Source organism: Micromonospora sp. NPDC002717 (genome assembly GCF_040295705.1).
In the GTDB taxonomy this organism is placed as follows: Bacteria; Actinomycetota; Actinomycetes; order Mycobacteriales; family Micromonosporaceae; genus Micromonospora.
Genome location: NZ_JBEOVW010000005.1, coordinates 226,388 through 319,159, shown reverse-complemented (window position 1 = coordinate 319,159; position 92,772 = coordinate 226,388). Strand labels below are relative to the sequence as shown.

Here is a 92,772-nt window from a genome sequence, read left to right as displayed (position 1 = left end):
CCCCTCGCCGCGCCGGCCGGGTCTGCTCCCCCCGGCCACAGCCCCCGTGCCGCGCGGACCGGGGGCTTTCGCGTGTCCGGGCCGCCGCCGGCGACGGTGGGATCGGCCGGCCCGTCGTGGGGTCAGTGGGCGGCGCAGCCCGTCGTCGGCGCGGGCGCCGCGGCCGGCGCGCCGATCGTGGGCAGCCCGAGCAGCACCCCGGGCGTACGCGGGGAGCGCCCCGCCTCGGCCGCGTCGCCGGCCCGGGTGCGCCGGTGCGACAGGGGCTCACCGTCGGCGTTGAGGTGGTGCGGGGCCGCGTACGTGACGGTGGTGTGCACGATGTCGCCGGGGCGGATCTGCCCGGCGAGGGAACCCGCGTCGAAGTGGACGAGGCGGCCGTCACGTGCGCGGCCGGACATCCGGCCGGTGCGCTCGTCCTTGCGCCCCTCGCCGACGGCGACCAGCACCTCGACGGTCTCCCCCACGAGCCGCTTGTTCTCCGCCCACGTGATCTCCTCCACGCAGGCGATCAGCCGCTCGTAGCGCTCCTGGACGACCTGCTTGGGGAGCTGACCCTCCATGGTGGCGGCGGGGGTGCCGGGGCGCTTCGAGTACTGGAAGGTGAACGCGGAGGAGAACCGGGCCTCGCGGACCACGTCGAGGGTGCGCTCGAAGTCGGCGTCGGTCTCGCCGGGGAATCCGACGATGATGTCCGTGGTGATCGCCGCGTCCGGCATCGCCGCCCGGACCTTCTCGATGATGCCGAGGTAGCGGTCGGCCCGGTACGAGCGGCGCATGGCGCGCAGCACGTCGTCCGAGCCGGACTGCAGCGGCATGTGCAGCGAGTGGCAGACGTTCGGCGTCTCGGCCATCGCGGCGATCACGTCGTCGGTGAAGTCCTTCGGGTGCGGGCTGGTGAACCGGACCCGCTCCAGGCCGTCGACGTCGCCACAGGCGCGCAACAGCTTGCCGAAGGCGAGCCGGTCGCCGAACTCCACGCCGTAGGAGTTGACGTTCTGCCCGAGCAGGGTCACCTCCAGCACGCCCTCGTCGACCAGGGCGCGCACCTCGGAGAGGATGTCGCCGGGGCGGCGGTCCTTCTCCTTGCCGCGCAGGGAGGGCACGATGCAGAACGTGCAGGTGTTGTTGCAGCCGACGGAGATCGACACCCAGCCGGCGTACGTGGACTCGCGCCGGGTGGGCAGCGTCGAGGGGAAGACGTCGAGGGACTCGAGGATCTCCACCTCGGCGGCGGCGTTGTGCCGGGCCCGCTCCAGCAGCACCGGCAGCGACCCGATGTTGTGCGTGCCGAAGACCACGTCCACCCAGGGCGCCTTGCGGACGATCTCGCCGCGGTCCTTCTGGGCGAGGCAGCCGCCGACGGCGATCTGCATCCCCGGGTGCCTGTCCTTGACGGGGCGCAGGTGACCGAGGTTGCCGTAGAGCCGGTTGTCGGCGTTCTCCCGGACCGCGCAGGTGTTGAACACCACCACGTCCGGGTTGTCGTCGGCCTCGGCGGCGCGCACGTAGCCCGCCTGCTCCAGCAGCCCGGAGATGCGCTCGGAGTCGTGCACGTTCATCTGGCAGCCGTACGTGCGCACCTGGTAGGTGCGCGGGCTGCTCGCCGCTGCGGTAGTCATGACCCGGACAGCGTATCCGGGCGAGAATCCCGAACCGAACGAGGAGGAGCCGTGTGCCGGAGCATCAAGACCCTTCGTGAGCCGTACGTCGCCGAGGTGAGCCCGGCCGACGTCGAGGCCGCCGCCCTGCAGTACGTCCGGAAGATCTCGGGCTTCCGCAGGCCCGCCGCGCACAACGCCGCGGCCTTCGACGCGGCGGTCGCCGCGGTCGCCGCGGCCACCGCGACCCTGCTGGGCGAGTTGGAGGTACGCGGCGGCCGCTCCGCCCGCCCGGCGAGCTGACCTCGCCGCCCGCCGGGCCGACGCGGGAAGGCCCCGCGTGCTGGCACGGCGGGCCTCAGGCGGCGGCGAGCGCTGGCAGCACCGAGTCGGGGGCCCAGCGTGAGCGGTGGCACTGCGACCAGCCGCGGCAGCGGGGATCGGCCTCGGTGCAGAGCCGTTGGTTGCCGAGCACCTCGCCGTCGTCGGTCTCGCGGACGTCGAAGTGCACCGGCCGGATCGTGCCGTCGGGGGCCACGAGCAGGTGCCGGCCGGCGTCGAGGGTGTCGTCGCGCAGCAGGCAGTTGCGGTCCAGCAGCCGCGCCAGCGCGGCGATGCTGGCGTGCTCGGGGAGCCCGTCGGGCACGCCGTAGCAGTCAACGATGGTGGCGAACTCCCCCGGCGCCTGCCAGACGTCGCAGATCACCGCGTGCGCCGGCAGCCGGGCCGGGTCGGCCGCCGCCAGGGGCATCACCACCCGGCCGAGTGCCTCGGCCAGTGCCGGGTAGACCTCCACCGGCCGCACCTGGTCGATTCTCCAGTTCCACAGCTCGGTCATGCCGCCTCCTCGCTGTGCTCGTCCCACCGGCCTCCGGATCGGGCCTTACTGACGATGGTGGGGGGCATATGACCTCAGCCGGGGGCAAGTTACCGGTCTGTGACCATTCCGGGCAAAATTTCCTCGGGCGTCGTTGCTCCGAGTGGCGGAAAGGTGACAGTTTATCGGGTACGGTGCCCCGCCCGGAACTTCCCCGCTCCGTAGCGCGCCCGTTTCGACCGGGTCGGTCAGCGCACGACGACCCGGTGCTCGCCGGGGGGCAGCAGCTCGCCGACCACGGTGGCGCCCGGCAGTTCGCCGGCGACCAGCAGGCCGCCCGACGTCTGCGCGTCGGCCAGCAGCAGCCGTTCGTCCTCGCCGATCCCGCCGAAGTCCGTCCACCCGGCGACCCACTCCAGGTTGCGGCGGCTGCCGCCGCTGACGTACCCGTCGCGCACCGCCTCCCGGGCGCCGGCCAGGTAGGGCACCCGGGCCGCGTCGATCGCCACCGTCAGCCGGCTCGCCCGGGCCAGCTTGGACGCGTGCCCGAGCAGACCGAAGCCGGTCACGTCGGTGCCGCAGCGCACACCGGCCGCCACCGCGGCCCGCGCGGCGTCCCGGTTGAGGGTGGTCATGGCGGCGACCGCCTCGGGGAAGCTCTCGCCGGTGGCCTTGTGCCTGGTGTTGAGCACCCCGACGCCCAGCGGCTTGGTCAGCGACAGCGGCAGCCCCGCCCGGCCCGCGTCCAGGGTGATCAGCTCCTCGGGCCGGACCACCCCGGTGACGGCCAGCCCGTACTTGGGGCCCTCGTCGTCGACGCTGTGCCCGCCGGCGAGGTGGCATCCCGCGTCCCGGGCCACGTCCTGCCCGCCGCGCAGCACCTCCCGGGCCAGCTCCAGCGGCAGCACGTCGCGCGGCCAGCAGAGCAGGTTGAGCGCGACGAGCGGGGTGCCACCCATCGCGTACACGTCGGAGAGCGCGTTGGTCGCGGCGATCCGCCCCCAGTCGTACGCGTCGTCGACGACGGGGGTGAAGAAGTCGGCGGTGGTGACCAGGCCGGTCCGTTCGTCGAGCCGGACCACCGCGGCGTCGTCGCCGTGGTCGAGGCCGACGAGCAGGTCCGCGGCGCCGGTGGCCGGGCCGAGGCCGGCGACCATCGCCTCCAGCTCGCCCGGCGGGATCTTGCAGGCGCAACCGCCGCCGCGGGCGTACTCGGTCAGCCGCACCCGTTCCGTCATCCCCACATGATCTTCCACACGTCCCGACGCCACCACCGGGAGGACCGGTTTCGGAGTCAAAATCCGACTCCCGGGCCCGAGCGGAAATGGTGTTACCGCTCCGTGACCAACTGACTTGCGTTCCGCCACATCCCCCCGCCTACAGTTGCCCAACCGGGGGTCAACGGACCCCGCGTGCGCGACGACAGGGACGGTGGACGACGTGGCGACGGGCGAACCGCTCATCGTGCTGGAATCGGTCAACAAGTGGTTCGGGCCGCTGCACGTGCTGGACGACGTCTCGCTGTCGGTCGGGCGCGGCGAGGTGGTCGTGGTCATCGGGCCGTCCGGCTCCGGCAAGTCGACGCTCTGCCGCACCATCAACCGACTCGAGCCGATCACCTCCGGCACGATCACCTTCGACGGGCAGCCCCTGCCGGCCGAGGGCAAGGCGCTGGCGAAGCTGCGCAGCGAGGTCGGCATGGTGTTCCAGTCGTTCAACCTCTTCGCGCACAAGACGATCCTCGAGAACGTCACCCTCGGGCCGGTCAAGGTCCGCAAGGAGAAGCCGGCGGCGGCGCGCGAGCGCGGCCTGGCCCTGCTGGACCGGGTCGGCATCGCCAACCAGGCCGACAAGTTCCCCGCCCAGCTCTCCGGCGGCCAGCAGCAGCGCGCCGCGATCGCGCGGGCGCTGGCCATGCAGCCCAAGGCGATGCTCTTCGACGAGCCGACCAGCGCGCTCGACCCGGAGATGGTCGGCGAGGTGCTGGACGTGATGACGTCGCTGGCCCGCGAAGGCATGACGATGGTCGTGGTCACCCACGAGATGGGCTTCGCCCGGCACGCGGCGAACCGCGTCATCTTCATGGCCGACGGGCAGCTGGTCGAGGACGCCCCGCCCGCCGAGTTCTTCGCCAACCCGCGCAGCGAGCGGGCCAAGGACTTCCTCTCCAAGATCCTCACGCACTAGGCGTCCGTACCTGGAGCGCGCCGTCCCCCGGCGGTTCCGTCGAAGAAGGAGATGAGTATGCGTATCACGCGCGTAGCGGCGCTCGCCGCGGCCGCCACCCTGGCGCTCGGCATGACCGCCTGCGGTGGCGACGACGCCGAGGAGGGCACCGGCGCCGGCAGCAAGTCCTTCGCCGCCGGCAGCACGATGGAGCGCCTGAACAAGGCCCAGTCCATCAAGATCGGCACGAAGTTCGACCAGCCCGGCTTCGGCCAGAAGGGCCTGTCGGGCAAGCCGGAGGGCTTCGACGTCGAGGTCGCGAAGATCATCGTCAAGGAGCTCGGCATCCCCGAGGACAAGATCGAGTGGGTCGAGGCCCCCTCGAAGGTCCGCGAGGACGTCATCGTGAACGGCACGGTCGACCTGGTCGCCGCGACCTACACGATCAACCCCAAGCGCAAGGAGCGCATCGCGTTCGCCGGGCCGTACTACGAGGCCGGCCAGAACATCATGGTGAAGAAGGACGACGCCACGATCACCGGGCCGGACTCCTTCAAGGACGGCGCCAAGAAGGTCTGCTCGGTCACCGGCTCCACCCCGGCCGAGGAGATCAAGAAGCACGTCAAGGACGTCGCCACCCAGCTGGTGCTCTTCGACACCTACGACAAGTGCCGCGACGCCCTCAAGGGCGGCCAGGTCGACGCCGTCACCACGGACAACGTGATCCTGCTCGGCTACATCGCCAAGGACGAGGCGTCCTTCAAGCTGGCCGGCGACAACTTCACCAAGGAGCCGTACGGCATCGGGGTGAAGAAGGAGGACACCGACTTCCGCAACTTCATCAACGACACGCTGGAGAAGGCGTTCGCCGACGGCAGCTGGCAGAAGGCCTGGGACGGCACCGCCGGCAAGTTCGGCGCCCAGCTGGGCTCCGCCCCGACCGTCGACCGCTACTGATCTAATTCCTTCGATCTGGAGGGTGGGGAGGAAGACCGACCCGTGAGTGTGCTCATCGACAAGTTCGACGTCTTCGCGGGTGGTTTCTGGCTCACCCTCCAGATCTGCGTACTCGCCGCGATCGGTGCCCTGATCCTGGGCGCCATCGTGGCGGTACTGCGGATCTCCCCGGTGCCGCCGCTGCGGGCGGTCGGCACCGCGTACGTCAACATCTTCCGGAACATGCCGCTGACCGTGGTGATGTTCTTCGCCGCGTTCGGCCTGCCGGCGCTCGGCTCCAACGCGGACTTCCTGCGCATCCCCGGCCTGGACGCGGTGTTCAGCCGGCTCGACACGGATCTGCCGTACTTCCGCTTCGCGCTGATCGCGCTGGTGCTCTACACCGCCGCGTTCGTCTGCGAGGCGCTGCGGTCCGGCGTGAACGCGGTCCCCGCCGGCCAGGCGGAGGCCGCCCGGTCACTCGGCCTCACCTTCGGCCAGAACCTGCGGTACGTGGTGCTGCCGCAGTCCTGGAAGGCCTCGGTGGTGCCCCTCGGTTCGGTGATCATCGCGATGATCAAGAACTCGGCCCTGATCGGCTTCTTCGGCGTGGTCGGCGACCTCTCGCAGACCGCCGACCAGCTCACCTCGGCCGAGGGCTACGCCTTCGTCCCCGTCGCCATCGGCATCTCGATCGGATACCTGATCATGACCGTCCCCCTCGGCGCGCTCCTCGACCGGATCGAGAAGCGGCAGGCGGTGGCCCGATGAGCCAGCAGACCGTCCTCTACGACGTCCCCGGCCCCCGGCAGCGCCGGATCACCCTCGTCAGCAGCCTGGTGGCGACGGTGCTGCTGCTCGCGGGCGCGTACTTCCTGATCTACAAGCCGCTGGACGCCAAGGGCCAGTTCTCGATGGAGCTCTGGGGGCCGCTGCTCGACCCCTCCAACGAGAACTTCTCGCAGGTGTGGGAGCGGATCGGCCTCGGCCTCAAGAACACGCTGACCGCCGCCGCCCTGGCGATCGTCGCCTCGCTGGTGGTCGGCACCCTGCTCGCGGTGCTGCGGATCCAGCTCAAGAGCCTGACCCGCCGCCGGTTCACCGGCTTCGCCGCGCCGCTGGCCTACCTGCTGCGCGGGCTGAGCGTGCTGCTGTCGGCGGTCACCCGGGTCTGCGTCGAGGTGTTCCGGGGCCTGCCCGTGGTCATCACGATCTTCTTCGTGGCTCGCGGCTTCCCCGAGTTCGGCGTCACGTTCGAGACGCTGTGGTACCTGGTCATCGGCCTGACCATCTACAACTCGGTGGTCATCGCCGAGATCCTCCGCTCCGGCATGGAGGGCCTGCCCGGCGGGCAGGCCGAGGCGGCGGCCGCGATCGGCCTCTCCCCGATGCAGACCACCCGGATGATCCTGCTGCCGCAGGCCTTCCGGATCATGCTGCCGGCGCTGATCAGCCAGCTCGTCGTGGTGCTCAAGGACACCTCGCTGGGCTTCATCATCAGCTACGAGGAGACCCTGAACATCGGCAAGCAGCTCATCGGCGTGCTGGACAACCCGATCCAGGTCTACGTCGTGATCGCGGTGATGTTCATCCTGGTGAACTACTCGCTGTCGAAGCTGGCCCAGTACGTCCAGCACCGGCTCTCCCGGGGCCGCAAGACCGCCGGCACCCCGGCCCAGAACCCGCCCCCGGCGGCGCTCACCGCGCAGGCGGAGAGCCAGGGCGTCTGACCCCTGACGCAACGAAGGGCCGGCCCGATGATCGGGCCGGCCCTTCGTGTTGCGCCGTCAGCGGGCGGTCTCGGTGACGGTGCCCGCCGCGACGTCAGCGCGCGATCTCGGTGACCCGGGACTCGCGGACCACGGTCACCCGGATCTGACCCGGGTACGTCAGCTCCTCCTCGATCTGCTTCGCCACGTCCCGGGCCAGCACGGCGGCGCCGATGTCGTCCACGTCGTCCGGCTTGACCATCACCCGGATCTCCCGGCCGGCCTGCATGGCGAAGACCTTCTCCACGCCGAGCTTGCCGGCCGCGATCTCCTCGATCCGCTCCAGCCGCTTGACGTACGCCTCCAGGCTCTCCCGCCGTGCCCCGGGCCGCCCGCCCGAGCAGGCGTCGGACGCCTGGGTGAGGACGGCCTCGATGGTCTGCGGCGGCACCTCGTTGTGGTGCGCCTCGATGGCGTGGACGACGTCCTCGCTCTCGCCGTACTTGCGGGCGAGATCCGCGCCGATGATGGCGTGGCTGCCCTCCACCTCGTGGGTGAGCGCCTTGCCGATGTCGTGCAGGAACGCCGAGCGCTTGATGGTCGGCACGTCGAGCCGCAGCTCGGCCGCCATGATGCCGGCGATGTGCGCGGTCTCCACCAGGTGCTTGAGCACGTTCTGCCCGTACGACGTCCGGTAGCGCAGCCGGCCGAGCAGGGTGACCAGCTCCGGGTGGATCTCGGTGATGCCGACCTCGACCAGGGCGTCCTCGGCGGCCCGCTGACACAGCTCCTCCACCTCGTGCCGGGCCAGGTCGTAGACCTCCTCGATCCGGTGCGGATGGATCCGCCCGTCCAGGACCAGCTTCTCCAGGGTGAGCCGGCCGACCTCCCGGCGCACCGGGTCGAAGCAGGAGAGCAGCACCGCCTCGGGGGTGTCGTCGATGATCAGGTTGACGCCGGTGACCGACTCGAAGGCGCGGATGTTGCGGCCCTCCCGGCCGATGATCCGTCCCTTCATCTCGTCGCCGGGCAGGTGCAGGACGCTGACCACGCTCTCCGCGGTCTGCTCACTGGCGACCCGCTGGATCGCGTCGACGACGATGTGCCGGGCACGCTGCTCGGCGGTGTTGCGCGCGTCGGATTCGATGTCCCGGACCAGCAGCGCGGCCTCCCGCTTGGCCTGGCCCTCGATCGCCTCGATCAGCTCCGCCCGGGCCGTGTCGGCGGTGAGCCCGGCGACCCGCTCCAGCTCCCGGCGCCGCTGCTCCTCCGCCTCGGCCAGTTCCGCCTCCCGCTGGTCGAGCGCGGCGCCGCGGGCGGCCAGGGCCGCGCTGGCGGCCGTGAGCTGGCGCTCCCGCTCGGCGAGCCGCTCCACCTCCTCGGTGTGCAGCCGCTCGCGCTCGTCCATCCGGGCCGCCCGCCGCTCCACCTCGGCGGCCTGTTCCCGGGTGGTGGCGGCGAGCACCGCGACCTCGCGTTCCCCGCTGCGCCGGGCTGTGGTCCGTAGCTGCTCCGCGTCCGCCTCCGCCTGCTTGTGGGCCCGCTCCAGGATGGTGTCGGCCTCCGCCCGGGCGTCGTCGAGCACCCGGCGCGCCTCGGCGCGGGCCGCCTTCGCCTCGGCCTTCGCGGCAGCCGCCTCGGCCCGGGCCGCCGCGGCGGCGGACTTCGCCACGTCGATCGTGCTGTTGGCCTCGTCGGCGGCGCTGCGCAGCGCGGCCAGGGACTGTTCCTGCCGGTCCTTCTCCGCGATGAAGGCGGGATCCTCGGGCGCCGGCGCCGCGCCGAGCCGGCGCAGCGTCCGTACGCCCAGCAGCACCGCCCCGAGCACGACCACGGTCAGGACCAGCACCACCGCGAGGATCACGACGTCGAAGCCGCTCATGCCGGCGCCCCGTTCCGCATGGCCGTCACGTGGACGGCCACACCCTGGTCGGCCCGCGATCGGTGCGGGCCCGGCCCGACGTTCGGCCCGCTCATGTCGGCACCCCGGTGGACCTGCGCCGCCTCGCCATGGCCGCCTCCCCTGAACGTCGGGACCGCAGCGACGGTGCCGGTGGGCACGCACCCTGCGGCTGTGGACGCCCGACCGGAGCGACTGGCCGTGGGTAGGTTCCGTCGGCGGTGCCCACGCGGGGCATCGCCGGCGGCCGGGTGCAGTTGTCGCGCCAGCCCCGGACCGGCCTGTCCGAAGCTGCCGCCAGTGGCCGACGAGTCGGCCAAAGTGATGCTGTTCCGTTACGCGATCTATGTTGTGCGCTTAGCCTGCGCTGGTCGGGCAATGTGAGCCTGTATGGCGAGGCTAGGTCTCCCGGGGCCGTCTGGTCAAGAACTCATGATCAAACCCCCCGAACGGAGCGAAGTTGTCGCGTTACGCAACGCCCACGCCAGCCCGGACACCGGAGGACAAACGAGGCGAGTTGGCGGGAGGTCCGCCGGCCGGCCCGCCCAGCCGTACGGCCCGCCACGCAGCCGCCTAACCTATCCGGGTGCTGCTCCCCCTGCCGCCCGGCGAGTTCCGGGCCTACCTCTTCGACTGCGACGGCACCATCGCCGACTCGATGCCGCTGCACCACCTCGCCTGGGTCGAGGCGCTCAAGGAGTGGGGCTGCACCTTCTCGGAGGACCTCTTCTACGCCTGGGGCGGGCGCCCGGTAGCCGACATCATCGTCGAACTCAACGAGCGCCACGGCCTGGCCATGCCGGTCGAGGCGGTCGCCGCCCGTCAGGAGACGCTGTATCAGGAATCCCTGCCGAGACTCACCGCCGTGCCCGGCGTCCTGCGGCACATCGAGGACGCCCACGGGCGGGTTCCCTTCGCCGTGGTCTCCGGCAGCACCCGGGAGTCGGTCACGGCCTCCCTGGACGCCCTTGGCCTCACCGGGAAGTTCGACGCGCTGGTTTGCGCGGGCGACTACGCCAGGGCCAAGCCCGACCCGGAGGGGTTCCTGCTCGCCGCCCGGCTCCTCGGCGTCCCACCGGAGTCCTGCCTGGTCTTCGAGGACACCGACCTGGGCGTCGCGGCGGCCACGGCTGCGGGCATGGCCGCCGTGCGCGTCCCGTCGCCCAGGCAGCGGTAGCGCCATCCCGCGACCGGCCTCCGGCCGCGTCGGTCTGGCCCCCGGCATGTGGCTCGCCGTCGGCTGCGCTCAGTCGACTGACCGGCTGTCGCGGTCGAGCTCGCCCTCGGCGTCGGCGAGCGCGTCGGCGTCGATCTGCTCGGCGAACTCGGCCGCCTCGGCGCTCTGCGCGGCGAGCGCGTCCTTCACCGCCCGGATCGCCACGCCGGGCGGGTAGCCCTTGCGGGCCAGCATCGCCACCAGCCGCCGGAAGACCGCATCCGGCTCGCCGCGGGCGGACCGCAGCTTCCGCTCCACCAGGGCGCGGGCGGTCTCGGCCTCGGTCTCCTCGTCCAGCTCGCCGAGGGCCTCGCTGGCGACCTCGCCGTCGACACCGCGCTGACGCAGCTCGTTGGCGAGCGCCCGGCGGGCCAGACCCCGGCCGGCGTGCCGGCTGGACACCCAGGCCCGCGCGAAGGCGGCGTCGTCGATGATGCCGACCTCGTCGTAGCGGTCGAGCACCGCCGCGGAGACCTCCTCGGAGATCCCCCGCTTCGCCAGTGCCCCGGCCAGCTCGGCCCGGGTACGCGGCCGGACGGCGAGCTGGCGCAGGCAGATCTCCCGCGCCACCTCCGACTCGTCGCGCGGCGCGGCGGGGGGCACCTCGGGGTCGATCTCCTCGGCACGGGGGCCACGGCGACCCCGCCGGGGTCGGGGCGTCGTCGTGCCGTCGCCCGCGCGGGGCGGACTGGCATCCCAGCCCCGCCCCGTGCGGGCGCGTCGTCCTGCCACGGGTCAGCGACCGGTCAGAAGTCGACCGGCGGCAGCTCCGGGCCACCGGCGGCGTCGCCCGCGCCGACCCCGACGCCGAGCTTCTCCAGGATCTTCTTCTCGATCTCGGCGGCCACGTCCGGGTTCTCCCGGAGGAACTCGCGGGCCTTCTCCTTGCCCTGGCCCAGCTGGTCGCCGTCGTAGGTGTACCAGGCGCCGGACTTGCGGATGATCGCCTGCTCGACGCCGACGTCGATCAGCGAGCCCTCGCGGGAGATGCCCTTGCCGTACATGATGTCGAACTCGGCCTGCTTGAACGGCGCGGCGACCTTGTTCTTCACGACCTTGACCCGGGTGCGGTTACCGACCACGTCGGTGCCGTCCTTGAGGCTCTCGATGCGGCGCACGTCGAGCCGGACCGAGGCGTAGAACTTCAGCGCCCGGCCGCCCGTGGTGGTCTCGGGGCTGCCGAACATCACGCCGATCTTCTCGCGGAGCTGGTTGATGAAGATCGCGGTGGTGCCGGTGTTGTTGAGCACACCGGTGATCTTCCGCAGCGCCTGGCTCATCAGCCGGGCCTGCAGACCCACGTGGCTGTCGCCCATCTCGCCCTCGATCTCGGCGCGCGGCACCAGCGCGGCCACCGAGTCGATCACGATGATGTCGAGCGCGCCGGAGCGGACCAGCATGTCCGCGATCTCCAGCGCCTGCTCACCGGTGTCGGGCTGGGAGACCAGCAGGGCGTCGGTGTCGACGCCGAGGGCCTTCGCGTATTCCGGGTCGAGCGCGTGCTCGGCGTCGACGAAGGCGGCGATGCCGCCGGCCCGCTGGGCGTTGGCCACGGCGTGCAGCGCGACGGTGGTCTTACCGCTGGACTCCGGACCGTAGATCTCGACGACCCGGCCGCGGGGCAGGCCGCCCACGCCGAGCGCCACGTCGAGGGCGATCGACCCGGTGGGGATGACCGCGGTCTGGATGACCGGCCGCTCCCCGAGCCGCATCACCGAGCCCTTGCCGAACTGCTTGTCGATCTGAGCGAGAGCAAGGTCGAGTGCCTTCTCCCGGTCAGGCCCTGCTGCCATCGTTGCCACCCCTGCCTTCGCCGGCGTCTTTCCTGAGCTTCGCGTCACGCGGACACGCTAGGCGCTGGGTCCGACAGAAACCAGCCGACGGGCCGTGAGCTGTGGACGAGCACCCCGCTGTGGACAATAGCCGAACAGGTGTACGAGTCGGCAAGCGACACGCGGAAGCGACGAAATGGCTGCTCAGCGTAGTCGCGCGGGCACCCGGTCGGGATAGGCGGCGCAGACCGCCCGCCACACGACGTGCGCCTGCTCACCCGATGCCAGCGCCTGCTCGACGGTCCGGCCGCCGAGCTGGGAGAGCACCTGGTCGCGGGCGATGCTGGCCGCGTAGGCGGGGCCGAACGCCTCCTCCAACCGCGACCAGAAGTCGGTCAGCCGCACGTGATCAATCCTCCTCGTCCGGTGCGCCCGCCGGCACCGGACGCAACGCTAGCGCCACCAGGGGCACCGCCGCGACCGCCGCGAGCAGAGCGAGCACCGGATAGCCCGCCACCTCCATGACAAACCCGCTGACCGCCCCGGCGGCGGCGCCGGCCAGTCCCATGGTCAGGTCGGAGAGCCCCTGGACGCTCGGCCGGATCCCCACCGGCACCGACTCCGACAGCAGGGTGGAGCCGGCCACCATGGTCCCCGACCAGCCCAGGCCGAGCAGGAACAGCCCGATCGAGAGCCGGGCCGTGTGGTGCCCGGCGGTGCCGGCGACCGCGCACGCCACGAGCAGCAGCCCGACGCCGCCGAGGATCACCGCCCGGCGGCCGAGCCGGTCCGTGAGCCAGCCGGCCACCGGGGCGAGGGCGTACATGCCGGCGATGTGCAGACTCAGCACGAGACCGACCACCCGCAGCACGTCGGCGTCGGCGTGCCACTCGTGCAGGCGCACCGGGGTCATCACCATCACCGCGACCATGACCAGGTGCCCGACCGCCACCGCGGCGATGCCGAGCCGGGCGGCCGGGCGCGCGCGTACGACCGACCAGGCGGCCCGCATGCCCACGCCGCGCCGGCCGGTCGGTGCCGGCGCGACGACGGCGTCCGGCGGCGGGGTGACGGCGGAAACGGCGTCCGGCGACGGGGCGGCCGGGACGACGGCCTCCGGCCCCGGGGTGACCGGCGGGACGGCGACCGCCGCCAGCCGGCGCGCGGTCAGCAGCGGGTCGGGCCGCAGCAGCGCCAGGATCACGCCGGCGGCCAGCGCCAGCGCGACGGCGCTGAACGCGAACGGACCGGCCAGCTTCGGCAGCCCCCAGCCGCTGGTGGTGCGGTCCGCGAACGCGGCGAAGTTCGGCGCGGCGACCGCGCCGATGGTGGTGGCCCAGACGATCAGGGCGAGCTGGCGGCCCCGCCGCGCCGGCTCGGCCAGGTCGACCGCGGCGTAGCGGGCCTGGAGGTTGGCCGCGCTGCCGCCGCCGAAGAGGAGCATGCCGAGGAAGAGCAGCGGGACCCAGCGGGTGACGGCGGCGAACACCACCAGGGCGCCGCCGGCCGCGCCGGCGAGATAGGCCACGACCAGGCCGGGCCGCCGGCCGTGGCCGTTCATGATCCGGGTGACCGGCACCGCGAGCAGGGCCCCGCCCACCACGGCGGCGCTGCTCACCAGCCCGGCCACGGCGGTGCCGGCGATGTCCGCGGCGAGCAGCGCCCCGACGGCGACGCCGACCGTCACCCCGATCCCGCCGACGATCTGGGTGACGAAGAGCAGCCGCAGGGTACGCCGCTGGATCGGCGTGACGTCGGGCGCGGCGAGTGGCGCGGCGAGGTCGGTGGCCATCGGCGGCTCCTTCGACGGTAAGGGGCGGGGTGCCCGTCTCATCCTTGCGCAGCCGGCGCGCCGCCCCGCAACCGGTCGCCGTCCCGGCTGCGCCCCTCCCCCGGTTGCGCTACAGGCCCAGGCCGCGGCCGATGATCTCCTTCATGATCTCGGTGGTGCCGCCGTAGATCGTCTGCACCCGCCCGTCCAGCCATGCCTTCGCCACCGGGTACTCCAGCATGTAGCCGTAGCCGCCGTGCAGTTGCACGCAGCGGTCGGCGACCCTGTTCTGCAACTCGGTGGTCCACCACTTCGCCTTGGCCGCGTCGGTGACCGTGAGCCGGCCGGCGTTGTACTCCGCGACGCAGTGGTTGACGAAGGTGCGCGCGATGGTGACCTCGGTGTCCAGCTCGGCCAGGAGGAAGCGGTTGTGCTGGAACGCGCCGATCGGCCGGCCGAACGCCTGCCGGGAGCGGGCGTAGTCGAGGGTGACGGCGAGCAGCCGCTCGGCGGCGGCCACCGCGGCGACCGCGATGCTGAGCCGCTCCCGGGGCAGGTTGGCCATCAGGTGGTAGAAGCCGTGGTTCTCGGTGCCGATCAGGTTCTCCGCCGGCACCCGGCAGTCCTCGAAGAACAGCTCGGCGGTGTCGTTGGCCTTCAGCCCGACCTTGGCCAGCCGTCGGCCCCGGGAGAAGCCGGGGGTGCCGTCCTCCACGGCGACCAGGCTCACCCCGTGCGCGCCCTGGTCCGGCGCGGTGCGGACGACCACGACCACCAGGTCGGCCATCTCGCCGTTGGTGATGAAGGTCTTCTGACCGTTGAGCACCCAGCTGTCGCCGTCGCGGACGGCGCTCGTGCGGATTCCGGCGAGGTCGGAGCCGGCGCCGGGCTCGCTCATCGCGATCGCCGTGACGAGGTCGCCGGAGCAGAACCCGGGCAGCCAGCGCTTGCGCTGGTCCTCCGTGGTCAGCTCGGTCAGGTACGGCGCCACCACGTCGTTGTGCAGCCCGAAGCCGAGGCCGGTGCAGCCGGCGGCGACGATCTCCTCGGCCAGCACCGCGTTGAACCGGAAGTCCCGCTGCCCGCCCCCGCCGTACTCCGGGTCGACGTCCGTGCCCAGCAGGCCGGCCGCTCCGGCCCGGCGCCACACCTCGCGGTCGACGATCCCGGCGGCCTCCCAACGCTCGTGGTGGGGCACGGCCTCCCGGTCCAGGAACTCGCGGCACAGCTCGCGGAAGTCCTCGTGGTCGCGCTCGTAGAGATGCTGCTCCATGGCCGCCAGTGTGGCACCGCGCACCCGCCCTGCCCAGGGGCCGACGGGTGGCTCGGTGCCGGCTCAGCCGGCGAGGGCGCGGGCGGCCACGGCGAGGTCGGCGACCAGCCCCTCGTACGCCACGTCCTGGTTGTCGGCGCGGAGCACGGCGGACGGGTGGATGGTGGCCAGCAGCCGGGCCGGCGGGGCGTCGGCGACGGTGCCCTTCGCGTCCACCGGCACCCGCTGGAAGTCCTCCGGGTGCTGGGCCGACGCCGGCCAGGGCATCAGCTCGCCGCGCTGTCGGGTGACCCGGAACGTGGGGCCGAGCAGCGCCTTGGCCGCGGTCGCGCCGAGCACCACCACGATCTCCGGGCGCAACTGGGCGAACTCGGCCACCAGCCAGGGCCGGCAGGCGGTGACGTGCACCCGGTCCGGGGTCTGGTGGATGCGCCGTTTGCCGCGCAGCTCGAACCTGAAGTGCTTCACGGCGTTCGTGAGGTAGATGTGCCCGGGGTCGAGCCCGGCGTCGTCGACCGCCTTACGGAGCAGCCGACCGGCGGGGCCGACGAACGGCAGCCCCTTCTGGTCCTCCATGTCACCGGGCTGCTCGCCGACGAAGACCACCCGCGCGCCGGCGTCGCCGCGACCGAACACGGTCTGCGACGCGTCCCGGTACAGCTCGCAGCCCCGGCAGCCGGCGGCGGCGGCGCGCAGGTCGTCGAGGGTGTCGGCCTGCGGCGGGATGAACTTCTGCGCGCCCGGTGCGGTCTCGGTCTGCTCGGCCATGTCGACTGTTATATACCCGTTCGGGCCGCGATGCCGGTCCGCCCTGCCTCCGCACGACGTCCCACCGGCGGCCGGGCCGTCAGTATCCGCCGCCGCCGTCGCCGCCGCCGGACGCCAGCGCGATCACCACGATCACGAGCACGATCACCGCCACCACGACGGCGATCCAGACGCCCCTCCTCGATCCCGACGAAGCCATGGTCGTCCACCTCCGGCACCGCGCTTACCCACCCGGCGTCCGGTCACGCCCGCGCCCGGCACATTGGCACGTCGCCGGCCCGGGTGCGCGGGGTCATGCGGTGAAACCGGGTGACACGGCAGGCCGGACGGCGCGGGCGGCGGCGGCGGCGAGCGGTGCCACCTCGCCGTCGTCCAGCGAGCTGACCGTGATCCGCAGCCCCGGCGGGCCGGCGATCCGGTAGAGCGCGCCGGGCGCGACCGCCCAACCGGCGTCGCGCAGTGCGGTCAGCGCGCTGGTCTCGTCCGCCACCGGCAGCCACACGTTGATGCCGCTGCGCCCGTGGGCGGCGAGGCCGTGGCCGGCGAGCGCGTCGACCAGCGCCCCGCGCCGCCGCTCGTAGCTGGCGGCGGCCCGGTCCACCAGCCCGGCCACCGCCGGGTCGCGCCACAGCGACAGGACCAGCCGTTGCAGCACGGTGGAGACCCAGCCGGCGCCGACCCGGGCCCGGCCGGCCACCCGGGCCACCGTGGTCTCGTCCCCCACCAGCACGGCCAGCCGCAGGTCGGGACCGAACGGCTTGCTCACCGAGCGGACGAAGGCCCACGTCGGGGTCGCCCCGGCGAGCGGGTGCAGCGGTACGCGGGCCAGCTCGGCGGCGTGGTCGTCCTCGATCAGCAGCAGGTCGGACCGGCCGGCGAGCAGCGTACGCAGCTCCTCGGCCCGCCCGGCGGAGACCGCCGCGCCGGTGGGGTTCTGCGCCCGGCTGGTCACGATCAGCGCCCGGGCCCCGGCGGCGAGCGCGGCCCGGACGCCCTCGACGAGCGGACCGTCGTCGTCGACCGGCACCCCGATCGGCCGTAGCCCGAGCGCGGCGACCAGGTCGAGCAGGTTGGCCCAGCCCGGGTCCTCGACGGCGACCGCGTCACCGGGGCGCAGGTGCGCGCCGAGCAGCCGCTCGATGCCGTCCAGCGCGCCGCCGGTGAGGGTCAGCTCCGCCGCCGGCACGCCGTCGGCGGCCAGCCGCTCCCGGGCCGCCTCGGCCAGTTCGGGCAGCACCCCGGCGGCCGAGTAACCGACGGGCGGCCCGGCGTCGGCCGCGAGCCCGGCCAGGTGCGCCCCCAGCGGCGGCAGCAGCCGCGGGTCGGGCTCGCCCAGGGAGAGGTCGCGCAGGCCGGGGGCGGGTGGCGGGCGCAGCGCGGAGCGGCGGGCCGCCACCGGAGGGCGGGGCCGGACCCGGGTGCCGTGCCGGCCGGCGGTGACCACCAGGCCCCGCTGGCGCAGCTCCTGATAGGCCCGGGCCACGGTGGCCGGGCTGACCGTGAGCTGGGCGGCGAGCGCGCGCACCGCCGGCAGGGCGGCGCCGGGGGCGAGGGCGGCGGAACGGATGCCCGACTCGATGCTGGCCGAAATCTCGACGGCCGTCGCGCCGGTGACCTGATAGCGTGCTGACACAAATCGGAGATTGTACTAGAACAAAGGCGGAGCATGTACGCACGCACCGACCGGACCACCGCCAGCCGCTCCCGGGACCGGATGAGCTACGACGCCGCCGCCGCGCACGCCGTCCTCGACGAGGCGTACCACTGCGCGCTCGGGTTCACCGTCGACGGTGAGCCCCGGGTGCTGCCCACCCTGCACGTCCGCATCGACGACACCCTCTACCTGCACGGCTCCACCGGCAGCCGGCCGCTGCTCGCCGCCCGGGCCGACGGGCTGCCGGTCTGCGTCACGGTGACCCTGCTCGACGGCCTGGTCTACGGGCGCTCCCAGTTCCACCACAGCGCCAACTACCGGTCGGTCGTCGCGCACGGCACCGCGCACCTGGTCACCGACGAGCGGGAGAAGGCGCGGGTGCTCACCGCGCTGGTGGAGAAGGTCGGCACCGGGCGCAGCGCCGACAGCCGACCGCCGTCGCGCCGGGAGCTGGCCGAGACGGCCGTGCTGGCCCTGCCGCTGCGGGAGGTCTCCGTCCGCGCCCGCACCGGCGGGGTACGCGACGACGAGGCCGACCTCGCCCTGCCGCACTGGGCCGGGGTGGTGCCGCTGCGGCTCACCGCCGGGCTGCCCGAGCCGGACGCCGGGGTGACCGCGCCGGTGCCGGCGTACCTGCGGCCGGCCTCCACGCCGTGGCGGGAACCGGCAGTGCTGCGCGGGGAACACGTGGTGCTGGAGCCCCTCGACCTCGCGCACGCCGACGAGCTGCACGCGGCGACCGCCGATCCGGAGGTCTGGCAGCACCTGGGCAGCCCGCTGCCGGCCGACCCCGCCGGCACCGCCGAGGTGGTCGCCGCCGCGCTGGCCGCCCACCGCCGGGGCGAGCGGGTGCCGTGGGTGCAGCGCTGCGCCGTCACCGGCGCGGTGGTCGGCACCACCTCCTACTACGAGGTGGACCCGGAGCGCCGGTCGGTGGCGATCGGCTACACCTTCCTGGGCCGGCCGTGGTGGCGTACGGGGATCAACACCGAGGCGAAGCTGCTGCTGCTCACCCGCGCCTTCGAGGAGTTGGGCGCGGTGCGGGTGGTCTGGCACACCGACATCCGCAACGAGCGCTCCCAGCGGGCGATCGAGCGCCTCGGCGCGTCCCGCGAGGGGGTGCTGCGGATGCACAAGCTCCGCCCGGACGGCTCGTGGCGGGACACCGTGCAGTATTCGATGACCGTCGACGAGTGGCCAAACGCACAGGTCGCGCTGCGGGAAAGGCTTCGCCGGACGGCACCCGTGGCCTGATGATGTCGGGCGTGCTGGGCATCACCGACATCTGGACGTACGTGCTGGGCACCGTGGCGATCGTTCTGCTGCCCGGGCCCAACTCCCTCTTCGTGCTCTCCACCGCCGCGCAGCGCGGTGTGGCCGCCGGCTACCGGGCCGCCGGCGGGGTCTTCGTCGGCGACGGGGTGCTGATGTTCCTCTCCGCCGCCGGGGTGGCCTCGCTGCTCAAGGCGTACCCGCCGCTCTTCCTGGTGATCAAGTACGCCGGCGCCGCGTACCTCGGCTACGTGGGGTTGACGATGCTGCGCGGCGCGTGGCGGCGCTGGCGCGACCGCAACGACCCGGCCACGCCGCGGCTGATCGACGCCGCGGAGCCGGTGGCGATGCGCAGCCCGTTCCGCAAGGCGCTCGTGGTCAGCCTGCTCAACCCGAAGGCGATCCTGTTCTTCGTCTCGTTCTTCATCCAGTTCGTCGACCCGGGCTACGCGTGGCCGGCGCTGTCGTTCCTCCTGCTCGGGCTGATCGCCCAGGTCACCAGCGCGCTCTACCTGACCGCGCTGATCTTCGCCGGGACGTTCCTGGCGGCCCAGTTCCGCCAGCGCCGCCGCCTCGCCGCCGGCGCCACCACCGGCGTCGCCGCCCTCTTCCTCGGCTTCAGCCTGAAACTCGCCACCGCCACCGTCTGACCTTCCCCCTACCCCTCCCGGCCCTCCCCGCGATCTTGCACGTTCGGCCCCCGTCATGGGCGGTAGGTCCGACGTGCCGGGGCACAAAGCGCAAGATCGGCGGGAACGAGGGCGGGGTGGGGGCGGGTGGTCAGGTGCCGTCGCCGCCGACGCCGGCTCCGCCGGCGGTGCCGCCCAGGCCGAAGCCGGGGCGGGTGGGCTCGTCCGGCGGGCGGCTGACGTGCGCCGACTCCGCGATGGTCGCGGACCAGTCGGCGTGCGCGGCGGCCGCGGCGTGCCGGTTGATCGCCGCGCGCAGCCAGCCGTCCACCGTCGCCACCCAGTCCCGCCGGTCGGCGCCGACGTGCCAGATCCGGAAGCGACTGATGCTCTGGTGGGTGATCCCGGCCAAGGCCAGCCGCCGGTCCAGCCAGAAGATGACCTCCAGGCCGGCCGGGTTGGCGATGAAGATCAGCTCCAGCTCGGTGATCGGCCCGGCATAGAGCGGCGCCACCCAGAATCCCAGCCGCTGGTGCAGCGGCAGGGTCTGTTCCACCCCCGGCAGCCGGGCGTCGACCAGGCCGGCCTGGCGCATGCTGAAGCCCAGCGTGTCGAGGGCGGCCAGGATGTGCGCCTGGGTGGGCAGCGGGTGCACGAAAACCGGCACCATCGCGCCCTGGTCGAGCTGCGGCTCGACCGCCACCTCGGTGCGCAGCCCCATCCGCAGGCTGAGCAGGGGCACCCCGCCGAAGATGGTCACCGGGGTCTCCCAGGGCAGCGGGAACTCGAACGGGATCGTGCGGCCCCGCCCGGCCCGCAGCACGAAGCCGTCGGCGGCGGTCGCCTGGTGGAACTGCACCAGGCGGCGGGGCGCCTCCGGGTCGTCCGGCTCCGCCGTGGTGACCAGGCCGAGCCGGACGTGCAGCACCGGCACGTCGGTCGAGCCGGCGATGACCGTGACCCGCCCGGGCAGCCGCAGCCCGGGGCGGGTGCTCGGATTGGCCAGGGCGGTGCGGACGGAGAGCCCGGTCCACCCGGACTCCGGCGACACCCCGGTCAACCGCACCCGCACTCCCCCGTCCGCATCCCGCGCCCGGCGGACCCGCCGGGACCGGCCTCGCCGCGATCGGGCGCGCGGGTCGCCCCACGCATCCCGTGCGCCACCCGGTATCGGTCGGTTGCCACCCGGCACCGGCCCGTGCACCACCCCGGCCCGGGCCCGTGCACCACCCAATTGCCGGCCGGTGCGCCAGCCGGTATCGGTCGGTGTGCCACCCGGCGCCGGCCCCGCGCCAACCCGGCCCGGTTCCTCCAGCCTCGCGGACCTGGCGGGCGTCCGTGCGGTCTTCGCCGAAGACCGCACGATCCCGACGGCCGGACCACGCCGGGCCGCCCCCGCGCCTCACCCGGGGGCGGCCCGCGGGTCTCACCTCATCCGTCGGCCGCGCGGCACCGGGTCGGTCTCGTCGTCGAACTCGCCGATGACCTCCTCCAGAAGGTCCTCCAGCGCGACGAACCCGATCGGCCGGGTCGGGCCGCCGCCGTTGCGCACGAGCGCGAGCTGGGACTGCCGGGCCCGCATCGCCGCCACCGCGTCGGTCACCGTGGCCGCGGCGGGCAGGGTGAACGCGCTGGTCATCAGGTCGCCGGCGGTGGCCCTGCGGCCCGTGGTGGTGGCCCGCACCGCCTCCCGGACGTGGACGAGGCCGCAGACGTCGCCGTTCGCGTCCAGCACGGCCAGCCGCGACCGGCCGCTGTCGCGGCTGACCTGCTCGATCCGGGCGGCGTCCTCGTCCCGGCGGACCGTCACCATCTGGTGGAACGGCTCCATCACCTGGGCCACCGTGGTGCCCTGCAATTCCAGCATGCTGGTCAGCAACTGGTGCTGCTCGACGCCGAGCAGCCCGTGCTCGCGGGACTGCTCCAGCAGGATGCGCAGCTCGTCGGGGCCGTGCACCTGGGCGAGCTGGTCCTGCGGGTTGACCTTGGCGAGCCGCAGCATCGCGTTGGCCAGGGCGTTCATCACCGACAGCACCGGCCGGGCGACCCGCGCGAAGGCACGGAACGGCAACGCCAGCAGCATCGCCGAGCGCTCGGCGTCGGTGATGGCCCAGGATTTCGGCGCCATCTCGCCGACCACCAGATGCAGGAAGGTGACCAGGCTGAGGGCGAAGACCAGCGCGACCGCGTGGCTCGCGGCGTCCGGCAGCCCGACCGCGTGCAGCAGCGGGCTCAGCAGGTGCTCGATCGCCGGCTCGGCGAGCGCACCGAGCCCCAGGGTGCACAGCGTGATGCCGAGCTGCGCGCCGGCGAGCATCAGCGACAGCTCGCGTACGCCCTCCAGGGCGGCCCGGGCGGCCCGGCCGCCACCGGCCGCCGCCTGCTCCAGGCGGTAGCGCTTGCTGGCCACCAGGGCGAACTCGGCGGCCACGAAGAAGCCGTTCAGCGCCAGCAGGATCACCGACGTGAACAGCGCGATGCCCGGACTCACTCGGACACCTCCCCGGACTCGGCGAGCCGCAGCCGGACCGAGTCGGCCACGTGCCGGTCGACGGCCAGCACCTCGACCAGGGCGCGCGGCTCGACCGCGCCGTCCTCGCCGTCGGCGGGCAGGCTGATCTCCAGCCGGTCACCGACCTCGGGCACCCGGCCCAGCTCCCGCATGACCAGGCCGGAGAGGGTGTCGTACTCCGGGGCCTCGGGCAGCTCGATGCCGGTGCTGTCGGCGACCTCGTCGATGCGCCAGCGCGCGGGCACCACCCAGGAGCCGTCCTCCTGCCGGGCCGGGGCCCGCTCGGGCGGGTCGTCCTCGTCCCGGATCGGGCCGACCAGCTCCTCGGCGATGTCCTCCAGCGTGATCACGCCGGCGAAGCCGCCGTACTCGTCGACCACGCAGGCGAGCTGCCGGTGGCCGGAGCGGAGCCGGTCCAGCACGGTCGGCAGCGGCAGCGTCTCCGGCACCAGCAGCGGCGGGCCGGCGACCGCGCTGACCGGGGTGGTCGCGCGCCGCTCGGGGGGCACCCCGAGCACGTCGGCGATGCCGATGACGCCGATCAGGTCGTCGACGCCCTCCGCGCCGCGCACGGGGAAGCGGGACTTGCCGGTGTCCAGCAGCTCCACCACCCGGCTGACCGGCTCGTGCGCGCGTACGGTGTGCACGTCGACGCGGGGCACCATGGCCTCGCCCGCGGTCAGCTCGCGGAAGTCGAGCCCCCGGTCGAGCAGCGTGGACATCTCGGCGGTCAGGTGCCCCTCCTGGCGGGACTCGGCGATGATCTGCTCCAGGTCCTCCGGGGTGGCGCCGCTGGGCAGTTCCTCGATCGGCTCGATGCCGACGCGGCGGAGCAGCCGCACCGCGGCGCGGTCGAAGAGCTTGATCAGCGGACCGGCCACCTTGAGGTACACCAGGGTGGAGCGGCTCAGGGCCTTGGCCAGGGGTTCGGCCCGGGCGATGGCGAGGTTCTTCGGGGCCAGCTCGCCCAGGACCATCTGCACCACGGTCGCGATGACCAGGGCCAGGGCGACCGAGAGCGGCAGGCTGACCGCCGTGGAGACGCCGGCCACGCCGAGGAGTTCGGCCAGCCCGGCGCCGAGGAACGGCTCGGCGACGTAACCGACCAGCAGGGCGGTGACGGTGATGCCGAGCTGCGCGCCGGAGAGCATGAACGACAGCCGTCCGGTCACCTCCAGGGCCCGGGCAGCGGCCTTGTCGCCGTCGTCGGCGAGCTGCTTGAGCCTGCCCCGGTCGACGGCGACGTAACCGAACTCCTGGGCCACGAAGTAACCGGTGGCGGCGGTGAGCACGATGATGAAGAGGAGACCAACGACGATCAACACGGGTCGCTCAGGGCTCCCGGGGACGTCGGGGTCGGGATACGCCGGGCAGGACCCGGCTGGCTACTGCTGCCCTCCTGGGCAGAGGAGTCGATCATGCGGCCATTTTATCCGCGCCGGCTGTACGCCCGCTGAAGGTGCGTCGAAGGCCCCCTGTCGTCCGGTTACCCGGCGTGGACAGGGGGCCGTCACCCGGCGTGGGCAGGGGCCGCCACCTGGCGCGGTCAGGGGCCGTGGCGGCTCAGCTCTGGGTGATCCGCACGTCGTCCACGGCCGCCTCGACGAGGCTGGCGCCGCTCGCGTCGGCCGCGTCGACGACGATCCGCACGGTCTGTCCCCGCAGGGCCGAGACGTCGACGCCGGCGCTCTGCCAGGCCGCCGCCCGGTCGGTCGCGGCCCCGGTCGCGTTCAGCGCCGTGACGGTGCCGCTGCCCACCACCCGTACGCGCAGGTAGTCGGCGCTGCTGGCGTTGTTCAGGTGGGCCAGGTACCAGGAGAACGAGAGGGTCAGCGTGCCGGTCGACGGCAGCGTGATCGCCGGCGACTGGATGGTGCTCACCCCGCCGTCGAGGTCGTACGCCCCGGCGCTGCTGCCGGCGAGCGGCCCGGTGACCAGGTCGTAGCTGCCGCTGACGGTCGTGCCGAGCTGAGTGGCCACGCCGGAGCTGGTGGCCGCTGGGTCGCCGCGCTCCCACCGGCCGAGGGTGGCGGTGTCGGTGCCGGCCGGGTTCGCGGTCCAACCGGTCGCGGTCTCGAAGGTGTCGCTCCAGACCGTGCTGCCCGGCGGGGCCCCGGCCCCGGCCAGCGCCCACACCGTGTACGCGATCGCGTCGGCGTTGCGGTCCAGCGCGGTGTCGTTGATGTTGGCGGTGGTGTCGCAGGAGCGGTGGTAGCACGGGTCGAACGCCTGGCCGGCCGTGCCGCCCCAGAGCGAGGCGTGGGTGCTGGACTTGATCCCTTCCGCCCCGGTGAAGGTGCCGCCGGCCGGGATGCCGACGCTGATGAACGGCCCGTAGTCGCTGCGGCCGTCGAAGTCGGTGCCCCGGGTGGGCACACCGATCGAGGTGAAGTACGCCTGGATGGTCTGCTCGATCTGCGCCGAGCCGGCCGGGCCCGGCCCGGAGCCCACCCCGTCGGAGTTGTCACCGTCGTAGACGAAGTAGCCGGCGTTGGGCGAGCCGACCATGTCGAAGTTGAGGTACTGCTTGATCCTGGTGCGCTCGGTCGACGGCAGGTTGTTCACGTAGTACTGCGAGCCGCGCAGCCCCAGTTCCTCGGCGCCCCACCAACCGAAGCGAAGGTGCTTCGTGGGGGCGAAGCCGCTGCGGGCCACCGCGAGGGCGGTCTCCAGGATCGCCGCCGAGCCGGAGCCGTTGTCGTTGATGCCCGGGCCCGCGGTGACGCCGTCCAGGTGCGCCCCGGTCATCACCACCTGGTTCGGGTCGCCGCCGGGCCAGTCGGCGATCAGGTTGTAGCCGGTGGCGCCGTTGTAGGTGAACGACTGCACCACGGTGCTGAACCCGGCCGCGTCGAGCTGGCCCTTGACGTAGTTGACGGAGGCGAGGTAGCCGGGGCGGCCGTGCGCCCGGTTGCCGCCGTTGGCGGTGGCGATGGACTGGAACTGGGACAGGTGTGCCTTCACGTTGGCCAGCGGGACGTCGGGCGCGGCCAGCGCCGCCGGCCCGCCAGCGGGGGCGGCCGGAGCGGCCGGAGCGGCGGCGCCGGCCGCACCGGTGGGCGCGGCGGTCGCCGAGGAGGCGGTCACGACCGCCGCCGCCACGGCCACCGCGGCCAGCCAGGCGGAGCGGGGGGTACGAGGTCTCATGGGTCCTCCGGAGGGGGGCGGGGTCCGGCTCCCGCCGGGTGGGCGGTCACCGGGGACGGCCATTGATCGATAGCCATCACTGCGAAGCGTGCAGCGGGACCGGTCCTCCGGCAAGACGCAAGACTCAGAATCGCCGCATTCCCCGAATTGGGACGCCCGCGGACCCGGCGGTGCGGACGGCGCACGTCAGCGGTCGGCGAGCTCGTCGGCGTCGAGGAGGTCGGGGTCCACCCGGCCGGTGCGGTAGGCGGCCCGGCCGATCATCTGCGCGGCCACCGGAGCGGTCGCCAGCTGGAAGATCCCGACCAGGGCCAACATGCCCAGGTCGGCCGGGGCGCGCAGCCGCAGGGCCACGCCGAGCAGCAGGAGCAGCACCCCGAGCACCTGTGGCTTGGTGGCCGCGTGCATCCGGTCCAGCGTGGCCGGGAAGCGCAGCACCCCGATGCCGGCGGCGAGACTCAGCAGCGCGCCGGCCACCAGGCAGCCGGCGCCGACCCAGTCGGCGACGGTGCCGACCATCACCCCTCCTCCTTCTCGCGGGCGGCGAAGCGGACCAGCGACACCGAGCCGACGAAGCCGAGCAGGGAGAGCACCACCAGCACCGGCAGGGTGGTGGCATGGCGGTTCACCGCCGCCTCGGCGCCGACGGCGCCGACCATGGTGGCGAGCAGCATGTCGGCGGCGACCACGCGGTCGATCAGGGACGGCCCCCGGTAGAGCCGGGCCAGCGCGAGCAGCGCGGTCACCGAGAACAGGACGGTGAGGACGACGACGAGGAACGCGGTCACGGTTCGGGACCCCTCTCGACGGGATCGGTGGCCACCTGGCGCAGCTCCGCGGCGGAGCCGACCGCCCGGACGATCCGCCGCTCGACGGCGAGGATCCGCTCCCGGCTGTCGGTCAGGTCCTGCGGGCCGTGGACGTCGAGCACGTGCACGTAGAGGACCCCGGCGTCCCGGTCCACCTCGATAATCAGGGTGCCCGGCACCAACGAGACCACCTCGGCGGTGAGCGCCAGATTCAGGTCGGTACGCACGCGCAGCCGGACCGCGATGATCGCGCCCCGCGGCCGGTAGCCCGGCTGCACCGCGATCCGGGCGACGTGCAGGCTGGCGCTGACCAGCTCGCCGACGAAACGCACCAGGAAGACCAGCAGCGGCCCGGGGCGCAGCCGCCCGCCGAAGGTGACCGGCGGCAGCGGGAAGAACAGCAGCACGGCCCCGGCCACCAGCACCCCGCCGACCAGGTTGCCCCAGGAGAACGCGCCCCAGAGCAGGCTCCAGACCAGCACCAGCCAGCCGAGGGCGATCAGCTGGTCCCGCCACCGCGCCGCCCGCTCCCGCGGCGGCGCGCCGGACTCCGGGTTCACGGGGCGCCGCCGGGCAGCACGGAACGGATGTACGGGGTGCGCTGGCGCAGGTCGACGGCCGCGTCGGCGGTGACGTCGAAGAGCGGCCCGGCGACGACGGTCAGCACCAGCCCCAGCGCGACCAGCGCGACCGTCGCGCCGACCATCAGCCGGGGCAGCCGGACCGCCGGCTCGGCGGTGGCCAGCCGGGGGGCGCGCCAGAAGGCGATGTTCCACACCCGCGAGGCCACGTAGAGGGTGAGCAGGCTGGTCACGGCGCCGGCCGCGACCAGCGCGCCGGGCAGCGGCCCGCCGGCCGCCACCCCGGCCTGGAGCAGGCCGAGCTTGCCGAGGAACCCGGAGAACGGCGGCACGCCGGCGAGGTTCATGGCCGGCACGAAGAAGAGCATCCCGAGCAGCGGCGCCACCCGGGCCAGCCCGCCGAGGCGGCGCAGGTCGGTGCTGCCCGCCCGCTCCTCGACCAGCCCGGCGACCAGGAACAGCGTGGTCTGGATGGTGATGTGGTGCACCACGTAGAAGATCGCGCCGGACAGTCCGGCCACGGTGCTCAGCGCCACCCCGAAGATCATGTAGCCGATGTGGCTGACCAGGGTGAACGAGAAGAGCCGCTTCATGTCGGACTGGGCCACCGCGCCGAGGATGCCGACCACCATGGTCAGCCCGGCCACCACCATCAGCAGCCCGGCCACCTGGCCGTCGGGGAAGAGCAGCGTCTCGGTCCGGATGATCGCGTAGACGCCGACCTTGGTGAGCAGGCCGGCGAAGACCGCCGTGACCGGGGCCGGCGCGGTCGGGTAGCTGTCCGGCAGCCAGGCCGAGAGCGGGAAGACCGCCGCCTTGATCCCGAAGGCGAGCAGCAGCATCAGCTGCAGACTGAGCCGTACGCCGTCCGGCAGTGCGTCCAGCCGGTGGGCGAGCTGGGCCATGTTCAGCGTGCCGGTGGCCGCGTACACGAGGCCCACCGCGGTGAGGAACAGCATCGAGGAGAGGATGCTGACCACCACGTACGTCGAGCCGGTGCGGATCCGCGTCTCGGTGCCGCCGAGGGTGATCAGCACGAAGCTCGCGGCCAGCAGGATCTCGAACCCGACGAAGAGGTTGAACAGGTCGCCCGCGAGGAACGCGTTCGTCACGCCGGCGGTCAGCACCAGGTAGGTGGGGTGGTAGATGGTCACGGGAACGGTCTCGCCGAAGTCCCCCTGGCCCTGCCCGACGGAGTAGAGCAGCACGCACAGCGTCACCGCCGACGAGACCACCAGCATCAGCGCGGCCAACTGGTCGGCGACCAGCACGATGCCCACCGGCGCCGGCCACCCGCCGACCTGCACCACCACCGGCCCGTGCCGGTACGCCTGCACCAGCAGCAGCGCCGCCACCACCAGCGTGCCGGCGAGGCAGGCCACGCTGACCACCCGTTGCAGCCCCGGCCACCGGGCCAGCAGCAGGGTCAGCGCCGCGCCCAGCAGCGGCACCACCACCGGCAGCGGCACGAGGGCGCTCACGGGGCGGCCCGTTCCGCGTACCCGGTCATCCGGGACCGTCCCCGGGCCGGAGCCGGCGCGGCAGCTCGGGGTCGACCTGCTCGGGGTCGGCGTCCGGGCCCTCGCCGCCGAGGTCGGCGGTGGCCACCTCGTTGCGCTCCGCCGCCCGCCTGATCTGCCGGTCCTCGATGTCGTCGGGGACCTCGTCGTCGCCGGTCAGGTACCAGCTGCGGTAGCTCACGGCCAGCAGGAACGCGGTCAGCCCGAAGGTGATCACGATCGCGGTGAGGATCATGGCCTGCGGCAGCGCGTCGCTCAGCCGGCCGGCGGGCGCGGCGCCGACCACCGGGGCCGCGCCGGCCCGCCCACCCATCAGGATGAGCGCGTTGACCCCGTTGCTGAGCAGGATGACGCCGAGCAGGATCCGGGTCAGGCTGCGCTCCAGCAGCAGGGTGACCCCGCAACCGACCAGCACGCCGACGGCGACGACCAGCACCAGGGTCGGCCCCTCCACCCCCGGTCTCACGTCCGCTCCCCGCCCCGGTCGACGCGCAGCCCGCCGCCGGAACCGCTGGCCGCCTCGATGTGCCGGTCCACCTCGGCGCCGAGACTGCGCAGGATGTCCAGCACCAGCCCGACCACGACGAGGTAGACCCCGACATCGAAGAAGAGGGACGTGACCAGGTAGAAGTCGCCGATCAGCGGCAGCCACAGGTCGATCCGGGCGCTCTCGAGCACCGATCCGCCCCCGAGCAGCGCGATCACCCCGGTGCCGATCGAGACGAGGAGGCCGGCGCCGAGCACCGTGCCGGCGCCGACCGGCGCGGCCTCGGCCAGCTCGTCGCGGCCGCCGGCCAGGTAGCGCACGGCCAGCGCCAGGCTCGCCACCAGGCCGCCGGCGAACCCGCCGCCCGGGGCGTTGTGGCCGGAGAAGAGCAGGAACAGGGAGAAGACCACCACGGTGTGGAAGATCAGCCGGGTGACCACCTCCAGCACGATGGAACGCTGCCGCTCCTGCAGGGTCGCGCCGCCGCGCAGCCAGACCGGGCGGCCCGGCCGGCGCGCCGGCCCGGACGGCTCGGGGCGGCGGGGACGCGGCCCCGTCCGGGACCGCTGGAAGATCAGGCTGGCCACGCCGGTCGCGGCCACCACCAGCACCGCCAGCTCCCCCATCGTGTCCCAGGCCCGGATGTCGACGAGGGTCACGTTGACCACGTTGCGGCCGTACCCCTGGCTGACGGCGAGGTCGGGAAAGGCGTCGGAGATGGTGGGCGCGTTCCGGGCCGCCGCGGCGGTCAGGGCCAGCCCGGCCGCCACCACGCCGGCCGCCAGCCCGATCGTCCGGCGCACCCAGCGGCGCCGGCGCGGGCGGGCCGAGAACCGCTCGGGCAGCCGGCGCAGCACCAGCACGAACACCGCGATGGTCACCGTCTCGACGAGGAACTGCGTCAGCGCCAGGTCCGGCGCGCCGTAGAGCACGAAGAGCATCGCGCTGCCGTAGCCCGTCATCCCCACCAGCAGCATCGCCGTCAGCCGCCGCCGGGCGCCCACCCCGAGCACCGCCGCCACGGTCACCACGGCCACCACCACGACCTGCAACGGGCTGTCCCAGAGGTCGATCCGGTCCCGCCACGGCCGGGTGGCCAGCATCGCCCCACCGGGCAGCACCGTGAGGGCGAGCAGGATGATCCCGAGGTACTGCGGCAGCGAACCCCGCTGGGTGACGCTGGTGACCTCGATGGCCAGCCGGTCGAACCGGCCGATGACCCACTCGTACCCCTGGTTGCCGCTGACCGGGACGTGCAGCCGGGCCAGCGCCGGGGCGAGGGGGCCGCGCAGCGCGTGCAGTGCCGCGCCGCCGGCCACGGCGAGGGCGGAGAAGCCGAGCGCGGGGCTGAGGCCGTGCCACAGCGCCAGGTGCCCGCCGACCGTGCCGAAGAGTTCGGCGTACGGGGCGAGCAGGCCGTCGAGGATCCCGGCGGCCGGGCCGGCGACCAGCCCGAGGACGGCCAGCAGGGCCGGCGGGGCGAGCATCGGCACGGCGATCCGCCCCGGGTCGGAGGGCTCCACGCCGGGCCGGGTGGCGAACGCGCCCCAGACGAACCGGGCGCTGTAGGCGACGGTGAGCACGGTCCCGGCCACCAGCACGGCGAGCACCACCGGCCGGTCGGTGAAGGCGGCCAGCACGGCCTCCTTCGCGACGAAGCCGACCAGCGGCGGCAGGCCGGCCATCGACGCGGCGGCGAGCACCGCGACGGTGGCCAGCAGCGGTGCCCGCCGGCCCAGCCCGGACAGTTCCCGCAGGTCGCGGGTGCCGGCGCCGTGGTCGACGATCCCGACGACGAGGAACAGCGCCGCCTTGAACAGGGCGTGGGCCAGCAGCATGGCCACGCCGGCCAGCGCGGCGTCCGGCGTGCCCGCCCCGACGACCACGGCGAGCAGGCCGAGCTGGCTGACCGTGCCGTACGCCAGCAGCAGCTTCAGGTCGGTCTGCCGCAGCGCCGCCCAGCCGCCCGCCAGCATGGTCGCCAGGCCGGCGACCACCACGACCGGCCGCCACGGGCCGACGTCCGCCAGCACCGGGGCGAGCAGCCCGATCAGGTAGACGCCGGCCTTCACCATCGCGGCGGCGTGCAGGTACGCGCTGACCGGCGTGGGGGCCGCCATCGCCACCGGCAGCCAGGAGCTGAACGGCAGCACCGCCGACTTCGACAGCGCCCCGGCCAGGATCAGCAGCACCGCCGTGACCAGGTACGCCCCGCCGGGCAGCGGACCGGCAGCGATCTCGGACCACCGGTAGCCGCCGGCGTGGTGACCGAGCATGATGAACCCGACCAGCATGGCCAGCCCGCCGAGGGTGGTCACGGTCAGCGCCTGGGCGGCCGCCCAGCGGCTGGCGCGCCGTTCCGTGCTGTGCCCGATCAGCAGGTACGAGAAGATCGTGGTCAGCTCCCAGCAGACGTAGAGCAGCAGCAGGTCGTCGGCGAGGACGAGCCCGAGCATCGCCCCGGCGAAGGCCACCAGCACGGCCGCGAACCGGGCCATCCCGACCGCCCCGGGGCCGAAGTAGCGGGCGCTGTAGACGAGGACCAGCGCGCCGACGCCGCCGACGAGCAGGGTCATCAGCCAGGACAGGGTGGTCAGCCGCAGCGCCAGGTCGAGCCCGAGCTGCCGGATCCACGGGTACGTCTCCACCACCGCCCCGCCGTCGCGGACGGCCGGCGTGCGGGCCAGCGCCCAGCCGAAGGCGGCGGCCGGTGCCAGCGCCAGCGCGTAGCAGGCACGCGGACCCCACCGCCTGACCAGCAGCGGCGCCAGGAGGGCCGCCACGAGGTGGAGGATCAGCAGTACGAGCACCCGCACTCCCGGTCGAGGTGGCAGCGGCGCGCGCCGGAGGTGGGCCGGCACCTAGGTGCGATCAGACGCCAGATGACCGCCCGCCGGGCCGTTTTGCGGGAATTCGTCCCTTCGCCGGCCTTGCCGTTCTCCTGTGGACTGCCCGGTGCAGGGCCCGAAGGGCGTGGTGCGGCGCGGTCAGCCGACGGTGATGTCGGTGGCGGGGACGGCGGGCTCCCGGGCGGGGCGCTCCCGGCGGGTCTCCACCAGCAGGTCGGGGCGGTCGAGCTGGAGCACCACCTTGTTGACCACCCGCTGGGCGGCGGCGAGCGACCGCACCGGCAGCAGCCGACCCCGACTCTCCCGGCGCAGCACGAAGTAGTGCACCGCGGCGCGCACCTGGCCCCGGTCGGCGGCGCTGGCCTGGGCGGTGGAGACGACCAGCTCCCGCAGCGCCGCGGCCAGCCGCTCGGCCAACTCCAGCTCCGGGCCGTCAAGACCGGCGCGGACGGCGGCGAGGTGACTGTCGACCTTACGGATGAGCACGTCGGTGCCGGGCTCGAAGCTCCGCTGCTCGACGGTCATCCGATCCCCTCCACCCCGGCCGGCTCCGAGTGAAGTTACTTTATGTTGCGCGCCGCAAGCAAGCAGTTAAGTAAGACTTAACGCATTCAACGGCACAACCATCGCGTATGAGCCGGACCAGGACACAACCAGCGCCCGCCCCGGGACCGGATGTCAGACGGCCGGGGCAGGATGGATGGCGTGACGGATGCGATGGCGGGTTTCGGCGCGGCCACCCGGGAATGGTTCACCGCCGCCTTCGCCGCGCCCACCGCCGCCCAGGCCGGCGCCTGGAGTTCCGTCGCCGCCGGCCGCAACGCGCTGGTGGTGGCGCCCACCGGCTCCGGCAAGACGCTCGCCGCGTTCCTCTGGTCGCTCGACCGGCTGGCCCGCGAGCCGGCCCCGGCCGACCGCCGACACCGGTGCCGGGTGCTCTACGTCAGCCCGCTCAAGGCGCTCGCGGTCGACGTCGAGCGCAACCTGCGCACGCCGCTGGCCGGGATCCGACAGGCCGCCACCCGGCTGGGCGTCGCCCCGCCGGAGATCACCGTGGGGATGCGCACCGGCGACACCCCGGCCGACGAGCGGCGCGCGTTCGCCCGTACCCCGCCGGACATCCTCATCACCACGCCGGAGTCGCTGTTCCTGCTGCTGACCTCCGCCGCCCGCGACTCCCTGCGCGGCGTCGAGACGGTCATCGTCGACGAGGTGCACGCGGTGGCCGGCACCAAGCGCGGGGCGCACCTCGCGCTCTCCCTGGAGCGCCTCGACGAGTTGCTGCCCGCGCCGGCGCAGCGGATCGGCCTGTCCGCCACGGTCCGGCCGGTCGACGCGTGCGCCCGCTTCCTCGGCGGCGCCCGGCCCGTCGACGTGGTCGCCCCGCCCACCGCCAAGACGATCGAGGTCAGCGTCCAGGTCCCGGTGGAGGACATGACCCGCCTCGACGAGCAGGAGCCGCCGGAGGACGACCTCGGCGGGCCCGGGCCGCGCCGGGCGTCGATCTGGCCGGCGGTCGAGGAGCGCGTCTTCTCCCTGATCCGGGCACACCGCTCGACCATCGTCTTCACCAACTCGCGGCGCTCCGCCGAGCGCCTCTGCGCGCGGCTCAACGAGCTGGCCGCCGACGAGTCGGTCGGCCCGCCCGCCGGGCCCGACGGGCGGGCCGACCGGGCCGTGCCGGCCCGCGAGGCCGACGCGTGGGACGACCCGACCGACGCGGACCGGGGCACCGACGCGTGGGAAGGCCCCGCCGATCCGGACCGGGGCACCGGCACGTGGGACGGCCCGACCGGCACGGGCGCACGGGGCGGGTCCGCCGGCGCGGACCGGGGCACCGGCGCGCGGGGCGGCCCCATCGGCCCGGTTCGCCGCACTCCGGCCGAGATGATGGCCCAGGCCGGTGGGGCGGCCGGCGCGCCGACCGTGATCGCCCGCGCCCACCACGGCAGCGTCTCCCGGGAGGAGCGCAAACACATCGAGGAGGCGCTCAAGTCCGGCCAACTGCCCGCCGTGGTGGCCACCTCCAGCCTGGAGCTGGGCATCGACATGGGCGCGGTCGACCTGGTGGTGCAGATCGAGGCGCCGCCCAGCGTGGCCGCCGGCCTGCAGCGGGTGGGTCGGGCCGGGCACCAGGTCGGCGCGGTCTCCCGGGGCGTGGTCTTCCCCAAGCACCGGGGCGACCTGCTGTCCTGCACCGTGGTGGCCGAGCGGATGGGCGGTGGCGCCATCGAGGAGCTGCACTACCCGCGCAACCCCCTCGACGTGCTCGCCCAGCAGATCGTCGCCATGGTCGCGCTGGAGCCGTGGCACGTCGGTGACCTGGCGGTCCTGGTCCGCCGGGCGGCGCCCTTCGCCGAGCTGCCCGACTCGGCCCTGCACGCCGTGCTCGACATGCTCTCCGGCCGCTACCCGTCCACCGCGTTCGCCGAGCTGCGGCCCCGGCTGGTCTGGGACCGCGCCACCGACACGCTCACCGGCCGGCCCGGCGCGCAGCGGATCGCGGTGACCAGCGGCGGCACCATCCCCGACCGGGGGCTCTTCGGCGTCTTCCTGGCCGGCGCCGAACGGGCCGCCCGGGTCGGCGAGCTGGACGAGGAGATGGTCTACGAGTCGCGGGTCGGCGACGTGTTCCTGCTCGGCTCCTCGTCCTGGCGGATCGAGGAGATCACGCCCGACCGGGTGCTGGTCTCCCCAGCCCCCGGGCAGGCGGCGAAGATGCCCTTCTGGAAGGGCGACCAGCTCGGCCGGCCCGTCGAGCTGGGCCGGGCCATCGGTGCCCGGGTACGCGCCCTGCTACGGCAGGACGACAGGACCGCCGTCGCCGCGCTGCGGGCCGGCGGGCTCGACGACTGGGCCGCCGGCAACCTGATGGCCTACCTGCGCGAGCAGAAGGAGGCCACCCGGTCCCTGCCCGACGACCGCACGGTGGTGGTCGAGCGGTTCCGCGACGAGCTGGGCGACTGGCGGTTGGCCGTCCACAGCGTGCTCGGCGCCCGGGTCAACGGGCCGTGGGCGCTGGCGATCGGCCGCCGGCTCACCGAGCGCTACGGGGTGGACGCCCAGGTGATGCCGTCCGACGACGGCATCGTCGTCCGCCTGCCGGACACGGCCGACGAGCCGCCGGGCGCGGACGTGGTGGTCTTCGAGCCGGAGGAGATCGCCCAGCTCGTCGAGGAGTCCGTCGGCACCTCCGCGCTCTTCGCGTCGCGGTTCCGGGAGTGCGCCGCCCGGTCGCTGCTGCTGCCCCGCCGCGACCCGCGCCGCCGCCAGCCGCTGTGGCAGCAGCGTCAGCGCGCCGCCCAACTGCTCGACGTCGCCCGCGAGTACGCCGACTTCCCCGTCACCCTCGAAGCCGCCCGGGAGTGCCTCCAGGACGTCTTCGACCAGCCCGCGCTGGCGGAGCTGATGCGCGACCTGGCCGCCCGCAAGGTGCGCCTGGTCGAGGTGGAGACCGCCCAGCCGTCGCCGTTCGCCCGGTCGCTGCTGTTCGGCTACGTCGGGGCCTTCCTCTACGAGGGCGACGCCCCCCTCGCGGAACGCCGGGCCGCCGCGCTGGCGCTCGACTCGGCCCTGCTCGGCGAACTGCTCGGCCGCGTCGACCTGCGGGAGCTGCTCGACCCGGCGGTGCTGGCCGAGACCGACCGGCAGCTGCGCTGGCTGACCGAGCAGCGCCGCCCGCGCGACGCGGAGGACGTGGTCGAGCTGCTCCGGGTGGTCGGCGACCTGTCCGAGGCCGAGCTGGCCGAGCGGGGCGCGCCCGTGGAATGGCTGACCGGGCTGGCGGCCGCCCGTCGGGTGCTGCGGGTGCGCATCGCCGGCGAGGAGCGCTGGGTGGGCGTCGAGGACGCGGCCCGGCTGCGCGACGCCCTCGGCGTGGCCCTGCCGGTCGGGGTCGCCGAGGCGTACCTCGCCCCGGTGGCCGACCCGCTCGGCGACCTGGTCGCCCGCTACGCGCGTACGCACGGCCCGTTCGCGGCCGCCACCTGCGCCGCCCGGTTCGGGCTCGGGGTGGCCGTGGTGGAGCAGGCGCTGCGTCGGCTCGCCGCCACGGGGCGGGTCGTCTCCGGCGAGTTCACCCCGGACACGGCCGGCGCCCAGTGGTGCGACGCGGAGGTGCTGCGCCTGCTGCGCCGCCGGTCCCTCGCCGCGCTGCGCCGGGAGATCGAGCCGGTGCCGCCCCGCGCGCTGGCCGCGTTCCTGCCCCGGTGGCAGCAGGTCGGCTCGTCGGCGCGGGGCGTGGAGGCGCTGGCCGCGGCGGTCGAGCAGCTCCAGGGGGCGGCGGTGCCGGCGTCGGCCCTGGAACGCCTGGTGCTGCCCGGCCGGGTCGCCGACTACTCCCCCGCCCAGCTCGACGAGCTGTGCGCCAGCGGCGAGGTGCTCTGGGCCGGCTCGGGGGCGATCTCCGGCGGGGACGGCTGGGTCACCCTCGCGTACGCGGACGCCGCCCCGCTGCTGCTGCCCCCGCCCGACGAGGCGCTCACCCGCACCCCGCTGCACGACGCGGTGCTGGAGGCGCTCGACGACGGGCAGGCGTTGTTCTTCCGGTCGCTGTCCGACCGGGTGGGCTCGACGGACGACGCCGCGTTGACCGCGGTCGTCTGGGATCTGGTCTGGGCCGGTCAGCTCACCAACGACACCCTGGCCCCGCTGCGGGCGGTGCTCGGCGGCGGCGGGGCGCACCGGTCCCGCCCGACCGCGCCGCGCACCCGCTACCGCCGCCCCGGGCGGGTGGCCCTGCCGACCCGAGGCGGCCCGCCGACCGTCGCCGGGCGCTGGTCGCGCCTGCCGGAGCGCGACACCGACCCCACCCGCCGCGCCGCCGCCCTGGCCGACGTGCTGCTCGAACGGCACGGCGTGGTGACCCGGGGCGCGGTCATGGCCGAGCAGGTGGCCGGCGGGTTCGCCGCGGTCTATCCGGTGCTCTCCGCCTTGGAGGAGCGCGGCGCGGCCCGGCGGGGCTACTTCGTCGAGGGGCTGGGGGCGGCGCAGTTCGCGGTGCCGGGCGCGGTGGACCGGATCCGGGCGCTGGCGGAGCCGGCCGACGGCGGGCGGGGGCGCGGCGGGCCCACCCTGGTGCTCGCCGCGACGGACCCGGCCAACCCGTACGGTGCGGCGCTGCCCTGGCCGGAACGGGTGGTCGACTCGGGCGACGGAGCCGCCCCGGCGACCAGGCACCGGGCGGGACGCAAGGCCGGTGCCCTGGTGGTGCTGGTCGCCGGCGACCTGGTGCTGTACGTCGAGCGCGGCGGGCGGACCATCCTCTCCTTCAGCGACGACGCCGACACGCTGGCGGCGGCCGGCAAGGCGCTCGCCGACGCGGTCCACTCCGGCGCGCTGGGGGCGATGTCGGTCGAGCGGGCCGACGGCGAGGCGGTGTGCTCCTCGCCGCTGCGCGACGCGCTCACCGCCGCCGGCTTCCGGGCCACCCCACGCGGCCTGCGCCTGCGCGGCTGACGCTCGCGGCGCTGGCTTCGCCGACCTGCTCCTGCGGCGTCCGCCCCGCCCCGCCCCGCCCGGCGCGTCAGCGGAGGCCGGTGAGGACCTTCTCGTACCTGGCGCGGTCGGCCGCAGGCGTCCTCGCCTCGAGGTAGTTGAGCACCACCGTGCCGCGCCGGAAGGACTGACCGCCCCAGGTCTCGGCGATGTCGCTGGCGCTCGACTCGTCCGGGAAGACGTAGACGGTGACGGCGTCGGTGGCGATCAGCTCGGAGCAGCCCAGGCCGAGACCGTCCGGCCCGCAGTCGACCGAGCGGTCCCGCGGGTTCGGCACCTTCAGCCCGGCCGCCTTGAACGCGTCGACGACCTGCCGCGCGCCGGGCGTCCCGGTCAGCCGGGCGGGCAGCTCCACCGGCGGGGGGCTGGCGGGGCGGCGTTCGATGGTCCCGGCGCTCGGCCCGGCCGGCCCCGCGCCGGTGGGCGGTGCGGCGGGCGTGGTGGCCGTCGTGGCCGTCCCCGCCGCCGTGGGGCCCGACGGCACGTCGGCGGCCGGCGTCGACGCCGAGGCGGCCGGGGGCGCGGCGCGCGGGGCCTCCTCCGCGTCGTCTCCGCAGGCGGCGGTCAGGGCGGCGGCGATCACGAGCACCGCGACGGCGGGCAGGCTGCGGTTGGTCACCCCTGGCAGTCTGCCCAACCCGGTCCCGTCCCGGCAGTGGCCGGTCGGCCATCCGGCTGTTCCATATCCGCCAGCGCCCGGTCGGCCCCGAATCCCGGGTGCCCGCCCCGACCGGCGACGGTAGGCTCCCGAGCCGGTCGACGAGGGGAGCCGACGATGACCGGGGTGACCGTCCGACCGGCCCGGGCCGGGGACCGCGCGGCCGTCGACGCGCTGCACGAACGCGAGTGGGGCGGCCCGTACGTCGTCGTCCACGACACCCGCTACGACCTGCGTACGCTGCCCACGCTGGTGGCGGTCGACGGCGCCGGCGCGGTCGTCGGGGCGCTCGCCCACCACGGCGACGGCGACGGGCTGGAGGTCGTCAGCATGGCCGCGGCGACGCCGGGCGGGGGCGTCGGCACGGCGCTGCTGGCCGCCGCCGCGGACGTGGCCCGGGCGGCGGGCCGGGCCCGGCTCTGGCTCGTCACGACGAACGACAACCTGCGGGCGCTGCGGTTCTACCAGCGGCGCGGGCTGCGGCTGGTGCGCGTCGACCGGGGCGCGGTGGACCGGGCCCGCCGGCTCAAGCCGGGCATCCCGGTCGTCGGCGAGGACGGCATCCCGCTGCACGAGGGCTGATCCTGGAACTGCGGCTCACCGCCGGCGACTAACCTGCCCGGCATGGACCGCACGCCCTGGATCTCGCTGACCACCGACTACGGTCTCGCCGACGGCTTCGTGGCCGCCTGCCACGGGGTCATCGCCCGGCTCGCGCCGGCCGTCCGGGTGATCGACGTGACCCACCTGGTGCCACCGGCCGACGTGCGCCGGGGCGCGGCGGTGCTGGCGCAGACCGTGCCCCACCTGCCCGAGGGCGTGCACGTGGCGGTCGTCGACCCCGGCGTCGGCACCGCCCGCCGGGGCGTCGCCCTGGCCGCGCCGCGCGGGCTGCTGGTGGGGCCGGACAACGGCCTGCTCGTCGACGCCGCCGAGGCGCTGGGCGGGGTCACGGCGGCCGTCGAGCTGACCGCGCCGGACTGGCTCGCGCCCGAGGTGTCCCGCACGTTCCACGGCCGGGACGTCTTCGCGCCCGTGGCCGCGCGGCTGGCGCTCGGCGCCCCGCTGTCCGGGGCCGGCCCGGCCGTCGACCCGACGACCCTGGTCCGGCTGCCGGCGCCGGTCGTCCGGCCGGAGCCGGGGGGCTTCACCGCCGAGGTGCTGACCGTGGACCACTTCGGCAACGTGCAACTGGCCGCGCCGGCCGACCTGCTGGCGCCGCTGCCGGCCCGGGTGCGGGTGCGGCCGGACTTCGAGTTCGGAGCGGGGCGCGAGGCCGTGCACGGCCGCACCTTCGGGGACGCCCCGGCGGGCGGGCTGGTGGTGCACGCCGACTCGGCCGGCCTGGTCGCCGTGGCGGTCAACGGCGGCCGGGCGGTCGACCTGCTCACGGTGACGCCGGGCGACCTGCTGCGCGTCGCGGCCGGGTGACCTGCTGCGCGTGGCCGACGGCCACCCGCCGCGTCGCGGCCCGGTGACCGTCGCGCCGGGTCCCGGGCGGCGAGAGAGGATGGACGGGTGCCCGAAGGCGACACCGTCTGGAACACCGCCCGCGTCCTGCACCGCGCGCTGGCGGACGCCCGCCTGACCGGCAGCGACTTCCGGGTGCCCCAGCTCGCCGCGACCGACCTCACCGGCTGGACGGTGCGGGAGTCCGCCAGCCGGGGCAAACACCTGCTGCTCCGCCTCGCCGCCCCGGCGGGAAACGCACCCCGCCTCGCCGCCCCGGCGGGAAACGCACCGCCGGGAGACGCACCGCCTGGAGGCGCCACCACGGATGGCGGCGGGGCGTGCTGGACGCTGCACTCCCACCTGCGGATGGAGGGCGCCTGGCGGGCGTACGCGCCGGGGGAACGGTGGACCGCCCGGCCCGCGCACCTGATCCGGGTGGTGCTGCGCGCCCCGCAGGCGGTCGCCGTCGGCTACCACCTGCACGAGCTGGCGCTGGTGCCGACGGCCGAGGAGGACTCGCTGGTCGGCCACCTCGGCCCCGACCTGCTCGGCGCGGACTGGGACCCGGCCGAGGCGGTACGCCGGCTGGCCGCCCACCCGGACGTCACCATCGGCGAGGCCCTGCTGGACCAGCGCAACCTGGCCGGCGTCGGCAACCTCTACAAGTGCGAGATCCTGTTCCTGCGCGGCGTGTCGCCGTGGACGCCGGTACGCGCCGTGCCGGATCTCGCCGGCACCGTGGCCCTGGCGCAGAAGCTGCTCGCCGCCAACCGGGGCCGCTGGACGCAGAGCACCACCGGGTCGCTGCACCGGGGGCAGACCAGCTACGTCTACGGGCGGCGTGCCCAGCCCTGCCGCCGGTGCGGCACCGCGATCCGCAAGGAGGAGCTGGGCGAGCGGGTCACCTACTGGTGCCCCGCCTGCCAGCCCGAACGCCCGGCCGGCTGACGACCCCGGGGGCCGCGTCGGCCGCCCTCCGTCACCGGTCGACCGACGTGGGGTCGGCGTGTCGGGCGGGACACTCCGCCGGTGCGGCGGGAAAGTCGCGTCCCCGCCACAGATACGGACGATTGGGTACTTCCTAACCCCCGCCGTCGCGTCGCATGCTGCGGTTGACTCCTCACGCATCGTCAGCGACGCGCGACCGGGCCGCCACGCCGCCGTGGCGGGCCGCGCGCCCGGACACCGGGGAGAGCCATGGACCTGTTCCGCAGACTCCGGATCCCGTGGGAGCGGGCGGTGCCCCGCCCCGGGAACGGCACCACCGCCGGGTCCCGGCCGGCGGGGCCGGTCCCGGCGGCCCGGCGTGTGGAGGAGCCGGTCGTGGTGCCGGCCAGCCTCGACCCGGCGGCCGTGCCGCGCTGCTTCGGCCCGGTGCCGAACTACGCCCGCAGCCCGCTGCCGGTCGTCGGGGCCGACGGCCGGGTGGTGCCCGGCACCGGCATCCGCAAGTTCGTCGACGCGCTGCCCGGCCTCGGCACACGCGGCCGCACCCAGCTGGGCGGCCACCTCCCCGTGGCGGTGCCCGACACCATCAGCTACCCGGGCTGCGACTACTACGAGATCGTCCTGGAGCAGTACGCGCAGCGGCTGCACCGGGACCTGCCGGCGACCCGGCTGCGCGGCTACCGCCAGCTCAACCTCGGCACGGACGCCAACGGGCACAACACGGTCGTGCCGGCGGGGCGCCCCTGGCACCTCGGCCCGGTCATCCTGGCCCGCCGGGGCCGCCCGGTCCGGGTCAAGTTCATCAACCACCTCCCCACCGGCCGGGCCGGGGAACTCTTCCTGCCGGTCGACGCGACGGTGGCGGGCGCGGGGACGGGCCCGCTCGACGGTCCCGCGCCCTACCCGCAGAACCGGGCGGTGCTGCGCCTCGCGGGCGCGCACACCGGGTGGATCAGCGCCGGCAACCCCTGGCAGTGGGTGACCCCGGCGGGCGAGATCACCCCGTACCCGAACGGGATCGGCCTGACCCACGTTCCCGACATGCCGCCGCCCGGCGCGGGCGCCACCACGCTCTACTACCCGAACGAGCAGAGCGGGCGGCTGTGCTGGTTCCACGACAACACCGTCGGCCTGGCCCGGCTGACCGTCTACTCCGGGCAGCTCGCGCTCTACCTGCTCACCGACCCGGCCGAGGAGGAACTCGTCGCCGACGGCGTGCTGCCCGCCGACCAGCTCCCGCTGGTGATCGAGGACAAGACGTTCGTGCCGGACGACACCCAGCTCGCCGGCGAGGACCCGACCTGGGACCGGGACCGCTGGGGCTCCCGGGGCAGCCTCTGGCACCCGCACGTCTACCAGCCCCGGCAGAACCCGCACCGGGCCGACGGGACGAACCCGACCGGCCGGTGGGACTACGGCCCGTGGTCGCGTACGGCCGACGAGCCCGGGCCACGGGAGCACCCCGGGACGCCCGACGCCGGCCCGGTGCCGAACCCGCACCACGACCCGGTCACGGACCCGGAGGAGCCGCCGCTGACGCCCGGCGTCCCGCACCCGTCGGCGGTGCCGGACGCGTTCGGCGACACCATGCTGGTCAACGGGATCGCGTACCCGTACCTGGAGGTCACGCCGCGGACGTACCGCTTCCGGATCCTCAACGCCTGCCTGGACCGCGGCCTGAACCTCCAGCTCTACCGGGCCCGCTCCGACGGCCCGATGTGGGACCCGGAGGGCGACCTGGCCGACGCGGACGCCGGCGAGGTGCCGATGGTGGAGGCGGTCCGCGCGCCGGACCGTCCGGCGGGTTGGCCGACGGACGGGCGCGAGGGCGGGGTCCCGGACCCGCGCGCCGCCGGCCCGGAGCTGGTCCAGATCGGCAACGAGGGCGGCCTGCTCCCCGCGCCGGTGGTCGTGCCCAACCAGCCGATCGGCTACCGGTACGACCGCCGGGACCCGACGGTGCTCAACGTCGACTCGCACGCGCTGCTGCTCGCCCCGGGCGAGGTGGCCGACGTGCTGGTCGACTTCTCGACCGTGCCGCCGGGCGGCACGGTGATCCTCTACAACGACTGCCCCGCCCCGCTGCCCGGCTTCGACCCGCGCGCCGACCACCACACGGGCGCCCCGGACCGCACCGCCGAGGGCGGCCCGCCGCCGACCCGCCCCGGGTACGGCCCGAACACCCGCACCCTGCTCCAGTTCCGGGTCGCCGGCACCCCGGCGCCGCCGTACGACCTGGCCCGGCTGCGGGACCGCCTGCCCCGCGCGTACGCGGCCAGCCAGCGCCCGCCGATCGTGCCGCAGGCGGCGTACGACGCGGCGTTCGGCACGCGCACCGGCCGGGGAACGGTCGTCCCGGTGCACGCCACCACGGTCAGCTTCGTGCCGACCGCCGGTGCCGCCCCGGTGCTCCTCCCGTTGCAGGTGAAGGCGGTGCAGCAGGTCTTCGAACCGGAGCACGGCCGGCTCGTCGGCCGGCTGGGCGTCGGGCACCCGCACGCCGGGCCGCTCGCCCCCGCCACCCTGCCGCTCGGCCCGACCGATCCGGCCACCGAGGTGCTGCACGTCAGCGATCCGGCCGTCACAGTGGGCGCGCCCGCCGACGGCACCCAGCTCTGGCGCATCCGCGGCAACAGCCGGCAGACCCAGCCGGTGCGGTTCGCCGGCTGCGACGTCCAACTGGTCAACCGGGTCGGCTGGGACGGCGCCACCCGCCCGCCGCACCCCGCCGAGCGGGGCTGGAAGCAGGTGGTCCGGGTCGACCCACGCGAGGACGTGATCGTCGCCCTGCGGCCCGTCGCGCCGCCCCTGCCGTTCAAGATCGGCGACAGCGTACGGCTGCTCGACCCGGCCCGGCCGGCCGGCGCCCGGACCGGCTCGACCCCGGTCAGCCCGGTCGACGGCCGGCCGTCGCTGGTGGTGAACCAGCTCGTCAACCTGGGCTGGGAGTACCACTGGCACAGCCAGCTCGCCGGGCACCGCGACCAGGGCATGACCCGGCCCCTGGTGCTGCGGGTCTCGCCCAGGGCGCCGACCGGGCTGACCGCGACGCCGGCCCCGGGCTCGGCGACCGCGCTGCCGGCGATCGCGCTGGCCTGGACGGGCAACGGCAGCCGCCCGGCGGCCACCAGCCACCTGCTCCAGCGGGCCACCGACGCGACCTTCACGCAGGGGCTGACCGCGATCACCGTGGCGGCCACGGCGAGCCGCTACACCGACGCCACCGTCACCCCCGGGGTGACCTACCACTACCGGATCCGGGCGGAGAACGCGGTGAGCTGCTCCACCTGGTCCAACAGCGTGCCGGCGTCGGTGCAGCTCGCCGCGCCGGCGGGGCTGACCGCGGCGATCCCGCCGGCCGCTCCGCTGCGGATCGCGCTGCGCTGGACCAACCGTTCCTTCGCCACCGGCATCGACGTGCAGCGGGCCACCAACCCGACCTTCACCAGCGGGCCGGGCACCACCGCGATCGGGGTCGGCGACAACCACCTCGACGCGGCGGTCGCCCCGGACACCACGTACTACTACCGGGTGCGGACCACCTATCTCGGGGCCGCGTCACCCTGGTCGACGGTGGCCCGGGCGACCACGCCGCCGGCCCCGGGCCTGCCCACGGGCGTGACCGCCACCGCCACGGCGCCCGGGCCCGACACGGCGACGGTGATCCTCGGCTGGTCGTCGAGCACCCCCGCCGGGCCGGGGTCCGGGTTCATCGTGCAGCGGGCGCTGGACCCGGCGTTCAGCCGGGAGGTGTCGACCTTCACCGTCACCGGCCGCGGCTTCACCAACACCGGCCTGGCGCGGGGCGTCACGTACCACTACCGCATCCGGTCGTTCAACGTCGTCGGCAGCTCCCCGTTCACCGGCCCGGTGCCGGTCACGACACCGCCCTGATCAGGGAGTGCGCAGCGGCGCGCCGGCGCCGCGCAACTCGGCCAGCGCCGAGGCGACCCCGTGCAGCAGGTCGGTCGCCTCGGTCAGGCGGGAGGCGGCCGGGTGGTCGCCGTCGGGACGCGCGTCCTCGGCGACGTAGCCGGCGGCGGCCACGACCAGCCGCTCGTACGCCGTGACGCCCTGCTCCAGTTGGCCGGCCAACGCCCGGTGCGCCTCGGCCAGCGGCGGTCGGGCGTCGGCGGGGGCGAGCCGCAGCGCGCGTTCGACACTGGCCACCCGGCCGGCGAGGTCCCGCAGCGAGCGGTCGGCGTCGGCCGCCTCCGACACGGCGGGCCCGGCCAGCCCGGTCAGCCGGCCGGCCATCCCGGCGAGGGTGAGGGCGGCCCGGTCCAGCCGGGCCCACGGCTCGGCGGCGCTGGTGCCGCGCAGCGCCACCCGGGAGCGCACCCGGCGCACCTCGGCCAGCACGCCGGGGCCGGCGGGGAGCCGCTCCACGGCGGCGACAAGGCGGGCGCGTGACCGGGCGGCGGCCTCGGCCGGGTCGAGCGCGGGCGGCGCCGGCTGGGCGGCCAGCGCGCGCAGGTCGACCCAGCGCCAGGCGGCGAGCACCAGCGCCCCGCCCGCCCCGGCCGCCCAGGCCGCGTCGGGCAGCCCGAGCCCGGCGTACGGGGTCAGCACGGCGGCCGCGCCGCCGAGGCCCCCTGCCGTGACGCTCCACCGGCGGGCGGACCGCCGCAACCGACTCAGGCGCCGGAAGTACCGCGTGCGCTCGTCTGCCACCTCTGCTGCCTCCTCGACCTGACCGGCCTCAGCCGGCGGCGGTGGTGTCCCCGGTGCCGCGTTCCCGGCCCATGCTGGCCCGGATCTCGTCCAGCCGGGCGGCGGCGGCCGGGTCGGCGGCCGGCGCGGCGGGCTCCGTACGCGCGACGGGCGGTCGTTCCTGCCTGCCGCCGAGCTGCTCACCGGCCATGCTCGACCGGATCTGCTCCAACCGGGCGGAGCCGGCCGAGTCGAGGGTCGCCTTCTGGATCTCCAGCATCCGGCCCTCGACGGAGTTGCCGGCCAGCTCGGCGCGGCCCATCGCGGTGGCGTACCGCTGCTCGATCCGGTCGCGCACCTCGTCGAGCGAGGGGGTGTTGGCGGGCGCGGTCAGCGCCGACATCGACTCCAGCGAGCGGGCCACGCTCTCCTGCATCTTGGCCTGCTCCAGCTGGCTGAGCAGCTTGGTGCGCTCGGCGAGCTTCTGCTGGAGGATCATCGAGTTGTTCTCGACCGCCCGGCGGGCCTGGGCGGCGGCGCCCAGCGCCTGGTCGTGCAGGGTCTTCAGGTCCTCGGTGGCCTGCTCGGCGGAGACCAGTTGGGTGGCCAGGGTCTGCGCGGAGTGCTCGTAGCGGTTGGCCTCGGCCTCGTCGCCCTTGGCGCGGGCCTGGTCGGCGAGGACGAGGGCCTGGCGCGCGTTGGCCTGGAGCCGCTCGACCTCCGACATCTGGCGGGACAGCTTCATCTCCAGCTGCCGCTGGTTGCCGATCACCGCGGCGGCCTGCTGGACGAGCGCCTGGTGCTGGCGCTGGGCCTCCTCGATGGCCTGCTGGATCTGCACCTTGGGATCGGCGTGCTCGTCGATCCTGGCGCCGAACAGCGCCATCAGGTACTTCCAACCCTTGACGAACGGGTTAGCCATCTCCGCGGTATCCCCTCACTAGCGTCGCTCCGCCTCGACCGGGCCGGGCGGGCCCGGCCGGTTGCGGCGCGGCAGTGGCTCCATCGTCCCAGCCGGACGCCACCCGGGCATCCGTACCGGCCAGCGAAGCGAGCGCCGACGCCGTCCGCGATCAACCCTACGCGGCGGTCGCCACCGCGACCATGGGACGCGGACGGGGGTGAGGGTGGGGTGGGTCAGGCGGCGCAGACCACGTCGCGGTCGCCCCCGCGGACGCGGGAGGTGCGCAGCGTGGCCTTCAGCGGCGAATCCTGGCGGACCTGGACGGCGACCTTGCCGTCGGAGCTGACCTGGTGCACGCCCCGGCCGGTGGCCTTGCGCACCGTGGTCACCCCGGTGGTGTCGACGGTCTCGTCCTGCACGGGCACGAGCACGCCCGGCATCTGCTCGGCGAGCGCGACCGTGTCGCTGACCTCGCGCAGCAGCTCGGACAGGCGCGCGCCCAGCGCGTCGCAGATCGCCGCCAGCAGCTCGCTGGACGGCTCCTTCTGGCCGCGCTCGATCTCGGAGAGGTAGCCCAGGCTGACGTTGGCGGCGGAGGAGACCTCGCGCAGGGTGCGATGCTGCCCCTGCCGGCGCGCCCGTAGTGCGTCACCGATAACCCGGCGTAGCAGGACCATTCGCACCTCCCCTGAGGGACACCACTGTTTCGCGCGGCCGTCCGGCACGTCGTGCCGGCTCCGACCGTCGGAGCCTTTCCGCAACGGTACCCGTTGCCGGCCCCGCCGACATCCCACCCCGCCTCTCGGATTGCGGAGTCTGCTCAGCCTGTGGGATCGGCTCGGCGTGGGACGGGGGCCCCGTCGCGGGGGGGGGCGGCCCGGCTTGCCGGGCCCGGCCCGGCCCGGCTCGGCCCGCGGGTCGGCTCGGCCCGCGGGTCGGCTCAGCCCGCGGGTCGGCTCAGCCCGCGGGTCGGCACGGCCCGCAGGTCGGCACGGCCCGCAGGTCGGCACGGCCCGCAGGTCGGCACGGCCCGCGGGTCGGCTCAGCGCCGCCCGGCGGTGGCGGTGTCGGTCCGCCCGGCTTCGGCCTCGCCCGCGTCGGCGCGGTGGATCCGCTCGACGAGCAGCCGCAGCGCCTCGACGACCGCCGCGGAGCGGATGTGGTCGCGGCCACCGTCCAGGTCGAGCTGCCGGACGTCGGCCCCGGCGGGCCCGGCCACCGCCACGTAGACCAGCCCGACCGGCTTGCCGTCCTGCGGCTCCGGGCCGGCCACCCCGGTCGTGGCCAGGCCCCAGTCGGCTCCGCAGCGCCGCCGCCCGCCCTCCGCGAGGGCCACCGCCACATCCGGGTCGACGGGCCCGCGGTCGGCCAGCAGATCCTCCGCTACGCCGGCGAGCTGCGACTTCAGCTCGGTGGCGTAGACCACCAGCCCGCCCCGGAAGATGCCGCTCACCCCGGCGATCTCCACGATCGAGGCGGCCAGCAGCCCCCCGGTCAGCGACTCCACCGTGGCCAGGGTCTCGTGGCGCTCCGCCAGACTGTGCACCACGCCCGCCGCCGGGCTGCCCACCGGCCGCGCGCCGGCCGCGTCACTTTCCATGTCCCAGATCCTTCCCCCGCCCCGCCCGGCCTACTCATCCTCCCCGAGCCGACAGGATCACAGGGAGGGCGGCATGGATCCCCGGCCCGCCGCCCGGCCGGGAGCCCGGGTCAGGAGGCGGGCCGGCGCAGGCGCAGGGCCTGGGCGACGTAGTCGAAACCGGTGACCACCGTGACCCCGACCGCCGCGGCCATGATCCACGGCCCGACGGCGGCGAGGGCGGCCGGCATCGGCCACAGGTACCAGGTGATCGCGAGGATCTGGAGCGCGGTCTTGATCTTGCCGCCCCGGCTGGCCGCGATCACCCCGTGCCGGATCACCCAGAAGCGCAGCGCGGTGATGCCCAGCTCGCGGGCGAGGATCACCGTGGTCACCCACCAGGGCAGCCGGTCGTACCAGGAGAGCAGCAGCAGCGCGGCGCCGGTGAGCGCCTTGTCGGCGATCGGGTCGGCGACCTTGCCGACCGAGGTGACCAGGGCGAAGCGGCGGGCGATCCAGCCGTCGACCAGGTCGGTCACCGAGGCGACGGCGAAGATCAGGCAGGCGGCCATCTGCCAGCCGGCGTGGGTCATCCCCGAGACGACCAGGGATGCGCCGAAGATCGGTACCAGGACCAGCCGCAGCGCGGTGAGCGCGTTCGCCGCGTTCAGCACGGGCACCCGGGCCACCACCGGCGCCGGCGTGGAATCCGTCGCCCCGGTCACCGCCGCCACCCGCTCCGGCCGCCGTGGCGCACCTGGCACCCCACCACGTGGCTCCCCCGCTCTGTCCGGGCCCGCCGTCACCGTGCCGCGCCGGGCGCAGCCGAGATCATCTCATCCGGGACCGCGACGAGGTCCACCCCTTCGGTGCCCGTCACCGTCGCCCGCACCAGGTCGCCCGGGCGCAGCGCGGCGAGGTCCACCCCGCCGCCGGACGGCGCGACGAGGGTGGTCGAGCCGTCGACCTCGGGGGCCTGGTGGGCCGCCCGCCCCTCGACCACGCCGTCGGCGACCGAGTCGACCAGCACCTCGACGGTGGAGCCGAGCCGCTCCTCGGCCCGCTGCGAGCAGAGCTCGTCGGCGAGCGCGGCGAGCCGGTCGTACCGGCGCTTGACGGTGGCGGCGGAGACCTTGCCGGGCAGCCCGGCGGCCTCGGTGCCGTCCTCGTCGCTGTAGTCGAACACGCCGATCGCGTCGAGCCGCGCCTCGGTCAGGAAGCGGACCAGCTCCTGGTAGTCGGCGCGGGTCTCGCCGGGGAAGCCGACGATGAAGTTGCTCCGCGCGCCCGCCTCCGGGGCCAGGGCGCGGGCGCTCGCCAGCAGCTCCAGGAACCGGTCGGTGGAGCCGAAGCGGCGCATCCGGCGCAGCACCGGCTCGCTGGAGTGCTGGAACGACAGGTCGAAGTACGGGGCCACGCCGGGCGTGGTGGCGATCGCCTCGACCAGGCCGGGCCGGGTCTCGGCCGGCTGGAGGTAGCTCGCCCGCACCCGGACGATGCCGTCGATCGCGGCGAGCTGCGGCAGCAGCTTCTCCAGGGCCCGGGGATCGCCCAGGTCCTTGCCGTAGGAGGTCGAGTTCTCGCTGACCAGCACCAGCTCGCGGACGCCGGTCTTGGCCAGCCACTCCGCCTCGGCGAGCAGCTCGTCCGGCGTACGCGAGACGAAGGCGCCGCGGAAGGCGGGGATGGCGCAGAACGCGCAGCGCCGGTCGCAGCCGCTGGCGAGCTTCAGCGAGGCGACCGGACCGGTGTCGAGCCGGCGGCGCAGCACCTGGCGCAGGTGCGCCGGGGTGTGCTCGTCGGTCTCGGTGACGCCCCGGGCGGGGGTGCCGTGGCCGGGCAGCGACACCGCGCTGTCCCGGCGGGAGACCGGGGTCAGCGGGAGCAGCTCGCGGCGGTCGCGCGGGGTGTGCGCGTGGATCGCCTCGCCGGCGACCACGGCGTCCAGCCGGGCGGCGATCTCCGGGTAGTCGTCGAAGCTGAGCACGGCCTGCGCCTCGGGGAGGCTGTCGGCCAGCTCACGGCCGTACCGCTCGGCCATGCAGCCGGCCGCGACCACCTTCGCGCCGGTGTCGGCGGCGGCCAGCAGGGTCTGGATGGAGTCCTGCTTCGCCTTCTCCACGAAGCCGCAGGTGTTCACGACCACCACGTCGGCGCCCTCGCCGTCGGTGGTGACCTGCCAGCCCTCGGCGTGCAGCCGGGCGGCCAACTCCTCCGAGTCGACCTCGTTGCGGGCGCAGCCCAGCGTCAGCAGGGCGACGCGGCGGCCGTCGGAGTTGTCGGAAGGGGAGGTGGCAGACACCATCCGAGGGTACCGGGCCGTCCGCGATCCCCCACGCACGCCCGCCCTGCGGAGGGCACCCGTTGACGCGCCCGGTGGGGCAAGGGCCCTTCCTGACCCTCCTGGCGGGGCGGGGTGACGGACGCCACGCCGGTCAGACGGTCGCCGCGCCGACCCGGACCAGGCGGTCGAGCAGGAACACCTCGGTGCCGGCCAGGCCGGTCGAGCAGAAGACCGAGACCTGGTCCGCGCCGGTCCGGCCCGGCACCGCGCCGGCCAGCACCCCGCCCAGGTCGCGCAGCCGCCCGGCGTACGCCGGCAGCGCCGCGAGCATCGGCGGGTCGTACGCGGCGGCCTGCGCCGGCGAGTCGGTGACCAGCAGATCGGCGGCGTCCAGCAGGTCGGGGCCGAACTCGTGCCGGTCGACCTGCTTGAAGCCGACCGTGTTGACGTGGGTGCCGGGAGCGAGGTCGGCGGCGTCGAGCACCGGGGTGACGCTGGTGGTGGCGAGCACCACGACGTCACGGTCGGCCACGGCGGCCCGCGCCGACTCCACGGCGCGCGCCGGCACGCCCAGCTCGGCGCGCACCCGGGCGGCGAACGCCTCTCGCCGGACGGCGGAGCGGCTGTGCACCGTGACCTCGCGCAGCGGGCGGACCGCGGCCGCCGCCCAGACCTGCGTCCACGCCTGCCGGCCCGAGCCGACCACGCCCAGGGTGGCGGCGTCCGGGCGGGCCAGGGCGTCCACGGCGGCCCCGCCGAGCCCGCCGGTGCGGCGGGAGCCCAGCTCCTCCCCGACCGCCACCGCCCGGACCGCCCCCGTACGCCCGTCGTGCAGCACCACCACCTGCTCGCTCTCCGGGTGCCCGAACGTGTCGTACGAGCGGAAGCCGTACCACTCGCCGGTGAGGTGCCCGGCGGTGAGCACCATCCGCCCCCCACCCAGCGGCGCGGCGGCCCGGGGCGGGGCCACCAGGCGGCCGGCGTACGCGGCGAGCAGGGCGCCCCGCATGGCCGCCACCGTGGTGGGGGCGTCCAGCGCGGCGGTGACCTCGGCGTCGGAGAAGAGCAGCGGCATGCGCCCATATTGCAAGTTGAAGTCAAGTTAAGGTCAACGAGGGGTGGCGGGGCTCACCACCCTTCTCCGGCACGTCCCGGTCGGTGCTAGCGTCGGCCCTGACGGCCACGGCCGTCCCGGACGAGTGGTGGGCGTACCCGGTCAGGCCAAGACGCCCGCGTGACGTGCAGACCCGACTCGTCCCGGCCCCGGAGGTCCGGGCGCAACCGCAGAGGTGATCTTCAATGGCCTGGATCGTGCTGGTGATCTCTGGACTCCTCGAGACGGCGTGGGCGATCGCCCTCGACCGCAGCGCCGGCTTCAGCCGTCCCGTCCCGTCGGCGGTCTTCGTGGTGACGCTGGTGCTCAGCATGGCCGGGCTGGGGTACGCGCTGCGCGAGATCCCCGTCGGCACCGGCTACGCCGTCTGGGTCGGCATCGGGACGGTCGGCACCGCCCTGGTCGGGATGCTCGCGCTGAACGAGCCGGCCAACCTGCCCCGGATCGCCTGCCTCCTGCTGGTGATCGCCGGCATCGTGGGCCTGAAGATCTTCCACTGAGAACCGCACGGGCGCGGCCCGCGAACCGGGCGGCGCGGCCCGCGAACCGGGCGGCGCGGCCCGCGAACCGGGCGGCGCGGCCCGCCAGAGGGCGACCCGGCCCGTTGGAGGGCGACCCGGCCCGTTGGAGGGCGACCCGGCCCGTTGGAGGGCGACCCGGTCCGCACCGGGGGCGGCGGGCGGGTCCGAGGCGTGACGAACGGCCACAGTGGGTAGAGGTCGGCCTGGCAACGCAGGCTCTCACCCACCGGAGGCAGACATGGCCGACATGCACACCACCGCCCGCCCGCGCAGCGGCGCCGCCCGCATCTGCACCATCCTGGGATTCGTCTTCGCGGTCATCGCGATCCTGTTCCTGCCGCCGCTGTTCGGTCTCGTCGGCCTGATCCTCGGGATCGTCGGCGCCGTGCTCGGCGACAAGCCGCTCGGCTGGTACGCCGCCGTCGCCAGCGTGGCCGGCGCGATCATCGGCATGGTCATCGGCGCCGCCCTCTACAACTCCTGACCGCCGCTCCCCCACGGACGGGCCCGCCGGCTTCCGGCGGGCCCGTCCGTGTCCGCCCCGGCCGACCGGGGCGAGACGAGGGAGCAGGCAACGTGTCGGCGCCCGGTCGGCGTCACTCCTCGCCGCCGCGCAGGCCGACCAGGACCTCCTCCAGCTCGTCGGGCTTGACCAGCACGTCGCGGGCCTTGGAGCCCTCCGACGGGCCGACCACGCCCCGGGTCTCCATCAGGTCCATCAGCCGGCCCGCCTTGGCGAAGCCGACCCGCAGCTTGCGCTGCAGCATGGAGGTCGAGCCGAACTGCGAGGTGACCACCAGCTCGACGGCCTGCACCAGCAGGTCGAGGTCGTCGCCGATGTCCTCGTCGATCTTCTTCTTGCCGCTGTCCGGCGCGGCGAGCACGTCGGGGCGGAACTCCGGCTCGCGCTGGTCCTTGCAGAACTTCACCACGTCGGCGATCTCGCGCTCGGTCACCCAGGCGCCCTGGATCCGGATGGGCTTCGAGGCGCCCATCGGCAGGAAGAGACCGTCACCGCGGCCGAGCAGCTTCTCCGCGCCCGGCTGGTCGAGGATGACCCGCGAGTCGGCCAGGGAGGAGGTGGCGAACGCCAGCCGGGACGGCACGTTCGCCTTGATCAGGCCGGTGACCACGTCGACCGAGGGGCGCTGGGTGGCCAGCACCAGGTGGATGCCGGCGGCCCGGGCGAGCTGGGTGATCCGGACGACCGAGTCCTCCACGTCGCGCGGGGCGACCATCATCAGGTCGGCCAGCTCGTCCACGATCACCAGCAGGTACGGGTACGGGCGCATCTCCCGCTCGCTGCCCGGCGGGGCCTTGATCTCGCCGTTGCGCACCTTGCGGTTGAAGTCGTCGATGTGCCGGACCCCGTTGGCGGCGAGGTCGTCGTAGCGCATGTCCATCTCGCGGACGACCCACTCCAGCGAGTCGGCCGCCTTCTTGGCGTTGGTCACGATCGGCGTGACCAGGTGCGGGATGCCCTCGTAACCGGTCATCTCGACCCGCTTCGGGTCGATCAGCAGCAGCCGCACCTCGTCCGGCGTGGCCCGGGTGAGAATGGACACCAGCAGCGAGTTCAGGCAGGACGACTTGCCCGCGCCGGTCGCGCCGGCGATCAGGATGTGCGGCATCTTGGCGAGGTTGGCCACCACGTAGCCGCCCTCGATGTCCTTGCCGAGCGCCACCACCATCGGGTGGTGGTCGCCGGTGGCGGCCCGCGAACGCAGCACGTCGCCGAGCGCCACGTTCTCCGGGTCGGTGTTCGGGATCTCCACGCCGACCGCGCTCTTGCCCGGGATCGGGCTGAGAATCCGCACGTCGGGCGACTTCACCGCGTACGCGATGTTGCGGGAGAGCTGGGTGATCCGCTCGACCTTGACGCCCGGGCCCAGCTCCACCTCGTAGCGGGTGACGGTCGGCCCGCGGGTGAAGCCGGTGACGGCGGCGTCCACGTCGAACTGCTCGAAGACGCCGGTGAGCGCGGCGATCACCTCGTCGTTGGCCCTGCTCCGGCTCTTCGGGGCCGCGCCGCTGCTGAGCATGTTCGCCGGCGGCAGGGTGTAGTCGCCGGCCAGCCCGGTCAGCGCGAGCTGCTCGGCCCGGGTCGGTGCGGGCGAGTGCTCCGGCGGCTCGACCGGCTTGCGGCTGGCCGGAACCTTGCCGGGACGCTTGCGGGGCAGCACGAGGGTTTCCTGGAGGTCCGCCCCGTCGAGTTCGTCGTCGAACTCCGCCGGGTCGACCGGCGGCGGCGCCGCCCGCTTCGTCGCGCGTTTGCGGGCGGGCTTCGCGGGCGCCTCGTCCGTCTCCTCCTCGGCCGACGGGGCGACCAGGGTGCCGGCGAGCAGGCCGAGCCGCTCCGGGATCTTGTTGATCGGCGTCGCGGTGACCACCAGCAGGCCGAAGACCAACAGCAGGATCAACAGCGGCACGGCGACCCAGGCGGTGACGGCCCGTTCCAGCAGGCTGCCCACGCCCGCGCCGACCAGGCCGCCGGCGAAGTCGCGCTGGACCGCGTCGACCGGGTTCTGCCCGATGTGCAGCATCGCGGCGGTGGCGACCAGCATCGAGCCCCAGCCGACCAGCCCCCGGCCGCGGTGCTCCGGGTCGCCGGGCTCGCGCATGAGGCGCCAGGCCCCGATCATCAGCAGCACCGGCACCACGATGGCGATCGCGCCGAGGAAGAGCCGGACGGTGTCGGCCAGCTGCTCGCCGACCGGGCCGGCGCCGGAGAACCAGATGGCCACCGCGCTGAGCAGGGCGAGACCGAAGACCAGCAGCCCCGCGCCGTCGCGGCGGTGCTCCGGGTCGAGCCCGCGGGCCGAGGCGGCCTGCCGGCCGGCGGCACGGAACGCCCAGCCGACGCCGTGCGCCAGCCCCATCCACAGTGCGCCGACCGCACGTCCGACGAGGAGCCCCGGGCTCGGCCGCGCCGCGGGCCGCCGCCGGGGGGCCGCCGCCCGGGCGGTCTTCTTCGCCGGCTGGCGGGCACGGCTGTTCGTGGTGCCACGCGGCGACGCGCCGCGCCGCCGACTCGCCTGAGAGGTACGGCCCGCCATAGCATCAACTTAACGGCGTGACCCGGCAGATCGCCGCTTTTCCGGGTCGTGTCCGCGCGTCGCAGCGCGGACCGCGCCGCTTCACGTGATATCTGCCTCAGAAGGGATGCCCGATGGCGTCGCCGGGAATCGAGGACGGTCCGGACGGCCCCCTGGCCGGACACCCGGCGGCGCTGCGACCGCTGACCGGTGAGCTGATCGCCGCCGTGCTGCGCAGCCGGGGATACGTGGTCCAGGCCGACGCGGACGGCGACCTGGTCGGCCGCTGGGCCGACAGCCTGATCTGGTTCCTGCGGCCGGGCGCCGCCGGTGAGCTGCTCCAGGTCCGCACCCTGGCCGCGCCGACGTTCCCGATCGAGTACGTGCCGGCGCTGCACGCCTTCTGCAACGCGTGGAACCACGACCGGCTCTGGCCGAAGGCGTTCGTGCACGTCGAGGACGACGGGCGGGCCCGGGTCTGCGGCGAGGTCATCACCGACCTGGAGCGCGGGGTCACCCCGCACCAGCTCGACCAGTTGCTCGACTGCGGCATCGCCACCGGCTGCCAGCTCGCCACCGAGGTCGCCCGGCTGCCCGGCGGGGTCGTGGCGTGACGGGCCGGGGCGGGGAGCCGGCCCCTCGCGGGCTGGACCTCTTCGGGCCGACCGTCCGGTGGGGCGGGCGGCGGCGCGGGGGCGGGCACCGGGACCCGGCGCTGGCCGAGGCCCTCGCCGACGCCCGCGACGCGCCCGACGGCGAGGCCCGCAGCGCGGAGCTGGAACGGATCGCCGCGCACGCCGACGCCACCGGCGACGACCGGTCCGCGGTGGAGGCCCGGTTCGCGCTGATCGAGGGCTGTCTGCTGCATGGGGAGCGGTGGCGGCTGGTCGAGCCGGTGCGCCGCTGCCTCGCCGCCGTCGACCGTCGCCCCGACCTGCTGCCCGGCCCGGACGCCGCGCTGCTGCTGCGCTACCAGCGGTACGCCGTGGAGGCCCTGCTCGGCAGCCCCCGGGTCGGGCTGGACCAGGCCCGGGCCATGCTGGACGATCTCGCCGCCCGGGCCGCCGCCCGCTCCCCCGTCCCGCCGGACGTCGGCGACGCAGCCGATCCGGCGGGCGGGACAGGCTCCGGCGGCGCCGCCCCGGTGGGCGCCACGGGCCACGCTGCCGCCCCGGCGGACGCCACGGGCCACGGCGGCGCCCCGGCGGACGCCACGGGCGACAGTCGCGCCAGCGGGTCGGGCGGGGACGCGGCGGTGGTCGCCGAGCTGCGCTGCCGGATCGCCGACCACCTCGGCGACGAGCCGGCCGCCCGGCGGTGGTTCGACCGCTGGTCGGCGGCCGGGGCAGGGCCGGCCGGCGGCTGCCCCGGCTGCGCGCCGGCCCGGCGGGCGGAACTGCTCGCCGGATGGGGCGACCACCGGGCCGCGCTGGACGCGCTGGCGGAGGCGCCGGCCGACACGGGCGGCTGCACCGAGCAACCCGAGCGGGCGCTGGCCGCCGGGCTGCTGCCCTGGCTGCGCGCCGGGGAGCCGGAGCGGGCGGCCGAGGCACACGTGCGGGCGTACCGGCGGCACCGGCGGGAGCAGGCCGCCTTCCCGTACCTCGCCGCGCACCTGCGGTGGTGCGCGCTGGGCGGGCACCCCGCCCGGGGGCTGGACGTCCTGGCCGAGCAGCTGCCCCGGCTGGACCGGCCGCACGACGACCTGTCCGCGATGGAGTTCGCCGCCGCCGGGGCGCTGGTCTGCGCGCTCGCCGTCGAGGCAGGGCTGGGGGCTCGGACGGTGCACCGACCCGGGTACGGCGACCGGCCGGCCGCCGACCTCGACGTGGCCACGCTCGGCACCACCCTGCTCGGGTTGGCCACCGCGCTGGCCGGCAGCTTCGACGCCCGCAACGGCACCGGCCACCAGTCCGGCCGGATCGCGTCCTGGCTGGCCGAGCGGCCGCTCGCCGCACCCGTGCCGCTGCCGCCCGACGACGCGCCCGACGACGACCCGGGCGACCCGGCCGACGACGGCCCGCCGGCCGACGGGGAGCCACGCCCGCTGAGCGTGGAGATGATCACGGCCGCCCTGGACCGGCGCGGGGACCACTACGCCGTGGACGCCGACGGCACCGTGGTCGGCCGGTGGGGCGAGGCGCTCATCCAGTTCCGCCGGGCCGGCGAGCGGGGCGAGATCCTCCGGGCGCGCGCGGTGGCGAGTCGCCGGCTGCCGGCCGACCGGCTCGCCGAGGCGTACGCGTTCTGCAACGCGTGGAACCACGACCGGCTGCTGCCGAAGGCGTACGTGCACGAACTCGGGGGCGAGCTGGTGCTGGCCGGCGACGTCAGCACCGACCTGGCGCACGGGGTGGCCCCGGCCCAGCTCACGGTCCTGCTCGACGCGGCCGTCGACACCGGCGTCGCGTACGCCGATGCCGTGGCCGAGCTGCCCTGACCGGCCGGGCGGGGCTCACGGGGTGAGGTCCGAAACCCGCCGGACGGCGGGCGCGGGACGGCATCTTCGTGCCGGGCGTGGTCGACGCGGAGACCATCGGGGCGCTGGTCGTCGGGATCGACGGGCCGGTCAACGTGCTCGAGCTGAACGCGCTGCTGGCCTGAGCCCGACGGGCCCACGACGACGCCCGCCGGCACACGGGGTGCGGGCGGGCGTCGGTGGAGCGGGGATCAGACCTCGACGACGGTGGGCACGATCATGGGCCGGCGCCGGTACGCGTCGTTCACCCACCGCCCCACGGTGCGCCGGACGATCTGCTGGAGCTGGTGCGGGTCGGTGATGCCGTCGGAGGCCGCCCGGTTCAGTGCCTCGGTGACCAGCGGGACCACCGGGTTGAACGCCTCCGGGTCCTCCGAGAAGCCCTTGGCGGAGACGGTGGGACCGCCGACCACCTTGCCGGTCACGGAGTCGACGACCACGGTGGCGGCGATGAACCCGCCGTCGCCGAGGATCCGCCGCTCGGTGAGCAGCGACTCGCTGACGTCGCCGACGGCGAGGCCGTCGACGTAGACGTAGCGGCTCTTCACGTGCCCGACGAGGCTGGCCCGGCCCTCGACGAGGTCGACGACGTCGCCGTCCTCGCAGAGCACCACGCGGTCGGGGGCGACACCGGACTCGATGCCGAGCCGGGCGTGCGCGCGCAGGTGCCGCCACTCACCGTGCACCGGCATCAGGTTGCTGGGGCGTACCACGTTCAGCAGGTAGAGCAGCTCGCCGGCGGGGGCGTGGCCGGAGACGTGCACCTTGGCCACGTCCTTGTGCACCACCACCGCGCCGGCCCGGGCCAGCCGGTTGATGACCCGGTAGACGGACGTCTCGTTGCCGGGCACCAGCGACGAGGCGAGCACCACCGTGTCGCCGGGGGCGATGGTGATGTGCCGGTGGTCGCCGCTGGCCATCCGGCCCAGGGCGCTCATCGGCTCGCCCTGCGAGCCGGTGGACATCAGCACGATCTGCTCGGGCGGCATGGTGGTCGCCTCTTCCAGCCCGACGACCAGTCCGGCCGGGATGTTGAGCAGCCCGAGGTCGCGGGCGATGCCCATGTTGCGGACCATGGAGCGGCCGATCAGGGCGACCTTGCGGCCGTGCTCGGCGGCGGAGTCGAAGACCTGCTGCACCCGGTGCACGTGTGAGGCGAACGAGGCGACGATGATCCGGCCGCGCGCCTTCGCGAAGATCGAGTCGAGCACCGGCCCGATCTCGCGTTCGGGGGTGACGAAGCCGGGGATCTCCGCGTTGGTGGAGTCCGACAGCAGCAGGTCCACGCCCTCGGCACCGAGCCGGGCGAACCCGGCCAGGTCGGTGATCCGGCCGTCCAGCGGGAGCTGGTCCATCTTGAAGTCGCCGGTGTGCAGCACCAGGCCGGCCGGGGTGCGGATGGCCACCGCGAGCGCGTCCGGGATCGAGTGGTTGACCGCGAAGAACTCGCACTCGAACGGGCCGAGCCGCTCCCGGCCGCCCTCCCGCACGGTCAGCGTGTAGGGCTGGATCCGCCGCTCGGCGAGCTTCGCCTCGACCAGGGCCAGCGTGAACTGCGAACCGACCAGCGGGATGTCGGGCTTGTGCGCGAGCAGGTAGGGCACCGCGCCGATGTGGTCCTCGTGGCCGTGGGTGAGCACGATCGCCTGGACGTCGTCGAGCCGGTCGAGGATCGGGCCGAAGTCCGGCAGGATCAGGTCGACGCCGGGCTGCTCCACGTCCGGGAAGAGCACCCCGCAGTCGACGACGAGCAGCTTGCCGTCGTACTCGAAGACGGTCATGTTGCGACCGATGGCGCCGAGCCCGCCGAGCGGGATGATCCGCAGCCCACCCTCCGGCAGCGGCGGGGGCAGTTCCGCCTCGATGTGCGCCTCGGTCACGCGTCCACCTCATTCTGCGGCGCCGTCACCCGGCGCCCGTCGTGTCGTTCGGTCATTCGGGCAGTTCCAGGCCCGCCGCCGCGCAGTCCGCGCGGAGCTGGGCGATCTCGTCGTCGGTCGCGTCGACCAGCGGCGGACGCACCGGACCGGCGGGCATCCCGGCGGCGGCCAGGCCGGCCTTCACCAGGATCACGCCCTGGGTGCGGAAGATGCCGGTGTACAGCGGCAGCAGCCGCCGGTGCAGGTCCAGCGCGCCGGTGTTGTCTCCCGCGTCGTACGCCTCGATCATCCGCTTGGTGAGCGCGCCGGTGAAGTGGGTCGAGGTGCCGACCACGCCGACGGCGCCCACGGCCAGCGCGGGCAGGGTCAGCGAGTCCTCGCCGCTGTAGAAGGCGAGGTTGGTGCGGGCGGTGACCCAGCCGGTCGCGGTCAGGTCGCCCTTGGCGTCCTTCACCGCGACGATCCGGCCGTGCTCGGCCAGCCGCACCATCGTCTCGGTGGCGATCGGCACGCCGGAGCGGTGCGGAATGTCGTAGAGCATCACCGGCAGCCCGGTGGCGTCCGCGACGGCGGTGAAGTGACGCAGCAGGCCGGCCTGCGGCGGCTTGTTGTAGTACGGGGTGACCACGAGCAGGCCGTGCGCGCCGGCCTTCTCCGCGCCGGCGGCCAGCTCGATGGTGTGCCGGGTGTCGTTGGTGCCGACCCCCGCCACGACCTTGGCGCGGTCGCCGACGGCCTCCACCACGGCCCGGATCAGGTGTTCCTTCTCCGCGTCGGTGGTGGTCGGCGACTCGCCGGTGGTGCCGTTGACCACCAGCGCGTCGTTGCCCTGCTCGTCCACCAGGTAGCTGGCGAGGCGCGCCGCGCCGTCGACGTCGAGTGAGCCGTCGGCGGTGAACGGGGTCACCATGGCCGTGAGCACTCGCCCGAAGGGGCGGGACACCGCCCGGGCGGGGGTGTCAGGGTGGTCGTGCGTCATGCCACCAACCTAGCGGACGACCACCGGCACCCCGCCGGGGAAGGGCTCAGGACAGCTCGGCGTGCGGGCTGGCGGCCACCTCGGTGCCGTCGGGCAGGGCCGAGATGACGAAGTCGGCGAAGACGTTCGGGGCGACCCGCTGGAGTTGCCGCAGGCACTCCACCGCCAGCTCGCGGATCTCGACGTCGGCGTGCTCGGTGGCGCGCATGGCGATGAAGTGCCGCCAGGCCCGGTAGTTGCCGGTGACCACGATCCGCGTCTCGGTGGCGTTGGGCAGGACGGCACGGGCCGCCTGGCGGGCCTGCTTGCGCCGCAGCGTGGCGTTCTCCACGTCCGCGAAGCGCCGCTCCAGCCCCTCCAGCAGCTCGTTGTACGCGCGCACGCTCGCCTCGGCGGCCTCCACGAACTTCTTGTGCAGCTCCGGGTCCTCGGCGATCACCGAGGGCTCGACCATGGCGGCGTCCCGTTCCGGCACGTACCGCTGGGAGAGCTGGGAGTAGGAGAAGTGGCGGTGCCGGATCAGCTCGTGGGTGAACGAGCGGGACACGCCGCTGAAGTAGAAGCTGACCGAGCCGTGCTCCAGCACCGAGAGGTGCCCGACCTCCAGGATGTGTGCGAGGTAGCCGGCGTTGGTGGCCGTGGCCGGGTTGGGCTTCTTCCAGCTCTGGTAGCAGGCCCGGCCGGCGAACTCGGCGAGCGCCTGGCCGCCCTCGGCGTCGGTCGACCACGGCACGTCGTCCGGGGCCTCGAAGTGGGTCCACGCGATGAGCTTGACCTGGGGCTGCACCATGTCCGGCATTCCTGGCACTGTAGTGGCCCGGCGGTCGCGGGGGAAAGTTGGGCTCACGGCCGAACGGGTCGTTGAGCTGCGAATGGTCGGACAGGTGCCGGTCCGCCTGACCGACACGTGGCCAAGATCTCGGCGCGCTCGGGCTGCCGCTGGGTGCGCGGCGACGCTGTCGAGCTGCCCTCACGGATGGGGCGGCCGCCCGAGCAGTCGGGACGCCGGCAACCACCACCGGTCGGCGGCGCGGACGACAGCGGCCACGACCGGGTCGGCGAGCGGAAGCGCCACCACCGGGTCGGGCGGCACGGAAGCGCCACCACCGCGTCGGGGGCGCGGGCGGCGGCCGCGAGCCCGGCGCGCAAGGAGGGTGCGCACCGACCCGCCGGTGGAACGCCAGGGGTGTCACGAGCCCTGCGTGACACCCCTGGCGTTCCACCCTGCGAGGTCAACGCCCGGCGGGCGGCCGGGCGAGGCGAGCAGATCCCACCACCCGTGGTGGTCCTACAGACGGGGCAGCTCGACAGGGTCGCAGCAGGGCACCGTGGGCTGCCGGAAGTCGATGGTGCGACGGGCCGGCGACCGCCGCGCCCGACCCACCCGACCCCGCCCGGGAACTCGGGAGGCGTGGGCCGCCTCGGGAGGCGTGGGCCGCGCCGGGCGGGTCAGACGTAGAGCGAGGTGAACGGCGCCCAGGGGAGGTTGCGTACGACCGAGAAGGCCAGCCAGGCGGCGAGGAAGCCGCCGATCACCTTCGAGCTGAGGTGCAGCTCGGGCAGGCGCCAGCCGAACGCCTGCTTCCCCGCCCAGGCGACGAAGAGGTAGGCCAGGAATGGCAGCGCGAAGACGAAGAGGAAGTGGTGCCGGGCGGCGGCCGGCAGATCGCCGTGCAGCATGTACCAGAGCGCGCGGGTGCCGCCGCAGCCCGGGCAGTCCAGCCCCGTGGTCAGCTTGAGCAGGCAGGTCGGCGCGGCGTCCGGCGCGGCGTGGGTCGGGTTGCTGAGCAGCGTGTAGCCGATACCGGCGGCGACGCAGCCGAGCGCGGCCAGCGGCACGGCCCAGCGCGGCGAGCGGTCGTAGAGGCGGACGACGAAGCGGGTCAGCCGGTCCGGCTCGGCCACCGGGTAGGGCGGCACCGGGTAGGGCGACGCCTGGCCCGCGGGCCAGGCACCCGCCTCGCCGGCCGGCCACGCACCCGGCCCGCCCGCCGGCACAGGGTCGGGCTGCCCCGCCTGAGACGCCTGGGGCGGGGCGTCGACCCCGCCGCTCCGCGGATGCGGCTGGGGGGCCGGCCCGTCAACGCTCGTCACGTGGCTCACCGTACACCGGCCACGCCCAGCAGCGCGGCGGCCAGCGGGGCGGCCAGGTCGCCGGCGGCGGGCGGCGCCACCGCGTCCAGGCCGAGCCAGCCGGCGAGGCGGTGCAGCTCGGCGGCGAGTGCCAGCGCGGTCTCGCCCGGATCGGCGCCCGGCTCGACCCAGGCGGCCGGCACCAGCAGCACCCCGGCCTTGCGATCGGCCTTCAGGTCGACCCGGGCGGTGAACCGCTCCCCCTGCAGGAAGGGCAGCACGTAGTAGCCGTGGACCCGCTGCGGCGCCGGGACGTAGATCTCGATCCGGTAGCTGAAGTCGAAGAGCCGCTCGGCGCGGGCCCGCTCCCAGACCAGCGGGTCGAACGGGCTGACCAGGGTGTTGCCGCGCACCCAGCGGGGCAGCCGCGCCCCGGCGTGCAGCCAGGCGGGCTGCCGCCAGCCCTGCACGGCGACCGGCAGCAGCTCGCCCGCCTCGACCAGCTCCGCGATGGCCTGCCGGGCGCCGGCGAGGGGCAGCCGGAAGTAGTCGCGCAGCTCCGGCTCCGCGGCCACCCCGAGCGACCGCGCGGCGATGGCCACCAGCGTGCGGTACGCCTCGGCGTCGGTCGGCGTGGGCGCGTCCAGCACGGTGGCCGGCAGCACCCGCTCCGGCAGGTCGTAGCGGCGGGCGAACGAGGTGGTGCGGTCGGCGGCGGTCACCTCGCCGGCCCAGAAGAGAAACTCCAGCGCCCGCTTCACCGCCGACCAGTTCCACCCCCAGTTGCCGGTCTCCCGGGGCGCGTCGTGCTCGATCTCGGCGGCGGTGAGCGGCCCCCGGGCGGCCACCTCGTCGCGGACCCAGGCGACCAGGCCGGGCTGCTCCTCGGCGATCCGGCGCATCCCGCCCCACGCCTCCGCGCGGGCCCGGGCCATCCGCCAGCGCAACGCCGGGTGCAACCCGACGGGGACCAGCGACGCCTCGTGGCCCCAGTATTCGAACAGCTCCCGGGGGCGTCGGTAGGCGGCGGTGTCGAGCAGCGACGTCGGGTAGGGCCCGAGCCTGCTGTAGAGCGGCAGGTAGTGCGCGCGTTGCAGGACGTTGACCGAATCCATCTGGATCAGCCCGACCCGGTCGAGCACCCGGCGCAGGTGTCGGCGGGTGGGCACGCCGGTGGGCGCGGGATCGGCGAGGCCCTGGGCGGCGAGCGCCACCCGGCGCGCCTGGGCGAGCGAGAGTGATTCCGGTGCGGCCATCGTCGGGCACCCTAATCCACGCGTACGACACCGGAGCGGACGCTGGACCGATCGCCCGCCGGGGCATAGAACGGACGCATGCTCACGATCCGCCGCGAGGAGCCCGAGGACGCCGAGGCGGTCGCCCGGGTGCACATCCACGGGTGGCAGGCCGGCTACGCGGGGATCATGCCCGAGGAGGTGCTGCGGCGACTCAACGTCGCGGCGTGGGCGCAGCGCCGCCGGGACCTCGGCACCGCCGATCCGGAGCACCCCTTCACCACCCTGCTCGCCGAGGCCGACGGGACGCTGGCCGGGTTCACCACGTTCGGCCCGTACCGGATCAACCAGGACCGGGGCGACCTCGACCTCGCGCACGGGGAGGTGGTGGCGATGTACGTCGAGCCGGCGCACTGGGGCGACGGCACGGCGGGGGCGCTGCTGGCCTCGGCCCGCGCCGGGCTGGCCGGGCGGGGCTGGTCCGACTACCGGCTCTGGGTGCTGGCCGACAACCACCGGGCCCGCCGGTTCTACGAGCGGGCGGGGCTGTCACCGGACGGTGAGCGGTCGACCTACCCGGTGCCGTTGGCCGGCGGGCGCCCGCCGGTCGGGCTCGTCGAGCTGCGGTACGCCGGACGCCTCGACGGCTGACCCGGCCGGCGTCGCCCAGCGGCGGCTGATCCGGCCTGCGCCGCCCACGCGACGGACCGGCAGGAACGCCAGCAGCGCCAGGCTGATCCAGACGTAGGTGTTGCTGCCGAGGAAGCCGTCGAGCCCGGTGAAGTCCTTCTCCCAGGCCCAGACGATCCGGCTGATCAGGAACCCGTACCCGACGATCGCGGCGCCCAGCAGGACGCGGCGCCGGCGGCCGCCGGCCGGTGCGGCCATGCCGTTGTCCACCAGCAGGATCAGCGCGGGCAGCAACCAGACCAGGTGGTGCACCCAGGTGACCGGGCTGACCAGGCACATCACCGCGCCGGTCAGCGCCAGGCCGGTCGCCTCGTCGCCGGCGGCCACGGCGGCCCGGGAGCGCCACGCCCACAGCACCAGCGTGGCGAGCACCAGCGCCAGCCAGGCCAGGGTGCTCGGGTGTTCCGGGTTCAGCCGGGCGACCACCCCGCGCAGCGACTGGTTGGAGACGAACGCCAACTCCCCCACCCGGCCGGTGTTCCACAGCGCCTCGGTCCAGAACTCCCGCGACGCGTCGGGGAAGAGCGCGGCGGCGAACAGGGTCGCGCCGGCCGCGGCGGCCATCGAGGTGACCGCGGCCCGCCAGCGCCGGGTGACCAGCAGGTAGACGATGAAGATGCCCGGGGTCAGCTTGATCGCCGTGGCCAGGCCGATGCCCACCCCGGCCCAGCGGTTGCCGGCCGGCAGCAGCCGGAGCAGGTCGACCGCGACCAGGAAGAGCAGCAGCATGTTGACCTGACCGAAGTTGACCGTCTCGCGCATCGGCTCGTACGCGGCGGCCAGGCAGAGCGCCACGGCGAGGGCGAACCAGCGGGTCCAGCCGGCCCGGCGGGAGATCGGGTCGACCAGCCACCAGAACAGCACGGCGGTGACCACCACGCTGGCGGCCACGCTCACCACGATCGCCGCCGACCACGGCAGGTACGCCATCGGCAGCATGACCAGGGCGGCGAAGGGCGGATAGGTGAAGCCGTACTGCGTGCCGGGCTTGAGGAAGTCGTAGATCTCCCCGCCGTCGTGCACCCACCACGTCAGCGCGCCGTAGTAGACCTTCAGGTCGAAGAAGCCGTGCCGGACGGCCGCCACGGACAGGAACGCGGCCACCGCGACGGCGAGCCCCACCACGCTCACGACCTGCCGGACCGTCTGTCGGGGACCCTGCGCCACCGTCGCCTCCCTCGCCCTGCGTAGGCTTCCGTCCCATGGCTCTCGGGTACGTCCGCCCGGCGCGTCCGGAAGACGCCGGCGAGATCGCACGCATCCAGCTCGCGACCTGGCGGGTCGCCTATCGCCGGATCCTGCCCCGGCACGTGCTCGACAACCTGGACGAGGCGTGGCTCGCCCGGCGGTGGAGCGCGGCGGTGCAGGAGCCGCCCTCCGGCACGCATCGGGTGCTCGTCGCCGTCGAACAGGCCGAGCAATCGTATCTGGTGGGGTTCGCCGCCTCCGGTCCGGCCGATGCCGAGGCACTCGCCCCGGGCGAGCCGGCCGAGGCGCTCGGGCCGGGCGTGGCGGCGGTGACCGACCTGCTGGTGGAGCCGCGCTGGGGGCGGCGCGGGCACGGCAGCCGGCTGCTCGCCGCGACCGTCGACCTGTGGCGCGCCGACGGGTTCGCCCGGGCGGTGGCCTGGGCGTTCGACGGCGACGAGGCGACCCGGAAGTTCCTGACCAGCACCGGCTGGGAGCCCGACGGCGCGGCGCGCGCCCTGGACGTGGAGGACATGCTCGTCCCGCAGCTGCGCCTGCACGTGGCGGTGCCGACGGAGGCGGACCCCGCGGACGCGACGCCGACGGAGGCGACGCTGCCGGACGCCCCGCCGGCCGGGTCGGTGCCGTCGCCGGCGCCCCCCGTGGACTGACGACACGCCTCCGCGCGGGCCCGGATCGGCGGACACTGTCGGGGGCGTCGCCTACCGTGACCCCATGACCGCAGCGACGGCGACCAGCGGAGCGGGCGTGACCCACGGCGGCCCGACCGGTCGCGACCCCGACGGTGCCGCCGGGCCGACGTCGGGCCCGGCCGACGCGGCGTTCGAGGCGCACCGCGTCGGGCTGACCGGTTACTGCTACCGGATGCTCGGTTCGATCTTCGACGCCGAGGACGCGGTGCAGGAGACGCTGCTGCGCGCCTGGCGCGGGCACGACGGCTTCCAGGCCCGGTCCTCCACCCGGACATGGCTCTACCGGATCGCCACCAACGTCTGCCTGGACCAGTTGCGGGGGCGGGCCCGGCGGGCCCTGCCGATGGAGTTCGGCGGGCCGGACGAGCCGGTCCTCGCCGCGCTGGGCGCGCCGGCGTCCGAGCGCTGGGTGGGCCCCGCACCGGACGCGGCCGTGCTGCCGGCCGGTGACCCGGCGGCGGTGGCCGAGGCCCGCGAGTCGGTCCGGCTGGCATTCGTCGCCGCTCTGCAACACCTGCCGCCCCGGCAGCGGGCCGTGCTGATCCTGCGCGACGTGCTGCGCTGGCGGGCCGACGAGACCGCCGAGCTGGCCGGCGCCTCGGTCGCGGCGGTGAACAGCGCGCTCCAGCGGGCCCGTGCCACCCTGGCCGCCCGCGACGGGCTGCCGGGCGCCCCGCTCGACGGGCGGCAGCGCGACCTGCTCGACCGCTACGTCGCCAGCTTCGAACGCTACGACATCGACTCGCTCGTCGCGCTGCTGCGGGAGGACGCGGTGCAGAGCATGCCGCCGTTCGCGCTGTGGCTACGCGGCCCGGGGGACATCCGGCGGTGGATGCTCGGCCCGGGTGCCGAGTGCCGCGGCTCACGGCTGGTGCCGGTGTCCGCCAACGGTGGCGCCGCCTTCGCTCACTACCGCCCCGACCCGGCAGGCGGGCACCGGCCGTTCAGCGTCCACGTGCTCGATTTCTCGGCGGGGCGGATCAGCCGGCTCACCCACTTCCTCACGCCGGAGCTGTTCGCGCGGTTCGGGCTGCCGCCCCGCCTCGATCCCTGAGCCGGGCCGCCGCGCCCGCCCCGACCCGCCGGGCGATGAGTTCCGCAGGCCCGGGCCGTCCACCCCTCGTACGCCACGACAAGGAGGAGCGACATGTTCACGGACACGAAGGCGATGAGCAGTTTCGCGGTCGACGACGTCGACCGGGCGCAGCGGTTCTACGCCGACACGCTCGGCCTGCGGGTGTCGCGGGACGACGCCATGGGCGGCCTGCTGACGCTGCACGTCGCCGGCGACCGGGACATCCTGGTCTACCCGAAGGATGACCACACCCCGGCGACCTACACGGTGCTCAACTTCCCGGTCGACGACATCGACCGGGCCGTCGACGAGCTGACCGGGCGCGGCGTCCGGTTCGAGCGCTACCCCGGCATGCCGCAGGACGACAAGGGCGTCATGCGCGGCCAGGGGCCGTCGATCGCCTGGTTCACCGACCCGGCCGGCAACATCCTCTCGGTGCTCCAGGAGGGCTGACGCGGTGACCCGCGCGTCGACCGCGCCCCACCCGTGAACCGGCGGGCGGTCAGGCGGAGGCGGCGGGGCGCAACTCGGCGACCAGTTCGTCGTCCTCCATGGCGCCGGTGGGCGTGAAGCCCAGGCTCGTGTAGAGCCGGGCGGCCGAGGCGTTGTCGGGGTGGTAGGAGAGCCGGACGGGGTGCCCGCCGTCCTGGGCGGCGAGCCACGCGGCGAGGGTGCGCACGGTCGCCCGGCCGACGCCGCGGTCCTGCTCGGCCGCGTCGACGACCATGCCGCCGATCCAGCGCGAGCCGTCGTCGTCCACGCCCCACATGACGTGCCCGACCACCGTCTCGTCCGCGTACACGGCGAGCGAGTTCCAGACGTCGGAACGCATGGTCAGCAGCAGGTAGCGGGCGGCCAGGGCCGGCACCCAGGCGCGCTGGTCGTCGCGGGGGGCGACGTCGGCCACCGCCCGCCAGTTGTCGTCGTCCACGGGGCGCAGGGTGACCCGGCGGCCCGCCCGGTCGAGGATGCCAGAATCGATCACCCGGGCAGCCTAGGAGCCGCCCGGCAGCCACGCGACGGGATTCCCCCGGTGGTGAGCTGCATCTCGCCCATCAGGTGGCTGGGGACGAGGACGGCCCGACCCTCGGCGTCAGTCGAGCAGGGCGTCCAGGCCGACGGTCAGCCCCGGCCGGTTGCGGACCGCGCGGACGGCCAGCAGCACGCCGGGCATGAACGACGCCCGGTCGTACGAGTCGTGCCGGATGGTCAGCGTCTCGCCGGTGGTGCCGAAGAGCACCTCCTGGTGGGCGACGAGGCCGGTGGCGCGCACGGCGTGCACGCGTACCCCCTCGATGTCGGCGCCCCGGGCGCCCGCCACCTCGTCCTTGGTCGCGTCGGGCACCGGGCCCAGCCCGGCCTCGGCGCGGGCCGCGGCGATCAGCCGCGCGGTGTGCGTGGCGGTGCCGCTGGGCGCGTCCAGCTTGCGGGGGTGGTGCTGCTCGACGATCTCGACCGACTCGAAGTGCCGGGCCGCGCGGGCGGCGAACTGCATCATCAGCACCGCGCCGATGCCGAAGTTGGGGGCGATCACCACGCCCACGCCGGGCTTGCGGGCCAGCCAGCCCCGCACCCGCTCCAGCCGCTGCTCGGTGAAGCCGGTGGTGCCGACGACGGCGTTGATGCCCTGGTCGATGCACCAGTGCAGGTTGTCCATGACGACGTCGGGAGTGGTGAAGTCGACGACCACCTCGGCCCCGGCGTCGGAGGCGTTGAACAGCCAGTCGCCCTGGTCGACCATGGCCACCAGCTCCATGTCGCCGGCGGCGTCGACGGCCTTGCACACCTCGACGCCCATCCGGCCCCGGGCGCCCAGCACGCCGACCCGGATCGGCTCGTCCGCGCTCTTCTCCTGCTCGTCAGTCACGGGGCACAACCTATCCCAATCGGGACGTCCACATCCCGCCGGACCCGAGGCAGGGCCCGGCCACGGGCGCGGACGGGTGGCGCGGCCGGTCAGCGGGCGGAGAAGTCGCCCTCGCCGAACGGGCCGACCACGGCCAGCGACATCGGCCGGCTCAGCAGCTCGGCGGCGAGGGTGTTCACGTCGGCCACGGTGACCGCGTCGACCCGGCGGAGCAACTCGTCGACCGGCATCAGGTCGCCGTAGAGCAGCTCGCCCTTGGCCAGCCGGCTCATCCGCGAGCCCGTGTCCTCCAGGCCCAGCACGAACGAGCCCTTGCTCATCCCCTTGCCGCGGGCCACCTCGGCCTCGGTCAGGCCGTCGGCGGCCACCCGGGCGAGTTCGGCCCGGGTCAGCTCCAGCACCTCGTCCACCTTGCCGGGCGCGCAGCCGGCATAGACGGCGAAGAGGCCGCTGTCGGCGTACTGGCTGGCGTAGGAGTAGACCGAGTAGGCCAGGCCGCGCTGCTCGCGGATCTCCTGGAACAGCCGGCTCGACATGCCGCCGCCGAGGACGTTGTTGAGCACGCCGAGGGCGAAGCGGCGCTCGTCCAGCCGGTCGATGCCGGGGCAACCGAGGATGACGTGCGCCTGCTCGGTCTCCTTCGATTCCACCAGCATGGCGGCGGGCCTGGTGCGTACCGCCGGGGTGGCCGACCGGTGCGGCGCCGGCACCGCCGGGTCGGTGTCCAGCGGGGTGCCGCGCAGCGCCTGGCGGACGAGCTTCACCACCGCGGTGTGGTCCAGGTTGCCGGCGGCGGCGATGACGATCTGCGGGGCGGTGTAGCGGCGGCGGTAGAAGCCCTGGATCTGCCGCCGGGTCATCGGGGTGACCGTCTCCTCGGTGCCGGAGATCAGCCGGCCCAGCGGGTGGTCGCCGTAGACCGCCCGGGCGAAGAGGTCGTGCACCTCGTCGCCGGGCTCGTCGTCGTGCATGGCGATCTCTTCGAGGATCACGCCCCGCTCGGTCTCCACGTCGGCCGGTTTCAGCACCGAGTCGGCGACCAGGTCGCACATGACGTCGATGGCCAGCGGCAGGTCCTCGTCGAGCACCCGGGCGTAGTAGCAGGTGTATTCCTTCGTGGTGAAGGCGTTGGTCTCGCCGCCCACCGCCTCGATCTCGGAGGAGATGTCCAGGGCGCTGCGCTTGTTGGTGCCCTTGAACAGCAGGTGCTCCAGGAAGTGCGCCGCGCCGGCCTGCGGGCCGGTCTCGTCGCGGGAGCCGACCGCGACCCAGATGCCGAACGACACGCTGCGCATCGCCGGGATCGCCTCGGTGAGCACGCGCAGCCCGCTGGGCAGCACGGTACGGCGTACCGTGCCGCCCAGCGGGTCGTCACTGATCGTGCGGGTCACCGCCCGGGAGGCGCCGCCGGAGCGGGCCCCCCCGGTGCTGCGGAACGCGGCGTCCGAGGGGCCCGGGAACGAGGCCACCCCCCGTCGATCCGGCGGAAACGGCGCACGAACGGCCCGACTCACGTGTTGTTGCTCCCAGATCGACGAGGGGTGGGTGGTGCGGTGTGCTGGTGCGTCAGCTGTGCCGGGTCCGGCGGCGCGGACGCTCGCCGCCCTCGCCACCCTCGCCGCCGCCCTGGCCGCGCTCGCCGCCGCCCGGGCCACGACCGCCCCGGTCGCCGCCGCGCTCGCGGTCGCCGCGGTCGCGCGGACCCCGGTCACCCCGGTCCCGGCCGGCCGGACGCTCGCCACCGGCGGCCTCGCCGGCGGCCGGCGCCTCGGCGCCCTCCGGGCGGACCTTGTCCAGGTAGATCTTGCCGCGCTGGTCGATGTCGGCGATCTCGACCTCGACCTTGTCGCCGACGTTGAGGAAGTCCTCGACCTTCTCGACCCGCTTGCCGTCGCCCACCTTGGAGATGTGCAGCAGGCCGTCGCGGCCCGGCAGCAGCGAGACGAACGCGCCGAACGCGGCCGTCTTCACCACGGTGCCGAGGAACTTGTCGCCGACCTTCGGCAGCGTCGGGTTGGCGATCGCGTTGATCCGCTCGACCGCGGCCTGGGCCGACGGGCCGTTGGTCGCGCCGACGTAGATCGTGCCGTCGTCCTCGATGGAGATCTCGGCGCCGGTCTCGTCCTGGATGGCGTTGATGGTCTGACCCTTCGGGCCGATCACCATGCCGATCTTGTCCACCGGGATCTTGACGGTGGTGACCCGCGGGGCGTAGTCCGACATCTCGGCCGGGGCCTCGATGGCCCGCTGCATCACGTCGAGGATGGTCTGCCGGGCCTCGTGCGCCTGCTGGAGCGCGGCGGCCAGCACGTCCGACGGGATGCCGTCGAGCTTGGTGTCGAGCTGGAGCGCGGTGACGAAGTCCCGGGTGCCGGCGACCTTGAAGTCCATGTCGCCGAACGCGTCCTCGGCGCCGAGGATGTCGGTCAGCGTCACGTACTGGGTCTTGCCGTCGACCTCGTCGGAGATGAGGCCCATGGCGATGCCGGCGACCGGCGCCTTCAGCGGCACACCGGCGGACAGCAGGCCCAGCGTCGAGGCGCAGACCGAGCCCATCGAGGTGGAGCCGTTGGAGCCGAGCGCCTCGGAGACCTGCCGGATGGCGTACGGGAACTCCTCGCGCGACGGCAGCACCGGGATCAGCGCCCGCTCGGCGAGCGCGCCGTGGCCGATCTCGCGCCGCTTCGGCGAGCCGACCCGGCCGGTCTCACCGGTCGAGTACGGCGGGAAGTTGTAGTTGTGCATGTAGCGCTTGGACTTCTCCGGGGAGAGGGTGTCCAGCGACTGCTCCATGCGCAGCATGTTCAGCGTGGTGACGCCCAGGATCTGCGTCTCGCCGCGCTCGAACAGCGCCGAGCCGTGCACCCGCGGCAGCACGCCGACCTCGGCGGTCAGCGGGCGGATGTCGCGCGGGCTGCGGCCGTCGATGCGGACCTGCTCGCGCAGCACCCGGTTGCGGACCTCGGACTTGGTCAGCGACCGGAGGGCGGCGCTGAGCTCCTTCTCCCGGCCCTCGAAGCGCGGGCCGAGCTCGGCCAGCACGCGGGCCTTGATCGCGTCCAGGGCCTCCTCACGGACCGCCTTGCCGGCGATCTGCAGGGCCTCGGCGACGTCGGCGCGGGCCACGTCGGCCACCGCGTCGTACGCGTCGTCCTGGTAGTCCAGGAAGACCGGGAACTCGGCGACCGGCTTGGCGGCCACGTCGGCCAGCTCGCTCTGCGCCCGGCACAGCTCGCGGATGGCCGGCTTGGCGGCCTCCAGGCCGCTCGCCACGACCTCCTCGGTCGGGGCGGGGGCGCCGCCGGCGACCAGCGCCACGGTGTGCTCGGTGGCCTCGGCCTCGACCATCATGATCGCGACGTCGCCGTCGGCCAGGGCGCGGCCGGCCACCACCATGTCGAAGGTGGCCCGGGCCAGCTCCTCGTGGGTCGGGAAGGCGACCCACTGGCCGTCGACGTGCGCCATCCGGGTCGCCCCGATCGGGCCGGAGAACGGCAGGCCGGAGAGCTTGGTCGACATCGACGCGGCGTTGATCGCCACGACGTCGTAGGGGTGCTGCGGGTCGAGCGCGAGGACGGTCTCGACGACCTGGACCTCGTTGCGCAGGCCCTTGACGAACGACGGGCGCAGCGGCCGGTCGATCAGCCGGCAGGTGAGGATCGCGTCCTCGCTGGGGCGGCCCTCACGGCGGAAGAACGAGCCGGGGATGCGGCCCGCGGCGTACATCCGCTCCTCGACGTCGACGGTCAGCGGGAAGAAGTCGAACTGCTCCTTCGGCTGCTTGCCGGCGGTGGTGGCGGAGAGGACGACCGTCTCGCCGAGCTGGGCGATGACGGAGCCGGCGGCCTGGCGGGCCAGCCGGCCGGTGGAGAAGGTGATCTCACGGGTGCCGAAGGACCCGTTGTCGATCACGGCGGTGCGGGATTCGGTGCCGAGGTTGGTCTCGGTCATGGTGCTGTCGTGCTCCTTCGCATCGGGGGCCCACGACGCGGGAGCTGCTCAGACGGCCGGTCTTCGATCGAAGCGCCCGGGTGGCCGGCGAGATGCCGGGGTGCCCGGGGGCCACTACCGGAGACCGGTACGCTGACCCGCTCCCTTTCTCGGGTGGTCGCGCGGCCCTGATTTTCGTGTGGTACCGGAGCGGGGGAGCGGCCCGAGTCAGGCCACTCCCCCGTCACGTCACCGGCGCAGACCGAGCCGCTCGATGAGCGACCGGTAGCGGTTGATGTCCTTCTTCTGGACGTAGTTGAGCAGCCGACGGCGACGGCCGACCAGCAGCAGCAGCCCGCGGCGGCTGTGGTGGTCGTGCTTGTGCACCTTCAGGTGCTCGGTGAGCTCGGCGATCCGCTTGGTGAGGACCGCGACCTGCACCTCCGGCGAACCGGTGTCGCCCTCGGCGGTCGCGTACTCCGCGCGGATCTTGGCCTTGGCTTCCTGGTCGAGCGCCATGTTCTCCCTGTTTCGTGGGTTGTTCGATGATGTCCGTCGGATCGGTCGGTGGACCGGAAACGGACCGGTACCTCGCACCCGCGGCGTCGTGCAGGCACGCGAGGCCCCACGTCGGTCAGCCGACGTCCCCGCCAGACTACCAGTACGGCCGGGCGCCGGCCGGTCAAGGGCCGCGAGGCGGTCAGTCGAGGGCCCGGCGGGTGCGCTCGACGTCCTGCCCCATCTGGGCGATCAACGGCTCGATCGCGTCGTATCGGATCTGCCCGCGCAGGTGTGCCACGAAGTCCAGCGCCAGCCGCTCGCCGTAGAGGTCGCCGTCGAAGTCCAGCACGTACGCCTCCACCCGCCGCTCCCGCCCCGAGAAGGTCGGATTGGTGCCGACCGACACCGCCGCCCCCAGCGGTTCGGCGTGGCCCCGGCGCACCAGCCGGGCGGCGTAGACGCCGTCGGCGGGCACCGCCGCGTGCCGGTGACAGAGCAGGTTGGCGGTGGGGAAGCCCAGCTCGCGGCCGCGCTGGTCGCCGCGGACCACCACGCCCTCCAGCCGGTGCGGGCGGCCGAGCGCGGCGGCGGCGGCCCCCACGTCCCCCGCGTCGACGCAGGAGCGGATGTACGTGGACGAGAAGACGGTGCCCGCCTCGGCGACCAGCGGGGCCCCCTCGACGCCGAAGCCGAAGGTGCGGCCGAGGCGCTCCAGCAGCGCCACGTCGCCGGCCGCGCGGTGCCCGAAGCGGAAGTTCTCCCCCACCACCACCAGGGCGGCGTGCAGGTGCTCGACCAGGATGTCGTGCACGAACGCCTCGGCGGGCAGCCGGGAGAACTCCGGGGTGAACGGCACCACGCACAGCACGTCCACGCCGAGCGCCTCGATCAGCTCGGCCTTGCGGGCGGGCTCGGTGAGCACCGCCGGGTGCGAGCCGGGGCGGACCACCTCGGCCGGGTGCGGGTCGAAGGTGACCACCACCGACTGCACGCCCAGCTCGCGGGCCCGTGTCACGGCGTGCCCGATGGTCGCCTGGTGCCCCTTGTGCACGCCGTCGAAGACGCCGATGGTGACGACCGACCGCCCCCAGCCACCGGGCGCCGCGTCGTACCCCCGCCACCGCTGCATTGCGCTCCTCCCTGCCTCCGCGGCGGCCCACAAGGGCCGCCGGTCCCCCGCCCCGCCGTCAGGCGGGGGCGAGCACGATCTCCGCGCGGGCCCGGCCGTCCCGCTCGCTGACGATAGCGATCAGCCCGCCGTCGGGACCGAAGACCGCGTAGGGGCCGGGAATGCCGGCCGGGTCGAGTGGCCCGCCGTGGGAGAGCACCTTCGCCTCGTCGGCGCCGGCGTCGCGCCGCGGGAAGAACCGGTCGGCCGCCGCGGCCAGCGGCAGGTGGACCACCTCGGGCGCGCGCCGCTCCAGCTCGTCGAGGGTGGCGGCCTCCGCGAGGGTGAAGCCGCCGACGGCGGTACGCCGCAGCGCGGTCAGGTGCCCGCCCACCCCGAGCGCCAGGCCCGCGTCCCGGGCGATGGCCCGGATGTACGTCCCGGAGGAGCAGGTCACGTCGATGTCGACGTCCACCACGTCGGGGGTGTCCCGGCGTACGGCCAGCAGGTCCAGCCGGGAGACGGTGACCCGGCGGGCGGGCAGCTCGACGCTCTCCCCCTCGCGCACCCGCTTGTACGCCCGCTGCCCGTCGACCTTGATGGCGCTGACCGCGCTCGGCACCTGGTCGATCTCGCCGGTCAGCGCGGCGAGGGCGGCTCGGATCGCCTCGTCGGTGACCTGCCCGGCCGGGGTGGTGGCGATCACGTCGCCCTCGGCGTCGTCGGTGACGGTGGCCTGGCCGAGCCGGACGGTGGCCGTGTAGCTCTTGTGCGCGCCGATCACGTACGTGAGCAGGCGGGTGGCCCTGCCGGCCCCGATCACCAGCACGCCGGTGGCCATCGGGTCGAGGGTGCCGCCGTGCCCCACCCGACGGGTCCGCGCCAACCGGCGGATCCGCGCCACCACGTCGTGCGACGTCATGCCGCCGGGCTTGTCCACCACGATCAGACCGTCTGCGCTCACGACACCCAAGCCTGCCAGACCGGCTCGGACGCCCCGTCGCCGCCGTACGCGGGTCGGGCGGACGGCCGGCGCGGCGTCCGCCGGTCGGACAGCACTGCCCGACGGCGACCGAACGGGACCACGGCGGCGCGCGGCGGGTGCGAAGATCATGCGCCCCCTCCACCCACCCCACCTGGACAGCCGAATGAGCACCGACCAGCGGCCGAGCGAGCCGACCGCGCCTTTCGACCCGTACGCCGACCAGCCCGCGGAGCCGGTCCGCGTCCCGACCTGGATGCGCGAGCCGGAGACGGAGCACACGCTGACCCGCCCGGAGCGGTTGCGGCTGGGCTGGGCGAGGCACAGCGGGAAGCTGCTGGGCGGCGTCGCCGCCCTGGTGACGCTTTCGTTCCTCGCGGTGGTGGGCACCATCGGATTCGGCGTCTACGAGCGGGTCCGCGACAACGAGCCCATCCTGCCCGACCGCCGGGCCGTGCCCGGCCAGGTCCGTCCCACCGACGCCGACGGCAACTCGGTGAGCCCGTGGGCGGCCACCCCGGCGGAGTCGTTCGCCGCCGGGAAGGACGCCATCGTCCTGCCGCCGGCGAAGGCGGCCGCGCCGTTCACCGCGAAGCAGGTCGCCGACGGCCTGGCGAAGGTCCGGCAGGCGCTCGTCGAGGGCCGCGTCGACAGGTCGATGCTCGTGGTCAACGACCCGGAGCCCTTCCTCGGGCTGATCGCGCCGGACAACCGGGACGAGGTCCGGCGCGACCTGGCCGACGGCGCGGCGCTGAACTACGTGACCCGGGTTGACGACGAGGCCGACCCGCGGCTGGACAACGCCGACACGGTCCGCGCGCGGGGCACCGTCACCTACCGGGCAACCACCGACCCCGACGGCATCCGGGTGCTGGAGATCACCACCAGCTTCATCTGGGTCTACCACTTCGACCTCTGGCGGGCGCAGGAGTACCCGCCGGGAGCCGAACTGGTCACCGTGCGCGACGAGGTGGTCTGGCACGTCCCGCACCCCGACGACGTCCGGTCCTCGTCCCGTGGGCTGTGGGTACACGAGGCGGCGAGCACCCTCTACAACGCCGACTGCGCCGGGATCAAGCGGGGGTTCCTGGCCCTCGCCCCCGAGGAGCCGCTGCGCAGCCGGCCCTCGGCACGGCCGACCGGCAACGTCTACGACCCGGGCTGGCGGCCCGGCGACGGCGAAAGCTGCTGACCCGCGGGAGCGCCCGGACGGGTGTGGTCAGCGCACCGCGCCGACCACGGCCCAGCCGCCCGAGCGCAGCCGCAGCAGCAGGGCGACCAGCCGGATCACCACGAACAGCGTGAGCCCGGCCCAGATGCCGCCGAGCCCGAGGTCGAGCCCGTACGCCAGCCAGATGGCGGGCAGGAAGCCGCCGAGGGCGGCCACGATGGTCAGGTTGCGCAGGTAGCGGACGTCCCCGGCGCCGATCAGCACGCCGTCGAGGGCGAACACGACGCCGGCCAGCGGCTGCATCGCCACGAACCACGGCCAGGCCAGCATCGCCTGGTCGCGTACCTGCGGATCGGAGCTGAACCAGCCGGGGACGACGCCGGCGCCGGCGGCGATGACCACCGCGAACGCCACGCCGCAGGCGCCACCGAGCAGCCCGATCCGGCGGGCGAGGGCCCGGGCCCCGGCGTCGTCGCCGCCGCCGAGCGCGGCGCCGACCAGCGACTGGGCGGCGATGGCGAGCGCGTCGAGCACCAGCGCGGTGAAGAACCAGAGTTGCAGGGCGATCTGGTGGGCGCCCACGGCGGCGGCCCCGAAGCGGGCGGCCACGGCGGTGGCGGAGAGGAAGCTCGCCTGGAACGCGGCACCCCGGATCAGCAGGTCCCGGCTGAGCACCAGTTGCTGCCCGATCAGCCGCGGCCGGGGCCGCAGCGGGACCCGCTCGGCGACCAGCGCCCCGGCGAAGAGCGCCCCGCCGATGGTCTGGGCGACCACGTTGGCCACCGCGGAGCCGACCAGGCCGAGGCCGAGCGGGTAGACCAGCAGGGGGCAGAGCACGGCGGAGAGGAGGTTCGGCCCGAGCACGAACGCCAGCGGCCGGCGGGTGTCCTGCACGCCGCGCAGCCAGCCGTTGCCGGCGGCGGCGAGCAGCAGGCCCGGGGCGCCGAGCGCCGCGACCCGCAGCCACTGCGCGGCGGCGTCGGCCACCTCGCCAGGGCCTCCGGCGAGCGTACGCGCCAACGCCCCGCCGCCGACCTGCATGCCGACCGCGACCAGCACGCCCACCCCGAGCGCCAGCCAGGAGGACTGCACGCCCTCGGCGACGGCGGCGGCCCGGTCGCCGGCCCCGAAGCGCCGGGCCGACCGCCCGGTGGTGCCGTACGCGACCACGGTGCCGAGCCACGCGATGAGGGTCAGCACCGTGCCGCCGATGGCGAGCGCGGCGAGCGGCACCCGGCCGAGGTGCCCCACCACCGCCGTGTCCACGAGCACGTAGAGCGGTTCGGCGGCCAGCACCACCAGCGCCGGCAGGGCGAGGGCGGCGATCCGGCGGGGTGACGCGGCGGGGGCGGCGGCGACGGCTGGCTGACTCATCGCCGCCGATCCTGGCACGGGCACGGTAAGGATCGCAAGCAATCAGATCACTTACCGGGTAACAGGTGGACGACGGTCACGGCACCGAGCAGAAGCACTCCCCCGACGGCCACCGCCACGGGCAGCGTCTCGCCGACGAGCCACCCGGCGAGCAGCATTGCCGACGGTGGCAGGCCCGGCCGCGGGGCCGCAACGGCTGCCGGTGGTTCTCTCGTTCGGTGAGGCGGTCGAAGAAGACGACCACCTCCACGTGGGAGAAGGCGGCGAGTCCGGTGAGGCAGCGGTCGCCGAACCGTGGCTCGACCAGGATGGTGCTCGCCACGTCGCCCCAGTGGTCCGAGTTCCCCGGATCCGCCCGCCCGTTATGGACCGTTCCGATCGAGATCACGGTGACGGCCCCCCGATCGCGCGGCGCTCGTCGGTTCCGCGAAGAGCTGGACGGGGTACGACTGATCTTCAGCAGCGCCCGCCGGACGAACGCCAGACGGGCGGCAAGGGTGCCTGGCCGGGCGGGTGGACGTCACCATCGCCGGCGACGACGAGCCGGTCCTCACGTTGCAGCGGGCCTGGTTCCTCGACGCCGTCGCGGCCGAGACCGCCGAGGCGCAGTTGCGACTGGAGGCCGCCGCCCACCTTCCCGGCCGCCCGGCGCCGACACGACGGGGAGACCGGGCACGGAACTCGTCGCGACGGGCCATCCGGTGGACGGCAGGGCGGGCTCAGGCCGTGGGCAGCTCGGCGAGCCAGCGGCGCACCTCGGCGCGGCTGCGCAGCCGGACCACCGGCAGCGCCGGCGCGTGCGTGGCGACCGCGGCGAGCAGCCGGGGCCGGGACCGGCGCGGGTAGCGCCACACGTACCGGAGGAACTCGGCGTCGATCGTCTCCGGACAGCCGGGCGGGAGGTCGGGGCGGGCGGTGGCGCGGTACGCCCACCGGCGGCGCAGCACCCGGCCGAGGCAGAGCAGCCGACCCGGGTCGCAGAGGACCAGCAGGTCGGCGCGGGGCAGGCGGAGGTCGAGGGGTGCCGCCGTAGTTGCCGTCCATCACCCAGGACGGCCGGGCGGCGAGTTCGGCGACCGCGGCACGCCAGCGGGCGTCGTCGGGAGCCACCCAGCCGGGCTGCCAGAAGTGCTGGTCGAGGTGGATGAGCGGCAGGTCGAGCCGGCGCGCGACCTCGCGGGAGAGGGTGCTCTTACCGGCGCCCGAGCTGCCGACGACGAGGATCCGGCGCATGCGGGGACCGTACCGACGCACCGGCACGGCCGCCAGGGCTCCCGGCTCCGGGCCGGCCGCCGGCAGCGCCACGGCCCGCGGTGGGCGGGGCGGTGTCCGGCTCGCCCGGAGCGTCGGCCTTCCGACGTCCGGGTCGGCCACCCGCCCAGCGGCAGCCGGCGGGTCGGGCGTCGGCCGTGGAGAGCGGCGGACGCCCGCGGCCGGCGGTCGACGCCGGCTGGGCGGTGACGCTGCCGGCGGCGGACGCCGGCAGCGTCACCGCCGGTCGGCCTGGGTCACTGACGGGTGTCCATCGAGGTCTGCAGCGCGCGGCGCATCTGCTCGCGGGCCTCGTCGGTGGTCTCGGGCTTGGGCTTGCTCGGCATGGTGGTGGTCCCCTTCCAGGGCGCGGGCAGCCGCCGACGCGACGGCGGCCCTCGCGGGCGGCGTGCTGAACGCCCGGCAGCGGTCCGGGGTCACCGGAGCGGCTGGTGGGCAGCGTGTGAGCCCGGGTCGGTCCGACCCTGGAGGGAGGCGTTGCCGGGTGTGGCCCCACCGCCCACGACCGGCACCGCCACACGGCGCCGGCCGATTCCCAAGTTATCGTTCAGGTCCACATGCTGCCCACGGTTCCCGCGATCTGGACTCACATTGCTCCGCCGGGCCGTCCCGGTTCCCGGACCGGCGGAGGGAGGCCGGCGGGTCAGCGGGCCAGGAAGTGCCAGCCAAGCCACCACCAGAAGCCGAAGAGCCCGATCCGGCCGACGGGCACCGCCCCCACCTCGTAGCGCATCACGTACGCGCAGACCTCGCCGAGCGTCGGGATCCGGGAGCCCTCGCGCCGGGCCGCCCACTCGACGGCGGCGAAGAGCACCAGCGCCGCCAGGAAGCCGCCGATCGCCAACGCCCGCATCATCGCCGCACCAACCCCCAGAACGCGGACAGCCAGGCCAGCCAGGCGGCCGACCGGACCAGCCGGTCCTCCAGCATCGGATCCGCCAGCCGGGAGAAGGTGGGGAAGTCGTCCCCGACCGCCAGCACGAACGTGGCCCCCTCGAAGACGCCGAAGACCACCACCGGAAGGGCCCACCAGGCCGCCGGGGCGCCGAGCCGGCGCGGGGCGGGCCGCCGGGGCACCCGGTTGCTCAGACCCAGCCAGATCAACACGCCGCCGGTGCCGAGGGTCCAGAGGTTGGCCTCCGTCGAGAACGACGGGAACCGGCCGCCGACCAGCGAGAGGCAGACGAGCACCGGCACGGTGACGGCGGGACGGTCCCAGGCGCGGGGCGCCTCGACGGTGAGGTCGTGGGGCTGCTCCATCCCGCGATTCTCCCCGGACTCGCCGAGCCCGGGAAGACGGACACTCCCCGGAGCTGACCCTGATCTTCCCGTGCGGGCCCGCCGGGTCAGCGCCGGTCGGGCCCGGTCAGCGCGCCGTCGAGCTCCGCGCGGATCCGGTCGACGACCTCGTCGACCGTCCCCCGCCCGGTGAACCCGGCGGCGAAACGGTGCCCGCCGCCGCCCAGCGCGACCGCCACCCGGCTGACGTCCACCGCGCCCTTGCTGCGCATCGACACAGCCCAGTCGCCGGTCGCGGTCTGCTTGACCACACAGCTCACGTCGGCCTCGGCGGTGCACCGGACCGAGTCGATCAGCGCCTCCAGCACGTACGCCGGCTGGTCGTGCCGGGCCAGGTCGTCCTGCGTGGCGTACGTCCAGACCAGGCCGTGCCCGACGGCCGCGGCCGGCTCCAGGCGCGCCCGGCCGAGCACCTCGCCGAAGAGACGGACGGCGCCGAACGGCCGGGTGTCGAAGATCCGGCGGGAGATGTCACCGGGGCGGATGCCGGTGGCGATCAGGCGGGCCGCGAGCTGGTGCACCGCCGGCGTGGTCGCCTCGAACCGGAACGAGCCGGTGTCGGTGCTCAGGGCGACGTAGAGGCACTCCGCGATCTCCGCGTCCAGCGCGACGCCGAGCCGGGAGAGCAGTTCCTCGGCGACCACCGAGGTGGCCGCCGCGTGCGGGTCCACCAGGTTGACCCGGCCGAAGCGGGTGTTCGACGCGTGGTGGTCGAGCACCAGCGCGCCGCCGGCCGCGCCCAGCCGGTCGACCAGCTCGCCGAGCCGGGACTCGCTGGCCGCGTCGAAGCAGACGACCAGATCCGGGTCCGGGTACGCCTCGGTCGCCGGCACGAGCAGGTCGAGCCCGGGCAGGCCGCGGAACGGCTCGGGCACCTCCGGCGGGCCGGGGAAGGTCGCCTGCATCCGTCGTACGCCCAGCCGGCGCAGCCCGAGCCCGAAGCCGAGCATGCTGCCCAGCGCGTCGCCGTCCGGGTTGACGTGGCAGATCAGCAGCACCCGCCCGTCCGGCGGCAGCCCCCGCACCGCCGCGACGGCCGCCGCCCAGTCCGCCTCGGCGGGGCCGGAGTCGGCCGGTGGCGTCGCCTCGGCGAGGGCGCCACCGGCCGGACCGCCGGACGGTTCGGTCACCGCTGGTCCCCGCCCCGGGGCGGAGTCTCGTCCTCGTCCTCGTCGTGGGACTCGTCGTCGGAGTCCAGCCGGTACGGCTGGGCCTCGCCCGCGTACTCGGCCCTGGCGGCGAGCCGCTGCACCTCGGCGTCGGCGGTACGGGCCTGGGCGAGCAGGTCGTCGATGTGCTTGACCTGGTCCTGCACGTCGTCGAGGACGAAGGTCAGGGTCGGCGAGTGCCGCAGGCCGAGCGCCTTGCCGACGGTGCTGCGCAGCATGCCCTTGGCGCTCTCCAGCGCCGCGGCGGTGCCGGACTGGGCCGCCGCGTCGCCGAGCACCGTGTAGAAGACGGTCGCGTCGCGCAGGTCGGCGGTGATCCGGGCGTCGGTAATGGTGATCATGCCGAGCCGGGGGTCCTTGATCTGGCTGCGCACCACCGACGCGACCAGTTCACGCACCCGCTCCGCGTGCCGGCGTACCTTGGCCGGATCCGACATTTCGCCACCTCCACGGCGTCCCGTTCCCGGCCGTCACCGGCGACGCGGAGCGCCCCGGAGCCGACCGGCCAACATCTCGAACACTACCCGCGCGGCGACCGCCGCCGCGCGTCGCCGGCGGTGCGCCGGCCCGGCACGACGCCCGGCACACCCGCACCGCCGGGGTCGTCACCGCCCGCCGCGGGCACCCGCGCCGGCGGGCGTCGTCACCGCCCGCCGGACGCGCGCACCCGCGCCGGCGTCAGTCCTCCTCGCCGTAGAGCCGCCGGCGCACCGAGAGCAACTCGGCCTCCGGTCGGCCGGCCACCAGGCGCTCGCAGGAGTCCAGCACCTCGCGGACGTGCAACGCCTCGGCGGCCACCACGGCCACGGCTATCTCGGCCCGACCGTGCAGGTCGAGCGCCCCGACCTCGGCGGCCGAGACCTCGAAGCGGCGCAGGGCCGCCACGATCGGGCGTACGTATGATCTCTTGGCCTTGAGCGACCGGGAGTCGCCCGGCAGCAGCAGGTCGAAGACCGCGGTTCCGGTGAACATCGCCCCGGACGATACCCGGACGTGCCCCCACATGATCAAGGGGTTTACGCCTTTCGGCGTAAACCCCTCGATCAGTGGTTCACCGGATCAGGCGCGAGCCTTCTCCCGCATCTCGAAGGTCTCGATGACGTCGCCGACCTGGACGTTGTTGTAACCACCCAGGGTCAGACCACACTCGAAGCCCTCGCGCACCTCCGTGGCGTCGTCCTTGAACCGCTTGAGCGAGCTGATGGTGAGGTTGTCCGCCACCACCGAGCCGTCGCGCAGCAGGCGCGCCTTGGCGTTGCGCCGGATGATGCCCGACCGGACGATGCAACCGGAGATGTTGCCGACCTTGGACGAGCGGAAGACGTCGCGGATCTCCGCGGTGCCCAGCTCGACCTCCTCGTACTCCGGCTTGAGCAGCCCCTTGAGGGCGGCGTCGATCTCCTCGATGGCCTGGTAGATGACGGTGTAGTACCGGATCTCCACGCCCTCGCGGTCGGCCATCTCGCGGACCTTATTGGAGGCCCGCACGTTGAAGCCGATGATCGTGACCGCCTCGGACGAGGCGCTCGCGAGCATGACGTCGCTCTCGGTGATCGCACCCACGCCCCGGTGGATGATCCTGAGCTGGACCTCCTCCGGGATGTCGAGGTTGAACAGCGCGTCCTCGAGGGCCTCCACGGAACCGGAGACGTCGCCCTTGAGCACCAGGTTGAGCGAGGTCTTCTCGCCCTCCTTGAGCTGCTCCATGAGCGTCTCGAGGGTGGCCCGGCCACGGGAGTTGGCGAACGCCGCCGCCCGCCGCCGCGCCTGCCGCTGCTCGGCGATCTGGCGCACCGTGCGGTCGTCCTCGGCCGCCAGGAAGGTGTCACCCGCACCCGGCACCGCGGTCAGACCGAGCACCAGGACCGGACGGGCCGGACCCGCCTCGGCGACCTGGTTGCCGTTCTCGTCGAGCATCGCCCGGACCCGGCCGTGCGCCCCACCGGCGACGATCGAGTCGCCCGCCCGCAGGGTGCCCTTCTGCACCAGCACCGTCGCCACCGCACCGCGGCCCTTGTCCAGGTGCGCCTCGATGGCCACACCCTGCGCCGGCCCGTCGATCGGAGCGGTCAGCTCCAGCGACGCGTCGGCGGTCAGCAGGACCGCCTCGAGGAGGTCGTCGATGCCGATGCCCGGCTTCGCCGCCACGTTGACGAACATCGTGTCGCCGCCGTACTCCTCGGCGACCAGCCCGTACTCGGTCAGCTGCTGGCGGACCTTGTCCGGGTTGGCCTCCGGCTTGTCGACCTTGTTGACCGCCACCACGATCGGCACATCGGCCGCCTTGGCGTGGTTCAACGCCTCGATCGTCTGCGGCATCACGCCGTCGTCGGCCGCCACGACCAGCACCACGATGTCGGTCACCTGGGCACCACGGGCACGCATGGCGGTGAACGCCTCGTGACCCGGGGTGTCGATGAAGGTCACCGCCCGGTCCTCGCCCTCGTGCGGGACGTGGACCTGGTACGCGCCGATGTGCTGGGTGATGCCACCCGCCTCGCCGGCCACGACGTTCGCCTTGCGGATCGCGTCGAGCAGCTTGGTCTTACCGTGGTCGACGTGACCCATGACGGTCACGACCGGCGCACGGCTGACCAGGCGGTCCTCCGCGACCTCGGCGTCGAGGTCGATGTTGAACTGCGCGAGCAGCTCGCGGTCCTCGTCCTCCGGGCTGACGATCTGCACGTTGAAGCCGAGGTGCTCGCCCAGCAACTGCAGGGTGTCGTCGGAGCACGACTGGGTCGCGGTGACCATCTCGCCCAGGTTGAACATCTCCTGGACCAGCGAACCCGGGTTGGCGTTGATCTTGTCGGCGAAGTCCGACAGCGAGGCGCCACGGGAAAGCCTGATGACCTGACCCTGACCCCGGGGGGCACCCGAGCTCATGGTCGGGGCCGACAGGTTGTCGAACTCCTGTCTGCGCTGCTTCTTGGACTTGCGACCACGGGTCGGCCGGCCACCCGGACGCCCGAAGGCACCCGCGGCGCCACCGCCACGGCCACGACCGCCGCCACCGGGACGACCACCGCCACCGGCCGGGGCACCCGGACGGAAACCGCCGCCGGGAGCACCGCCGCCGCCACCACCGGGGCCACCACGGTAGCCACCGCCACCGCCGCCACCACCGGGACCGCCGCGGAAACCACCGCCACCGCCGCCGCCACCGGGGCGGAAGCCACCGCCACCGGGACGACCCGCGCCGCCGCCGGGGCCGCCACGCCCGCCACCGGGACCGGGGCGACCCGTGGTGGGCCGCTGGCTCGGCATGGAGGCCGGGCTGGGCCGGGGCGGCATGGAGGCCGGGCTCGGCCGCGGCGGCATGCCCGCCGGGCTGGGCCGGGGACCGCCGGCACCGGCGGCCGGCGGCCGCTGCTGCTGCTGGCCGCCCTGGATGCCGAACGGGTTGTTGCCGGCGCCGCGCGCCGGCGGCCGACCGCCCGGCCGGGCACCCGGGCCCGGCTGCGGGGCGCCGGGACGACCCGCGGCCGGGGAACCCGGACGGGGCGGCACGGCGTTCGGGCCGGGACGCGGACCCGGACGGGGACCGCCCTCGGTCGGGGGTTCCCGTCGGACGGTCTCCCGCTGCTGCTGGCGGGCGGCCTGCGCGGCCTTGACCGCGGCCTCCTGCTCAGCCTTCAGCGCGGCGGCGCGCGCCTCGGCGGCCGCCACCTCGATGTCGTGCGCGCTCGCCGGCTTGGCGACCGGGGTCGCCGGCTGCGGCGGGCCGGGGACCGGGCCCTTGGGCTTCGGTCCAGGGGTCGGCGCGGCCGGCCGCCGCGGCGGCATCGGCTTGGCCGAGACCCGGGGGGCACCCGGGGTCGGGGACGGCGTCGGGGTCGGTGCCGGGCTCGGGGCTGCCGCCGGAGGGGCGGTCGGCGCCGAGGACCCGCCGGCGGACGCGACGAATGCGCCACGCAGACGCCGGGCGACGGGCGCCTCGACGGTGCTGGACGCGGACTTCACGAACTCGCCCATCTCCTTGAGCTTGGCGAGAACGGTCTTGCTTTCGACCCCGAGCTCTTTTGCAAGCTCGTGTACGCGGGCCTTACCTGCCACTGCACTCCTCACTCCGAGGTCGTGCGGGCAGCACCCGCAGCGACCTCACTCGTGCACTTGAAGCCTGGTCATTTCAGGGACTTCATCGTGTGCTCATGTCGGTCGTCCTACCTTGCTAGCGACCCTCGCCCGGTCGGGCTGACCGGACGTAGTGGTTGGCGCATCGACGTGCTCCGCGAGCTCACCGTGGTCGAGGACCCCGGTGACGCGCAGCGCCCGCCCGAAGGCGCGCCGCCGCACAGCTTGCGCGAAGCAGGCCGGATCCGGGTGCATGTTCGCTCCCCGACCCGGCAGCCTGCGGGCCGGATCGGGCCGGAGGCTGTGACCAGCCTCGTCGCCGACCGCGACGATCCGCAGCAATTCGCTGGCCGGCGCACGTCGCCGGCAACCCACACAGGTGCGCTCCGGCAGCGCGCGTCGTACCACTGGAGAAAGTCTACCCCTAGGCGCCCGAGATCGCGCTGCCCGGCTCCGGGACGTGATCAGCCCCGCTCCGGCCGCTCGCCCCGGCCTGCTCCGCGTCGGACCGGATGTCGATCCGCCAACCGGTCAGCCGGGCAGCAAGCCGGGCATTCTGCCCCTCCCTGCCGATGGCGAGGGAGAGCTGGAAGTCCGGCACCGTCACCCGGGCCGTCCGGGTGGCCAGGTCGACCACCTCGACCCGCAGCGCCTTGGCCGGCGACAACGCGTTGCCGACGAAGGTCGCCGGGTCGTCCGACCAGTCGATGATGTCGATCTTCTCGCCGTGCAGCTCGCTCATCACCGCGCGGACCCGCTGGCCCATCGGGCCGATGCAGGCCCCCTTGGCGTTCACGCCCTGGGTGGTGGAGCGGACCGCGATCTTCGTACGGTGACCCGCCTCACGTGCGATCGCGCCGATCTCGACCGTGCCGTCGGCGATCTCCGGCACCTCGAGCGCGAAGAGCTTCTTGACCAGCGCCGGGTGCGAACGCGACAACGTGATCTGCGGGCCGCGCATTCCCTTGGCCACGTGCACCACCACGCAGCGGATCCGCTCGCCGTGGACGTACCGCTCGCCGGGCACCTGCTCCGACTGCGGCAGGACACCCTCCAGCTTGCCCAGGTCGACGGTGACGATGCCCTTCTCCGCCCGCGCCTCGTGCGCCTGCACCACGCCGGTGACCAGGTCGCCGTCGCGGCCGACGTACTCGCCGAAGTGCACCTCGTCAGTGGCCTCCCGCAGCCGCTGGAGGATCACCTGCTTGGCGGTCATGGCGGCGATCCGCCCGAAGTCGTGCGGGGTGTCGTCCCACTCCCGCACCACCGTGCCGTCGTCGTCCAGCTCCTGCGCGTAGACCAGGGCCGCGCCGGACTTGCGGTCGATCTCCACCCGGGCGTGCGCTTCCGCCCCCTCGGTGTGCCGGTAGGCCGTCAGCAGCGCGGTCTCGATCGCCGCGAGGATCGTGTCGAACGGGATCTCCCGCTCGCGCTCGAGTGCGCGCAGCGCCGCGAGGTCGATGTTCACCTCTCCTCGTCCTCCACATCATCTTCGTCGTCGAAGTCGTCGGTGTCGTCCATGTCGTCGGGTTCGTCCGTCTCCTCGAACTCGTCGAGGCGGTTGAACTCGACCTGCACCCGGCCGGGGCCGAGCTCGGCGTAGGTCCACGCGGCGCGGCCGGTGTCGGTCTCCAGCACCACGCGTTCGTCGTCGGCCTCGACCACCCGGCCGGTGACCTGCCGGTCGCTGGCGGGCTGCCCGGCGCGCTGCCCGGGCGGGGCGCCCGTGCCGCGGGCGGTCACCTTGACCAGCCGCCCGACGTTGCGCCGCCAGTGCCGGGGCAGGGTCAGCGGCCGGTCCACGCCCGGGGAGCTGACCTCCAGCTGGTATTCCCCGGCGACGATGTCGCCCCCGGACTCCTCGGCCGCGTCGAGGGCCGCGGAGACGGCCCGGGAGACCTCGGCGACCGCGTCCAGGTTGATCCCGCCGTCGGCGTCCACGATCACCCGCACCACGTGCCGGCGGCCGGCCCGGGAGACGGTGAGCTCCTCCAGGTCGTAGCCGGCGCCGGCGACCACCGGCTCGATGACCTCACGCAGCCGGGCCCGCCGGGCGGCGAGGTCGCCGCGCGGGCCGCCGGCGCGTTCCCCGCCCCGGGGGGCGTCGGCGCGCCGGGGTCTGCCCGCCGGACCCGTCGACCTCGTGGCACGGCCACGCTGCGTCATCTCCGCACCCTTCTCCTGATCGACGGCGCCCCGATCGGTCGCCATGCCGGCACGCCACCGGAGCTGACGCGCCGGTGGCTGCGCAGAGCGTAACGCGCCTGCCGGGCACCGGACCGGGCGGCGCACCGACGCCGGTGGCCCACGTACGGCCGGTGATGGTGTTGACTTGTCCGGTGGCGACGGACAGACCGACACAACGCGGCGGAGCAACCGGGCATTCCCGGCGAACGGTGCTGCGCGCCGGGGCCCTCCTGGCGCTCGGCGGCGCGACGGCGCCGCTGACCGGCTGTGATCTTCTCGACCGCGACGACGATCCCGGTCCCGGGCCCGACCCGCTCACGCCGCTGCTCGACGAGGCGCTCCGGCTCGCCGCCGGGCACCGCGACGCCGCCGCGGCGCACCCCGCGCTGGCCGGCCTGCTCACCCCGATCGCCGAGGCGCACGGCGCGCACGCGGCCGAGCTGGCCCGGGTGATCGGCGTGCCGCTGCCCTCGGCGCCCGCCGCGGCCACCTCCGCCCCGGCGGCCGACCCGGCCGCCGCCCGGGCCGCGCTGCGCGAGCGCGAGCGCACCGGGCGGGAGACGGCGACCAGTGCCTGCGCGGCGGCGCCGGCGGAACGGGCCGCGCTGCTCGCCTCGATCGCCGCCGCCCGGGCCACACACGTGGAGGCACTGAAGTGACCGCACCGACACCGACACCGACCGGGCCGGCCGGGGCGCTGGGCGCGGCGCTCACCGCCGAGTACGCGGCGATCTGGGCCTACGGCCCCATCGGGGTGCGCCTCACCGGCGCGGCCCGGACCGCCGCCCGCGAGGCGGAGGCCACGCACCGGCGCCGCCGTGACGACCTGGTGATGCAGCTGAGCGCGGGCGGCGGCGCCGTCCCGCCCGACCGGGCGGGCTACGCCCTGCCGTTCCCGGTGACCGACCGGGCGAGCGCGCTGCGGCTGGCCGTCGAGGTGGAGGAGCGCACCGCGGCGTTCTGGCGGGCGGCGGTGCCCGCCACCACCGGCGCCGACCGCGACCGGGCGCTGGCCGCCCTGGTCGAGTACGCCCTGCGGGCGACCCGCTGGCGCCGGACGGCCGGAATCACCCCGCTGACCGTGCCGTTCCCCGGCCGTCCCGCCTGACCGCCACTGCCGGCGGTGACGCTCCGGTTGCGGGTCGCATACCAGGTATGCATACTCCGGAGCCATGTCCATCCGTCACGGGCTGCTCGCCCTGCTCGAACGCGGCCAGATGTACGGCTACCAGCTCCGCGCCGCGTTCGAGGAGTCGACCGGCTCGACCTGGCCGCTGAACATCGGGCAGGTCTACACCACCCTGTCCCGCCTGGAGCGGGACGGGCTGGTCCGCTCGCTCCCCGAGAGCGAGGCCGGGCAGCGCCCGTACGAGATCACCGACGCCGGGCGGACGGACCTGGCGCTGTGGTTCGCCACCCCGATCAGCCGCACCGACCGGCCCCGCGACGAGTTGGCGATCAAGCTGGCCCTCGCGCTGACCACGCCCGGCGTCGACGTGCGGTCGGTGGTGCAGACCCAGCGCAGCGCGACCATGCGGACGTTGCAGGAGTTGACCCGGTTGAAGTACGCCAGCGACCGCCCGGAGGACCTGCCGTGGCGGCTGGTGCTCGACGCCATGGTCTTCCAGGCCGAGGCCGAGGTGCGCTGGCTGGACCACTGCGAGACGAGCCTGGTGCGCTACCGTCCGACGGGGCCCGGCCGCGCGCCGACGACGCCCGCCGAGGCGGTGGACCGGGCGGACGAGGAGGCGCGACGGTGAGCGTGGGCAGTGGGCCGGCGGGCGGCAGCCCGGCCCCGGCCGTGCTCGACGTGCGCGACGTGCACCGCACCCACGGCACCGGGCCGGCGGCGGTGCACGCGCTGCGCGGCGTGAGCCTCGCCGTCCACCCGGGCGAGCTCGTCGCGGTGATGGGGCCCTCCGGCTCCGGGAAGTCCACCCTGCTGGCTCTCGCCGGCGGGCTGGACGGCCCGACCGCCGGCGAGGTGCTCGTCGAGGGCGAGCACCTCGGCGCCCTGGACCGGCGCCGCCTCGCCCAGGTGCGTCGCCGCCGGATCGGCTACATCTTCCAGGACCTGAACCTGCTCGGCAGCCTCACCGCCGTGGAGAACGTCGCGCTCCCCCTGGAACTCGACGGGACCGGCGTCCGGCGGGCGCGCCGGCTGGCGCTGGACGCGCTGGCCGAGGTGGGCCTGCCGGAACTGGGCGACCGGTTCCCCGACCAGCTCTCCGGCGGCCAGCAGCAGCGGGTGGCGATCGCCCGCGCGCTGGTCGGCGAGCGCCGGCTGGTGCTCGCCGACGAGCCCACCGGGGCGCTGGACTCGCAGACCGGCGAGGCGGTGCTGCACCTGCTGCGCCGACGGGTCGACGCCGGGGCCGCCGCGGTCCTGGTCACCCACGAGGCGCGGCACGCCGCCTGGGCCGACCGGGTGGTCTTCCTCCGCGACGGGGTGCTGGTCGACTCGACGGCCCCGCTGGGCAGCGTGGAGCAGCTGTTGACCGGCAGCGGTCGGTGACGGCGGGCCGGGGCGGCCGGCTCGCGGGCGCCGTCGGCTCCTGGTGGGTGGCGCTGCGGATCGCCCGCCGGGAGGCCCGGCGGGCGCGGGGGCGTACGGCGCTGGTGCTCGCGATGATCACGCTACCGGTGCTGGTGCTGACCTTCACCGCGGTGAGCTGGGACATGTCCGAGCTGACCCGGGCCGAGCGGACCGAGCGGCAGCTCGGTGTCGCCGACGCGGAACTGCTCTGGGTGGCGCGCGGGCCGGTCACCCAGGACTCATGGGGCGATGGCTGGGCGTCCGACCACGACGCGACGCCACCGGCCGGGCGGGTCACCGCCGAACAGGTCACCGCCCTGCTGCCGGCCGGGAGCCGGGTCGTCCCGCTGCGCCGCTGGGTGAGCTTCGACGCCCGGGTCGGCGACCGGGTCGAGCGGGACGTCACCGGCCGCGCCGTGGACCTCGCGGACCCGCTCGGCCGGGGGCTGGCCCGGTTCCGTTCCGGCCGGGCGCCGGCCGGGCCGGACGAGATCGCGGTGAGCCCCGCCGCGCTGCGCCGACTCGACGTCCGTCCCGGTGGCACCGTCACGTCCGGGGACGGCTCCCGCTCGTGGCGGGTGGTCGGGGTGGTCGAGTACCCGGACGACCTGGGACCGATCGTCACGCTGCACCCGGCGACCGCCGGCCCGACGGACGCCGAGCCGGACATGACCTGGCTGGTGGACCTGCCCGGGACGGTGGACGAGGCGCTGTTCCGCCGGCTCAACGACCACGGCGTCGTGGTCCACGCCCGCACCCCCGCCCCGCCCTCGGGGGTGGACGTCGTCGGGCCCGAACCGTTCTCCTCGGTCGACGTCGAGGGGATGAGCGTCTCGGTACTCGTCGGCGGGCTGGGGCTGCTGGAGGTGGTGCTGCTCGTCGGCCCGGCCTTCGCGGTCGGCGTACGGCGGCGGCGCCGGGACCTCGCGTTGGTCGCGGTGGCGGGCGGCGACGACGCCCACCTGCGCCGGATCGTGCTGGCCGACGGCGTGGTGCTGGGCGCCCTCGGGGCGGCCACCGGGCTCACGCTCGGCGTCGCCGCCGCGTTCGCCGCCCGGCCGCTGGTCGAGCAGCACCTCTACGGCGCGCGCTTCGGCGGGTACCGCTGCTGGCCGGAGGCCCTGGCGGCGGTCGCGGCCGTCGCGGTGCTGTCCGGCGTGCTGGCCGCGCTGGCCCCGGCCTGGGCGGCGGCTCGGCAGGACGTGGTGGCCGGGCTGGCCGGCCGCCGCACCCCGCCCGCGCACCGGCGGCGCTGGCTCATGGCCGGCGTGTGCATGGCGGCCGGCGGGGCGGCGTTGGCCGCGTTCGGGGCCGCCCGGACGTCGCCGCCGGTGATCCTCGCCGGTCTCGTCCTCGGCGAGCTGGGGCTGGTCTTCGCCACCCCGACGCTGGTCGGCCTGCTCGCCCGGCTCGGGCGGTCGCTCCCGCTGGCGCCCCGGATCGCGCTACGCGACGCCAGCCGCAACCGTTCCTCGGCCGCCCCGGCGATCTCGGCGGTGATGGCGGCGGTCGCCGGCAGCGTCGCGGTCGGGGTGTACCTGGCCAGCGACCACGCGCGGAGTATGGCGACGTACGAGCCGAGCCTGCCCGTCGGCACCGTGCTGGTGCACCGGGCGGACCTGGACACCGCGCCGGCCCTGGCCCGGGTCACCGAGGCGGCCCGTGACCTGCTCGGCGCCACCACGGTGGCGCCGGTGGCCGGGGTGCGGTGCACGACGGAGGCCGAGCCCTGCTCGGTCGCTCCGGTGCTGCCGCCCCACCGGGCGTGTCCCTGGCCGTTCAGCGACGGCCTGAGCGAGGCCGAGCGGCAGCAGGCCCGCGCGGACGAGCGCTGCCAGGGCCGGCCGGAGGACCTCCACGGCGCATACTTCCAGGTGCTGGTGGACGACGGCTTGGCCCTGCCGCTGCTCACCGGCGCCGACCCGGCCGACGTCGCCGCCGCGGCCGCCGTGCTGCGCGCCGGCGGCGCGGTGGTGACCGATCCGCGCTACGTGGTGGACGGGCGGATCGAGGTGGTGGTGAACGGGTCGGGACCGGCCGCGCCGGTGACGTCGGCGCCCACAGCCGTCGCCGCGTACGCGCTGCGCACGGGGGTGCCGACGGAACGGCTGCTGCTCTCGCGGCGGGCGGCCGACCGGCTCGGGCTGGCCACCCGCCCGCTCGGCTGGGCCGTCTCGGCCGACGGGGCACCCGACCAGGGCCGGCGGGACCGGTTCGCCACCGCGCTGCGCCCGCTCGGCGCCCACGTGGAGATCGAGCAGGGCGACCGGTCGGGCGACGGGCGGCCGGTGCTGCTCCTGCTGGCCGCCGCGGCCGGGGTGATCACCGTGGGCGCCGCCGGCATCGCCACCGGGCTGGCGGCGGCCGAGGGGCGCGCCGACCTGTCCACACTGGCCGCGGTGGGCGCCGGTCCCGGCCTGCGCCGGCTCCTGTCGCTGTGCCAGGCGGGGGTGATCGCCGTGCTGGGCTCGGCGCTCGGCATCGTCGCCGGCCTCGGCTCGGCCGTGATCATCCTGACCGCCCTGAACCGCCGGTACGCCGGCTCGTGGCCGGTCCAGGACCCGTACCCGGTGGTGGTCCCGTGGACCACCCTCGGCGTCCTGGTGGTGGTGCCGCTGGTCGCGATGCTCGGCGCGGGACTGTTCACCCGGTCCCGGCTGCCGGTCGAGCGACGCCTCGACTGAGCGGCCGGGACCGGGCACACTGGTGCCCGTGCCCGTCCTGGGAGCCCTCACCCGCCGCGTCGGCCACCATCGCTGGTTCGGCGCCGCCGTCCGCCTGCTCGTCCCCGCCGACCGCGTGGTCGGGCGGCTCACCCGGGGCCGGGTGGTCGCGCTGGGGCTCGTCCCGTCGCTGGTCATCACCACCACCGGCCGGCGCTCCGGCCGGCCGCGCAGCAACCCCCTGCTGTACGTGCCCGACGGCGGCGCGTACGTGGTGGTCGGCACGAACTTCGG

The 92,772-nt window shown here is 74.8% G+C and carries 83 protein-coding genes, 1 pseudogene and 1 riboswitch (1 of these 85 running past the window's edge); of the genes and pseudogenes, 28 read left to right on the top strand and 56 right to left on the bottom strand.

What is annotated here, in order from left to right; genetic code table 11:
- Positions 1-122: 122 nt before the first annotated feature.
- On the bottom strand, positions 123-1,622 hold the full coding sequence (gene miaB / locus ABT006_RS10915) for a tRNA (N6-isopentenyl adenosine(37)-C2)-methylthiotransferase MiaB (protein WP_350705111.1): 1,500 nt from the start codon (positions 1,620-1,622) through the stop codon (positions 123-125).
- A 51-nt stretch (positions 1,623-1,673) separates the two neighbouring features.
- On the opposite strand from miaB, the gene ABT006_RS10910 reads away from it, so the two are divergent.
- Positions 1,674-1,904, top strand: a complete 231-nt coding sequence (locus tag ABT006_RS10910; protein WP_350705110.1) for a DUF2277 family protein — start codon at positions 1,674-1,676, stop codon at positions 1,902-1,904.
- Positions 1,905-1,959: 55 nt separating this feature from the next.
- On the opposite strand, the gene ABT006_RS10905 is transcribed toward ABT006_RS10910, so the two are convergent.
- Together ABT006_RS10905 and selD are read right to left on the bottom strand one after the other, a co-directional pair.
- Positions 1,960-2,439 carry a hypothetical protein gene (locus ABT006_RS10905; RefSeq protein ID WP_350705108.1) on the bottom strand — a complete coding sequence of 160 codons (480 nt, stop codon included), beginning with the start codon at positions 2,437-2,439 and terminating at the stop codon, positions 1,960-1,962.
- Between the two features lie 227 nt (positions 2,440-2,666).
- Positions 2,667-3,662, bottom strand: coding sequence for a selenide, water dikinase SelD (gene selD / locus ABT006_RS10900; RefSeq protein WP_466021624.1), 996 nt, complete (start codon positions 3,660-3,662; stop codon positions 2,667-2,669).
- A gap of 187 nt (positions 3,663-3,849) precedes the next feature.
- Here selD and ABT006_RS10895 point away from each other — a divergent pair, with 187 nt between their 5' ends.
- From ABT006_RS10895 to ABT006_RS10880, 4 genes are read left to right on the top strand one after another with little or no spacing between them, the layout of a single operon-like run.
- The gene (locus ABT006_RS10895; protein WP_350705104.1) at positions 3,850-4,605 is read left to right on the top strand and encodes an amino acid ABC transporter ATP-binding protein; all 756 of its coding nucleotides are present in this window, start codon (positions 3,850-3,852) and stop codon (positions 4,603-4,605) included.
- Positions 4,606-4,662: 57 nt separating this feature from the next.
- Entirely contained in the window at positions 4,663-5,541 is an 879-nt protein-coding gene (locus tag ABT006_RS10890; RefSeq protein WP_350705102.1) for a glutamate ABC transporter substrate-binding protein, read from the top strand.
- 42 nt (positions 5,542-5,583) lie between these two features.
- Positions 5,584-6,291, top strand: a complete 708-nt coding sequence (locus tag ABT006_RS10885) for an amino acid ABC transporter permease (protein ID WP_350682830.1) — start codon at positions 5,584-5,586, stop codon at positions 6,289-6,291.
- The gene (locus ABT006_RS10880) at positions 6,288-7,250 is read left to right on the top strand and encodes an amino acid ABC transporter permease (protein ID WP_350705100.1); all 963 of its coding nucleotides are present in this window, start codon (positions 6,288-6,290) and stop codon (positions 7,248-7,250) included. The genes ABT006_RS10885 and ABT006_RS10880 overlap by 4 nt, the downstream gene beginning before the upstream one ends.
- A 94-nt stretch (positions 7,251-7,344) precedes the next feature.
- Here the strand turns inward: ABT006_RS10880 and rny are convergent, their stop codons facing one another.
- Positions 7,345-9,111, bottom strand: coding sequence for a ribonuclease Y (gene rny, locus ABT006_RS10875; protein ID WP_350705098.1), 1,767 nt, complete (start codon positions 9,109-9,111; stop codon positions 7,345-7,347).
- 604 nt (positions 9,112-9,715) lie between these two features.
- Between rny and ABT006_RS10870 the strand changes: the two genes are divergently transcribed.
- The gene (locus tag ABT006_RS10870) at positions 9,716-10,306 is read left to right on the top strand and encodes an HAD family hydrolase (protein WP_350705097.1); all 591 of its coding nucleotides are present in this window, start codon (positions 9,716-9,718) and stop codon (positions 10,304-10,306) included.
- A 69-nt stretch (positions 10,307-10,375) separates the two neighbouring features.
- On the opposite strand, the gene ABT006_RS10865 is transcribed toward ABT006_RS10870, so the two are convergent.
- The 7 genes from ABT006_RS10865 to ABT006_RS10835 form a co-directional block, all read right to left on the bottom strand.
- Positions 10,376-11,077 carry a regulatory protein RecX gene (locus ABT006_RS10865; protein WP_350705095.1) on the bottom strand — a complete coding sequence of 234 codons (702 nt, stop codon included), beginning with the start codon at positions 11,075-11,077 and terminating at the stop codon, positions 10,376-10,378.
- A gap of 14 nt (positions 11,078-11,091) precedes the next feature.
- Complete coding sequence (recA, locus tag ABT006_RS10860; RefSeq protein ID WP_088995380.1) at positions 11,092-12,138, bottom strand: recombinase RecA; 1,047 nt, start codon at positions 12,136-12,138, stop codon at positions 11,092-11,094.
- A 183-nt stretch (positions 12,139-12,321) separates the two neighbouring features.
- Positions 12,322-12,522, bottom strand: a complete 201-nt coding sequence (locus tag ABT006_RS10855) for a DUF3046 domain-containing protein (protein WP_350705093.1) — start codon at positions 12,520-12,522, stop codon at positions 12,322-12,324.
- A gap of 4 nt (positions 12,523-12,526) precedes the next feature.
- Complete coding sequence (locus tag ABT006_RS10850) at positions 12,527-13,909, bottom strand: MFS transporter (protein ID WP_350705091.1); 1,383 nt, start codon at positions 13,907-13,909, stop codon at positions 12,527-12,529.
- A gap of 109 nt (positions 13,910-14,018) precedes the next feature.
- Entirely contained in the window at positions 14,019-15,161 is a 1,143-nt protein-coding gene (locus ABT006_RS10845; RefSeq protein WP_350705089.1) for an acyl-CoA dehydrogenase family protein, read from the bottom strand.
- A gap of 63 nt (positions 15,162-15,224) precedes the next feature.
- Positions 15,225-15,929, bottom strand: coding sequence for a UdgX family uracil-DNA binding protein (locus tag ABT006_RS10840; protein WP_350705087.1), 705 nt, complete (start codon positions 15,927-15,929; stop codon positions 15,225-15,227).
- 292 nt (positions 15,930-16,221) lie between these two features.
- Positions 16,222-17,562, bottom strand: coding sequence for an aminotransferase class I/II-fold pyridoxal phosphate-dependent enzyme (locus ABT006_RS10835; protein WP_350705085.1), 1,341 nt, complete (start codon positions 17,560-17,562; stop codon positions 16,222-16,224).
- A gap of 33 nt (positions 17,563-17,595) precedes the next feature.
- Here ABT006_RS10835 and ABT006_RS10830 point away from each other — a divergent pair, with 33 nt between their 5' ends.
- Both ABT006_RS10830 and leuE read left to right on the top strand, forming a co-directional pair.
- Complete coding sequence (locus ABT006_RS10830; protein ID WP_350705083.1) at positions 17,596-18,837, top strand: bifunctional pyridoxamine 5'-phosphate oxidase family protein/GNAT family N-acetyltransferase; 1,242 nt, start codon at positions 17,596-17,598, stop codon at positions 18,835-18,837.
- Positions 18,837-19,505 carry a leucine efflux protein LeuE gene (leuE, locus tag ABT006_RS10825; RefSeq protein ID WP_350705081.1) on the top strand — a complete coding sequence of 223 codons (669 nt, stop codon included), beginning with the start codon at positions 18,837-18,839 and terminating at the stop codon, positions 19,503-19,505. Before ABT006_RS10830 ends, leuE begins: the two co-directional genes overlap by 1 nt.
- A 130-nt stretch (positions 19,506-19,635) precedes the next feature.
- Here the strand turns inward: leuE and ABT006_RS10820 are convergent, their stop codons facing one another.
- The 11 genes from ABT006_RS10820 to ABT006_RS10770 all read right to left on the bottom strand — a co-directional run bounded on the left by ABT006_RS10820 (position 19,636) and on the right by ABT006_RS10770 (position 31,914).
- Positions 19,636-20,550, bottom strand: a complete 915-nt coding sequence (locus tag ABT006_RS10820; RefSeq protein ID WP_350705079.1) for a sporulation protein — start codon at positions 20,548-20,550, stop codon at positions 19,636-19,638.
- A gap of 360 nt (positions 20,551-20,910) precedes the next feature.
- On the bottom strand, positions 20,911-21,975 hold the full coding sequence (locus ABT006_RS10815; RefSeq protein WP_350705077.1) for a hemolysin family protein: 1,065 nt from the start codon (positions 21,973-21,975) through the stop codon (positions 20,911-20,913).
- Positions 21,972-23,321 (bottom strand): hemolysin family protein, encoded by a 1,350-nt coding sequence (locus ABT006_RS10810; protein WP_350705075.1) that lies wholly within the window; start codon positions 23,319-23,321, stop codon positions 21,972-21,974. The genes ABT006_RS10815 and ABT006_RS10810 overlap by 4 nt, the downstream gene beginning before the upstream one ends.
- Positions 23,322-23,559: 238 nt before the next feature.
- Positions 23,560-25,143, bottom strand: coding sequence for a M20/M25/M40 family metallo-hydrolase (locus ABT006_RS10805; RefSeq protein WP_350705073.1), 1,584 nt, complete (start codon positions 25,141-25,143; stop codon positions 23,560-23,562).
- A gap of 186 nt (positions 25,144-25,329) precedes the next feature.
- Positions 25,330-25,662: a monovalent cation/H(+) antiporter subunit G gene (mnhG, locus tag ABT006_RS10800; RefSeq protein WP_350705144.1), complete on the bottom strand. Its 333-nt coding sequence runs from the start codon at positions 25,660-25,662 to the stop codon at positions 25,330-25,332.
- The gene (locus tag ABT006_RS10795) at positions 25,662-25,931 is read right to left on the bottom strand and encodes an MrpF/PhaF family protein (RefSeq protein ID WP_350705071.1); all 270 of its coding nucleotides are present in this window, start codon (positions 25,929-25,931) and stop codon (positions 25,662-25,664) included. The genes mnhG and ABT006_RS10795 overlap by 1 nt, the downstream gene beginning before the upstream one ends.
- On the bottom strand, positions 25,928-26,512 hold the full coding sequence (locus tag ABT006_RS10790) for a Na+/H+ antiporter subunit E (protein WP_350705069.1): 585 nt from the start codon (positions 26,510-26,512) through the stop codon (positions 25,928-25,930). The genes ABT006_RS10795 and ABT006_RS10790 overlap by 4 nt, the downstream gene beginning before the upstream one ends.
- Positions 26,509-28,014 (bottom strand): Na+/H+ antiporter subunit D, encoded by a 1,506-nt coding sequence (locus ABT006_RS10785; RefSeq protein WP_350705067.1) that lies wholly within the window; start codon positions 28,012-28,014, stop codon positions 26,509-26,511. The genes ABT006_RS10790 and ABT006_RS10785 overlap by 4 nt, the downstream gene beginning before the upstream one ends.
- Positions 28,015-28,039: 25 nt before the next feature.
- Entirely contained in the window at positions 28,040-28,519 is a 480-nt protein-coding gene (locus tag ABT006_RS10780; RefSeq protein ID WP_350705066.1) for a Na(+)/H(+) antiporter subunit C, read from the bottom strand.
- Positions 28,516-31,350: a Na+/H+ antiporter subunit A gene (locus ABT006_RS10775; protein WP_350705064.1), complete on the bottom strand. Its 2,835-nt coding sequence runs from the start codon at positions 31,348-31,350 to the stop codon at positions 28,516-28,518. Before ABT006_RS10775 ends, ABT006_RS10780 begins: the two co-directional genes overlap by 4 nt.
- 177 nt (positions 31,351-31,527) lie before the next feature.
- Positions 31,528-31,914 (bottom strand): hypothetical protein, encoded by a 387-nt coding sequence (locus ABT006_RS10770; RefSeq protein WP_350705062.1) that lies wholly within the window; start codon positions 31,912-31,914, stop codon positions 31,528-31,530.
- 171 nt (positions 31,915-32,085) lie between these two features.
- On the opposite strand from ABT006_RS10770, the gene ABT006_RS10765 reads away from it, so the two are divergent.
- Positions 32,086-36,846, top strand: a complete 4,761-nt coding sequence (locus ABT006_RS10765) for an Lhr family helicase (protein ID WP_502890902.1) — start codon at positions 32,086-32,088, stop codon at positions 36,844-36,846.
- A 67-nt stretch (positions 36,847-36,913) separates the two neighbouring features.
- On the opposite strand, the gene ABT006_RS10760 is transcribed toward ABT006_RS10765, so the two are convergent.
- Positions 36,914-37,504, bottom strand: a complete 591-nt coding sequence (locus tag ABT006_RS10760; protein ID WP_350705058.1) for a hypothetical protein — start codon at positions 37,502-37,504, stop codon at positions 36,914-36,916.
- Positions 37,505-37,660: 156 nt separating this feature from the next.
- Between ABT006_RS10760 and ABT006_RS10755 the strand changes: the two genes are divergently transcribed.
- The 4 genes from ABT006_RS10755 (at position 37,661) to ABT006_RS10740 (ending at position 43,837) form a co-directional block, all read left to right on the top strand.
- Complete coding sequence (locus ABT006_RS10755; protein WP_350705056.1) at positions 37,661-38,125, top strand: GNAT family N-acetyltransferase; 465 nt, start codon at positions 37,661-37,663, stop codon at positions 38,123-38,125.
- Positions 38,126-38,167: 42 nt separating this feature from the next.
- The gene (locus ABT006_RS10750; protein ID WP_350705054.1) at positions 38,168-38,974 is read left to right on the top strand and encodes an SAM hydrolase/SAM-dependent halogenase family protein; all 807 of its coding nucleotides are present in this window, start codon (positions 38,168-38,170) and stop codon (positions 38,972-38,974) included.
- An 87-nt stretch (positions 38,975-39,061) separates the two neighbouring features.
- A complete protein-coding gene (locus ABT006_RS10745; RefSeq protein WP_350705053.1) occupies positions 39,062-39,943 on the top strand; it encodes a zinc finger domain-containing protein in 882 nt (293 codons plus the stop codon).
- 249 nt (positions 39,944-40,192) lie between these two features.
- Positions 40,193-43,837: a hypothetical protein gene (locus ABT006_RS10740; protein ID WP_350705051.1), complete on the top strand. Its 3,645-nt coding sequence runs from the start codon at positions 40,193-40,195 to the stop codon at positions 43,835-43,837.
- Here ABT006_RS10740 and pspM read toward each other — a convergent pair whose 3' ends face one another.
- The 7 genes from pspM to ABT006_RS10705 all read right to left on the bottom strand — a co-directional run bounded on the left by pspM (position 43,838) and on the right by ABT006_RS10705 (position 50,438).
- Complete coding sequence (pspM, locus tag ABT006_RS10735) at positions 43,838-44,617, bottom strand: phage shock envelope stress response protein PspM (protein WP_350705050.1); 780 nt, start codon at positions 44,615-44,617, stop codon at positions 43,838-43,840.
- A gap of 28 nt (positions 44,618-44,645) precedes the next feature.
- Positions 44,646-45,518: a PspA/IM30 family protein gene (locus tag ABT006_RS10730; protein WP_350705048.1), complete on the bottom strand. Its 873-nt coding sequence runs from the start codon at positions 45,516-45,518 to the stop codon at positions 44,646-44,648.
- A 215-nt stretch (positions 45,519-45,733) separates the two neighbouring features.
- The gene (locus tag ABT006_RS10725) at positions 45,734-46,177 is read right to left on the bottom strand and encodes a helix-turn-helix domain-containing protein (protein ID WP_350705047.1); all 444 of its coding nucleotides are present in this window, start codon (positions 46,175-46,177) and stop codon (positions 45,734-45,736) included.
- Positions 46,178-46,542: 365 nt separating this feature from the next.
- Complete coding sequence (locus tag ABT006_RS10720) at positions 46,543-47,100, bottom strand: CinA family protein (protein WP_350705045.1); 558 nt, start codon at positions 47,098-47,100, stop codon at positions 46,543-46,545.
- Positions 47,101-47,210: 110 nt separating this feature from the next.
- Positions 47,211-47,813, bottom strand: a complete 603-nt coding sequence (pgsA, locus tag ABT006_RS10715; RefSeq protein ID WP_466021710.1) for a CDP-diacylglycerol--glycerol-3-phosphate 3-phosphatidyltransferase — start codon at positions 47,811-47,813, stop codon at positions 47,211-47,213.
- 68 nt (positions 47,814-47,881) lie between these two features.
- Positions 47,882-49,384, bottom strand: a complete 1,503-nt coding sequence (gene rimO / locus ABT006_RS10710) for a 30S ribosomal protein S12 methylthiotransferase RimO (RefSeq protein WP_350705041.1) — start codon at positions 49,382-49,384, stop codon at positions 47,882-47,884.
- 130 nt (positions 49,385-49,514) lie between these two features.
- Positions 49,515-50,438, bottom strand: a complete 924-nt coding sequence (locus ABT006_RS10705; protein ID WP_350705039.1) for an ornithine cyclodeaminase family protein — start codon at positions 50,436-50,438, stop codon at positions 49,515-49,517.
- A gap of 97 nt (positions 50,439-50,535) precedes the next feature.
- Positions 50,536-50,600: riboswitch (guanidine-III (ykkC-III) riboswitch) on the top strand.
- A 62-nt stretch (positions 50,601-50,662) separates the two neighbouring features.
- Here ABT006_RS10705 and ABT006_RS10700 point away from each other — a divergent pair.
- Positions 50,663-50,977, top strand: coding sequence for a DMT family transporter (locus ABT006_RS10700; RefSeq protein ID WP_350705037.1), 315 nt, complete (start codon positions 50,663-50,665; stop codon positions 50,975-50,977).
- Between the two features lie 259 nt (positions 50,978-51,236).
- Positions 51,237-51,482 (top strand): hypothetical protein, encoded by a 246-nt coding sequence (locus ABT006_RS10695; RefSeq protein ID WP_350705035.1) that lies wholly within the window; start codon positions 51,237-51,239, stop codon positions 51,480-51,482.
- A 112-nt stretch (positions 51,483-51,594) separates the two neighbouring features.
- Here the strand turns inward: ABT006_RS10695 and ABT006_RS10690 are convergent, their stop codons facing one another.
- Positions 51,595-54,054, bottom strand: a complete 2,460-nt coding sequence (locus tag ABT006_RS10690) for a DNA translocase FtsK (protein ID WP_350705033.1) — start codon at positions 54,052-54,054, stop codon at positions 51,595-51,597.
- 113 nt (positions 54,055-54,167) lie between these two features.
- Here ABT006_RS10690 and ABT006_RS10685 point away from each other — a divergent pair, with 113 nt between their 5' ends.
- The gene (locus ABT006_RS10685) at positions 54,168-54,647 is read left to right on the top strand and encodes a YbjN domain-containing protein (RefSeq protein ID WP_350705031.1); all 480 of its coding nucleotides are present in this window, start codon (positions 54,168-54,170) and stop codon (positions 54,645-54,647) included.
- A complete protein-coding gene (locus ABT006_RS10680) occupies positions 54,644-56,473 on the top strand; it encodes a YbjN domain-containing protein (RefSeq protein ID WP_502890901.1) in 1,830 nt (609 codons plus the stop codon). The genes ABT006_RS10685 and ABT006_RS10680 overlap by 4 nt, the downstream gene beginning before the upstream one ends.
- A 230-nt stretch (positions 56,474-56,703) precedes the next feature.
- Here the strand turns inward: ABT006_RS10680 and ABT006_RS10675 are convergent, their stop codons facing one another.
- The 5 genes from ABT006_RS10675 to ABT006_RS10655 all read right to left on the bottom strand — a co-directional run bounded on the left by ABT006_RS10675 (position 56,704) and on the right by ABT006_RS10655 (position 62,700).
- Complete coding sequence (locus ABT006_RS10675; protein ID WP_350705029.1) at positions 56,704-58,392, bottom strand: ribonuclease J; 1,689 nt, start codon at positions 58,390-58,392, stop codon at positions 56,704-56,706.
- 52 nt (positions 58,393-58,444) lie between these two features.
- On the bottom strand, positions 58,445-59,371 hold the full coding sequence (gene dapA / locus ABT006_RS10670) for a 4-hydroxy-tetrahydrodipicolinate synthase (protein ID WP_350705028.1): 927 nt from the start codon (positions 59,369-59,371) through the stop codon (positions 58,445-58,447).
- A gap of 46 nt (positions 59,372-59,417) precedes the next feature.
- Entirely contained in the window at positions 59,418-60,161 is a 744-nt protein-coding gene (thyX, locus tag ABT006_RS10665; protein WP_350705142.1) for an FAD-dependent thymidylate synthase, read from the bottom strand.
- Between the two features lie 659 nt (positions 60,162-60,820).
- Positions 60,821-61,474: a DUF2752 domain-containing protein gene (locus ABT006_RS10660; protein WP_350705026.1), complete on the bottom strand. Its 654-nt coding sequence runs from the start codon at positions 61,472-61,474 to the stop codon at positions 60,821-60,823.
- Positions 61,471-62,700, bottom strand: coding sequence for a winged helix-turn-helix domain-containing protein (locus tag ABT006_RS10655; protein ID WP_350705024.1), 1,230 nt, complete (start codon positions 62,698-62,700; stop codon positions 61,471-61,473). The genes ABT006_RS10660 and ABT006_RS10655 overlap by 4 nt, the downstream gene beginning before the upstream one ends.
- Before the next feature lie 78 nt (positions 62,701-62,778).
- Here ABT006_RS10655 and ABT006_RS10650 point away from each other — a divergent pair, with 78 nt between their 5' ends.
- Positions 62,779-63,330, top strand: a complete 552-nt coding sequence (locus ABT006_RS10650) for a GNAT family N-acetyltransferase (RefSeq protein ID WP_350705022.1) — start codon at positions 62,779-62,781, stop codon at positions 63,328-63,330.
- Here the strand turns inward: ABT006_RS10650 and ABT006_RS10645 are convergent.
- Positions 63,229-64,536 (bottom strand): glycosyltransferase 87 family protein, encoded by a 1,308-nt coding sequence (locus tag ABT006_RS10645; protein WP_350705020.1) that lies wholly within the window; start codon positions 64,534-64,536, stop codon positions 63,229-63,231. The genes ABT006_RS10650 and ABT006_RS10645 overlap by 102 nt on opposite strands.
- 35 nt (positions 64,537-64,571) lie before the next feature.
- Here ABT006_RS10645 and ABT006_RS10640 point away from each other — a divergent pair.
- The 3 genes and pseudogenes from ABT006_RS10640 to ABT006_RS10630 all read left to right on the top strand — a co-directional run.
- Positions 64,572-65,147, top strand: a pseudogene (locus tag ABT006_RS10640) (GNAT family N-acetyltransferase); the annotation flags it as partial.
- A 145-nt stretch (positions 65,148-65,292) separates the two neighbouring features.
- On the top strand, positions 65,293-66,324 hold the full coding sequence (locus ABT006_RS10635; protein WP_350705018.1) for a sigma-70 family RNA polymerase sigma factor: 1,032 nt from the start codon (positions 65,293-65,295) through the stop codon (positions 66,322-66,324).
- 93 nt (positions 66,325-66,417) lie between these two features.
- Positions 66,418-66,798, top strand: a complete 381-nt coding sequence (locus ABT006_RS10630) for a VOC family protein (RefSeq protein ID WP_350705016.1) — start codon at positions 66,418-66,420, stop codon at positions 66,796-66,798.
- Between the two features lie 49 nt (positions 66,799-66,847).
- On the opposite strand, the gene ABT006_RS10625 is transcribed toward ABT006_RS10630, so the two are convergent.
- The 7 genes from ABT006_RS10625 to truB all read right to left on the bottom strand — a co-directional run bounded on the left by ABT006_RS10625 (position 66,848) and on the right by truB (position 74,715).
- Positions 66,848-67,330, bottom strand: a complete 483-nt coding sequence (locus ABT006_RS10625) for a GNAT family N-acetyltransferase (protein WP_350705014.1) — start codon at positions 67,328-67,330, stop codon at positions 66,848-66,850.
- A 108-nt stretch (positions 67,331-67,438) separates the two neighbouring features.
- The gene (dapB, locus tag ABT006_RS10620; protein WP_350705012.1) at positions 67,439-68,212 is read right to left on the bottom strand and encodes a 4-hydroxy-tetrahydrodipicolinate reductase; all 774 of its coding nucleotides are present in this window, start codon (positions 68,210-68,212) and stop codon (positions 67,439-67,441) included.
- Positions 68,213-68,301: 89 nt separating this feature from the next.
- On the bottom strand, positions 68,302-69,726 hold the full coding sequence (locus ABT006_RS10615) for a M16 family metallopeptidase (protein WP_350705010.1): 1,425 nt from the start codon (positions 69,724-69,726) through the stop codon (positions 68,302-68,304).
- 52 nt (positions 69,727-69,778) lie between these two features.
- On the bottom strand, positions 69,779-72,163 hold the full coding sequence (locus tag ABT006_RS10610) for a polyribonucleotide nucleotidyltransferase (RefSeq protein WP_350705008.1): 2,385 nt from the start codon (positions 72,161-72,163) through the stop codon (positions 69,779-69,781).
- A gap of 228 nt (positions 72,164-72,391) precedes the next feature.
- Positions 72,392-72,661 carry a 30S ribosomal protein S15 gene (rpsO, locus tag ABT006_RS10605; protein WP_043962418.1) on the bottom strand — a complete coding sequence of 90 codons (270 nt, stop codon included), beginning with the start codon at positions 72,659-72,661 and terminating at the stop codon, positions 72,392-72,394.
- 181 nt (positions 72,662-72,842) lie between these two features.
- A complete protein-coding gene (locus ABT006_RS10600; protein ID WP_350705006.1) occupies positions 72,843-73,772 on the bottom strand; it encodes a bifunctional riboflavin kinase/FAD synthetase in 930 nt (309 codons plus the stop codon).
- 58 nt (positions 73,773-73,830) lie between these two features.
- Entirely contained in the window at positions 73,831-74,715 is an 885-nt protein-coding gene (gene truB, locus ABT006_RS10595; protein WP_350705004.1) for a tRNA pseudouridine(55) synthase TruB, read from the bottom strand.
- 184 nt (positions 74,716-74,899) lie between these two features.
- Here truB and ABT006_RS10590 point away from each other — a divergent pair, with 184 nt between their 5' ends.
- Complete coding sequence (locus ABT006_RS10590) at positions 74,900-75,925, top strand: hypothetical protein (protein WP_350705002.1); 1,026 nt, start codon at positions 74,900-74,902, stop codon at positions 75,923-75,925.
- A gap of 27 nt (positions 75,926-75,952) precedes the next feature.
- On the opposite strand, the gene ABT006_RS10585 is transcribed toward ABT006_RS10590, so the two are convergent.
- The 12 genes from ABT006_RS10585 to rimP form a co-directional block, all read right to left on the bottom strand.
- The gene (locus ABT006_RS10585) at positions 75,953-77,278 is read right to left on the bottom strand and encodes an MATE family efflux transporter (protein ID WP_350705000.1); all 1,326 of its coding nucleotides are present in this window, start codon (positions 77,276-77,278) and stop codon (positions 75,953-75,955) included.
- A gap of 76 nt (positions 77,279-77,354) precedes the next feature.
- Positions 77,355-77,600 carry a hypothetical protein gene (locus ABT006_RS10580; protein ID WP_350704998.1) on the bottom strand — a complete coding sequence of 82 codons (246 nt, stop codon included), beginning with the start codon at positions 77,598-77,600 and terminating at the stop codon, positions 77,355-77,357.
- Positions 77,601-77,997: 397 nt separating this feature from the next.
- Positions 77,998-78,225: a P-loop NTPase family protein gene (locus ABT006_RS10575; RefSeq protein WP_350704996.1), complete on the bottom strand. Its 228-nt coding sequence runs from the start codon at positions 78,223-78,225 to the stop codon at positions 77,998-78,000.
- A 968-nt stretch (positions 78,226-79,193) separates the two neighbouring features.
- On the bottom strand, positions 79,194-79,403 hold the full coding sequence (locus ABT006_RS10570) for a DUF6186 family protein (RefSeq protein ID WP_350705140.1): 210 nt from the start codon (positions 79,401-79,403) through the stop codon (positions 79,194-79,196).
- Positions 79,403-79,810 carry a hypothetical protein gene (locus ABT006_RS10565; protein ID WP_350680576.1) on the bottom strand — a complete coding sequence of 136 codons (408 nt, stop codon included), beginning with the start codon at positions 79,808-79,810 and terminating at the stop codon, positions 79,403-79,405. The genes ABT006_RS10570 and ABT006_RS10565 overlap by 1 nt, the downstream gene beginning before the upstream one ends.
- 86 nt (positions 79,811-79,896) lie before the next feature.
- Positions 79,897-80,874, bottom strand: a complete 978-nt coding sequence (locus ABT006_RS10560) for a DHH family phosphoesterase (protein WP_350705139.1) — start codon at positions 80,872-80,874, stop codon at positions 79,897-79,899.
- Positions 80,875-80,975: 101 nt separating this feature from the next.
- Positions 80,976-81,455, bottom strand: a complete 480-nt coding sequence (gene rbfA, locus ABT006_RS10555) for a 30S ribosome-binding factor RbfA (protein WP_350704994.1) — start codon at positions 81,453-81,455, stop codon at positions 80,976-80,978.
- Positions 81,456-81,696: 241 nt separating this feature from the next.
- Positions 81,697-81,990, bottom strand: a complete 294-nt coding sequence (locus ABT006_RS10550) for a DUF503 domain-containing protein (RefSeq protein ID WP_350704992.1) — start codon at positions 81,988-81,990, stop codon at positions 81,697-81,699.
- An 87-nt stretch (positions 81,991-82,077) separates the two neighbouring features.
- Positions 82,078-85,074: a translation initiation factor IF-2 gene (gene infB, locus ABT006_RS10545; protein ID WP_350704990.1), complete on the bottom strand. Its 2,997-nt coding sequence runs from the start codon at positions 85,072-85,074 to the stop codon at positions 82,078-82,080.
- Between the two features lie 93 nt (positions 85,075-85,167).
- Positions 85,168-85,500: a YlxR family protein gene (locus ABT006_RS10540; protein ID WP_350704988.1), complete on the bottom strand. Its 333-nt coding sequence runs from the start codon at positions 85,498-85,500 to the stop codon at positions 85,168-85,170.
- A 16-nt stretch (positions 85,501-85,516) separates the two neighbouring features.
- Positions 85,517-86,560, bottom strand: a complete 1,044-nt coding sequence (gene nusA / locus ABT006_RS10535) for a transcription termination factor NusA (RefSeq protein WP_350704986.1) — start codon at positions 86,558-86,560, stop codon at positions 85,517-85,519.
- The gene (gene rimP, locus ABT006_RS10530; RefSeq protein ID WP_350705137.1) at positions 86,557-87,258 is read right to left on the bottom strand and encodes a ribosome maturation factor RimP; all 702 of its coding nucleotides are present in this window, start codon (positions 87,256-87,258) and stop codon (positions 86,557-86,559) included. The genes nusA and rimP overlap by 4 nt, the downstream gene beginning before the upstream one ends.
- Before the next feature lie 230 nt (positions 87,259-87,488).
- Here rimP and ABT006_RS10525 point away from each other — a divergent pair, with 230 nt between their 5' ends.
- From ABT006_RS10525 to ABT006_RS10500, 6 genes are all read left to right on the top strand, one after another.
- Positions 87,489-87,938, top strand: a complete 450-nt coding sequence (locus tag ABT006_RS10525) for a hypothetical protein (protein ID WP_350705135.1) — start codon at positions 87,489-87,491, stop codon at positions 87,936-87,938.
- Positions 87,935-88,387: a ferritin-like domain-containing protein gene (locus ABT006_RS10520; RefSeq protein ID WP_350704984.1), complete on the top strand. Its 453-nt coding sequence runs from the start codon at positions 87,935-87,937 to the stop codon at positions 88,385-88,387. The genes ABT006_RS10525 and ABT006_RS10520 overlap by 4 nt, the downstream gene beginning before the upstream one ends.
- 64 nt (positions 88,388-88,451) lie before the next feature.
- Positions 88,452-89,039, top strand: a complete 588-nt coding sequence (locus ABT006_RS10515; protein WP_350704982.1) for a PadR family transcriptional regulator — start codon at positions 88,452-88,454, stop codon at positions 89,037-89,039.
- Complete coding sequence (locus tag ABT006_RS10510) at positions 89,036-89,794, top strand: ABC transporter ATP-binding protein (protein ID WP_350704980.1); 759 nt, start codon at positions 89,036-89,038, stop codon at positions 89,792-89,794. Before ABT006_RS10515 ends, ABT006_RS10510 begins: the two co-directional genes overlap by 4 nt.
- Entirely contained in the window at positions 89,791-92,499 is a 2,709-nt protein-coding gene (locus ABT006_RS10505) for an FtsX-like permease family protein (RefSeq protein ID WP_350704978.1), read from the top strand. The genes ABT006_RS10510 and ABT006_RS10505 overlap by 4 nt, the downstream gene beginning before the upstream one ends.
- Positions 92,500-92,527: 28 nt before the next feature.
- On the top strand, positions 92,528-92,772 hold the start of the coding sequence (locus ABT006_RS10500) for a nitroreductase/quinone reductase family protein (RefSeq protein ID WP_350704976.1). Its footprint extends 256 nt past the window's final position; 245 of the gene's 501 nt are visible here — the first part of the coding sequence; its start codon is at positions 92,528-92,530; the stop codon falls past the right edge of the window.

What these genes read in the sequence shown, in the direction of transcription:
- thyX (WP_350705142.1), bottom strand. Translation starts at nt 60,161, where the DNA reads ATGGTGCAGCCCCAGGTCAAGCTCATCGCGTGGACCCACTTCGAGGCC.
- rny (WP_350705098.1), bottom strand. Translation starts at nt 9,111, where the DNA reads ATGAGCGGCTTCGACGTCGTGATCCTCGCGGTGGTGCTGGTCCTGACC.
- ABT006_RS10565 (WP_350680576.1), bottom strand. Translation starts at nt 79,810, where the DNA reads ATGGAGCAGCCCCACGACCTCACCGTCGAGGCGCCCCGCGCCTGGGAC.
- ABT006_RS10700 (WP_350705037.1), top strand. Translation starts at nt 50,663, where the DNA reads ATGGCCTGGATCGTGCTGGTGATCTCTGGACTCCTCGAGACGGCGTGG.
- rimP (WP_350705137.1), bottom strand. Translation starts at nt 87,258, where the DNA reads ATGACGCAGCGTGGCCGTGCCACGAGGTCGACGGGTCCGGCGGGCAGA.
- ABT006_RS10585 (WP_350705000.1), bottom strand. Translation starts at nt 77,278, where the DNA reads ATGAGTCAGCCAGCCGTCGCCGCCGCCCCCGCCGCGTCACCCCGCCGG.
- ABT006_RS10705 (WP_350705039.1), bottom strand. Translation starts at nt 50,438, where the DNA reads ATGCCGCTGCTCTTCTCCGACGCCGAGGTCACCGCCGCGCTGGACGCC.
- ABT006_RS10830 (WP_350705083.1), top strand. Translation starts at nt 17,596, where the DNA reads ATGTACGCACGCACCGACCGGACCACCGCCAGCCGCTCCCGGGACCGG.
- ABT006_RS10685 (WP_350705031.1), top strand. Translation starts at nt 54,168, where the DNA reads ATGGCGTCGCCGGGAATCGAGGACGGTCCGGACGGCCCCCTGGCCGGA.
- ABT006_RS10905 (WP_350705108.1), bottom strand. Translation starts at nt 2,439, where the DNA reads ATGACCGAGCTGTGGAACTGGAGAATCGACCAGGTGCGGCCGGTGGAG.
- ABT006_RS10740 (WP_350705051.1), top strand. Translation starts at nt 40,193, where the DNA reads ATGGACCTGTTCCGCAGACTCCGGATCCCGTGGGAGCGGGCGGTGCCC.
- ABT006_RS10840 (WP_350705087.1), bottom strand. Translation starts at nt 15,929, where the DNA reads ATGGCCGAGCAGACCGAGACCGCACCGGGCGCGCAGAAGTTCATCCCG.
- rbfA (WP_350704994.1), bottom strand. Translation starts at nt 81,455, where the DNA reads ATGTCGGATCCGGCCAAGGTACGCCGGCACGCGGAGCGGGTGCGTGAA.
- mnhG (WP_350705144.1), bottom strand. Translation starts at nt 25,662, where the DNA reads ATGGTCGGCACCGTCGCCGACTGGGTCGGCGCCGGCTGCCTGGTGGCC.
- dapA (WP_350705028.1), bottom strand. Translation starts at nt 59,371, where the DNA reads ATGACGCACGACCACCCTGACACCCCCGCCCGGGCGGTGTCCCGCCCC.
- leuE (WP_350705081.1), top strand. Translation starts at nt 18,837, where the DNA reads ATGATGTCGGGCGTGCTGGGCATCACCGACATCTGGACGTACGTGCTG.
- ABT006_RS10600 (WP_350705006.1), bottom strand. Translation starts at nt 73,772, where the DNA reads ATGCAGCGGTGGCGGGGGTACGACGCGGCGCCCGGTGGCTGGGGGCGG.
- ABT006_RS10635 (WP_350705018.1), top strand. Translation starts at nt 65,293, where the DNA reads ATGACCGCAGCGACGGCGACCAGCGGAGCGGGCGTGACCCACGGCGGC.
- ABT006_RS10550 (WP_350704992.1), bottom strand. Translation starts at nt 81,990, where the DNA reads ATGTTCACCGGAACCGCGGTCTTCGACCTGCTGCTGCCGGGCGACTCC.
- ABT006_RS10630 (WP_350705016.1), top strand. Translation starts at nt 66,418, where the DNA reads ATGTTCACGGACACGAAGGCGATGAGCAGTTTCGCGGTCGACGACGTC.
- ABT006_RS10590 (WP_350705002.1), top strand. Translation starts at nt 74,900, where the DNA reads ATGAGCACCGACCAGCGGCCGAGCGAGCCGACCGCGCCTTTCGACCCG.
- ABT006_RS10845 (WP_350705089.1), bottom strand. Translation starts at nt 15,161, where the DNA reads ATGGAGCAGCATCTCTACGAGCGCGACCACGAGGACTTCCGCGAGCTG.
- ABT006_RS10515 (WP_350704982.1), top strand. Translation starts at nt 88,452, where the DNA reads ATGTCCATCCGTCACGGGCTGCTCGCCCTGCTCGAACGCGGCCAGATG.
- ABT006_RS10690 (WP_350705033.1), bottom strand. Translation starts at nt 54,054, where the DNA reads ATGGCGGGCCGTACCTCTCAGGCGAGTCGGCGGCGCGGCGCGTCGCCG.
- ABT006_RS10750 (WP_350705054.1), top strand. Translation starts at nt 38,168, where the DNA reads ATGGACCGCACGCCCTGGATCTCGCTGACCACCGACTACGGTCTCGCC.
- ABT006_RS10650 (WP_350705022.1), top strand. Translation starts at nt 62,779, where the DNA reads ATGCTCACGATCCGCCGCGAGGAGCCCGAGGACGCCGAGGCGGTCGCC.
- ABT006_RS10720 (WP_350705045.1), bottom strand. Translation starts at nt 47,100, where the DNA reads ATGGAAAGTGACGCGGCCGGCGCGCGGCCGGTGGGCAGCCCGGCGGCG.
- ABT006_RS10730 (WP_350705048.1), bottom strand. Translation starts at nt 45,518, where the DNA reads ATGGCTAACCCGTTCGTCAAGGGTTGGAAGTACCTGATGGCGCTGTTC.
- ABT006_RS10770 (WP_350705062.1), bottom strand. Translation starts at nt 31,914, where the DNA reads ATGACCGTCGAGCAGCGGAGCTTCGAGCCCGGCACCGACGTGCTCATC.
- ABT006_RS10765 (WP_502890902.1), top strand. Translation starts at nt 32,086, where the DNA reads ATGGATGGCGTGACGGATGCGATGGCGGGTTTCGGCGCGGCCACCCGG.
- ABT006_RS10655 (WP_350705024.1), bottom strand. Translation starts at nt 62,700, where the DNA reads ATGGCCGCACCGGAATCACTCTCGCTCGCCCAGGCGCGCCGGGTGGCG.
- ABT006_RS10880 (WP_350705100.1), top strand. Translation starts at nt 6,288, where the DNA reads ATGAGCCAGCAGACCGTCCTCTACGACGTCCCCGGCCCCCGGCAGCGC.
- ABT006_RS10755 (WP_350705056.1), top strand. Translation starts at nt 37,661, where the DNA reads ATGACCGGGGTGACCGTCCGACCGGCCCGGGCCGGGGACCGCGCGGCC.
- rpsO (WP_043962418.1), bottom strand. Translation starts at nt 72,661, where the DNA reads ATGGCGCTCGACCAGGAAGCCAAGGCCAAGATCCGCGCGGAGTACGCG.
- miaB (WP_350705111.1), bottom strand. Translation starts at nt 1,622, where the DNA reads ATGACTACCGCAGCGGCGAGCAGCCCGCGCACCTACCAGGTGCGCACG.
- ABT006_RS10695 (WP_350705035.1), top strand. Translation starts at nt 51,237, where the DNA reads ATGGCCGACATGCACACCACCGCCCGCCCGCGCAGCGGCGCCGCCCGC.
- ABT006_RS10890 (WP_350705102.1), top strand. Translation starts at nt 4,663, where the DNA reads ATGCGTATCACGCGCGTAGCGGCGCTCGCCGCGGCCGCCACCCTGGCG.
- ABT006_RS10610 (WP_350705008.1), bottom strand. Translation starts at nt 72,163, where the DNA reads ATGACCGAGACCAACCTCGGCACCGAATCCCGCACCGCCGTGATCGAC.
- rimO (WP_350705041.1), bottom strand. Translation starts at nt 49,384, where the DNA reads ATGGTGTCTGCCACCTCCCCTTCCGACAACTCCGACGGCCGCCGCGTC.
- ABT006_RS10850 (WP_350705091.1), bottom strand. Translation starts at nt 13,909, where the DNA reads ATGGCCACCGACCTCGCCGCGCCACTCGCCGCGCCCGACGTCACGCCG.
- ABT006_RS10725 (WP_350705047.1), bottom strand. Translation starts at nt 46,177, where the DNA reads ATGGTCCTGCTACGCCGGGTTATCGGTGACGCACTACGGGCGCGCCGG.
- ABT006_RS10570 (WP_350705140.1), bottom strand. Translation starts at nt 79,403, where the DNA reads ATGCGGGCGTTGGCGATCGGCGGCTTCCTGGCGGCGCTGGTGCTCTTC.
- ABT006_RS10805 (WP_350705073.1), bottom strand. Translation starts at nt 25,143, where the DNA reads ATGAGACCTCGTACCCCCCGCTCCGCCTGGCTGGCCGCGGTGGCCGTG.
- recA (WP_088995380.1), bottom strand. Translation starts at nt 12,138, where the DNA reads ATGGCAGCAGGGCCTGACCGGGAGAAGGCACTCGACCTTGCTCTCGCT.